The following is a 111,146-nucleotide window of genomic DNA, read 5'->3' as shown; positions in this document are numbered from 1 at the left end:
CCATCGAGGCGCCGATCACCTGGGGGATGTCGAAGACCGGTACACCCGTCGCCGGCCTGCCCCTCAGCGCCCGCGTGCACAGCGACGTGTTCATCTTCACCAAACAGCGCCCCGAGAGCTCCCCGCCCACGTCCGGCTCCAGGAACACCGACGATTCAGAGGATCATCCGCTGCTGGGCGAGCAGGCCTGGCTGGAGGGAGAGCAGGCATGACTACGACGACGACCTCGGTATGGGCGACGGGCCAGCAGCCGTCCCGCTCCCAGCGGCAGGGCCGGTACCTGCCGGAATCCATGAAGCACCCGGGCAAGATGCTGCCCGCGATCGCCGCCCAGGTGATCGACACCTACACCCGGCCGGGCGAGCTCGTCATCGACCCGATGTGCGGGATCGGCACCACCCTGGTCGAGGCCGTGCATCTGGGCCGCGACGCTGCCGGGGTGGAGTACGAGCAGGGCTGGGCGGAGCTCGCGGTCGCCAACCTCGCGCACGCCCGCCGCCAGGGCGCCACCGGCACCGGCACCGTGTTCGCCGGGGACGCGCGCGGCATCACCGGCCTGCTGCACGGCCTGACGGGACAGGCGGCGCTGGTGCTCACCTCCCCGCCGTACGGGGCGGCCACCCACGGCCATGTCCGCTCCACTCGTGACAGCGGCGAGCCCGGCATCCGCAAGCACAACCAACGCTACTCCCGCGACCGCGCCAACCTGGCTCATCAGCGGCTGCCGGTGCTGCTGGACGGGTTCGCCCAGATCCTCGCCGGCTGCACCGAACTGCTGCGGCCCGGCGGCGTGGTCGCGGTGACGGTGCGCCCGTACCGGCAGCAGGGCGAACTCATCGACCTGCCCGGCCACGTGCAGAAGGTCGCCGCGCGGGCCGGGCTGGTGCTCGCCGACCGGATCGTGTGCCTGCTCTGCGGGCTCGGTCACGGCAAGCTGCTCAACCGGGCGTCGTTCTTCCAGATGCACGAGGCCCGCAAGGGCTGGACACGTGGGCTGCCCATCCACGCCACCGCGCACGAAGATCTGCTGATTCTCGTCAAGCCGTTGACGGTCACCGACACCGAAGACATGAGCAACCAGCCGGCCCAAATAGCTGGAGAACGCGGCCCATCCATGGGAGAACGTCGATGAACGATCAGACACTCGCGGCGGTGCTTGACACCGCGGACTCGATGAGGCCGGCGGATCGGCAGGTGGTCGGCGGGGCGAACGAGCCGCTCGTGGTCAGCCTGATGGAGGCCGCTCGGCTCCTGGGAATGGGACGGACGACGGCGTACCGGCTGGCAAGAGCCGGTACGTTCCCCTGCCCGGTGCTCAGGATCGGTGGTCGGTACGCAGTCCCGCGGCACGGCCTGCGGATACTGCTGGGCTATGACGATTCCCACGACGCCTGCGAGGAAGGGCAGGAAGAGGCCCGGACGGCTCCGGCAGGGTGAGGCTGATGCCGGCCGCCAGTTCCGGTTGATGAAGGGGTGGGCTCGCTGGAACTATTTCACGGGCCCACACCCTTCCTGGGGCGCTCGTCTTACAGCCAGAGATCCATTTTCGGGTTGCCGCGCTGGCACTTCTCGGCATGCATCAGGAGTAGTTGCATCCAGACCGCACGAGCCCGCGGGTGGCAGCCTCGGGCGGTCTCTTCAAGATCGCCGAGGGAGTTTCGGCGCAGGATCACGTATTGGCCGCCTTCGCAGAGGAACTGGTAGGTGTCACAGCAGCAGATGCCCCTGATCCGAGCCGCGTTGCCGGTGTAGCGGTGGTAGGGCCTCCAGTCGGTCACGGTGCTATGCCTGCAACGTCGGTAGGCCAAGGAGCGCGGCCGGATCCGGCTTTTAGAAGACGGCGCAGCAGGCGCGGGCTCCTGTCGTTGACTGGCCGTCGATGAAGGGCTGGCCAGCTCGAACGATCGCCACGGAAAGGGGCGTCGCAGGGATGCGGCAATATCCCGTTGAGTCGTATCCGTCCGTGACGCTCAAGGAGTTGGTGGCGGGGAAAGGTCATGCCACCGCCTCCTCTCAAGCTGGCCAGCCCTGGGCGGCATCCAGCACTCTTCCCTTACCGTGTCCCGATCGAGCGCTCATGCCGCATGCTCGACACCTCCTGGTGGGGTAGGGAGCTCGCCCTGCCGCAGGTTCGGCAGGAGCGGCCGGGCGAGGTTTCCCCGTTGGTCACAGCGCGGGGCGTGGCGACCCGCGAGGTCACGCGCTGTGACGGCGTCCATGCAATCCGGCATCGATGCCTGCCGTACACGGCGTCATCTATACGTTTGCCGTGCCAGAGCGCGAATCGCGCTAGCGGGCTGGTCGTTTGCTGGTCGTTTCGGGAATCGACTGGAGCAACGGGTTTTGGCGGCGCACACTGTGTGGTCCCCTGGACGGTGAGGGAGCGTGACACGCGGTGAACCAGCCCGAACGGCAACCCGGCAACGGCCGTCCCGGCTTCGTTCGGGCGCGCGAGCGCAAGGGCCTCACGCAGGAGGAGGCCGCCGAGCTGATCGGCGTCGCGGTGACCACCTAGGCTCGCTGGGAACGGGGCGAGCAGAGGATGCGGCCCGCCTATCGGGTTCGCATCGCTCACGCGTGGCACGTACCGGTGGAAGAAGTGGAACGCTGGCTGGCCGTCCCCCAACCTGTCGTCGAGCCGGCGCCCGAGACGGAGGTGAGCGGGCTCGCGGTGGGCTGCTGTGCCGAGTCGGCGGGCCGGTTGTGGAGGCGGGAGATCGACACGTCACGACGACAACTGCTGGCCGCACTGCCCTTCACCCCCACGGTGCTGGGCGAATGGCTGGTGTCCTGGAGCTTCGACCCGCACGCCCCCAGCAGCGGCAACGCCGGCAACGTACGCGTCGGCGTTAGCGACGTACGCGCCATTCAAGAGGCACATGAGGCATTCACCCGCATGGATCACCAATTCGGAGCCGGACTGCTCCGCCCGGCGGTCATCGACTTCCTGGCCTCGAAGGTGGCTCCGCTATTGCGCGGCAGAGCAGATGACGACGTTCGGACGGAGCTGTTCACGGCCGCCTCCCCAATGGCTCGGCTGGCTGGATGGATGGCGTTCGATTTGTCCCGGCACGGCCAGGCCCAGCTGCACCTCGGCCAGGCGTTGAAACTGGCCAAGCAAGCCGAGGACGGCTTGACCGGCGCCTGGGCGCTGGCCACCCTTGCCCAGCAGGCCTGCGATCTCGGCCAGCGACGCTGGGCCATCCGCCTGGCCGGCGCAGCCGTCGAGGCTGCGGGCAAGGCCGGGGCTCCGTCTCAGGTGATGGCCGAGCTCCTGGTCCGCCAAGCTCGCGCCCCCGCCGTTTCCGCTGACAGTGACGGGAACCGGCGCGATGCCCACACGATCGGCGCGGTGGGACGACTGCTGGCGGAGGCGGAGACCGCCTTCGCTCGCGACACCACGGGCCGCGGCCTCTCCTGGAAGGACAGCTTCGACCAAGCCGAGATGGCCTCAGAGGCCGGCTACCGCTGGCAACTCGTCGGCGGTTCCTGGCTGCTCAGGCCCACACGATTGTCGCGTGTGACTTCCTGGTGGTCGAGACGGTGCTGCTCAAACGGCTGTATGTGCTGGTCTTCATCGAGCACGGCACCCGGCGACTGCACCTGGCCGGAGTGACCGCGAACCCGACCGGAGCATGAACCGTGCAGCGGGCCCGCAACCTGGCGATGGACCTGGGGGATCGCATCGCCGAGCTGCGGTTGGTGATCCACGATCGGGATCTGCTCTTCACCTCTGCTTTTCGGGAGGTGTTCACAGCTGAAGGGCTGCGGTTCATTACCACGCTGCCGCGGACCCCGAGGATGAACGCCATCTGCGAGCGGGTCATCGGCACCCTGCGCCGTGAACTCCTGGACCGTGTCGTGATCCTCAACGAACGCCACTGGCCCTCGTGCTCCAGGAGTACCTGATCCGCTACAACGGGCACCGGCCGCCCCAATCCCGGCAGCAACGGCCACCAGACGTCGCGACACAGCCCTTTCGCGACGTGGCCGAACTCAACGACCTGCAATCCATCCGTCGAAAACCGTAGTTGCCGGCATGATCAGCGAGTACCACCGCGCCGCTTAACCGCAGCTCAGGACACGTAACACAATTTTCGAGCGGGACAGGTTCCTCGCCAAAGGTCGGGCATCGTCTCCGCCACGGTGAACACCGCACGCCAAGCAGGCAGCGCGCTGGGCATAGCCATACTCGGCACGATCCTCTCCCACAGCCGTGCCGGTGCGGACCCGATGACCTTTCGCGGCTTGTACGACACCGGCATGCGCGACGTCGTGATCACCGCAGGTCTCGCCGTGCTCGCCGGGGCACTTCTCTTGGCCCTCCAGCGGATGAAGCGGTCGGCCAACCCGCATCCGCGCAGACCGGCTCGTGCGGAGCAGAGTCAGCTCAGATGAGTGCAGACCGGATGAGTCAAGATTTGAGGAGCGACAATGATTATCAGTATGGTTATCGCCGTTGTCCGTTTGGCGGCAACGATCCCCTTTGTGATGGCCGTCAGAAACCGAGGTTGTTCCCTTGCCGCAAGATGAGGAAGTCGCCCCCCGCAAGGGCCGGCGCATGTGGATCGCCGCAGCAGCCGCGCTGGTCGTGGTCCTAGGAGTGACCGTTGGTGTTGCGACCGGCTGGGGCCGGGGAGACCGGAGCACGTCATCCCCCAGCGAGGCGAAGAGTCGCGGCAGCGAACTCGTCGTCGCTGTCGGGGACGTCGCCGGGGGCGAGTTCGATCCGTTGAAAGGCTGGGGTTCCAGGCCGGCACAGATCCGGCTGATCCACAGCTCGTTGCTCACCATCGACAAGGACGTCAACTTCGTCGGCGACCTGGCCTCGAAGTACTCCGTGAGTGACGACGCCATGTCCTGGAGCTTCACGATCCGGGACGGCGCCCGCTGGTCGAACGGCGAGCCGGTTACCGCGCAGGACGTGGTCTTCACCTACGAGACGCTGAAGAAGGACGGCACGCGTTTCGACCTGACGTTCGTCGATCGGATCGTCGCCGCCGGCGAGACCCAGGTCACCTTCCATCTGAAGACGCCGCGATCGACCTTCGTCAGCCAGCTCTCGGAGATCCCGATCCTGCCCGCCAAGCACTACGACACGAATTACTCGCGCAACCCCATCGGGTCCGGTCCGTACACCGTGGCCGACTACCAGCAGGGGCAGCAGCTCATCCTCAAGGCGAATCCTCACTGGTACGGCCAGCGGCCGCAGTTCACCAAGCTCACCTTCCTCTTCCTCGGCGAGGACGCCGCGCTCGCCGCCGCGAGGGCGGGATCGGTCGACATCGCCTACGTCCCTCCGACCTTCGCCGACCAGAGAATCGCCGGCATGACACTGCAGAGCTTCGAAAGCATCGACTCCCGCGGCCTGTCCCTGCCAACGCTCCCGGCCGGCAACCGGGGGAAGATCCAGGGCAACGACGTCTCGGTCGGCAACGACGTGACCGCGGACCCGGCGATCCGCAAGGCACTGAACATCGGCTTCGATCGCGAAGAGATCACCAAGATCGTGCTGCAGGGACACGGCCGCCCGGCCTACACCCTCGTTGACAGCCTCCCGTGGTTCAACGAGGAGGCGGTGTTCGAGGACGGCCGGGCCGAGGACGCGAAGCGCATCCTCGCCGAGGCCGGCTGGCGCGACTCCGACGGTGACGGAATCGTGGAGAAAGACGGCCGCAAGGCCCAGTTCACCCTGATGTACCCCTCGGACGACAAGCTCCGCAGCGACCTGGCCCTGGTGGTGGCGGAGCAGGCGCGCACGCTCGGCATCGAGATCACCACCAAGGGCAGCACATGGGACGGCATCTACCTTGACGGCAAGGCGAACGCCGTGACCTGGGGCGGCGGGCGGCACCACGCACACCAGCTGCACTCGATGTACTCGTCGAAGGGCATCGACACCGGCTACAACAACATGCCGCAGTACTCCAACTCGACGGTCGACGCTCATCTCGACCGTGCTCTGTCCGCCGCCACCCAGGACGAGGCGAACAAGCACTGGAAGCGAGCACAGTGGGACGGGGAAACCGGCTTCGCCGGGGAGGCCGGGGACGCGCCGATCATCTGGCTGGTCCGGATCGACCACCTCTACTTCGTCCGTGACGGGCTGAGCCTCGGCGACCAGCCGATCCACGGGCACGGCCACGAGTGGGCGCTGTTCAACAGCCTGGTCCAGTGGCACTGGAAGGACTGAATGCCCACGGGATGGCCGGGGCGGTGCCTGTCATGCTGAGATTGATCCTGCTGCGTGCGCTGCGCCTGGCGACCCTGCTGGTCGGGGTGTCGGTGCTCGCCTTCACCCTGGTCTACAACTCGCCCATCGATCCGATCCAGGCGTACATCGGCACCGACGTGGACCTCACGGAGGAGCAACTGGCGAAGCTTCGCGAGCACTGGGGCCTGGATCGCTCACCGGTGGAGCAGTACCTCGCCTGGGCTCGCGAGATGATCCAGGGCGACTTCGGCGTGTCGACGCTCTACAAGGCTCCCGTGATCGATGTCATGGGAGCCCGCTTCGGTGCGTCGCTCGCGCTCATGGGGGTCGCATGGACCATGTCCGGGGTCCTCGGATACCTGCTCGGGGCGGCCGCGGCGATGCGTCGCGGGCGGCTCGCTGACCGGGTCATCTCGTGGTACAGCTACACCCTGTCCGCCACGCCCGCCTTCTGGCTCGGCATCGTCTTCCTCGTCGTCTTCTCCGTATGGCTCGGCTGGTTCCCCGTGGGGCTCGCAGGGCCGCAGGGTGTCCCGGCGGCCGAGGTCACGTTCGCTCAGCGGATCCACCATTTCGTGCTCCCGGCCCTCACCCTCTCCGCGATCGGCGTCGCGAACATCGCCATGCACACCCGGGAGAAGATGACGGATGTCCTGAACAGTGAGTATGTGGCGTTCGCCCGTGCCAGGGGCGAGACCGACGCCCAGATCTTCCGCAATCACGGATTCCGGAACTCCGTCGTCCCGGCGGTGACCCTGCAGTTCGCCTACTTCGCAGAACTCTTCGGAGGCTCGGTGCTCGCCGAAACGGTGTTCTCCTATCCGGGGCTCGGCTCCACCCTGACCGAGGCCGCGCTCGGCGGCGACGTTCCGTTGCTCCTGGGCATCGTGCTGGTCAGCGCGGTGTTCGTCTTCACCGGAAACATGATCGCGGACGTCATCAACGCCGCGATCGACCCGCGGGTCCGGAGGAGAGCATGAGTATGTCGGCCGATCACCCTCCGCAGTTGCGCGGACGCCGGGACGTCGTCGTCTCGCTCTCCGTCGTGGCGCTCCTTACCACCTGCGTGATCGCAGGCTATTTCTTCCTGAATGACGCCTCGTTGCGGCCGAACTCCGCGCCGCGGCTGTTGCCGCCAAGCTTCGAGCACCCGTTCGGCACCGATCACCTGGGCCGGGATCTCTTCACGCGAGTGGTGAAGGGGCTCGCGCTCTCCTTGGGGATCGGCGTGCTGACAGCTGCGATCAGCACGGTGATCTCCGCGGTGCTCGGCATCGGTGCCGCGCTCCTCGGCAAGCGGGTCGACGGCTTCATCTCGTGGCTCATCGACCTCTCCATCGGCATCCCGCACCTGATCTTCATGATCCTGCTCGCCTTCACCGTCGGAGGCGGGATCCCGGGCATCGTGCTCGGCATCGCGTTCACCCACTGGATGTCGCTCGCGCTGCTGGTCAGGGCCGATGTGAAGCAGATCCGCAGCTCGGAGTTCATCCTCGTCTCACGTGGACTCGGCAGGTCAGTGCTCTTCATCGCATGGAAGCACGTCCTGCCGCTCGTCCTACCTCAACTCCTGGTGGGATTCGTTCTCATGTTCCCGCACGTTATCCTGCACGAGGCCGCGCTCACGTTCCTCGGGTTCGGGTTCTCGCCGCAGACGCCGGCGGTCGGCATTCTCCTGTCGGAAGGAATGCCGCACATCTCCAGTGGGATGTGGTGGCTCGCGGTGTTCCCCGGTATCGCGCTCCTGCTGCTTGTGCTCAGCTTCGCGCGGCTCGGCGACCGGGTGCGCACGGTGCTCGACCCGGCGACAGCGAATGGATGAGGGCCAGATGGACTCGCCTATCTTGACGATTTCCGAGCTCAACGTCAGCTTCATGCAGTACGCGAGCAGACTGCGCACGCGGGTGGTCACCGGCCTCACCGGTCTGGATCTCGAGGTCCGCGAGGGGGAGGTGCTGGCCGTCATTGGCGCGAGCGGCTCCGGGAAGACCTTGCTCGCGCAGGCGATCCTCGGCATCCTGCCGCGCAACGCGCAGGTCACTGGCGAGATCCGGTTCCGCGGCGAACGGCTGACGGCCGTCAGGCGGCGGCGGTCGGTCGGCCGGGAGATCTCCTACATCCCGCAATCGGTGACGAACCTCGATCCGCTGATGCCGGTCGGTAAGCAGGTGCGGATCGGTCTCGATGCGAGGACGGCGCAGCAGGAGCAGAGTCGGCTGTTCGCTCGCTATGGCCTGGCGAGTGAGACGTCGAGGCTCTATCCGTTCGAGCTCTCCGGGGGGATGCTCAGGCGAGTGCTCTTCGCCACCAGCGTCCGGGACGGTGTCCGGCTGGTCATCGCTGACGAGCCGACCCCGGGCCTGCACGCCGAGGCCGTCGAGGAGGTGCTACGGCACCTGCGCGAACTCGCTGCGGACGGGGTCGCTGTACTGCTCATCACCCACGACATTCTCTCGGCAGTGTCCGTGGCCGAGCGGGTGGCGGTGATGAACGGCGGGCGCCTCGTCACCGTCGAGCCCGCCTCCGCATTCACCGGGGAAGGCGACAGACTCAGCCATCCCTTCGCGCGCGATCTGTGGCGCGCGCTGCCGCAGAACCGGTTCTCCGTCGGAGGTGTGGAGTGGCACTGGTAGTCAGCGGCCTCAGCTACGGACATCCAGGCGGGGAGATCTTGTATCGCGACGCCTCCTTCCGCGTGGAAGCCGGCACCGTGGTGGGCATCACCGGGCCGAGCGGCACTGGTAAGTCGACGCTCGGCGCCCTCTTGGCGGGAGACGTCCGGGCACGATCCGGTGAGATCTCGGTCGACGGCGTCCGGCTGCCCAGGCGTGGGGCCCGCCCGGTGCAACTGATCCACCAGCATCCTGAACGGGCGGTCAACCACAAGTGGCGGATGCGCTCGGTGCTGAGGGAATCGCATGAAGTGCCCCAGCAGACGCTTGACCTGCTCGGCATCAGGAGCGAGTGGCTCGACCGCTGGCCGGCCGAGCTCTCCGGAGGCGAGGTGCAACGCTTCTGCATCGCCCGCGCGCTTCATCCCGCCACCAGGTATCTCATCGCCGACGAGATGACCGCCATGTTCGACGCGATCACGCAAGCGCAGATCTGGCACGCACTCACCGGGATCGTGCGTGAACGCGGCCTCGGTATGGTCGTCATCAGCCACGAGCCGGCGCTACTCGACCGGCTCTGCGACGAGCAGCTCGCCGTCGAGCGTTTCCGATGACTCAGCGAGTGTGGCTGGGCGGAGGCTGAGAACGTCGAGGACGATGAGATCGGCCCGGCCCACGCCGGTGGCGTGCCAGTTGTGGTGGGTTCGACCCGGCAACGGTGCCGTCACGGCGTCCGGACGCAGCCGGGCATGCTCGCGGCCAAGCCTGCGAGCGTCGGCACAGGCCCACGAATCTCAGAACGAACAGTCATGGCCGGAAGGAATCCCAAGGTGCTGCCTTCGGCCCTCTTGTCCGTGAAGCCCCAGGAGGTTACCTCGGCATAGACGGTTGGTGGCCATCCTGCGGCCGGTGGCCTCGAAGGCTGGCCGGGAAGATCTCCGGTGACCAGCACGCGGTGCTTAACCAAGTGCTCTGTCCTCCGAAAGGCTTGTGCAGCGACCCGCAATCCGGTAAGACAATGATAACCATTGTCATTATGCACATTGTGGGGCAGGATGATCGACCTCGCGCGGTGGGATCGGATGCTGGAGGAGGCGGGCATCCGGACGACCAGACACCGGCTCCTGGTGCTCGATGTCCTGGCCTGTCACCGACAACCGATCTCAGCGCAGCAGATTCACGCCGAGCTGCACGAGCGGGGGGCGCGGATCGGGCTCACCACCGTCTACCGGGCGCTCACCTCCATGGCTGCGGCAGGGCTCGTGCACACGTTCACCCGGACAGAGGAGACCGTTTACCGGCTGTGCGGCCCCGCCAAGCACCACCATCTGATCTGCCGGGTATGCGGCCTGGTGATCGAACGGGTCGAGGAAGACGTCATGGCTGGATTCCGGGCCGAAGAGGTATATGGCACCTGTGCCGCCTGTGCTTCTCCTGAGATAACGCCTTGAATCCTGATCTCAGATATCGTCCACAACTCACGCAAGACGTACTTGGGGCGGTCACGTCTGAGCGCACCTTGAGGTCGGCAACATGCGCAAGCACGAAGCCGGCTGCCAGCACTCCGTCATGACCAACGGGACGTGTGCCCTCTACCCGCGTACGCGGGACTGGATGGTGTACATGCGGAGTTCGGCCGGGCCGGTCTGCTTGAGGTTGAGGCCGTGTCCATGGAGTTCCACCTCGAGCGTCTTCTCGTCGAGGAGCCACCAGTCGTAGCTGACCTCCAGTTCGGCGACCATGTCCGAGTCCTGGTAGGTGCGGTACATCATGTGCCAGAGGAGCCGGTCGGGGCCGGCGGGTTCTGCCCTACCCCAGCCCTCGTATCTGCGTCGGCCGATGTGCACATCGGCTCCCCTGAACTCCGGGACGGCGACGGGCTCGGTCGGCGGCTGAAGGTTGAGCACGGCCCGGCCGCCGGGAAGGAGTCGCATGGCCAGCATGTTCCAGATCCTGTCTCGGTCCGCGGCGGGGAAATGGCCGATGACGTTCATCGCGACCACGGCGCCGATTCGATCGGGAAGGGCGGCCTGCAGGAATCCCTCCGGGAGTACGGTGACCCGGTCGCGCAGTCCGGCGTCCTCGTATACCCGGGCGAGCAGGACGGAGCGGAGCGCGAAGGACGGCTCGACGGCCACGATGTCCGCGTCCGGCACCGCCTGTGCGATCACCCTTGTGCCGTGCCCGCCGCCGGCTCCCACGTCCACGATCGGACCGGGGGTCCCGCGCAGAGCTTCCGCGAGCGGGGAGCTGAGAGCGGACCAATGCGGTCCCAGCATGATGTCGATGAACTCGGCGGACTTCTCGTACTGATCGACCACGCTTACTCCTCGTTCGTGATGGTACTCATGTGCATCGCGGACCCTGGGGCGGCGGAGTCGGCGTCACGATGTCCGCATTAAGGTGTGGCTTCGCCGTCACGCGGGTTGCCGGCCCACACGCAGCCGCGGATCGAGCCGGTCGGCGTCCAGGTCGCCGTCCGTGAGCCACGTCTCCACGGCCTCGGCGTCGGCCTGGCTGAGGATCGGCCCGATGGGAATGGCTGCGCCGCGGGGGCTGCGATCGATGTCGCAGGGCTGGACGATCAGATGGCAGCCGTTGTCGTGGGCGGCGCCCGGCCGGCAGCGCGGCGTGCGAAGCAGGCAGCCGGTACGGAGGAGCACTCCGTGGGGACAGCGCCGGACGGCGGCCGCGAGCCGGGGCACCATGTCCAGGCCGGGCTCGGAGGAGCGGCATGGCCCCGCTTGGCAGAGCGCCACGGTGAAGGGCCGTTCGGTCATTGTTCCTCCTACGGTTCTGCCGGGGTGCCCGGCGGCACCGCCACCGTGGCGGCTTGGGCGCGCCGGGCGGCGGGTGACATCCACGCCAGGACGAGTGCGGTCGTGACGGCACCGAGCGCGGTGAGGATGGGGATGGCAGGGCCGATCTCATACAGGGCGGTGCCCAGAAGGGGGCCGACGATGAAGGTGGCGCCGAGGGTGGCGTTCACCAGTCCCGAGATCGAGCCTTGCCGCGACGGCTCGGCGACCATGGTCGCCGCGGCGGTGAAACCGGGGATTGCCAGGCCGAGCCCGAGGGCGAGCAGGGCGAATGCCGTGGCGATCAGCCACAGGCTCTGCGAGAGGGACAGCAGCGCGAAGGCGGCGATGGCGATGGGCGTGCCGACGCGCAGCAGGCGCAGGACCGGCCAGCCGAGCGCCGGGACCGCGGCACCCTGCACCGCGACGAGCACCACCCCGGCGGCGAAGAGCACGATGCCGACCGCGCCTGCGGTCTGTTGTGGTCCGAGGTGGAGGCGGTCGGCGACGAGGAAACCGATGATCACTTGGACGAGGCCGAGGGACAGGTAGAGGAAGAAGCCGATGACCAGGAGGGGCCACAGCCGCGCGTCCCATGGGCGCAGTCCTGGGCCGTTGTGCGTGGCGGGTGCGCTCGCGGCCGGCGGGCGTACGGCTGCCAGGACCCAGAGGGACAGGAGCAGGCACAGGACCGGGGCGAGGTAGAGGGGAAGCATCAGTGACACCGCGGCCAGCGCGCCGCCTCCGGCGGGGCCCAGGACCATGGAGGCGGCTTGCGCCGCGCCGACCAGGCCGGTGGCGCGGGTGCGTTCGGCCTCCGTGGTGGTGGCGGTGCCGGCCACGGCCAGGGCGGCGACCGGCAGGGCGGCGACTCCCGCGCCGAAGAGGATGCTGCGGGTGATGAGCATCAGCGCGAAGACAAGGGGTGGGGGCATGGTGTCGTCGAGCCCCAGGGCGGCCACCGCCGCGAATCCGGTCAGTCCGACGGTGGTCAGGCCGAGCCCTGACAGCAGGACGAGGCGTAGCCCGATCTTGTGCAGGGCGTGGCCCCACAGTGGGCTGGCGATGGTCAGGGCCGTGGCGGCGACGGTGATGACCAGGCCCAGCTGGGTCTCGGTCAGCGTCAGCTCTCGGGAGAGTGGCGCCAGGACCGGGGTCAGTAATTGTTGTGCCGAGAACACCACCAGGACGGCGATGAGCAGCGGGATCAACGATTTTCGCACCGGAGGAGCCCTTCTCCGAGACGGCGATGGCCGTTCGGTCGTGGAGATGTCCGTGGCGGCCCGGTCATGCGCTGGGCCGGGAGGCGTAGGGGAGCAGGGCCATCTCGCGGGCGGTCTTGATGGCCTGGGCGATGCGGCGCTGTTGCTGGACGGTGACGCCGGTGACGCGGCGGCTGCGGATCTTGCCGCGGTCGGAGATGAACTTGCGCAGCAGCGCGGTGTCCTTGTAGTCGATGCGGTCTACGTTGAGCAGTGGGTTGGGCTTCTTGCGCGGGGCGCGGCGGGGCTTCACGCGATCTCCTTGAGGTCGAGGATGGGGGCGAAGGGGTCGTCGTGGCCTGGGCGTTCGCCGTCGGCCAGCAGGCAGGAGTCGAGCAGGGCGTGCAGGCGTTCGACGTCGAGGTCGGGGCCGGTGAAGACCAGGTGCTGGACACGGTCACCGTGCTCGGGGTCCCAGTCGAGGGCGGCCGCCGCGCGGCGGGTGGGGGAAACGAGGTCCCAGGCGGCTTCGGGCAGGGCGGCCAGCCAGGGGCCGGCGTCCTCGACCGAGACGATGCCGGCGACGGCGTCCCACGCGAGCATCTGCCCGGGCCGGGTGGCCAGCCAGAAGCGGCCGCGTGAGCGTACGGATTCGGTGACCAGCTCGTCCACGGCCTCGAAGAAGCGGCCGGGATGCAGCGGGCGGCGGCTGCGCCAGACCGTCGTGACGATCTCCTCCGTCCGGGCGTCGGCGGGGAGGCGGGCGGTGCTGGGGTCCACGCGTTCGGCCAGCTCGGCCGTGCACAGGGCCGGGCCGGTGACCGCCGGCAGGGCCGCCGTGCTGTGCACCGGGGTGACCGGGGCGAGGTGGGTGAGCACCCGCAGGGACAGCTCGTGGTCGTCTTCATCCCCGCCGTCCAGCACCAGGCCGGTGGCGTACTCGAGCTGGCGGGCCAGGACCTCGGCCAGGTAGCGCTGGTCGCCCGCAGCCGCGGGTTTGCCGACTTCACCGAGGGGTTCGCCGCGGGTGATGTCGTCGGGCATGGCCTCGGCGTCCAGGGCGGTGAGCACGGCGGTGAGCCGCAGGGTCTCGCGGGCTTCGTCGCAGTCGATGGCCTCGGCGACCGATCGTGGCTCGACCGTGTCCCACAGGTCCACGATCAGCAGGGTCGCGGTGTGTGCCAGGAGGGCGAGTCGGGGGAGCAGGTCCTCGCGGACGGTGCAGGTGACGCAGCCGTGGGTGAGGTGTACGTCGGTCGTGTCCAGTACGCGGCCGGTGTCGCGGACGGTGCACCGCACGCGGCCATGGGTGACGTCGCCGAGGTCGTGGTGAATGGCTATGGAGCCCGGATGCCGGGCCAGCAGTTCGTCGGCGGTGGCGGTGCGAGCCGCGGGATGCAGGCCTGCGACGAGGACGACGGGGGTTGGCACCGAGCCTCCAGTTGGCGAAACGAAAACCATTATCGTTATCCTGGCACAGTATTGCACGCCGAAAGGAGCCGCTTTGGCCAGAAATGAGGTGCGCCCCGTGATCAAACTCAAGTCCACGGCCGGCACCGGCTACACCTATGTGACGACGAAGAACCGGCGTAACGACCCCGACCGGCTCACCCTGCGCAAGTACGACCCCAGGATCCGCCGGCACGTGCTGTTCAGGGAGGAGCGATGAAGAACGGCATCCACCCCGACTACCGCCCGGTCGTCTTCCGCGATCCCGGCGCGGACTTCGCCTTTCTCACCCGTTCGACGATCAGCAGCGACAAGACGATCGAGTGGACCGACGGCAGGACGTACCCGGTGGTGGACGTCGATGTGTCGTCGGCGAGCCACCCCTTCTACACCGGCCGCAGCCGCGTCCTGGACACCGCAGGCCGGGTCGAGCGGTTCAACCAGCGCTACGGAAGGACCTGATGTCCGCGCACTGCCAGCTCACCGGCGTCAAGCCGGTCTTCGGCAACAACGTCTCCCACTCCCACCGCCGCACCCGGCGCCGCTGGAACCCCAACATCCAGCAACGCCGCTACTGGCTGCCCAGCGAGGACCGCTTCGTCCGGCTCACGCTCAGCGCCCGCGCGATCAAGACGGTCGACAAGATCGGCGTCGAGGCCGCCGTCGCGCGGATCCGCGCCAGGGGAGAGAAGGTCTGATGGCGAAGAAGAGCAAGATCGCCGCCAACGAGCGCCGCAGGGCCGTCGTCGCCCGCTACGCCGAACGGCGCGCCGTGCTGAAAGAGATCATCCGCACCGGCGCATCCCAGGAGCGTGCGGACGCCGCGCGCGAGCTGGCCCGCCAGCCGCGCGACGCCAGCGCCACCCGCATCCGCAACCGCGACTCCGTCGACGGCCGGCCCCGCGGGCATCTGACCAAGTTCGGGCTCTCCCGGGTGCGCTTCCGCGAGATGGCGCACCGCGGCGAACTGCCCGGCATCACGAAGGCGAGCTGGTAGCCATGGCCGTCCCCAAGAGGAAGACCTCCCGCAGCAACACCCGGCACCGCCGCAGCCAGTGGAAGGCCACCGTTCCCGACCTCGTGCCGATCACCGTCAACGGGCGGGAGGCGCTCGTCCCGCGCCGCCTCGTCCGCGCCTACCAGCGCGGGCTGATCACCATCGACTGAAGCCACCAGGCCGGCCACCGGGGCGTCCCGCCGTGCCAGAGACAGCCGGCGCGGCGGCACGGCGGGCACCCGGTGGCCTGGGCAGAAGCGGCGTACCTCGGGGTTGCGAGCCGGCAGCAGGGACAGGCGCACCGGCAGCTCGGCCAGCTCTTCCGGGACCAGTCTGGCCTTGACGAGCAGCTCGGCGTACCCGGTGCGGGGATCATCCGCTCGATCACCAGCAGACCCGCGCCGGAGGGCATGGCGCTCGCACAGTTGCCGAGGATCGTCCGGCACTGCTCGTTGTCCCAGTTCGTCGCCTCCGCGTCACCTGAGAAGGCGGTCACCGGGCGGTTCGCCTCGAATGATGCGACCGCCGTCGAGTACGACGATCTGGTCGGAGGCGTGCAGAGTCGCCGGTCGATGAGTGATCCATACGGTGGTGGATCCGGCCAGTTCCCGGCGTAGCCGTTCAAGGAGCTGGGCTTCGGTGGCGGCGTCGAGCTGGCTGGTGACCTCGTCGCAGATCAGTAGCGCGGGGCGCCGGAGCAGCGCCTGGGCGAGTGACAGGCGCTGCAGCTCGCCGCCGGACAGGTTGGCGCCGCGCTCGGTGAGCCGCGTGTGAAGCTGCTCGGGAAGTGCTCGTACGGTGTCGGCCAGCGCGACGACCTCGAGGACGTGCCACAGCTCGCCCTCGTCGGCGCCGGGCCGGGCGAGCCGGAGGTTGCTCGCGACGGTGCCCGAGAAGACGAACGGGCGCTGGTCGGCGAGGGCCACCTTGCGGCGGAGTTCATCGTCGGGGATGCGGCGCAGGTCGGTGCCGTCGAGGGTGATGATGCCCTCCGTGGGGGTGAGGGCGGCGGCCAGCAGGTATCCGAGAGAGGATTTGCCGCTGCCGGTCACCCCGAGGACGGCCGTGGTCGATCCCGGCGGTAGGTCGAGGTCGATGCCGTCGAGGACCGGTGCCGCGTTGTCGGCCGAGCCGGGAAAGGCGAAGCGCACCCCGCGCATGGAAACCGCCACACCCGCCCGACGGTATAGGCCCCCTGCGCTCGCCCCGGCCGACGGGGCGAGCTCCGCGCGGACGGCCGCGGGCGGCGTGTCGATGATCACGAACAGTCTCCGGGCAGCGGCCAGGGTGGTGCCGAACTCGGCGGCGAACGCCTCGACCGCGGTCAGGGCGGGCGCCATGGCGAGCGCGATCGCGATCGCGGTCCACCACGCCTGCAAGCCGATCCCGCCGCCGCGCCACAAGTACGCGCCGGTGAGCGCGACCGCGCACACGGTCGCCGCGAGGACGGCGGTGTTCGCGGCGCGGCGGCCTGCGATGCGGGCGGCCAGCGCATGGGTGTCGGCGGCGGCGCGGGCATCCAGCGCGTCGAGCCGCCCCTGCCACTGCCCGATCGCCCGGAGCAAGGTGAGGTCACGCAGCCCTGCGATGGTGTCGGTGACGTGCGCGGCGATCTGCCCGCGGGTGTGCTGGCGCCGCCGGGCCGCCTGCCCGGCCCGGTGGCGGCCGAGCAGCGGTACGGCTAGACCGGAGATTGCCGCGCCCACCAGCAGGATCGCCGCCAGTGCCGGGTGGACGGCGACAGCGAGGTAGGCGGCCGAGCCGAGCAAGACGAGGGCGGCGGCGAGCGCGGGTGCGATCGTGTGGGCGTAGAACACCTCGACGCGGTTGACGTCGGCGGTGGCGCGAGCGGTGAGATCGCCGGAGCGGTGCTGGTGGAGCACGCTGGGAGACAGCCTGGCGAGGGCGTCGAAGAAGGCGATGCGCAGCCGGGCCAGCACTGTGAAGGCGACCCAGTGGCCGAGATACTGTTCCCCGTAGTGCGCGGCGCCTTTGGCGACGGCAAGTACGGCGATCAGGCCGGCCGTTGCGGCGATGCTGGCCTCGCCGATGCGGGCGATCGCGCTCACCGCGACCGCCAGGATCGCGATCCCGCACGCCAGCTGCAGCACGCGTAGCGCCGCGGACAGCGCCAGCGCGGCCGCGAAGGGCCGGGCGAACGCGGCCAGGCGGGCGATCACCGGGCCACCGCCCGTGCGCCGGTGACCTCGACGATCCGGTCCGCGACCCCGCTCAACGCCGGTGAGTGAGTGGCGACGATGATCGCCCGGGTGCCGTGCAGGCGGCGCAGGGACTCGATGATGAGCTGCTCGGAGCGTGCGTCCACATGGCTCGTCGGCTCGTCGAGCAGCAGGACGGCGGCGTCGAGGAGCAGAGCGCGGGCCAGCGCCAGCCGCTGCGCCTGCCCACCCGACAGAGTGAGTCCCTCCTCACCGACGCGCGCGTCCAGCCTGCCCGGCATCGCCTCCACCTCGGCCGCGAGCCGCGCCTGCCGCAGGGCCTGCCACAACCGCTGCTCGCTCGCCGCCGGGTCGGCCAGCCGCAGGTTCTCGGCGATGGTGCCGGTGAATAGCCAGCTGTGCTGGGGGACGAGCGCCAGATCCGGCGCGCCGCCCTCGGCCACCGGCACCCGGACCGTGCCGCCGCGGGGTGCCAGCTCGCCGGCGATCACCGACAGCAGCGTGGACTTGCCCGCACCTGAGGGGCCTATGAGTGCCACCATCTCGCCGTGGCGGACGCCGAACGTGCTGCCCTCCACGACGGCGGGCCCGGCGCCATGACCGGCGGTGACCGCCGCCAGCTCGACCACGGCTCCCTCACCGTGGTGAGGGGTGACCTCGGCCGGCTCCGCCGCGACTCTGCCGCCCTCATCCGAGGTCGCGCCCGGGACGGCACGCGGGCCAGGACGACCGCCGGCGAGGGCGCCGACGATCTGGCGGTCGGCGGCCCGTCCCGTCATGGCGATGTAGAAGAACTGGCCCACGACGCTGATCGGCTCCGTCAGCAGCAGCGAGATCAGCACCAGCGCCACGGCCGTTCCCGCGGAGATCGCGCCCGACGCGTACCGTGACAGTGCCAGCGCGGTGCCGGTGCCGATCAGCCCGCCGTAGAACACCACGTCGGTGACGAGCAGAACGAGCTGGTTGCCGGCCAGCAGCCGCATGGTGGCGCGGCGCTGCCGCTCGCTCTCGCCGGCCAGCAGCCGCGACTGCCGTCCGGCAGCGCCCAGCAGGGTGAGCAGCCGCAAGCCCTGGACGGACTCCAGGAAGTGCGCGGCCAGCCGCCTGGACTGGGCCTGGTAACCGGCTGAGGAGGCACGGAACAACCGCTGGAAGCCGGCGACCACCGGCGGCACCGTCATCACGACCGCCAGCAGCACGAGCGCGGCCGTCACATCGACGACCAGCGCCACGACCGCCACCACGACCAGCGGGGTGGTGACCGAGGAGACGAGCCGGCCGAGGAATCCGCCCCGCCAGGCGGCGACCTTGGCGGCCCCCTCGGTGGCCAGGGAGGAGAGCGCACCCGTCACCGGACTCCCGGCTCCGGAAGCTTCCCGGCGCGTTCCGCCGGCGAGGACGAACCGATGGATCCGAGCCCGCACGCTGACCTCGGCCACGGCCTCACCACGCCCGCTCGCGACACCCTGGCCGACGGCTCCGGCCGCGGCGAGGACGATCCCGGTCCCCATCATCACCAGCGCCTGCCATGGCCGGTCCCCTGCGCCCGTGACGTCATCGATGAGCCGGCCGACGCCCAGGTAACACACGCACAGACCCACCGCGACGAGCCAGCCGCACCCCACCGCCGCCAGGACGTGAGACCTCACCGGCAGGTCGAGCCGCCGTGCGGGCGCCGCCGTCCGGTTCATCGCATCGCCTCGGGGTGCAGCCAGCGGGCGATCTCCTCCAGCCCGTCGGCGATGTGCACGCTGCCGGTTCCGTACGAGATCCGCGCCGGCATCAGCTTGACCCGGCCGTCGCGGACGGCGGCCAGTTCGGCCACGGCCGGGTTGCTCATGACGCTCGCGAAAGAGGCCTGGCCCTTGCCGGTGACGTCGATCAGCAGGATGGCGTCCGGCTTGGCGGCGATGAGCTGCTCGGCGGTGACCGGCGCGGTGGCGCGCAGGCCGATCCGCTCGGCCACCAGGTCCCCGCCGGCACGTTTGACCAGGTCGGAGGTGAGCACGTCGGCGGCGTTGATGAAGGGGCGGCCGGCCTGGTTGGACAGGATCGCCACGCTGGGCCTGCTGGTCGGGTCGCCGAGCTTCTCTGCCACGCCGGCGGCGCGTCGGTCGAGCTCGGCGATCAGCTCGCCGGCCTTGGCCTCGGCGCCGAGAGCCGTGCCGAGCATGGTCAGGTTCTGCTTGACCTCCTCCAGGGTGCCCCAGTTGTTGCCGATGGCGATCATGGGGATGCCGGCCTGGGCGAGCGTGGCCTGGGCGTCCCGCTCGCCGCCGTGCCTGGTGGTGATGAGGATGAGGTCGGGGTTGAGGGAGATGATCTGTTCGGGGTCGGGATCGGTGCCCGGGGGCAGCTTGGTCGCGACGGTGGCCATCTCCTTGGCGTGGCTGGACAGCGACGCGTTGGCGGCCGAGGCGGGGACGGCGATGAGCCGTCCGGCGCCGGCCAGCTCCAGGGCGGCCTCGGCTGCGTCCGCCGACAGGGCGGCGATCCGCTTGGGCTGGGCCGGGATCGTCACTTGCTGTGCGGGCTCGCCGGGCACCTGGACCGTGCGTGGATAGGACGCGGTTCCCGCCCGTTGTGGGGCCGGGGCGGCGGCGGGTTCCTGGGCGCAGGCGGTGAGAAGGCTGAGTCCGAGCACGGCGGCGCCGAGCCGGATGAGGATGCGGTTCACTGATTCTCCAGAGTGGTTACGGTGAGGGATCCGGTGAGGTCGTCGGGGCGTACCACCGCGCGCACCCCGTAGGCGTCGGCCAGGTGTCCGGGGGTGAGAACGCGCGCCGGCTCGCCGTCGGCGACGACGCGGCCGCCGGCCAGCAGGGCCAGCTCGGTGCAGTAGCGGGCGGCGAGGTTGAGGTCGTGCAGCACGACCAGCACCGTCCGGCCGGCGTCGGCACAGGCGCGCAGCAGCCGCAGGACGTCGAGCTGGTGGCGCAGGTCCAGGGCGGAGACCGGCTCGTCGGCCAGCAGCACGGGGGAGTCCTGGGCGATCGCCTTGGCCAGGAGCACGAGCTGGCGCTCCCCGCCCGAGAGCGTGGCCACGCTTCGCCCGGCCAGATGAGTGGTGCCGGTGGCGGCCATGGCCCGCTCGGCCTCGCGGTGGTCGGCCGCGCTTTCCATGGCGAAGCGGCCCACGTGCGGGTGCCGGCCCATGAGCGTCACCTGGTAGGCGGTGAAGGGGAACGACAGCGCCGTGTCCTGGGGCAGGTAGGCGATCATGCGGGCGAGCTCCCGGGGCCGCCGGGCGTGCACCGGGCGGCCGTCTACCAGCACCCGGCCGCGGCTGGGGCGGTGCAGCCCGGCGATCGTGCGCAGCAGGGTGGACTTGCCGGCGCCGTTGGGGCCGACGAGGCCCACCATGCGGCCGGCGGGCACGGTCAGCGCGACGCCGTCGAGGATCACCGCCCGGTCCAGTTCGACCCGCAGGCCGTCGATCGTGATCACAGTGCCCTCCGGCGGGACCAGAGCACGAGCAGCAGGAACACCGGCGCGCCGACGAACGCGGTGACCACGCCGGTCTGCAGCGTCACCGGCGCCAGCAGCATCCGCGCCGCTGTGTCGGCCAGCACCAGGAACACCGCCCCGAGCAGCGCGCTCGCCGGCAGCAGCAGCCGATGGTCCGGACCGGCGGTCAGCCGGATCACGTGCGGGGCCACCAGGCCGACGAAGCCGATCACTCCGCTCACCGACACCGCCACCCCGGTCAGCAGGGACGCCAGAACCAGCAGGACGTGCCGGGTGCGTGCCGCGTCCACGCCGCTGGTGCGGGCGGCGTCGTCGCCGAGCAGCAGGACGTTCAGGTCGCGGGAGAACACCAGCGTCGCCGCTACGCCGATGACGACCGGTCCCAGTGCGAGGCCGACATGTTCCCAGGTGCGGGCGTCCAGGTCGCCCTGCAGCCAGAAGACGATCCCGCGCAGCGACTGCTCGTCGGGCGCGTTGGCCACCAGCGCGGATACCACGGCGCCGAGCAGCGCGTTGAGCGCGATCCCGACCAGCAGCACGGTGGCCAGGCCGCGGCTGCGGCTGAACGCCCCGATCGCGTAGATCGCGGCCACGGTGAGCAGCGCGCCGGCGAACGCGGCGGCCGGGAGTACGAGGGTTCCGGCCGCGCCGGAGGTGATGGCCAGCACCGCGCCCACGGCCGCGCCCGCCGACACGCCGGTCACGCCGGGTTCGGCCAGCGGGTTGCCGAACAGCGCCTGCATGACCGCGCCTGCCACTCCCAGAGCGGCTCCGACCAGCGCCGCCACCAGGATTCTCGGCAGCCGGATCTGGTCGACCACGAGGGCGTTCTGCGCCGGCACCTCGCCCAGGGGCAGGCCGAGGTGCGCTGCCAGGACCGCCGCGACGTTGCCCGGCGGGACCGGGACGGGTCCGAGCGAGATGGCCGCCACGCTCACCACGATGAGCAGCGCGACCAGCCCGCCCAGCATGGCGGTCGTTCTCCGCCCGGGCCGACCCGTCTGCGTGGCTCCAGCGGGCTGTGATCTGGTGGTGCCGTCGATCACGGGCGCGTTCCGGCTCCGATGAGGGACGTGGCATCCAGCTCGGTCATCCCCCGCTCGCGCAGGAGGCGTCCGAAGGCAGCGCGTACCTGCTCGACGGCGGGTTCCTCCAGGCCGGTGAGCATGCCGCGGAAGCCGCTGCCGAGCACCACCTGCCAGGCGAGTGCGGTGTCCAAGGGGATGCGCAGGGGAAAGCGGGTCACGGTGACCTTCGTCAGCCCGCGGGCGGTGAGCCAGGTGTGCAGATCCTCCTCGGTGTCGATTGTGGACGCCGCCTGCCTGCTGGTGGGGGGAGCCACCGGGGCTTGCCGTACGTGTGCGACGGCTTCGGCGAACAGCTGGCCGAAGTTCTCCATGGCGCCCTGGGCCCAGGTGGTGATGACCAGTCGTCCGCCGGGCCGCAGCAGGCCGGTCAGCCGGGTGACGGAGGTGTCCATGTCCGGCAGGAAGAAGACGCCGTGGACGCACTGCACCACGTCGTAGGGCTGGTCCTGCCACGTGGTCGCGTCGGCTTGGACGAAGCGCACGTTCCCCAGCCCCGCAGATGAGGCGCGGCGGCGGCCGTGAGCGAGGAGTCCTGCGGCGAGGTCGATGGCGTCCACGTGGCCGTGCGGCCCGGCGGCCCGCGCGGCCGGGATGGCCGAGGCGCCCGTACCGCAGCACACGTCTAGCACCCGTTCACCTGCTCCGATCGCGGCGGTCGCGACGGTGGCCTCGCCGATCGGGTTCCACAGCAGGGGTGAGATCTCGGCGTAGTGGGTGGCGGCGCTGTCGAAGACGGCGCCGATGCCGACGGATGTCATGGGGAATCTCCGTATGGAAGGGGCCGGGATGTGGGCTTCAGGGGAGTTCAGCTGGGCGCAGGCACAACTCCTGGTCGGCGGCGTGAGCGAGGAGCTCGTCGTCGTGGCTGATCAGGATGACGACGGCGCCGCCCGCTGCGAGGTCGCGCATGACCTGCGTGATGGAGCGCAGGTGCCGGCGGTCCACGCCGGAGCTGGGCTCGTCGAATACGACGATCCGGCGGCCGCTGAGCCGGGCCGCGGCCACGACCAGACGCTGCTGCTGCCCACCGGACAGCGAGAGCGGGTGCCGATCGGTGAAGGCTTCCAGGTCGAGGTCTCGCAGGAGTGCGCGGGAGCGGGCGTCGTGCTCGTTGTCCCGGGAGGCGCCGAGCCGGAGTTCGGCCTCGACGCTGTCGGTGAAGAGCTGCCGCTGGACGTCCTGCATGACGTAGGCGCACGCCCGCTGCCGTTGCGTGCGGCTGAGCCGCCGCCCGTTCAGGAGCACCTCGCCTTCGTGGCGTTGCAGGCCGGTGATGATGCGGGCGAGGGTGCTCTTGCCGGCGCCGTTCGGGCCGGTGATGGCCGTGATCGTGCCGGCGCGCAGGTGCGCGTGCTCGATGTCGAGCACGCGGTGCCCGCGGAAGGCGCAGCGTAGGCTGCGCAGCGTCAGGCCGGTGGTGGGAGGTGTGGCCGGTTCGGTTGCGCGATCGATGCTCGGGCCGCGCGCGTCCGCCGGAGCGGGAGCCGGGCGGGCGGGTGGGGTGAGGCTGCGCAGCCCTTCCGCCCGCAGGGTGGCGTCGTCGAGGGTGGCGAACTCCGCGCCGGTCCATTCGGTCTCGATGCGGCCGTCGCGCATGGCGATGACCCGGTCGGCGAGGCCGTGCAGGAAGTGGAGCCGATGCTCGGCGATCACGATGGTGGCCCCACCGGCGCGCAGGCGAGCCAGCGTGGCGGTGAAGCGTTCGATCGCGGCGGCCGAGAGATTGCTGGTGGGTTCGTCGAACAGCAGTAGGGCGGGGTGGTGGGTGGCCGCGGCGGCGCAGGCGACCTGTTGCTGCTGGCCGCCGGAGAGATCCTGGAGCCGGCGGCCGGTGAAGTCGTTCAGGCCGTGTTCGCCGATGACGGTGGTGACGCGTTCCCTGATCGCGTGCGTCGGTTCGCCGAAGTTCTCCAGGGCGAAGGCCAGCTCGGTCTCGGTCTGGTCGGTGAAGAACTGGCGGCGGGGGTGCTGGAGCACGGTGCCGGTGCGGCGGCCGAGCTGGTCGAGTGGCAGGTCGGCGATGGCTTGGCCGTCAAGGTCCGCGGTGCCTTCGAGCCGGCCCTCGTGGAAGTGGGGAATGAGGCCGTTCATGAGCCGGAGCGCGGTGCTCTTGCCGGAGCCGCTGGGACCGCAGAGCACAACGGTCTCCCCCCGCCGCACGTGCAGCGTGAGACCGTCGAGGGTGGGAGCGCCGGAGCCGGCGTAGGCCCAGCGCACGTTCTCGATCCTGATCACCACAGCACCGTGACCGTGATCAGCGCCGCCGCGACCAGCACGGCGACCAGATCGGTGACGCCCAGGCGCGGCGGGTGCAGCGCCGTGGGCCGGGTGGCCGAGCCGAGCCCGCGCAGCAGCGCCGAGGCCGACAGGTCCTCGGCGACCCGCAGGCTGGAGGCGATCAGCGGGACGGTGAAGCGCTCGATGCTCAGCACCGGGTGACGGAGCAGGCCGCCCCAGCCGCCGATCCCGCGCAGCCGCATGGCGTCGTGCACCGCGCGGGCCTCCGTGACGATCACCGGCAGGAAGCGCAGCATCACGGCCGCCGAGACGGTGATCGCCCGGGGCACGCGGGCGGCCCGCAGGGCGGCGGTGAGCTGGGTCGGCGTGGTCGTACGCATCAGGTGCAGCGCGATGCCCGCAACGGCGACGAAACGCAGCGCATACGCCGCGACCGTGGCGATGACGCCCACGGCGGGATGCGGTGCGGCCATCGGCAGCAGGTAGGCGACGGCCGCGACCACGGCGGCGGTGAGCGGCAGGGCGGCCACGCGCATCCAGGCACCTTCGCCGAGCGCGAGCAGCAGCCCGAGGACGAGGGCGGCGGGGATGAACCTCTCCCCGCCGGGCGCCATGACGGCGGCGCTCGCCGACAGCACGAGCAGCACCTTCGTCCGTGGGTCCAGCCGCAGCACCCGGACAGCCGCGGTGACCTGCCCGGGAAGGGTGAGCGGGGATGCGGTCACGCCAGGCCCGCCTTCGCGAAGTGCTTGCGCGTCAGCCGCAGCCCGAGGAGTCCGCCGAGCAGGCCGAAGACGACGGTGGAGACGTCGAAGGCGAGCAGCATGCCAGGGGACAGCAGCGCCTGCATCTGGTTGACGTAGTCGGTGCCCATCATCTGCATCGACGGGCTGGAGAAGTAGTCGTCGCGGGCATAGAACAGCGGCATCATGGGACCGACGTACCAGGCGGAGTAGACGGCGTAGGCCGGCACGCTCAGCCGCCGCGACCGGTAGCCGCCCGCCCAAATGACGACCTCGGCCAGCAATGCGCACGCGACGGTGATCGCGAAGCTGATCGGCGGATGGCCGGTGAGCAGGAACAGCCCGCCGGTGATGATGCCGAAGACGGTGACCATGCCCGCGTGGCGTACCCGGGTGAGGAAGAGGGTGAAGGGGATGCCGCCCGCCACGATGCTCGCGGCGAGGGCTACGAGCATGACGGGCGGGTTGATGAAGCCGAGCATGCTGATCGCGTACACGACGACGAGGTAGAGGGCGCCGAAGACGCCGATGTTGATGAGGTCTTTGGGGCTCATGCGCACGTCGATGCGGCGCCCGGCGGGGGTGGCGGTGGTCATGAGGTTCCTTCCGAGGTGAGCTGCCAGCCGCGAGCGCGCAAGCGCTCGTGCCAGAAGCGCGCGTACGTGCCGCCGGCGGCCAGCAGGCTCTCGTGGTTGCCGTGCTCGGTGATCCGGCCCTGGTCGAGGACGAGGATGCGGTCGGCGGCGACCACGGTGGACAGGCGGTGGGCGACGACGATGACGGTGCGGTCGCGGGCCAGCTCGGCGATGGCGTCGGCGATGGCGGCCTCGTTGGCCGGGTCGAGGGCGGCGGTGGCCTCGTCCAGCAGCACGATGGGGGCGTCCTTGAGCAGGGCGCGGGCGATGGAGACGCGCTGCTTCTCGCCGCCGGACAGGGTGGAGCCGGCCTCGCCGACGCGGGTGTGCCAGCCCTGCGGGAGGCGTTCGACGACCTCGTCGAGGCGGGCGATGCGGGCCACCCGGTCGAGGTCGGCGTCGGTGGCGTCAGGGGCGGCCATGCGCAGGTTGTCGGCGATGGTGCCCTCGAACAGGTAGACGTCCTGGAAGACCTGCGCGGTCAGCCGGGAGACGCCGGTGCTGCCGAGCTCGCGGACGTCCCGGTCGCCGATGCGGATCGTGCCTTCTGTGACGTCGAAGAAGCGGCCGAGCAATTTCAGCAGGGTGCTCTTGCCCGCGCCGGACGGGCCCACGACGGCGGTGAAGCTGCCGGCGGGGATCGTCGCATCGATGCCGTCGAGGACGGCCGGGCCGCCGTCGTAGCCGAAGCGCACGCCGCGCAGCTCGATGCCGGTGCCGGCCGGTTCGGCGGGGGTGATCGGTTCGGGCAGCGGCGGCACCGCCAGCAGGTCCCGTACGCGGCCGATGGCGTCGGCGTTGACCTGCACGGTGCCGGCGAGCTCGCCGAGCTGGGAGATGGGGTCGAGCATGCGCAGGGTGACGATGAGCACGCCGATCATCACCGGGAGGGAGACGGAGCCGTTCAAGGTCAGGCCGACGGTGAGGGCGATGACGGCCGTGACGACCAGTTGCAGGGTGCCGAAGAACGCGATCATCCCCCAGGCTCCCCGGATGGTGAGCCGTGACTGGGAGCCCTGCTGTCGGGCCAGGGACTCCTCCAGGGTGCCGAGCTCGGGCCGGTCGAGCACACCGTAGGCGCGCAGGGTCGGCTGCTGGCGGGCGTACTCGACGATGCGGGAGGCGCTGACGCCGATGTCGTGCTCGTAGTCGTCGTCGTTGCGCCGCACGATGACCATGAGCAGGCGCAGGGCCAGTGCGCACAGCAGCGCGCCGGCGGCGAAGGCCAGGCCGATCCGCCAGTCGAGCAGGAAGCTGCCCAGGATCATGGTGGCGGGCGCGGTGATGCCGACGACGACGTGGCGCAGCAGGTGGGCGGGGATGTTGGCGACGTCCATCGTGCCCTTGCCGAGCATGCGCCCGATCGGCCCGGTGCGGTCGCCGCGGAACCAGCCGATCGGCAGCGTGGCCAGGTGGTTGCCGAGGCGGGTATGGAAGCTGGTCAGCACGTCCGTGCCGACGACGTACCCCAAGGAGGTGCTCCAGGCCAGCAGCACGTGGTGGGTGGCGACCGTGGCGGCGATCGCGCCCGCCCAGATCCAGAAGCGGCCCCAGTCGGCCGGCGCGCTGGTAAGCGCGGCCACCAGCGGCGCCACGAATAGAAAACCCAGCCCCTGGAGCACGCCCTGCCCGGCCTGGGCGGCGAGCATGACGCGCAGGTGGCGGCGCCCGCGCTCGTCGAGCAGCTCGGACAGGTATCGGATCATGGCGATCATCAGCGGGCCTCCAGCCTCTGCGCGCTGCCTTCGCGGGCGCGCTGGTCGTGCTCCCACAGCCGGGCGTACAGGCCCTGGCGGGCCAGCAGCTCCTCATGCTGGCCCCGCTCCGCCACCCGGCCCTCATCGAGGACCACGATCTGGTCGGCGCCGCGGATCGTGCTCAGCCGATGCGCGATGACCAGCACGGTACGGCCGCGCGCGACCTCGCTCAGCGCGTCCTGGATGCGGGCCTCGTTCTCCGGGTCCGCGCTCGCGGTCGCCTCGTCCAGGACGAGGATGGGCCGGTCGGCGAGGATCGCGCGGGCGATGCACACCCGCTGCCGCTCGCCTCCCGAGAGCTCGGCGTCCTCGCCTGCGACCGAGTCGAGGCCGCGCGGGAGCGCGTCGAGGCGGTCGAGGATCTGCGCCTTGGCCGCCGCCGCGCGTACGTCGGCGTCGGAGGCGTCCGGGCGGGCCAGGCGGATGTTGTCGCGGACGCTCATGCGCAGCAGCGCCGAGTCCTGGAAGACGAAGGCCACGTGCCGGTACAGCTCGGCGGGGTCGAGATCGCGCAGGTCGGTTCCGTGCAGCTCGACCGAGCCCTGCTGGGGGTCGTCGAACCGGGGCAGCAGCTTGGCCAGGGTGGACTTGCCGGACCCGGACGGGCCGACCAGCGCGGTCACCGTGCCCCGCTCCAGGTCGAGATCGACGTCGTCGAGCGCGACCGTGTCGCCGTAGGAGAAGCGGACGCCGCGCATGCGCACCACCGGGCCGGGAGCGGCGGGGTCGGGCACGACCGGGCTCGCCGGGACGGGCAGCTCGGGGGCGGCGAGCACCTCGCGGATGCCGCGCGCCACGCTCAGCGCCGTGACCAGCGGGTGGATCGACATCATGACGGTCATCAACCCGGCGGTGGTGACGGTCCCGAACACCAGGAACGCGATGAGGCTCGTCAGCGGCAGCCATCCGGCGGCGGTGAGCGCGCCGCCCGCGCCTGCCATGATGACGAGCACGCTGGGCGGCGACAGCAGGATCTCCGAGATGACCGAGGCCGTGGTCGTGGCCTTGGCCCAGTCCAGGAAGAAACGGGCAAAATTCCGGGACACCTCCTGGAACCGGCGGCTGGCCACCCCCGGCGTGCCGAAGGCCTTGACGACGCCGATGCCGTTGACGAACTCGACCGCGGCCCCGCTCAGCCGGGTCAGCCATGCCATGAACTCCGGGTACTTCGTCCCGGCCCCGGCCATCGCCCGCTGGTACACGACCAGCCCGGTGACCAGCGGAACCAGGCTGATCAGCGCCATCCGCCAGTCCACAATGAGCAGGTAGCCGATTGCGACCACCACGGGGACGGCGGCGGCCGTCACCTCCACCACGGAGTGGGCGATGAGCTGGTGCAGCGCGGCGACGTCGTCCTCGACCGTCTTCTTCACGATCCCCGAGTTGCGGTCGGTGAACCAGCCCAGCGGCAGCCTGCGCAGCTTGGCCAGCAGCTCCCGCCGGATCCTGAACGACACCCGGATGTCGGCCAGATGCGTCAGCACCCCCGCGCCGAACGTGCCGAGCTGCTTGACGGCTAGCGCGGCGAGGGCGACCACGATGATCGGCCACACGTCCGTATCCCCGTGGAGCAGGCGCCGGCTGATCTCGACCACCGCGATCAGCGGCGCCATCCCGGCCAGCGCGCTGATCCCGGTCAGGACAGCACACCCGATCAGGGTGGCGCGGGCGGGGGCCAGCACCGATGGAGCTCGAGAAGCGGACATGCCTCACCCTTCGCGGTCGATGTCCCGACAAGTCGAGCAAATGATAATCATTATCGATCAATTTCGTAACCCGTCACCCCATGGTTCGTATGGATGAGGAGGCGGCGGTCAGCCTGTACGGGGAGGGCTCCTCTGGAACCTGTGTGGGCAGTCCGTCGCGACTACAAGGGGCAGTCCGGTGAGGGGAGGGCGGGTACGGCTGCGAGGCGGGGCGCGGCGACCACCAGGGAAAGTGCTATCGCCATCGTCGTAGCTCGTCCTTATGCCCCTCCCGATCGAAGTCGGGACTCAGTGGGAAGCGATAACCGCTTTCATCCCAGCGTGGGAGATCAGCGGTGCCTCTTCGGGCAAGCGCGATCGCTCAGCAAGGCTCATTCATACGGTTCGTCGGGCGCAGCTATCCGCTCAACACGGGAAGCGGTCACCTCGGGCGGAGAGTAGGCGTCCGTCCCTCGGACTTTTCGCGGACTCCAGGTGCCGGTCACACGCACCCACGCATCAGTCGCGGGCGCGGGGACACCTTTCACCATGACCTGCATCGTGAGGGCGTCGGCGGCGCAGCAGCCGATCCGCATGCGCGTCAGGTACCACCCGCCGTCCCGGCCGGACGGTACGACGAAACCGGTCAGCCGGACGGTCTTGCCTCGTAGGGCTCTGCTGGAGTCGTCCCAGGCCAGATTGGCGAACTCGATCATGCTCAGCGTGTTCACCTGGCCGTCTTTCAGTACGGTGGGGCGGGCTTCGACGAGAGTGGGCGGAGGCACGTGCGAGGTCTGCTCGGCCTGCTGGACGGCGAACGAGCCGAGAGCCGGGGGAGCGACCAGGAAGATCACCGTGAGCGGGGCCACCAGCAGCCACGCCACCCGATGCCCTCCCACATGCTCGTGTTCCTCCTGGTGCGCGGGGGTGACCGGATCGCGGCCGACCAGCGCGGCCAGATAGGCCTCCTCGGCCACGCGAGCGCGGAGGAGTTCCCCCTGGCGCGCCGCGCTCCTGCTCCTGCGGAGGTCCAGAGCCAGAGCGGCCACGGCCAGGACGACCAGCACCACGCCCGCCGCGATCACCAGCGGCCGGAAACCCGGCTTGACGTAGTTGGCGAAGTCCGCCGAGAAGGCGGAGATCTTCAACAGTGCCCCGCCGAGCAAGAGGAGCAGCAGGTTCTGCGTGACCCGATTCACCGGCGTGACCTCTATTCGTACGGCTCCGCCGGCCGCGCGACGGCGGTCACAGCGGTCGCGGTCAGGGCCGGAACCACGTAGTCATCGGGCACCCCGTCCGGCCACGGTACCCAGGTGCCCGTGACCGCCACCCAGGAGTCCTCCGCCGGGGCGGTCGCCCCCTGGACGGCGACCTCCAGAGCGAGCGCGTCAGCGGCGCAGCAGCGGATCTGCATTCGGGTCAGATACCAGCCCCTGCCGTCCTCGGCCGGGACGGCGAAGCCGATCAGCCTGACCTTCCTGCCGGCGAGTGGCGGCCCCGGCCGCGCGTAGGCGCGGCCGATGAACTCGCCCAGCGTCAACTCCGTCACCTCGCCTCCCGCCAGCGCGCTGTAACCCCCGGTCCGGGCGAGCGCCGGCGGGCCGCCACTCTGCCGGGCCGCGAAGGCGCCGAGCGCGGGCGGAGCGATCAGCACGATGGCGAACACCGGCACGGCCAGCAGCCACGCCACCCGCGGCCCGTGCCGGTGGGCGCCGGGCCGGTCCAGCAGCCCGGCGACGACGGACAGCAGGCCGAGAGCCGACAGCACCGCGCCGGCCCCCACGAGCAGCGGCCGGAACCCCGGTTTGACGTAGTTGACGTACGTTGTGGAGAACGCGGAGATGCTCAGCACCGTCGCGCCGAGGATCAGCAGAACGGCGCCCTGCGCCTGGCGGCTCACAGCAGCACCCAGCCCGCGACGAAGCCGGCCGCGATCGCGAGGACCAGCGTGAGCGGCGCGAACCGCCAGGCGAAGGCGCGGCCGAACGTGCCCGCCTGCAGGGCGATGAGCTTCAGGTCCACCATCGGCCCGACCACCAGGAACACCAGCTTGGCCGTGGGGGAGAACGCCGTGAACGAGGCCGCCACGAACGCGTCCGCCTCCGAGCAGATCGACAGCAGCACCGCCAGGAACGCCAGCACCAGCACGGACACTTCCGGCATCCCGGCCACCGCGGTGAGCCAGCCGCGGGGGATCACCACGTTCAGAGTCGCCGCCGCCAGCGCGCCGACCACCAGGAACCCGCCGGCGTGCAGCAGGTCGTGACGCATCGTGTCCACGAACGCGCCCGCCTTGCTCTGGCCGGTCCCGGCGGTTCGGCGGGGCGCCGGCAGCCACGCGGCGCGCCCGAACCGGGCCCAGATCCAGCCGGCCAGCACGGCCACGGCCAGCGAGGCGGCGAACCGCGCGACCACCATCGCCGGGTCGTCGGGGAAGGCCACCGCGGTGGCCACCAGCACGATCGGGTTGATCGCCGGGGAGGCCAGCAGGAACGCCAGCGCCGCCGGTGGCGCCACCCCGCGAGCCATCAGCCCGGAGGCCACCGGCACCGACGCGCACTCACAGCCGGGCAGCACCGCCCCCGCCATCCCCGCCACCGGCACCGCCGCGTAGGTGCGCCGGGGCAGCGCCCGCGTCCAGAACGAGGCGGGCACGAACGCGGTGATGGCCGCCGACAGCGCCACCCCCAGCACCAGGAACGGCAGTGCCTGCACGCACACCGCCACGAACACGGTCGCCCAAGTCTGCAGCGCCGGATGCGTCAGGTGGGGCGCGAGCAGGAAACGCCCCGCCACCAGCAGGGCCACGAGAACGATGAACGCCCAGGGCATCCGGAACCCGGCCAAGGCCCGTTGTAACCGGGACTCCGGCGACCGGCCACCGTCCGGGACCGGCCGGTCCGCCGTACTTGGCTGCGACATCACCCTCCCCACTCGCACGCAGGTACGCGGCAGCAGACTAACGCGGCTGTCTCACCGCCTACGCCCCAATAGTGCATGAGTCATGCGTGGTGATACGGTCTGCCGGAAATGATTCTCATTTTCTGGAGTGTCCTTGAGAACGTTGCGTGAGCCGGGCCCATCGGGCTCCGGCGCGGCATCCTCACCGGCGGCCCCGGGAGCCGAGGACCCATCCACCGGTAGCGCGGCGGGGCCGGCCATGGCGCTGATCGTCGTTCTGCTGGCCGGTGTCCTCGCGGTGTCGGTGCTGCTGGCGATAGGGCTCGGCGCCGCCGCGGTGCCGCCGGGGGAGACGCTGCGCTTCCTGTGGGCGGCGGTGACCGGCGGCTCGATCACGGCCGAGGAGGTCACCGCCTACCAGATCATCTGGCAGGTGCGGACGCCGCGCGTGCTGCTGGCGGTCCTGGTGGGGGCCGGGCTCAGCGTCGTCGGCGTGGCGATCCAGGCGATGGTGCGCAACGCGCTGGCCGACCCGTACGTCCTGGGCGTGTCGTCGGGGGCGTCGGCCGGGGCGGTGCTGGTCAGCGTCACGGGCGCGCTGACCGCCCTGGGGATCTACGCGGTCTCGGCCGGCGCGTTCCTCGGCGCGCTGCTCGTCTCCGCCCTGGTCTACCTGGCCTCGCGCGGCGCCGGCGGCCTGACGCCGCTGCGGCTGGTGCTCACCGGCGTGGCGATGGCCTTCGGCTTCCAGGCCGTGATGAGCCTGATCGTGTACTTCGTCCCGGACGGCGAGTCGACGAGCACGGTGCTGTTCTGGTCGATGGGCGGCTTCGGCGCGGCGACATGGGGAGCGCTGCCGGTCGTGGCAGTCGTCACTTTGGTCACCGTCGTGGCGCTGCGCCGCTTCGCCCGCAGCCTCGACGTGCTCGCCCTGGGCGACGAGACGTCGGTGAGCCTGGGCGTGGACACCGTGAGGTTCCGCCGGGGCCTGTTCGTGCTGACGTCGCTGGCCACCGGCGCGATGGTCGCGGTCAGCGGCGCGATCGGCTTCGTCGGTCTGGTCATGCCGCACCTCGTGCGGCTGTGGACGGGGGCGGCACACGTACGCGTGCTCACCATCGCGCCCCTGGCCGGGGCGATCTTCATGGTGTGGGCCGACCTGGTGGCCAGGACCCTGGTGGCGCCGCGCGAGCTGCCGCTGGGCGTGATCACCGCGCTGGTGGGCGTGCCGGTCTTCGTCGTCCTGCTGCGCCGCCGCGGCTACCTGTTCGGAGGACGCTGATGACCCGCCTGCTGCTGGACGATCTCTCCGTGTCCATCGACGGCGCCGCCATCGTCAAGGATCTGGCGCTCGCCGTCGGCGACGGGGAAGTGGTGGGGTTGGTCGGACCCAACGGCTCCGGCAAGACGACGGCCCTGCGGTGCGTGTACCGGGCGCTGCGGCCCACGGGCGGCGCGGTCTGGATCGACGGCCAGGAGCTGACGCGGATGCCGCTGCGCGACAGCGCCCGCACGATCGCCGCCCTCACCCAGGAGGGGAGGGCGGATCTCGACTTCACCGTCGAGGAGGTCGTCGCCCTCGGCCGCGCCCCGCACCTGCGCGGTAACCAGGCACTCGACGCCCGCGAGCGCGAGCTGTGCCGTCAGGCCATGGCGCAGATGGAGGTGCTGCACCTGGCCGGGCGCGGCGTGCTGTCGTTGTCCGGCGGGGAACGCCAACGGGTCCTGGTGGCCAGGGCGCTCGTCCAGGAGCCGCAGGTACTGGTGCTCGACGAGCCGACCAACCACCTCGACCTGCACCACCAGATCCGCCTGCTGTCGATGCTCAAAGGCTCCGGGCTGAGCGTGCTGGTCACCCTGCACGACCTCAACCTCGCCGCCTCCGCCTGCGACCGGCTGGCGGTGCTGTCGCACGGCACCCTCGTCGCCTGCGGCCCGCCCGCGCAGGTCCTCACCGAGGAACTGCTGCGCGAGGCGTTCGGCGTCGAGGCGAGCGTCGTCCCCCATCCGCTGACCGGGGTCCCCCAGGTGCTCTACGACCTGGGCACGGCCACAACCACGAAAGGAAACTCGAAGTGAAAAGACGCACCCCCGCTGCGCTCCTGACGGGGGCACTCCTGCTCGCAGGATGCGGGGCGCAGGTGGAGGGCGGCGCCGCCGCCGCGCGCACGGTGACGGTCAAGAGGTGCGGCGAGGACGTCCAGTACACCACCCCCCGCCGGGCCGTCGTCTACGAGGGCGGCAGCGCCGACAAGCTGTTCGCCCTCGGCCTGACCCAGCACGTGCACGGCTACGTGATGCCGCCCGCCAACCCGCCCGTCACCGAGTCGCCCTGGGCGGCCGAGTACGCCAAGGTGAAGTTCCTCAGCGACGACCTGCTCAACCGGGAGCTGGTCGTGGACGCCAAGGCCGACTTCGTCGTCGCGGGCTGGCGCTCCGGCTTCAGCGACCAGCGCGGCATCACCCCCGAGATCCTCGACGGGCTGAAGATCCAGAGCTTCATGCACGCCGAGTCGTGCTTCAACTACCCCGGCTACCCCGAGCGGGTCGCGCCGTTCGAAGCGCTCTACACCGACCTCGAACGCCTCGGGAAGATCTTCGGCGTCGAGGCCAAGGCCCAGGAATTGATCGCCGGCTACCGCAAGCGCGTAGAGGCGGTCCAGGCACAGGCGCCCAAGGGCGACCCGACGCCCGTCTTCCTCTACGACTCGGGCACGGACAAGCCGTTCACCGCCGGCAGCCAGGTGCCGCCCACCGACATCATCCGCTTCGCCGGCGGCCGCAACGTCTTCGGTGACCTGGACGCGCGCTGGGGCGAGGTCACCTGGGAGGCCGTGGTCGAGGCCAAGCCGGAGGTCATCGTGATCCTGGACTACGGTGACAAGCCCGCAGCGGAGAAGATCAAGTTTCTGAAGGAGTTCCCCACCACCAGCAAGCTGCCCGCCGTCGTCAACGACCGCTTCTACGTCCTGGACTACAACGAGGGCATCAGCGGGCCGCGCAACATCGACGGCCTGGAAGGGTTCGCGAAATACCTGCGCGAGCTCCAGACCTGACCGGATGAGCGGCACCCCGGGAGCAGCTCACGGGTGGCGTGTGTCAGGCCCGGTGAGGCAGGGAATTCCCCGCCTCACCGGCGCGGGTGTAGGCGACCGTCAGGTTGCCCAGCGGGTCTGTGGCGATGTGGGCCTCGACTCCGAAGACGTTCCGCAGCCGTTCCGGGGTGAGGACCTCGTCCGGCGGCCCGTCGGCGATCAGCGTGCCGCCGCTCATCAGGACGAGGCGGTCGCAGTGGCGGGCGGCCAGGGACAGGTCGTGCAGGGCCACCAGGATCGTCTGGTCGGTGGACGCCAGCAGATCCATCAGGTCGAGCTGGTGTCTGATGTCCAGGTGATTCGTGGGTTCGTCGAGCAGGATGCACCAGGATTGCTGGGCGAGGGCGCGCGCGATGTGGGCGCGTTGGCGTTCGCCGCCGGAGAGCGTCTTCCAGTCCCTGGACCTCAGCTCGGTCAGGTCGAGGCGTTCCAGTGCGGCGTCGATGACGAGCTGGTCGGTCCGGTCGAGAGCCTTCCATGGGCTGCGGAACGGGGTGCGGCCGAGGGCGACGACGTCGGCGACCCGCAGGTCGCTGTCGGAGTCGGCGGACTGCTCGACGAAGGCGGCCTGCTGCGCGATGCGGCGGGCGCTCCAGCCCCGGATGTCCTGACTGTCGTAGCGGACGACCCCCGAGGTGGGAGTGCGCAGGCCGGCGACACAACGGAGCAGGGAGGACTTGCCGGAGCCGTTCGGGCCGATCAGGCCCACGGTCTCACCCGAGCCGACGTGGAAGGTGACGTCCCGGACGATGCTTTTGCCCGGGACGTCCCATGACAGGCCCTCGACGTCGATGTTCACAGCTCACCTCGTTTGCGCAGCACCAGCAGGAACAGCGGGACGCCGAGCAGCGCCGTGAACACGCCGACCGGGACTTCCTGCGGGGCGAAGGCGACACGGGCCAGCGCGTCCGTCCACACCAGAAAGATCGCGCCGGCCAGCGCGCTGAGCGGCAGCAGTACGCGGTGCAGCGGACCCACCAGGAAGCGCACGCCATGCGGCACGATCAGGCCGACGAAACCGATGGCGCCCACGCCGGCCACGGCCACCGCGGTGAGCAGCGCCGTGACGCCCAGCAGCACCAGGCGCGTCCTGCGCACGTCGATGCCGAGCGAGGAGGCGGTGTCGGTCCCGAAGCAGAACCCGTCCAGCGCGGTGGCGTACGGCCAGAAGACGGCCAGTCCCATGACGGTGACGGCGCCGCTCGCGATCACCGCGTCCCACCGGGCGGAGGCCATCGAGCCGAGCAACCAGTGAATGATCGCCCGGGTGGTATCGGCGTCGCCGGAGGCCACCAGCACGAGGGCGGCGACGGCCGCGAAGAGCTCGGCGACGATGACACCGGTCAGCACGATCCGCATGGAGTCCATGCCGCTGCGCCGCAACAGCAGCATGAGCAGCCCGAACGAGGCCAGCGCGCCGGCGAACGCACCGCCGGCCACGGAGAACGCCGCACCACCCAGACCGAGGACGACGACGGCCACCGCTCCGGTGGACGCACCGGAGGAGATGCCCAGCAGGTAGGGATCGGCCAGCGCGTTGCGGGTCACGGCCTGCAGCACCGCGCCGCACAGTGCGAGCCCGGCACCGACCAGGGCCGCCAGGAGCACGCGGGGCACGCGCAGGTCCCAGATCAGCGAGTCGAGCAGGCCGGGCAACGGCTCCACCGGCAGGCCCAGGCGGGTGCCGAGGACGCGGCCGAGGTCGATGAGGCCGACCTCGGATGTGCCGATCAGCACCGAGGCCGCCACGGAGCCGATCAACAGCCCGATCCCGGTCAGGAGCAGCACCGATACAGGCGGTCCCGCGTGGCCCGGCGGAGCGGGGCGCGAGCCGTCAGGGACGGGGCGATCTCTCGCGGTGGGATGCAGGATCGACAGATCAGCGCCGCTAGCGGACATGGCCGAGCTTCCGCAGCCCTTCGACGAACAGGCCGAGGGTGTTCACCGTCCGCACCGACGGGTCCATCTCGATGCCCGGGACCTCGATGACGCGGTTCGCTTTCACAGCGGTGAGCTGCGACATCGTCGGCTCCTTGCGCAGCATGTCCAGCTTCTCGGCGGCGCTGTCGCCGGGTGCTCCGCGCTCGGACAGGTCGCCGATCACGATGACGTCGGGGTCGCGCCTGGCGATCTCCTCCCAGGAAACCTCCGGCCAGTCCTCGTCCACGTCGTCGAAGGCGTTGCGGACGCCCACCAGCTCGCTCATCGCGCTGGGCATACCGCCGTGGCCCGCGACGTACGGCAGGCCCGCGTACACCGAGTACAGCCAGACGACCGTGACTTCGCCGGTGACCGCGGAACGGCCCTTGGACGCCCGGTCGATGACCCGTCGTTGTTCGGCGATGAGCTTCGCGGCCCGGTCCTCGACGCGGAAGATCCGGCCCAGGTTCTCGTAGTCCCGCAGCAGCAGATCGAACGGGGTCGGCCCGGCTCCGCCGGCCTGGGGGCAGTCCACCACGCTGACGTAGGACGGCAACCCGAGCCCGCGCAGCTCCTCGCGAGTGCCGACCCGGTCCTTGGTGTACAGGGCGGCGAAGGAGGAGACGACCAGGTCAGGGGTGGCGGCACGAAGCTGCTCACCGGTGAGGATCTTCGGGTTCAGCACGGGGACGCTGTCGTAGGCGGCCCTGTACTGCGGCGCCACCGCGGTCTTCAGATTCGAGGTCCCGGCCATACGATCCTGCAAGCCGAGTGCGAGCAGCGTCTCCGTCGAGGACTGGTCCAGCGTGACGACGCGCTCCGGCGGGCTGGAGAACGACAGCTCCTGGCCGCAGCTGCTCACCCGCACCGCACCGGTGGCAGGAGCGGCCGAAGGGGAGACGGATCGGGTGCCGCCGCAGGCGGCCGAGAACAAGAGTAGGACGAGCCCGGCGAAGACGCTGATCTTACGAGACGGGGGAAAGGCCCTCATGGAAGTGGAATGATAGTGGTTTTCACTAACATGTTGTAGATCGCGAATCTCGTTCGTCCTGGTCCCCTGGAGGAGTCCACCTGTGATCGCACCGATGCCCACCGACTCGGACACGTCGTCGTCCGCGGCACGGTCCATCCTGCGCGAGAGGCGGTTCATCCGGCTGTGGTGCGGCACCACCGCCTCAGGGCTGGCGACCTGGGCGCTGCCGTTCGTGCTGGGGCTGGCCGTGCTGGACCGTGAGCTCACCGCCGCCGGTCTCGGGATCGTGCTGGCCACCCGGACCGTCGGCTTCCTCGCCGCGGTGCCGATCAGCGGAGTTCTGGCCGATCGGTACTCGCGCCGCGCCGTGGTGTGGTGGGCGGGACTGGCCGCCGCGCTCGCCACCCCGTTCATCGCGCTCGGGCTCGGCCGCTCCGTCCCGCTCATGGCCGTGGCGGCGGCGGTCGTCGGCGCGGGCCAGGGGGCGTGCCGACCCGCGTTCCAGGCGCTCACGGCCGAGGTCGTGGACGCCGGCCACCGCCGGCAGGCCAACGCCGCCATGACCCTGGCCGTGCGCGTCACCACCCTCGTCGCGCCGGCGGGCACGGCGTTGCTGGCCGCCGTCCTGAACACCTGGTGGCTGCTGATCGGCACCGGGCTGCTGTGGCTGGCCGCCGCCGTGCTGCCGCCCCGGGGCCTGCCCGCCCGGGCCCTCGCGGCGGGCGGCGCGCGGTTCTTCGCGGAGTTCGGCGAGGGTGTACGCGAGGCGCGCCGGCATCCATGGTTCCTGGCCGGTCTGGGGGCGCTGGCCGCGGTCATCTTCACCGGCTACTCGGCCACGGGCGTGGCACTGCCGCTGGTCAGCCGCGACCGGTACGGCACCGAGGCGGTGCTCGCGGCGGCGCTGACCGCCTACACCCTCGGCGCGCTGGCCGGCGCGCTGCTGGTGGCCCGGTGGCAGCCGCGCGCGCAGGGCTGGGCGGCGCTGGCCGGCCTGGCGCTGTACGGCTTCGCGCCGCTCAGCCTGCTGGTGCCGGTGCACCCGATGGTGGTTTTCGCCGCCTACGCGCTGGCCGGGCTGGGCATCGAGTTGTTCAACGTGCCCTGGTTCACCGCCACGCAGCGTGAGGTGGAGCCGCGCCTGCTCGCCCGCGTCTCCTCGCTCGATTTCCTGGTCTCCTACGGGCTGGCCCCTGTCGGCCTGGCCTTCCTTGCCCCGGCCATCGACGCCTTCGGCTGGCAGCCGGTCCTGGCCGGCTGCGCGCTGGTGTGCTTCCTCGCACCCGCCGCCGCGGCCCTGGTCCCCAGCAGCCGCGGCTTCTCCCGACCTGAGAGGTCCTGAAGATGTCCTTCGGCATCCTCCCTGACCGTGTCGACGGCCGGGACACCGATCGCATCCGTCACCTGCTCACCGAGTCAGGTGCGGCCATCCTCACCGGTTTCGCCGCCACTCCCGACGCGCTCGTCGTCGCCGCGGCGCTCACCCTCGGCCACCGGTTGCGGCAGGTGTTCCCGTACCGCAGCAGGCCGTCCCGCGACGCCGGCCCGGTGCACCTGCACGCCGACAGCTTCGACGTGGTCGTCGACATTGGAGGCGTCCCTGTCCGCAGACGTGACCCCGACGAGGACTACGTCTTCATCCAGGCCGTCCAGACGCCCGGTTCGGGCGGCGAGTCGTTCGTCGCCGACGCCTACCGCTTCGCCGACGACTGCGAGCGGCGCGACCCGGGCCTGTGGGACTTCCTCACCAGCGCGGACGTGGACCTCTACGGCAGGTGGGCGGACCTGCGCGGGCTGCCCGCCATGCCGCGCGTCGGCCGGCACGTCGAATACACCCGCACCGGGCGCCGCGTCGTCCGCCGCACCGAGGGCGCCGTGCCGCTGCACCGTGACCCGGACGCTGAACGCATCCGGGAGCTGATCGGCGGGCTCGACGAGGCCGTGCGGGAGGCGGAGCCGACGCTGCCCAGGTTCGCCCTGGACGAGGGCGAGATCCTGGTGCTGGACAACTACCGCTGCTGGCACGGCCGTGACGGGCACAGCGGGGAGCGTCTCGTCCGAATCCTGACCGTGCGTAGCGCCGATGCCCGCTGACGTGGCCTTGGCCGACGTGCCCGCAGCTACTTGATCGCGATGAATCCCTCGAAGGCGAGGTATTTCAGGATCGTTCCGTAGCTCGCGAAGCCGGCCTCTTTGAGGAGAGCGACGTTGTCGTCGGTGGAGACCGGCTGCAGCACGCCGAGCAGGCTCTCCTTCTTGTTGAGGATTTCCTCCGGGCTCAAGCCGGCGTTGCGCTTGAACCGGTAGTGCAGCGTCGTGATCAGGTCTTCGAGCTGAGCGCCCGGCGCCAGGACCTTGTCGAACATGAAGAAGGCTCCGCCGGGACGGAGCGCCTGGCAGATCTGGCGGAACACCTCCCGCCGGAGCCCGGGCGGCAGGAAGTGCATGGTCAGGTACGCGACGACGAAATCGCAGTGCTGATAGGCGATCGTGGTGAGGTCGCCCTCGACGACCTCGACGTTGTCGAGACCGGCGCAGTGCTCGCGGGCGGCCTTGACCATCGCGGCCTCGCGGTCGACCCCGATCCAGTGGGTGGCGTGGTTGGCCGGGCCGTGGGTGGCCAGGCGGTGCAGGAGCTGGCCGGTGGCCGAGCCGAGCTCGTAGCCGATGTGTGGCCCGTCGCCGCCGAGGAAGCACGTGGAAAGGTCGCAGACGAGGTCGTGGCCGGCGTCGTAGAGCGGCACCGAGTGGCGGGCGTGATCGACGAACACCGTCGGGACGTCGCCGGAGAAGACCCACGATCCGGGTGAGGTGATGGGAAGGGAGGTCACGGCGGATCACGCTTTCCGGTAGGCCGAGATGTTGCGGGTCGAGGTGGCGGTGAAGGGGGCCTTGTCCCAGCTCGACCAGCGCTCGTGCAGCCGCATGCCGGCGATGCGGGCCATCAGGTCGAGCTCGGACGGCCAGATGTAGCGGACCGCGCCGGGGCGCAGCTGGACGCCCTCCGTCTCGCTGAGTCTGATGTGGCAGGTGCGCATCTCCTGCGTCACGTGGTTGGCGGTCGAGACGAACAGCGAGACCGCGTCGGGCTTGACGTTGGAGGCCCAGGCCCTGCCGTTCTCCAGGACACCGCTGGCCGGCGCCATCAGCTCGACGACGAAGAAGCCGCCGGGTGCCAGGTGCGCGGCGACGTTCTCGAAGCACTGCACCTGCGCCTCCTGCGTGGTCAGGGCCGACAGCGCGAAACGGGAGATGAAGGCCAGGCCGAACTCGCCGTCGACCTTCACGTCGGCGAAGTCGCCCTCCACGACGTCGATCTCGTCGCCGCGCGGTTTGGCGCGCAACTGTTCGAGCATCCAGGGGGAGTTGTCCACGCCGGTCACGGCCAGCCCGCGGTCGAGCAGCGGGAGGGCGAGCCGGCCGGTGCCGATGCCGAGCTCCAGCACGGCCCGCCCGGCGGCCAGCCCGGCCAGGTAGTCGGCCGCGTCCTGGGTGTCGGGCTGGTCGCCGAACTCCGCCTCCCAGCGGGCCGACCATTCCGGTCCGTAGGCGACGGCATTGAGGGCGTCGGCGTCTTTCATCGTCGGCATTCCTTTCACGCGTGGGGGAGAGGGAAGACGTTCAGCTCTGTCCGGGCGGGCCAGCCGAGCTTGACGGCGGCGTTGCGCAGCCGGTCGGCGCCGAGGTAGGGGAAGGCGGCGGCGAAGTTGCCGGCCAGCCCGGGAACGAGCGTTCTGGTGACGTGGAGCCCGGCCGCGGCGACGTCCGGGGTGGTGAGGTCGACGGCGATCACCTCGTAGCCGGCCTGCTCGACCCGCTGCCGGTAAGTGCTCAGGGAGCGGTCGGGCATCGTGGACACGGACGAAGCCGGGATGGTGGTTCCGGAGTCCAGCCAGCTTCGCACCCGCTCGACGGCGCGGGGGTCGAGGTTGACCTGCATCTGGCATTCCAGGTCGCCGACGTCGCGGAAGTCGGGGCGGAAGCTGTCGAGGTAGGCGCGGTCGGCCCGCCACTCGTGCATGAAGTGCCGGGCCTTGCGGCCAGCGTGCACGGCCTCCCAATACAGGCCGTCGGGATCCTGTAGATCACGGGCGATCTCCTGGAGTGTCAGCGCTTCGGCCCAGGCCTTCTCCGCCGCGAGCTCGAGGGTGTCGCGGCAGCCGAAGCCGATCGTCAGGATCTGATCCCTGGCGTGCTCGACGACGCCGGCGATGACGGGGACGTCGAACTCGTTGGGCAGCGGGATCAGCCACGCGCGCTGGCCGGGTGTGCCGTCGAAGAGCGCGGCCAGGCGCGGCGTCGGTTCCAGGGACGGAAGGGCGGGCAGATTGGCCCACCAGACCATGGTGGCGTCGCGCTCGATCACCTCTTCGAGCCCGGACCGTACGGCGTCGTCGAAGGATTCCCCGGCCGCCACACCTGCGTAGTACAGGGGGTTCGTGATGGGCTCGTGGTAGTAGGGCCCGACGTAGTAGTTGCAGTAGGCCAGGCTGGCGGGCACCCAGATCGGCCGGTCATGGGTGAGGGAGCGGCCCGCGATCCAGTGCACCGGCAGGTCGCCGTCGAAGCGGACGAAGGGAAAGCCTTCCGCCGCGTACTGGGCTTCGGAGAACAGGACGATCGATTCGGGTGCGAGGGCGTTCTCGCCGGCCTGGCGCAGCTCGGCGTAGGACGCCTTGCGTAGGAGTTCGGGCTGGATCCAGTTGGCGCAGTAGCGTTCCACGCTCTCGCCGATGGCCGCCGCCCGGGCCCCGGCCGCGTCGCCGAAGGAGCTGGCGCCGCACAGGACGTTGGTGGCCCACGGGAAGCGCCGTCCCATGTCGGCGACATCGGCCTGCACCGTCGTCAGGGCCCGCGGGATCGACGGGTCGTGCTCGATGACCCTGGTGGCTGCCACGATGCCGATGCGGTCGTCGAGCAGCAGGTCCGCACCCGTGATGCGATGGTTGATGACCTTCGGGTACGGGCTGGCCGGCAGGGGGAGGAACGGATGGAGCCGGATCTGCGGGCCCGCCGGATCCACCTCGACCTCGTTGCCGGCCAGGGCGCAGGGCTCGCCGGCCAGCCAGCGGCGCAGCTCGACCAGGAACATCGACACGAGCCAGGTCAGCACGTCCGGGGAAGGCGGGCGCAGGCCGCCGGTCAGCGAGGGCTGGAGGAGCGCGTCGGCGAGGTCGGGCCGCTGCGTCACGCAGGCCCGGCGGGTCAGCAGGTCCCGGTACGGCGCGGTGCGGCCGGGCTCGATGGCCGGGCCGAAGTAGCACTTGCCCTGATCCAGGAAGAAGCAGGTCCACGGTCCGGTGCGCTGGCCGTCCACGCGTAACAGCAGCTCGGGATCGAACCGCGTGCTCAGCAGCGCCAAGGGCCGGTCGAGCGGCACATCGCCGCCCATGGGGTGCGTCTGCTCGCCAGGCGCGGCGAGCCTCGTGACGATGGGATGCAAGTCGGCATCGGCGAGGAGCACCGGGGGTTGCGGGGGTTCGATGAGGGAGCCGGTCGAGGCGAGCAGGCCGGCCAGCTCCGGCCACGGCGGAGACGCGCCGGGCGGCGTCGCGGCGAGGTCTTCCAGGGCGCGGACGACGTCCGCCGCTGGCCGGTCGATCTCGAACATCCGGCCGTTCGGCGTGATGAGCACGGCCGCGTCCTCGCCCAGGGGACGCACGTCCACGTTGACTCTCGGAATGTGCTTCAAGATCGTATCCTTGTCGTAGGGGCCCGTGGGGCCGGATGCGTGCCGGCCCCACGGGTGTCACCTCGTCAGCTCCAGCGGAAGGCGCGGAAGCCCGTGCTGTGGTTGTGCGGCGCGACGGTGTCGCGGCGCCGTTCGGTGCTGATTTCGCGGATCATGCGCTGACCTCCTCTCTGTGGGGTGGTTTACTGCAGCTGGTGGCGGATCAGCCGGGCGTAGGTGCCGCCGGCTGCCACCAGCTCCGCGTGCGTGCCGATCTCGGCGACCTTGCCGTGATCGAGCACGATCAAGCGGTCGGCGGTGCGGATCGTGGAGAGCCGGTGGGCCACCAGCAGGGTGGTCCGGCCGGCGCGGACCCGGGCCATGGCCAGGCCCAGCAGCCGCTCGCTCTCCGCGTCCACATTGGAGACGGGCTCGTCCAGGATGAGGATGGGCGCATCGCGCAGCAGCGCGCGGGCGATGGCGATGCGCTGGCGCTGGCCGCCCGAGACCCGTGCGCCCCACTCGCCGACGACGGTGTCGTAACCGTCGGGCAGCTCCTCGACGATGAAGTCGTGGGCCAGCGCGGCCGTGGCGGCGGCCTCGATCTCCTCCTGGCTCGCGCCGGGCCTGCCCAGCGCGATGTTCTCGGCGACAGTCCGGTTGAGCAGGTAGATCTCCTGCGGCACCACGCAGATCAGCTCGCGCAGCTCGTGATCGGCCAGGTCACGCAGGTCGTGCCCGGCGATCCGCACCGAGCCCGACTCCGGATCCCAGAAGCGGAGCAGCAGGTTGGTGATCGTCGACTTTCCGGCGCCGGAGTGCCCCACCAGCGCGACCGTCTCTCCGGCGGCGAGGTCGAACGTGATGCCGGACACGGCTGGAGGCAGGTCGGGGCCGTACCGGAAGGAGACATTGCGGAAGGAGACGTCCAGTGCCATCGGCAGGGCGGGCAGCGGCCGAGGTGAGGCCGGTTCCGGCGCCATGGCGGGCGCGTCGACGACCGCGAAGATCCGTTCGCCCGCGGCGGCGACCACGCCGAGCTCACGGGCGGCGTCGCCGAGCTTGGTGACGGGCGCCAGCGCGGCGGCGGCCAGGACCACCGCGGTCGGGTAGAGCACCACCGGCATGGTGCCGGTGGCGACCAGAACGGCCGATCCGGCGAGCACGCCGACCACCCCCAGCCCGATCAGCAGGTCGGTCACGGCACGCTCGACCCCGACCCGGCTGCCGTGGGCCAGCTGGGCCTCGTGCAGGTCGCGGCCGTGCTCGCCGAGCCGCGTCAGGTAGCGCTCCTCCTGGCCGAAGGTGGCGATCTCGCGCAGCCCCTGCACGCCGTCCACGGCGGTGGCGTTGAGCCGGCCGAGGTGCAGCCGCCACGCCCGGCCCTGGACGGTCGCCCGCTTGCGCAGCCAGGCGGGAACGAAGGCGACCAGGGCGGCGATCGGCAGGATGACGAGGGCGAGCACCGGGTGGATGAACCACAGGGCCGCCAGCGACCCGGTCGGCACCACGACCGCGACGCACAGCGGGCTCAGGGTGTGGGCGAAGAACACCTCCAGCCGCTCGACGTCGTCCATGACGGTCGAGGCCAGGTCGCCGGAGCGGTGCCCCTTGGGGTGCGCGGGCGCGATCCGTTCGAAGCCCGCGTAGAGCCGCTCACGGATGTCGACCAGGATCCGGAAGGCCATGTCATGGGCGATGTGCGACTCCACGAAGGCCAGCACCGCACGGGGGATCACCAGGCAGGCCAGCACGATCAGCCCGGGACGCAGCTCGGCCACGCCCGCGCCGGTGATCGCGGCGCCGGCCACCCAGGCGCCGACCGCGGCGATCGCCACGGTGAGGGCCTGGTCGAGCACGCCGCTGCCGATCGCGCCGGCCAGGTGGAGCCGGTAGGGCCGCACGACGGCCAGCAGGGGGCGCAGGCCGGAGATCATCGGCTCACCGCCTGTGCCGCCACGAGCCGCTGGTAACCGGCCGACCGTTCGAGCAGCTCGGCGTGGGTGCCGGCGGCGGCGACCCGGCCGTGGTCGAGCAGCAGGATGCGGTCGGCGTCCCGTACGGTCGACAGCCGGTGGGCGATGACCAGCGTCGTCCGGCCGGCGGCCAGCCGGTCGAGGGCCTGCTGGATCTCCGCCTCATGGGCCGAGTCGATGCTGGAGGTCGCCTCGTCGAGGACGAGGATCGGCGCGTCCTTGAGCAGTGCGCGGGCGATGGCGATGCGCTGCCGCTCGCCGCCCGACAAGGTGGCGCCGCGCTCGCCGACCACGGTGTCGTACCCGTCGGGCAGCCTGCAGATGAAGTTGTGGGCGCCGGCGGCGACCGCGGCCACCTCCACCTGCTCGGCGGCGGCGTCCGGCCGGCCGAGCAGGAGGTTGTCGCGGACCGTGCCGTGGAAGAGGTAGGTGTCCTGGGCCACCACGGAGATCAGGCCGCGTAACTGCGCCAGGGACAGCTCCCGGATGTCCCGCCCGCCGAGCAGGACGCGGCCCGACCTGGGATCGAAGAAGCGCAGCAGCAGTGCGACGATCGTGCTCTTGCCCGCGCCGGACCGGCCGACGATCGCGACCGTGCGGCCTTCCTCCACCGCGAACGACAGCTCCGAGACGACGTCCTGCCCGTCGCGGTAGCCGAAGGACACGCGGTCGAACGAGATCGACGAGGACGCCGGCTGCGGCTGCGGCTGCCGCGCCTCGGTGACGGCCGGCGAGGCGTCCAGCAGCTCGAAGACCCCGCCGGCGGCGGAGATCGCCGGGTAGGCGGAGTGGTAGGCCTTCTGCAGCTCCTCCAGGGGCCGGAACGCCTCGCGGGCCAGGAGCAGGACCAGCAGCAGGCCCAGGACGTCGAGCTGCCCGGTGGCCAGCCGCACGGCACCGAGCCCGATCGCGAGGGAGACGCCCGCGACCGACAGCAACCCCATCGCGCCGGTCCGCAGGTTGGCCACCGCCACGAAGCCGATCGAGGCCCGGTAGAACTCATGGGATTCGCGCGACAGCTCACGGCCGCGCTCGCGGCTGACGCCGAAGGCCTTCAGCGTCGTCATGCCTTGCAGCACGTCGAGGTATTCGGCGCCGAGCCGGCGCCACAGCCCCCAGAACCAGCCGGCCCGCTCGGCCTGCAGGCGCCGGGCGAGCAGGGGAGTCGCGGTGATCGCGAGCGCTCCGGCGAACAGGACGCCGCCGATGAGCGGATCGACGAGGACGAGCCCGGTCAGGATCGCCAGCGCGCCGATCGCGGCGCCCAGCAGCTGGGACAGGAAGCGGCTGACGTACACGTCGATCTTCTCCACGCCGTCGACCACCGTCGCCTGGGTGGCGCCCGTGCGGTTGGCCGCGGTGTAGCCGGGCCCCAGCTCGAAGAGCTTGGCGTACAGCCGCCTGCGCAGGGAATCCTTCATCGCCCGTCCGGTGGCGACGATGACCAGTTCGCGCGCCCAGATCAAGGCCGCCCTGGTCACCAGCATGCCGGAGACGACAACCAGGGGAACGAGCACGCCCTGCCACGGCGCGCCGGCGAACACGACGGCCAGGGCCTGCGCGATCGCGATGCCTTGGCCGACGTAGGTCGCGGTGATGGCGAGCGTCACCGCCGTGCCGAGAGCCAGCCAGCCGCGTACGCAGGCGGCCAGACGTAACAGCCGTGGTGTCAAGGGGGCAACCCGTTGCCGAGTCGACGCGGGTTTGATAACCGTTGTCATATCCAGGGACGCTAACCCGGCACCGGAAGGTGCGCAACAGCAGAGGAGAAAATGGATGAAACGCTTATTCTGCGCGCTCCTGGCCGCCTGGCTCACCGCATGCGGAGCCGCCGGCCCGCCACCGCGGGCGGCCCCGGAGCGGCCCGGCTGCGTGACCGAGTACTCGCCCCAGACGAACTACTTCCCTCACCAGGTCGAGGCGGAGTACGCCAAGGGCTGGCAGGTTCGCTACGAGCGCTCGTACAAGGTGCTGAAGACGACGGTGCAGGCGGCCGGCGGGCACGCCAAGGCCGGCAGCCGCGAGATCGACAGCACCTACGTGCTGCTGCAGTGCGGTGCTCCGCGTCCGGAACTGACCGGCGAGCTGGCCGGCGCCACCGTCATCGAGGTTCCCGTCAGGACGATGGTCGACGGCGGCAGCGTCCTGTACGCGTCCCTGGAGAAGTTGGGCAAGGCCGACGCGCTGGCCGGCTACGCCGAACCGTTCATCGGCGACATCGAGGCACCCTACCTGCCCAGGATCGCTGAGCGGATCAAGGCGGGCAAGGTCGCCGAGATCGGGTACGAGATCAACTACGAAGCGCTGGCCGACGCCGACCCCGACTTCTACACCAACTACGCCGGTGACGACCAGACCTTCAGCAAGATCGAAGAACTCGGCATTCCGATCGTCTTCTACTTCCCGTACACCGAAACGCCACTCGGAGCGGCTGAGCAGATCAAGTTCCTGTCGCTCTTCTTCAACGCCGAGCAGCAGGCCCAGCAGGTGTTCGACCCGATCAAAGAGCGTTACCTGAAGCTGCGTGCCCAGATCGACGCGCACGTCGCCGACCGGAAGAAGCCCAAGGTGCTGATCGGCACCGTCGGCGAGTCGGGATCGGTGACCACCAGGCAGCGGGAGCGGTTCGAGCCCCAGCTCATCCGCGAGGCCGGCGCGGAGCCGGTGCCCGACCTGCCCGGTGGCGGCATCGCGACCCTGTCGCTGGAGAAGTTCCTCGACGCGGGAGCCGACGCCGACTACTGGATGGACCTGGTGTTCTTCCCCAAGCACAAGACGGGAGCCGACTACCTCGCCGCCGACGACCGGCTCGCCCGCCTGCCCGCCCTGGAGAACGGCAGGACGTTCCATCGCGTCGGGTCCCGCGGGGCCGACTACTTCCTCAACGGCGCGTTGGAGGCCGACCTGATCCTGCGCGACATGGTGAACCTCCTGCACCCGGAACTCCTGAAGAGCGGCGATGAGCTCCAGTTCGTCAAGCGTGTCCCGGCCGAGTAGCGCGCGCCGCGCCGTCGTCCTCGCCGTGCTCGCCGCCGGGGTGCTGGCCGCGTTCCTGGCCACGCTGGCCTGGGGGTCGGTCAGCGTGCCGCTGGAGGAGGTCATCGCCATCCTGCGCGGACAGGCCCCGGCCCGCAGGACCTGGCGGGCAATCGTCCTCGACCTGCGCCTGCCGCGTGCGACGACGGCGATCCTCGCCGGGACGGCGATGGCCCTGGCCGGGCTCGCCATGCAGACGCTGTTCCGCAACGCTCTGGCCGAGCCGTACGTCCTCGGCGTCACCTCGGGAGCGGGCCTCGGGGTGGGCCTGCTCCTGCTGCCGCAGGGCGCGGCCACCGGCGTGGGCGCCTCGCTGCTGGCGGGACTCGCCCCGCTGCACGGGCTCGGCGTCGTTGGCGCCGCCGCTGCCGGTGCGGCCGCCGTCCTGCTGGTCATGCTGGCCGTCGCCGGGCAGGTGCGGAACATGGTGATCGTCCTGGTGGCGGGCATCATGGTCGCCGCCTTCCTCGGCGCGATCACCAACGTGCTGGTGTTCTTCGCCCGGCCCGAGGCCGTGGTGGCCTTCACCCAGTGGCAGTTCGGCAGCTTCGAGGGCGTCCGCTCAGCCCAGCTCCCCGTGCTCGCCTCGGTGGTGGCCGCGGGCACGCTGCTGCTGACCCTCTTCGTCAAGCAGCTGAACGTGTCGCTGCTGGGGGAGCGGTATGCCCAGAGCATGGGCCTGTCCCCGCGGCGGGTGCGGATCGTCGCCATCGCCGCCACCGCCCTGCTGTCCGGCGCAGTCACCGCCTACACCGGGCCGATCGCCTTCCTCGGCATCGCCGCCCCGCACCTGGCGCGAGGCCTGCTCGGCACGGCCGACCACCGGCTGCTGATCCCCGGCTCGGCGCTGCTCGGCGCGATGATCGCCCTGGCCGCCGGGATCTTCGCGCAGCTGCCCGGAACCGGGCTCACGCTGCCGCTCAACGCCGCCTTGGCGCTGCTCGGCGCGCCCGTCGTGCTTCACGTATTGCTGCGGATCAACCGGGCTGGCGGAGGTTTTAGTGTCTGACGTACGGCTGGGCGCCACGGACCTCACGGTGGGTTACCGCCGCCGCGCCGTGCTCTCGAACATCAATGTCAACTTGCACGCCGGGGAACTGGCCTGCCTGATCGGTGCGAACGGTATCGGCAAGTCCACCCTCATGCGCACCCTGGCCCGCGCCCAGCCACGGCTCACCGGACGCATCGAGCTGCGCGGGCGGCCCATCACCGACCTCTCCCCACGCGAGCTCGCCGGGGAGCTGGCCATCGTCCTCACCGACAGGGTCGCCGTCGGCCAACTGCACGGCTACGACCTCGTCGCCCTCGGACGCGCCCCGCACACCGGATGGTTCGGCCGACTCGACGACACCGACCGCCGCGTTATCGAGCAGGCCCTGGACACCACCAACGCCGGGCACCTGGCCCACCGGCCGGTGTCGGAGCTCAGCGATGGCGAGCGGCAGCGCCTCATGATCGCGCGGGCGCTCGCCCAGCAGCCGTCCGTGCTGCTGCTGGACGAGCCCACCGCGTTCCTCGACGTGGCTGCCCGGCTGGAGCTCATCAAGCTGCTGCTCTCCCTGACGGACGAGCACGGCCTCGCCGTCCTGATGTCTACCCACGACGTCGAGCACATGCTGCGGCACGCCGACTCGGTCTGGCTGGTCACTCCCGAGCGCGAGCTGATCAGCGGCGCGCCGGAAGAGATCGGGCTGGCCGGACACCTGCGGCGCATGCTCAACGACGCCGCCGCCTTCGACCCGCGAACCGGCACCTTTACCTGGGACACCCGCCACTCGGCCACCGCGTGCATCACGGCACCGCAGGACTGCTCGGCCGACCTGCTGTCATGGACCGCCCGTGCGGTGGAGCGCGCCGGATACCGCATCAGCGAGCATCATGCCGACATCACAGTCGAGGTGCGTTCGCCCGGCCGATGGCTGGTCGGCTCCCACGAGCTCGATTCGGTGGCGACACTGGTCGCCTACTTGCGAAACGGCCGCTGATCGCAGGCCTGCCGTCGGATACGTCCAGCGGCGACGTCTGGCGAATCCTCGCGCATCTGCGCGAGGCTTCCGAGGTCGATGGCCATCTGGGTGAGGACGCGCTCGGCAACCTGGCGGTCACCTGTCGCGCGGTCAAGAACGGCCAGAGAGGCGCTGAACCTTTCGCAGGTCCGCTGCATACCTGAGACCGTACGGGTCGGGAGAGGGAAGCTTCGCTGGAGGGCGGACTTCTCACCGGGGCGTCGGGCTGGAAGGATGAGTGCCGTGTCCGCCCTGGAACGGATCTCGCGCCTGGCACGCGCCGCCGTCTTCGCCGCGGTGTGCGTTGTCATCTCTGCGGGCGGGCATGTCCTGGCTGGCGGTGCTCCGGTCGCGGTTCCGACGTTACTGATCGGCGTGCTGGGGACCTTCGTCCTCGCCTTCGTGCTCAGCGGACGAGAGCGTGGCCCCGAGATCGTCGTCGCAGCGACGGCGGTGGCTCAGCTCCTGCTGCATGAACTGTTCACCAGGAGCGCCGCCGGCACCGTGGCGTATGCCGAGCATGTGCACGCGGGCACACCGGGCGCCGGCATGACCGTGGCTCATCTCGTGGTCGCGGTGCTGAGTGGATGGTGGCTCTATCGCGGGGAGAGCGCGTTCTGGCTGATGGTCCGGCTGCGGGGGATGGCTCCGCTGCCGAAGCTGCGGCGGCTGCTCGTCGGCGCGGTCGAGCCGTTCGCGACGCCGGTCCGGGTCGTGCTCGTGGCCGAGACGAGGATGCATCGCGGGCCTGAGCTCGTGCGGGCGGTACGGCGGCGCGGGCCGCCCGTGGCGTCGCCCGCTCACTAACGGCCCGTCCCGCCTGTCCGCCGGGGCGGACCTCCGCGGGCATCAACGTAGCCAAGAAGGACATGCCGCTGTTGCGGCATTCGGTCCGACACGATGCACGGCCGGCATGACGGTGCCGGTCCGCCGCCCCTTGAGATGACAGCCGGAGTCATGCCCGCTGCAGTGATGTTCCGCCTGCTGCGCGCCACGGCCTTCGCCGTGGTGTGCTGCGGGCTGGGCGCGTTCGCCCACCTGCTCGGGGGCGGCAGGGTGACCGCCCTTCTGGCGGTGACGGCTCTGGTGGTCTCCTTCGTCGCCGCCGTGCCGTCGACCGGCCGGGAGCGCGGCGGGACTGCCGTCTTCCTGCTGCTGGCGGGCGTGCAGGTGGCGTTGCACCTGCTGTTCTCATTCGCGCCGTCATTGCCGGTGTTGTCGGGTTTGCCCGGTGGGCACGTGCACTCCGGTCTCGTTCCGGGGCTGGGGATGCTGGTCGCCCACGGCCTGGCGACCGTGATGACGGCCGTGTGGCTGTCACGAGGTGAGGCGGTGCTCTGGGCGTTGCTGCGTCACCTCGGTGTGCGCGTTCTTGTGCTGCTGCGTGTGCCGCACCGCACGCCGTACTGGACGGTGATCGTAGACACCGTCGAGCCGGCGCCTCTTCGCTCCGTGCTGCTCGAGCACTCGCTGAACGGGCGCGCTCCACCGGCTCTCTGAACCCCCTGCTTCTTCCCTTCGCCGGACGGATGCGCTCCGCCCGGTAGCCGTCGTACGCCCGAAACGGGAGCCCTTCATGCCGGAACCTGTCCCCGCAGCTCGGCCGCATCCCCACGTTCTTCCTTCTCCGCAAACGCTTCCTTCTGCGCAAACGCACCGGACACAGGGAGCGATGGAGTCGAGTCCTGGTGTCACCGATGAACGCTCAGATGACGACCAGCGCCTGACCGCGCTCGCCCTGGCCGCCCGCGATGGCGTGCCGGCGGACGTCGCGGCCTTCACCGAGGCGGTGTACGGCGACGTACGCCGTTTCCTGGCCTACCTGACCGACGTCCAGTCGGCCGATGACCTGACCCAGGAGACGTTCGTCCGTGTCCTGGGCAGCCTGCCGCGCTTCGCCGGAAGATCGTCGGCCAGAGCCTGGGTGTTGTCCATCGCCCGCCGGGTGGTCGTCGATCGATTCCGGGCCGCGAGGGCGCGGCCCGTGGTCGCGGATCTGACCGACTGGCAGGCCGCCGTGGAGCGGTGCCAGCCCCGTGACCTGCCCGGCTCGCAGGATGCGGTGGAACTGGCCGAGTTGCTGGCCGAGGTGCCGCAGGAACGCCGCCGCGCCTTCGTGCTGACCCAGGTCGTGGGCCTGCAGTACACCGAGGCAGCCGAGCTGCTCGGCTGCCCGGTGGGAACGGTGCGCTCCAGGGTGGCCCGGGCTCGGCATCAGCTGTCGGCGTCCTGGCTGGCCGCCTGACGTTGAGGTGGTGGCTTCGTTATCTGACTGTGATGCATGCCGGTGGAACTTCCACGTCGGCCCACACGACGTTTCGATCATGAGTTTGTGCTGGACGAGCGCCGTTCCGCCCGTGACCGTCGCGACTGTTGAGCCGTGCATGCATCAAGCACCCGCGCTTGTGGCGGTGACGCGTCATGCGCGCTGACGAGGCTGCAGGCCCGCGACGCCGGAGGCTGGTAGCCGCATGCGCCATGGTGGTGCTCCTCCTGCTGACCGCGTGCGCCACCACGGCCGAGAGCCCTCCCAGCGCCCGTGCGGATGGAAAGCTGACCATCGCGACGCCTTATGCGATCGACGACCTCGACCCCATCACCAGCGGCTACTGGGGCGTCGAGTTCGGCTATGTCGAGCTGCTGATGCGGGCGTCGGAGAACGGGGTGCCGACGCCCTGGGTGTTGTCCGAGCTCGCGGCGGTGGACGGCCGTACGTGGCGGCTGAAGGTGAACGAGGGCGTGACCTTCGTCAACGGCAAGCCCTTCGACGCCAAGGCGCTGGCCGCGACGCTGACCTGGAGCGCCGAGAACCAGCCCGGTTTCTCCCGCTCGGCCAACTTCGCCTCGGCGGAGGTCACCGGCCCGCTCGAGGTGACGCTGAAGACGAGCGAGCCGACCCCGACGATGCCCAACCTGCTGGCGGACGAGTCGAACGTGCTCGTCATGGACGTCGAGGCGTACAAGCAGCACGTGGCCTCCAAGAAGGGCGCCGAGGCGCTGCTGAACGCCGGGCTGTACACGGGGCCGTACAAGGTGACGAGCCTGGACGTCAAGGGCGCCGAGCTGGCGCCCGTCGCAAGTTACTGGCAGGGGCGGCCCGCGCTCGACGGGCTCAGCATCCGCTTCGTCGCCGAGGCGACCTCGCGCATGCAGGCGGTGCAGGCGGGCGAGGCCGACCTGGCCCTGTACATGCCGGTGAGCGCCGCCCGCACCCTGCGAGGCCGTACGGACGCGTACTTCCTCAAGGGCGAGCCGACCGGTCTGGTGTTCGGGCTGATCTCGCGCGTGGCGTCGCCGCTGATGCGGGATGAGGCCGTGCGCCGCGCGATCTACCTGGCCACGGACTACCGCGCGATCGCCGAAGAGGTGCTGCAGGGGCATGTCGGCCATGCCAAGGCGGTCTTCCCGCCCGGCTACCCGTACACGATCGAGACCCAGACCACCGACCTGAACCGGGCGGCGAGCGAGCTGGAGGCCGCCGGCTGGACCGCCGGCGAGGACGGCATCCGCCAGAGGGACGGCCGCCGCCTGGTGATCCGCATCATCTGCACGCCGTCCATGCCCGACGGCGTCACCATCGCCACGGCGATGCAGAGCCAGCTCAAGAAGGCCGGCATCGAGGTCAAGGTCGTCCAGGTCGACGACCACAGCGCGGCCAGGGACGGCGAGGACTGGGAGGTCTCCCTCTCTTCGTCCCTGCTGTCGTTCGGCGGAAGCCCCGACCAGGCCCTGTCGGAGCTGCTCGCCTCCGGCGGCACGAACAACTACGCCAAGATCGCCGACGACGAGCTGGACGCGCACATCACCGAGTTGGGCAGGACGTCGGACGAGAAGCGGCGTACGGCGATCCTCGGGCAGATCCAGCGGCTGGTCTGGGACCGCGGCTACTACGCGGTCGCGGCGCAACGGCTCCTGACGGTCGTCGTCGGTCCCGCACTGCAGGGGTACCGGGTGCCGGTGCCCAACCTGTGGATCGACCACAAGACCGCGCCGGCGACCTGACGCCGTGCTGCTGATCGCGCTACGGCGTGCCGGTCAGGCGGTGATGAGCGCGCTGGGCGGAGGCGTCATCGTCTTCGCCCTGCTCATCGCCGCCCCTGGTGATCCGGCACGGCGCATTCTCAACGTCAGGGGCATCGAGGAGCCCGACCCCGCGCAGGTCGCGGCGGTCCGCGCCGAGCTCGGGCTGGAGCAGCCGATTCCCATCCGGTTCCTGGACTGGTTCGCCGGATTGTTCCGCGGCGACCTCGGCGTCTCCTGGCGCACGGGCAACCCGGTGGCGAGCGAGTTCGCCTCACGGCTGCCCGCGACGATCATCCTGACGGTCGCGGCCCTGCTGATCGCCGTCGCGCTCGCGCTGATGCTCGGCATTCTCGCCGGGTGGCGGCGCGGCGGTTGGGCCGACCACCTCTCGCGGGGGCTCAGCACCGTCGCGCTGGCGTTGCCCGCCTATCTCATCGGGGTGCTGCTGCTCGACCTGGTGGCGGTCAGGCTCGGGTGGGGGCGGGTGATCGCCGACGGCACCTGGGCGACCGTGTTCCTGCCCGCGTTCACGCTCGCCCTCGCCTCCGCGGCGGTGTGGTCCAGGGTGCTGCGCGCCGCCCTGCTCGACCTCGACGCCGCGGGTTTCCTGCGCATCTCCACCGCCAGGGGAGCGAGCACGTGGCGGAACATGTTCGTGCACCGGCTGCCCAACGCCCTGCCGCCGTTCCTCACGGTCGTCGGGCTCGGCGCGGCCACGCTCGTCGGCGGCGCGCCCATCGCGGAGACCGTCTTCAGCTGGCCCGGCGTCGGCAAGTACACCATCGAGGCGATCACCGCGCGCGACATGCCGGTGCTGACGGCGTTCACGATGATCGCCGTCCTGGCCTACGTCGGCATGAGTTTGGTGGTGGACCTCCTCATCGTGATCATCGACCCGCGGCAGGCAGTACGCACATGACCGTCCTTTCAGCGTTCCTCCGCCCGGGGCAGGAGACGGCGGAGATCGACACCGCTGGCGCCCTCCCGCGACTGCTACGGCGCCGGGATGCCCGGATCGCGATCCTGCTGCTCGCCCTCGTCGGCGCAGCGGCGATCCTCGCGCCCCTGATCTCCATGGACCCGGACGTCCCCGACTACACCAACTCCCTCGCGCCGCCCGGCTCCGGGCATCTCCTCGGCACCGACGAAGCCGGTCGCGACCTGCTCGCCCGCACGTTGCAGGGAGCCCGGCTCTCGCTGGGCAGCGCGCTGCTGGTGACCGCCATCACCGCTGTCGCGGGTCTGCTCCTGGGCGTGATCAGCGGGTGCGTCGGCGGCGTCCTGGACGCCGTCGTGTCCCGCCTGATAGACGTCCTGCTCGGCCTTCCCGGGCTGGTCGTCACCCTCGCGATCGTCGGACTGCTCGGCCCCGGCTTCCTCAACCTGGTCATCGCGATGTCCGCCACCGGCTGGGCGGCCCTGGCCCGGCTGGCGCGGGCCACGAGCCGGCAGGCCATGCACCAGGGTCACGTCAGGGCCGCGCGGATGGCCGGCGCCTCGCTGGCACGGGTCGCGCTCGGACACGTGCTCCCGGCCGCCGCGGGCGGCGTCACGGTGGTCGCCACCCTGGGCATCGGCGAGGTGGTCGTCGCCCTGGCAGGGCTGTCGTTCCTCGGACTCGGCGCGCAGCCTCCCACGGCCGAATGGGGCACGATGCTCGCCGACGCCCGGCAGACCCTCGCCTATGCCCCCTGGCAGATCCTCGGCCCCGGGACGGGACTGGTCGCCACCGTGCTGGCCGCGACCATCTTGAGCGAGGCGCTCCGCGACGTGACGAGCCCGGGAGCGGAACGTTGAACGATCACGCGCTGCGCGTCACGAGCCTGAGCGTGCGATACCCGAACGGATTCGAGGCGCTCCGCGACCTCTCCTTCACCGTGCCGGCCGACACCGCGGCCGGCATCGTCGGAGCCTCGGGAAGCGGCAAGTCGACGCTCATCCGCGCGATCCTCGGGCTGCTCCCGGCGGGAAGCGAGGTCAGCGGGAAGATCACGGTCGGCGGCCACGACGTCCTGCACGCTGATGAGGCGACCATGCGCGGCTGGCGGGGCCGTCTCATCGGTTACGTGGGGCAGGACCCGTTCGCCGCCTGCGACCCGCTGCGCAGCGTGCGCCACCACATCGAGCAGGCCTGGCACGTGCACCGGCTGCGCCCACCGGCGGACGCCGTCGTGGACGGGCTGTCCTCGCTGGCCGTCGCCGACCCGGCCGCACGCGCCGGCCAGCGCCCGCACCAGTGGTCGGGCGGGATGTTGCAGCGGGCTACGACCGTCGCGGCGACGGCCCACCGCCCGCTCATCACGCTCGCGGACGAGCCGACCAGCGCCCTCGACGCCGAGCTCGCCGACGGCTCGCTCACCCTGCTCAGGAAGAGCTGCGGCGCCCTCCTGCTGATCAGCCACGACCTCGCCTCCGTCGCGCGGCACACCGATCACGTCGTGGTGCTCGACCGCGGACGAGTCGTCGAAGACGGGGAGGCGCACGTGCTGCTGTCCTCGCCGCGCAGCCCGGTGACGCGTTCGCTGCTCGAAGCCTCCGACCCGCAGCCGCTTCACCGCCCGCCGGTCGGCACCCCCGTGGTCGTCGAGCTTCGCTCGGTCTCGAAAGCGTACGAGGTCGCCGGTCATCGCACGCCGGTCATCGTCGACGCGGACCTCACCATCCGCCGGGGCGAGATCGTCGGCGTCGTCGGCCCTTCGGGCTCGGGCAAGTCGACCCTGCTCAGGCTGCTGTCGGGGCAGGAACGGCCAGACAGCGGCGACGTCCTCGCCGAGGGCGAGCCCCTGTGCCGGAGCGGCTTGCCCCGGCCCGGCTGGATCATGCCGGTGTTCCAGGACCCCGTCACCAGCCTGGACCCGCGATGGCCCCTGTGGCGGACGATCACCGAGCCGCTGGTACTGAGAGGCGAACGACTCAGCCGCGGTCAGCGGCGGCAGCGTGCTCGTGCCGCCCTGGACGGGGTCGGGCTCGCGCACCTCGACATCCTGCGCAGACCCGGCTCACTCTCCGTCGGGGAGTGCCAGCGAGTGGCGATCGTGCGGGCCGTGATCGCCGGCCCCGGCGTCATCGTCGCCGACGAACCGACGGCGAGCCTCGACGCCGAGTCCGCGGCCACCATCGCGGCCCTGCTCCGCCGGCTCGCGGACGAAGGCGCCGCCGTGCTCGTGGTGAGCCATGACGAGCGGCGGCTCCGGTCCTATGCCGACCGCGTGCTTCGCATGCACCAGGGGCAGGCGACGCCTTGACCATGACCGTTCCGTCATACACAGCACTCGGAGATCTGAATGACACGCATATCACCAGCTGAAGCAACTCTCGGAACTGACGGGGAGCCTGTCCAGCTGCTCATCGGCGGCATGACGTGCGCCTCGTGCGCCGCCCGGGTGGAGCGCAAGCTCAACCGGATGGACGGCGTGAGCGCCAGCGTCAACTACGCGACCGAGAAGGCGACCGTCCACGCCGACGGGGTGGCGGTGGAGGAGCTGATCCGGACGGTCGAGCGGACCGGTTACAGCGCCGAGGTGGTCACGCCGCAGGTGTCGGCCGCGCCGCAGGACACCGACGACCGGCGGGTGCGGATGCTGGGACGGCGGATGATCGTCGCCGTCGTGCTGGCGTTCGTGCTGATGGACCTGTCGATGGGGATGGCGTTCGTCCCGGAGTGGCATTTCGCGGGCTGGCAGTGGGTGCTGATCGGGTTGACGCTGCCGATGGTGACCTGGTGTGCGTGGCCGTTCCACCGCAATGCCTTTCGCGCCGCCCGGCACGGCACGACCTCGATGGACACGCTGATCTCGACCGGGGTGATCACCTCCACGCTCTGGTCGGTGTACGTCATCCTGTTCCCGATCGATGCCGGGCCGGTCGGGCCGGGTCTGTGGGCGGTGCTGTCCGCGCCGAACAGCGCGTTCTACCTGGACGTCGCCGCGGGGGTGACCATGTTCGCGCTGACCGGCCGGTTCCTGGAAGCACGGGCGCGGCGCTCCTCCGGCGCGGTGCTGCGCCGCCTCGCCGAGCTCGGCGCCAAGGACGTCAGCGTGCTGCGCGCGGACGGCAACGAGTACCGCATCGACGTGGCCGACCTGCGCGTGAGTGACCTGTTCGTGGTGCGGCCGGGGGAGAGCATCGCCGCCGACGGCCGGATCGAGTCCGGGCACAGCACCATCGACACCAGCGCGATGACCGGCGAGCCGGTGCCCGTCGAGGTCGCCGAGGGCGACGTGGTGACCGGCGCGACGGTCAACCTCAGCGGACGGCTGGTCGTGCGCGCCACCCAGGTCGGCTCCGACACCCAGCTCGCCGCCCTGATCCGCCTCGTCGAGCACGCTCAGGCCGGCAAGGCCGCCGTGCAGCGGCTGGCGGACCGGATCTGCGGCTGGTTCGTCCCGGCGGTGTTCGTGCTGTCGGCGCTGACCCTGGCCGTCTGGCTGCTGGCCGGCGGGCCGACCCACGAAGCGGTCACCGCCGCGCTTGCGGTGCTCATCATCGCCTGCCCGTGCGCGCTCGGTCTGGCCATCCCCACCGCGCTGCAGGTCGCCTCCGGTACCGGAGCCAAGCTCGGCGTGTTCATCAAGGGCCATCAGGCGATGGAGTCCGCGCGGGTGATCGACACCGTCGTGCTGGACAAGACCGGCACGCTGACGCAGGGCCGGATGAGCGTGGTGGAGGTGATCACCGCCGGCGACCGGCCGGTGCGGGAGGTGCTGCGTTACGCCGGAGCCGTCGAGGACGCCTCCGAGCACGCCATCGCCACCGCCATCGCCGCGCACGCCCGCGCCGAGCTCGGCGACCTGCCCGCGGTGAACGGCTTCGCCGCGCTGGCCGGCCTGGGCGCGCAGGGCACCGTCGAGGACAGGCGGATCCTCATTGGCTCGGCCCGGCTGCTGGCCCAGCAGGACGTCGCCATCCCCGCGGCTTTGGCCGAGGCGCGGACCGGCTGGGAAGGCCAGGGCCGCACCGTCGTCCTGGTCGCGACCGACGGGGCGGCCATCGGGGCGCTCGCGCTCGCCGACGCGATCAAGCCCTCGGCCGCCGACGCGATCGCCCGGCTGCACTCCATGGGTCTGCGCACGCTGCTGCTCACCGGCGACAACGCCACCACCGCCCAAGCCGTCGCCGCCCAGGCCGGCATCACCGAAGTCATCGCCGAGGTGCTGCCCGCCGACAAGGAGGCCACCATCGCGCGGCTGCAGGGCGAGGGCCACCGGGTGGCCATGGTGGGCGACGGCATCAACGACGCCCCCGCCCTGGCCCGCGCCGACCTCGGGCTGGCCGTGGTGGACGGCACCGACGTCGCGCTGGCCGCCGCCGACCTCATCCTGATCCGCGACGACCTCGACGTCGTGCCGACGGCGCTCACCCTGGCCCGCGCCACCCTGCGCACCATCCGCGGCAATCTGGTCTGGGCGTTCGGCTACAACGTGGCTGCCCTGCCGCTGGCCGCCACCGGGCTGCTGAACCCGCTCATCGCCGGCGGCGCCATGGCGCTGTCGTCGGTGTTCGTGGTCACCAACAGCCTGCGGCTACGCCGCTTCGCCCCGCCTCCCGCGACCGACGACTTCCTCACCGAGCACCTGAACGAGGAGGAGGCGGTGGGCGAGAAGGTCTGACCCGTCAGCGGGCGGCGTCCTCGATCAGTCGCAGCGCGAGCCGCTGCAGGTCGGGCCCGGCCTTGTCCGGGCTGCCGGTGTCGAAGGGCGGCTGCGGGTCGTACTCCACGGCGAGCTGGAGAGCCTGCGCCGTCCTGTCGCCGGCGAGCTTCGCCGCCAGGTGCAGCGCCATGTCGATCCCGGCGGACACACCCGCCGCAGTGATGATCTTCCCGGATTCGACGAAGCGGCCCGGCGCGTGCACGGCGCCGAACGTGGTCTCCAGATAGGTTCGCGACGCCCAGTACGTCGTGGCGGGCACGCCGCGCAACAACCCGGCGGCTCCCAGGAGCAGCGCGCCCGTGCACACCGACGTGGTCCAGGTCGTGTGCTCGTGCAGGCGGCGCACCCAGTCCACGGTCTCCGCGTCCTCCATGGCCGTGGTGATGCCCCGGTTGCCTGCGCCCGGCACGAGCAGCACGTCGGCCTGCCGCACCTGGTGCAGCGCCCGGTCGGCGACCAGGCCGAGCATCCCGGTGTCCGTACGCACCGGCCCCGCCTTCCTGGCCACCGTGACCACCGACACGCCCGGCACCCGGCACAACACCTCGTACGGGCCCACCGCGTCCAGCGCGGTGAAGCCGTCGTACAGCAGGATCGCCACCCGCACCCCCCGCGGCCGGGGCGCGGCGGCGACCGGCGACGCCGCACCTATCGCGCCCAGCCCCACTCCCACGGCTGCCGCCTTGAACACCATTCGGCGAGTGCTGTTCATCCCGATCCTCCTTCGCGACGGTCGCACTTCAGTGGTCGCACGAACCCTCGCCGAAGTTCCCGGGAACCGAAGCGAGCTTCGGGACGACTGGTCCGACGGGCCGCTTTGTGCCCATGGCCGTGGCCAGAAGCCGGCGGACGTTGGCCTGCTGGCCACTTCCACGCGATGGGGCGTCTCGTCACCATGGGGACCCGCGATTCGACACCGAGAACCTGGAGGTTGCATGCGAGCCGACATCGTCGTCTTCGACGGCGCGGACGACCTCGACGTGGTGGGGCCGTACGAGGTGCTGGGCCTGGCCGGCCGGGCCGGCCAGGGCGTCACGGTGCGGCTGGTGTGCCTGGACGGGCCGCGGACGGTGACCACGGCAGGCGGCCTGCCCCTGCCCGCGGCGGACTGGGCGCCGCAGGAGGCCGACGTGGTCATCGTGCCCGGGGGCGGCTACGCCAGGAGCGAGACCTCGGGCATCCGGGCGGAGCTGGACTCGGGACGGCTGCCGGCCGCGCTCGCGGCGGCGGCCCGGCCCGGCCTGGTGCTCGCGTCGGTGTGCACGGGCGCGATGCTGCTGGCCGCGGCCGGGTTGCTGACCGGCCGGGCCTGCACCACCCACCATCGGGCGGTCGAGGACCTGGTGGCGGCCGGTGGCCGGCACGTGGACGCCCGGGTGGTGGACGACGGCGACCTGGTGACCGCCGGAGGGATCACCTCGGGCTTGGACCTGGCGATCTGGCTCATCGAGCGGTATCGCGGCGCGCAGGCCGCCGCGCTGGTGCAGCAGGTACTGGAGTACGAGCGCCGCGAACCGCTGTGGCGTTCCGGCGATCCGGTCGCGTCAGGAGCGGCACGATGATGCGGCGGCTGACGCTCTGCCTGGTCGCGGTGCTGCCTCTGGCCGCGGCCGGTTGCGGCGGCGATGCCGGGTCGGTGGCCACCGGTTCGTCGATCGTGGTCAAGGACTGCGCAGGTAAGGACGTCACCTTCAGCGGGCCGCCCGCGAAGGTGGTGACGCTCGACGGGTACGCCGCCCAGACGATGGCCAGGCTCGGCCTGAGTGGCAAGATCGTGGGCACGGGCTACCCCGCCCCGTTCACCGTGGACACCTCTCCCTACAAGGAGGATCTGGCCAAGGTTCCGGTCCTGGCCGAGCGGGTGCCGGTCACCGAGGTCGTCGCCGCGCAGCGCCCCGACCTCGTCCTGACCGCCTTCTCGGCGTTCGGCGGCCCGCCCGGCAGCCCCAAGGACGCCGACCTGGCCACCATGAACGCCAAGGGATTGGCCGCCTGCATGCCGGGCGGCAACACCGCATCCGGTCTCGCGCCCACCTACGACTACATCCGCAAGCTCGGCACCGTGTTCGGCGTCCAGGACCGTGCCGACCAGCTCATCGCCGAGCTGCGCGCCCGCCAGGACGCCGTCAGTACCGGAGGCGCCAAGCCACGCGTCATGATCGTCCAGGACAACCCGGTCGCCGGACAGCCGATCAAGACCTCAGGCAACGGCACCATCGCCCACGCCATGCTCACGCTGGCCGGTGGTGAGAACCTCTTCCCCGACGTCAGTGCCATGCACGCCGACGTCTCACCTGAGCAAGTGGTCAAGCGGGACCCGCAGGTCATCTGGGTGATCACCGACTACACCTTTGCCAAGGCCAAGGGGCAGGAGCTCGTCGACCAGGTGAAGCGGAACCCGCTGCTGGCTGAGACCACCGCCGTCAAGCAGGGCAGGGTCATCTCGACGTCGCAGTACCTGGTCTCCTTCCCCAGCCCGCTGAACCTCGACGGCCTCGAACAACTCGCCGCCGGTCTGCGTGAGGGCGGCGCGTGACCGCTCTCGTCCAGAAACTCCCCCTGCGTGCCGTGGCCGTGCCGTACCCGGTGCTGGTCGCTGTGCTGGCCACCGCGCTGACCGTTTCCGTGGTGGTCGCCACCGGCATCGGGCCGGTCGGCGTACCCGCGGGAGAGGTCGCCGGCATCCTCACCCATCATCTGACCGGCGGCGGCGACAGCCCGGCGACCGCCGACCTCATCGTCTGGCGGATCCGCCTGCCCCGGGTGCTGCTCAGCGCGGTGGCCGGTGCCGGGCTGGCGCTGGCCGGGGCCGTCGTGCAGGGCGTGGTGCGCAACCCGGTCGCCGACCCCTACCTGCTGGGCCTGTCCCACGGCGCCTCCGTCGGCGCCGTCCTGGTGCTGACCACGGGCACGGCCGTGCTCGGCGCGCTGACGCTGCCGGGGGCGGCGTTCACCGGCGCGAGCGTCGCGATGGGCATCGTGCTCGCCATGGCCAGCCGGCAGGGCCGCTTGCTGCCGGTGCGGCTGATCCTCGTCGGGGTCGCGTTCGGGCACCTGTTCGCCGGGGTGACCTCGTTCCTGCTGGCCCGTACCGACAGCTCGGCCGCCCAGCAGCAGATCATCTTCTGGCTGCTCGGCGGCCTGTCCGGCACGAGCTGGGCGACGCTGCCCGTCCCCGCGATCGTCGTCGGCGTCGCGGCCGGGATGCTGCTGATGCGGGCGCGCCGGCTCAACGCCCTGGTCCTGGGCGAGGAGGCCAGCGCAGCGCTCGGGCTCAACGCCGGCAGGCAGCGCTGGTACCTGCTCCTGCTGGTCACGCTGCTGACCGGTACGGTCGTCGCGGTGTCCGGCGGGATCGGGTTCGTCGGACTGATCGTGCCGCACCTGGCCCGGATGCTGGTGGGCGCCGACCACCGCCGGATGTTGCCGGTGACGGTGCTGCTCGGCGCGCTGTTCCTGCTCTGGGCGGACGTCGCCGCGCGCGTGCTGATCTCGCCGGCCGAGCTGCCCATCGGCGTGCTGACCGCGTTCCTCGGAGTGCCGTGCTTCCTGCTCGTCATGCGGGCGCGCGGCCTGGCCGCTCAGGAGACGGCATGAGACTCGACCTCGACGCCGTGTCTGTCACCCTCGGCGGCAGGACGGTGGTCGGCGACGTGTCGCTGACCGTCCCGTCAGGCCGGTTCGCCGCGCTCGTCGGGCCGAACGGCAGCGGCAAGTCCACCCTGCTGCGTACCGTCTACCGGGCCCGCCGACCCAACAGCGGCACGATCCGCCTCGACGGCCGCGACGTCTGGTCCATGCCGCCCGCCCACGCCGCACGCAACGTGGGCGTGCTCATGCAGGAGCAGCACACCGGCTTCGAGTTCACCGTCGCCGAGACCGTCGCCCTGGGCCGCACGCCGCACCTGGGCTTCTTCGACCGGTTCACCCGCGAGGACCGCGCCGCGGTCACCGAGGCTCTCGACCGCACCGGCCTGGCCGCCTACGCCGGGCGCCGCGTCGGGCAGCTTTCCGGGGGTGAGCGCCAGCGGGTCCTGCTCGCCCGCGCGCTCGCCGGCCGTCCCCGCCTGCTCGTCCTCGACGAGCCGACCAACCACCTGGACGTCCGCCACCAGCTCGACCTCCTCGAACTGGTCCGGGACCTGGACGTCACCGTGCTCGCCGCCCTGCACAGCCTCGACCTGGCGGCCACGTACGCCGACACCATCGCCGTCCTGCGCGACGGGCGGCTCGTCGCGCACGGGCCCGCCGCCGAGGTGCTGACCCCGGCCACCATCGGCGAGGTGTTCGAGGTGAAGGCCACCGTGCACAACGCCGGCGGCCGGCCCGGCTTCGCGCTGCGGCCCCGCTGCGTGTGCCCCGACCGGCGCTGCCACTGGAGCTGTCGCGAGAGGAGGCTGCTCAGCGATGCCCGCTGACCCGCACGTCGTCGCCGTACTCGCCCTGGACGGCGTGGTCGGCTTCGACCTGTCGATGCCCTGCCACGTCTTCGGCCTGGCCCGCCTGCCCGACGGCAGCTATCCCTACCTGGTACGGGTGTGCGGGGTGGCCCCGTCGGTGCGCGCCACCGCCGGAGGAGTCGGCTACTACAACATCGAGGCCCCCAACGGCCTGGACGGTGCCGAAGAAGCCGACACCATCGTGGTGCCGGGCGTGACCGTCAGCAGGCAGGCCCCTGAGGCGGTGCTCGCCTTGCTGCGGAAGGCCGCCGCGAGGGGAGCGCGGATCGTGTCGATCTGCACTGGCGCGTTCGTGCTCGCCGACGCCGGGCTGCTGTCCGGCAGGACGGCCACTACGCACTGGGCGGCCGCGGCGGAGCTGGCCCGCCGCCACCCCGACGTGCGGGTCGATCCCAAGCCGCTGTACCTCGGCGACGGGCGCCTGTTCACCTCGGCGGGCGTGGCCGCCGGGCTCGACCTGTGCCTGCACCTGGTTCACCGGGACTTCGGCGCCGCTGTGGCCGCCGGGGCCGCCCGCGCCACCGTCATGGCGCCCAGCCGTGACGGCGACCAGGCGCAGTTCATCCCGCAGCCGCCTGTCACCGTCCCGGACGGCGGGCTGGCCGCCACCCTCGCGTGGATGCGCGAGCACGCCGCCGAGCCGTTGGCGCTCGCCGACATCGCGCAGCACGCCAACCTCAGCGTCCGCACGTTGTCGCGCCGCTTCCAGGAGCAGATGGGCACCACGCCGCTGGCCTGGCTCGCCCACCAGCGCCTCCTGCTGGCCCGGCACCTGCTGGAGACCACCGACCTGCCCATCCCCGCCGTCGCCGACCGCAGCGGCCACGGCTCGGCCAGTGCCCTTCGCGCCCACTTCGACCGGGAGCTGCGCGTCAGCCCGCACCGCTACCGGCAGTCCTTCCGGCCGCGCGACTGAAAAGCCCGGCGAGGGCCACCCCGCCGGGCTCGTTCACACACGTCAGGCGACCTTGAAGCCCGCCTCCTGCACGGCCTGCCGGACCAGGTCGGCCTGAGGCCCACCGGTCACGTCCATCCTGCCTGTCGGCAGGTCGACGACGACGCCCGTGACGCCGGGCACCTCGCCCACCGCCTCGGTGATCGAGTTCACGCAGTGCTGGCAGTTCATGCCCGTGACGACGTAGGTGCTGGTCATCGGTCCTCCTTGGCTCAGTGGGCGAGTTCGAGCTGGAGCACGCGGTCGAACTCGCCCGCCCGCGCCTTCTCGACGAGGTCGCCGAACTGGTCGGCGCTCATCTGGATCTGCTGGCCGAAGTCGTCGGTGATGACGATCCGCTTGTCGGCGACGGCGTCGGGCGCGAGGTATACCTGCGGGCAGCCGCAGCTGCAGTTGCCGCACAGCGCGGCGAGGTGGGTGAGCTGGTCGTTCATGGTTGTCTCCTTCAGGGAAGTCACACGACTGCTGGGGTCCTGCCTGCGGTGCAGGAGGTCCCCGTAGTACGCGGACGTGTCTGAGGAGTAGCCGTACGGGTGCGTCGTCGTCCTCACGGGTGTGGACGACCGAGCCCGGCCGGGCCAGGACCCGTCCGGCCGTCATGAGCATCGGGCGCAACGCCCATCCGGCGAGTTGCCGGACCATGGCGCACAGGCCCGCCTCCAGCCATCGGAGCCACACGGAGGTGAGCAGCACGGCGGCGGTGTGCATGAGCAGCATGTCGGAGCCGGTGGGCCCGTGCGTCGTCGTTCCCGGCATGCCGGGCATCTGCTGCGCGCCATGCGCCATGTCCTGCTGTGCCGTGCTCCGGGTGAGCAGGACGTGCAGGATTATCTGCGACGTGGCCGTCGCGGGAAGGACGGAGGCCAGCGTACGTTCGCGTCCGGTCAGGGCCAGCGCGGGCAGCAGGAGGAGCAGGAACCCGCACGTGACCGGGGCGGGCTCGAACGTACCGCCGCCGGCCAGGTGTCCGAGCGTGGCCAGCGCAGCGCAGGTGGCGGCGAAGCTCGCCGCCCGCATCCACCTCACTGGCGAGAACGGACCCATCGAGGCCGACCCTCCCACACGGTCATCTCCGCCGTCGTCGCACCGCGCTGGTGTCGCGCAAAGAGACGTTGTGGAGGGAGGTACGTGGCAGGCCGCCACCCGGTTCAGCCCCGGTGGAACGGGATCTGTGGCGGTCGGCGTGGTCTCGAACGACATCATCGCTGTCACGGCACTCCGGCAGCCGGTTGAACCGGGCCCATGCCGCCTGCGTATCACCCTTGTGCGCCGAAGGGACGGCCATGGCCAGAACCTGTCGGCGGTGGGAGCATGGGGATGCCGCGCATTCGGCGGTCGCCGAGGTGTGGCCTGGGGCGATGTGGCGGGTTCGCGATGAGGGTTTCCGTACGGGCGTACACCGCGTTCGCGGTCGGCGCAGGCGTTCTGGTGCTCGTCGCGGTGCTGGGCTTCGGAGGGGGAGCCGGGCAGCCGGAGATCGCCGGGCTGCCCACCGCCGGGCCGCTGACCGACTGGGGGCTGCCGCTGGCCCGCTTCGCCCACGACCTGTGCGCGGTGGCCTGCGTGGGAACGCTGCTGGCCGCCGCCGTTCTCGCCCCCGCGACCTCGCCCGAGTCGGCGCGTTGCCTGCGCGCGGCCCGTGGCTGGGCGCTGGGCTGGGCGTTCGCGACGTTGCTGAGCTACGTGCTGACCCTGTCCAGCTTCATCCCCATGCCGGTGGCGGGTCTGCTCGCCGCGCCCGACATGCTCGCGTTCGGCACGGAGCTGCCGCAGACGCGGGCGCTGCTGCTGGTGCTGGCCGTGACCTTCGTGTCGGCGGCGGCCACGGTCCTGCCGAAGGTGCCCAGGTGGGTGCCGCTGGCGGTCGCGGCGTTCGGCCTGCTGCCGCCCGCCTATGTGGGCCACGCCGCCTCGGCGGGGGACCACGATCTCGCCATCTCCGCGCTGATGACGCACCTGCTGGCGGTGTCGCTGTGGGCTGGCGGCCTCGGCGCTGTGCTGATCTACTTCCGGCGCTCGGCCGACCTGCCGGTCGTGCTGCCCAGGTTCAGCACGATCGCGCTCGGCTGCTTCGCCGGAGTGGCCTGGTCCGGGCTGGTCAGCGGGTGGGTGCGGCTGAACGTGCCCGCCGATCTGTGGCAGAGCCGGTACGGGCTGCTCCTGCTGGCTAAGGCGGCCGCGCTGGTGGTGTTGGCGTGGTTCGGCTGGAACCATCGTCGCCGCACGGTCGAGGGCGTGGCCGAGCGCGGGGTGCGCCGTACGTTCGTGCGGCTGGCGGCGGCCGAGGTGGGTGTCATGGTGGCGGCGATGGGGCTGGCCGTCGGCCTGTCCCGCACGCCACCGCCGCCGGGTGACGGGGGCGGGCATGACCACCTCGTGCTGGAGTACGTCCTGGCGCCGTACTCGCCCGGCAGGCTGATCACCGAGGTGCGGCTGGATCCGCTCGTCGTCCTGCTGCTGGCCCTGCTCGCCGCCGGATACCTGATCGGCGTGCGCAGGGTGCCCGCCTGGCCCCGGGGAAGGGTCCTCGCCTGGCTCGCCGGCCTCGGGCTGGCCGCGCTCGCGCTCCTCGGCGGAATCGGTGGCTACGGGCGGGCGATGCCGTTGGCCCAGGCCCTGCAGCACGTCCTGCTCACCGTCGCTGCCCCGCTCCTGCTCTGCGCCGCCGCGCCGGTCACCTTGGCGGCCCAGGCCACGACGAGTGCCTCGCAGAATGGCGGCCTTAGCTCGCGAGCGTTCGGACGGCGGGTCACGCATCCCGCTGTGCTGATGGTGGCCTACCCGACGCTGTTCCTGCTCCTGTACGGCACGAGATGGCTGCCGTGGAGGCTGGCCGGGTATGCGCCCCATCTGGCCACCGCATTCCTCTTCTTCGGCCTGGGCCTGCTGGTGTCGTGGGTGGTGCTGGACGTCGATCCGCTGTACCGGCCGTTCCCGTGGGCTGCACGGGTCCGGCTGCTGGCGGTGGTCGTCGGGACGCACCTGGCGGTCGGCACGTACCTGTTGGCCGGGCCGTTGATCGCAGGGGAGTGGTACGCGCTGGCGGCACCGCCGGGCGTGCCCGACCTGCTCGCCGACCAGCGTGCGGCCGGGGCCGCGTACCTGATCGTGTCCCTGCTCGTCCTCGCACCGGTGGGCCTGCGCCTGGCCCTGCAACGACAGACCGCCCGAGCGCGCCAAGCGCAATCCAGGCATGTGGCACGATAGCGGGGTGTCTGTCGGCCGGCCTCTCCTGCGCGCCTTGCGTGCCTCCGTGTTCGCGGTGGCCTGCGTGCTGGTGTCGGCCGCGCTGCACGTCATGGCCGGGGGCACGATCTCGCACCCCGGGATGATCGTCACCGCCCTGGCCCCCGCGTGGACGGGTGCGTATGTGCTCGGCGGGCGCCAGCGCGGCGTGCCCGCGCTGCTCGCCGCCTGCTTCGCCGCCCAGTACGGCATGCACCACCTGTTCGGCGCGACGCTGCCCGACCTGCCGTTCATGACGGGCCAGGCCGCGCACGAGCATGGCGGCGGGCTCGGGATGTTGCTGGTCCATACGGTCGCGGCGTTCGGGTCGGCGTGGTGGCTGGCCAAGGGGGACGCCGCCCTGGCGACCTTGCTGCGCCTGGCCGTCGCGTCCGTCGGCATGCTCTGGACCGCGCTGCTCATCCTGGTCTGCGGACCGGTCGACGCCGTCCGTCCCGGCGGCGCCGCCTGTTGGGACGACCCGGCGCCGCGCCGGCCGTCACCGTTCGCGGCGACCGTGCTCAGACGCGGTCCGCCGATCGTCTTCTCCGTTCTCTGACCGGGCCTTCGGGTCCGGAATCGGGCCGCGGCCGGTGCCGCGGCCATGTCCGCGTGGCCTTCGCGCTCACCTCGCAGGCCCGCGTCCGAACTGTCTCGCGAGAAGCCGCGTACCTGTCGAAGGCGCGTGCTCGCAGAACGGAGAAGCACCTCGTGACCTCGTCCATCGACGTCTCCACCGCACCAGCCGAGCAACCGGCTTCCCGCCGCGGGGTGGCCTTGCGACCCCTTGTACGGCGGCTGCACTTCTACGCCGGGCTCCTCGTCGCGCCCTTCCTCCTGGTGGCCGCGACCACCGGCCTGCTGTACGCCGCCTCGTTCCAGATCGAGAAGATCGTCTACCAGCACGAGCTGACCGCCCCGGTCGGCCAGACTCGCCTGCCTCTCGACCAGCAGGTGGCGGCGGCCAGCGCGGCGCTGCCCGACGGGAAGGTCAGCGCGGTGCGGCCGGGCACGGAGGCCGGCCAGACCACCCGGGTGCTGCTCGACGTGCCCGGCCTGGCGCCCAGCACCAGGATGGCGGTCTTCGTCGACCCCTACACCGCCCAGGTCCGCGGCACCTTGGAGAGCTACGGCAGCTCCGGCGCGCTGCCCGTACGAGCCTGGATCTCCAACCTCCACCGCCACCTTCACCTGGGAGAACCGGGACGCATCTACAGCGAGCTGGCAGCGAGCTGGTTGTGGGTCGTCGCTCTCGGCGGCCTGCTGCTCTGGCTCACCAGGCGCCGCCGCCAGCGCCGCCGACTGATCCTGCCCGAGCGCGGCGCTCCCGCCGCGCGGCGCACGCTGTCCTGGCACGGCTCCGTCGGCGTATGGGCGGTGCTGGGCCTGCTGTTCCTGTCCGCTACCGGCCTGACCTGGTCGAAGTACGCCGGCGCCAACATCGGCGACCTGCGCTCCGCCTGGGGATGGGGCACCCCGGCGATCGACACCTCCGGCGGCGAGCACGCCGCACACTCCTCGGGCGGGCACCAGCACGGCGCTACCTCCACGTTCAGCCTGGACCGGGTCGCGCAGGCGGGCGCGAGCAAGGGCCTGTCCGGTCCGCTGGAGATCACCTGGCCGGCCGAGGCCGGTGGCCCCTACCTGGTCAAGGAGATCGACAACCAGTGGCCGGTGCGCCTGGACCAGGTGGCCGTCAGCACCACCACCGGACAGGTGAGCGCCGAACTGCGCTTCGACGACTACCCGCTGGCCGCCAAGCTGACCAGCTGGGGCATCTCCGCTCACATGGGGACGCTGTTCGGGCTGGCCAACCAGATCGCGCTCATGGCGGTCGCGGCCGGGCTCATCACGCTCATCGTGCTCGGTTACCGCATGTGGTGGCAGCACCGCCCCGCCTCCACGCCCGCCCGTGGCGCCTGGAGGCAGGCCGGCTGGGCCGCGACAGGGCTGCTGGCACTGGTCGCCGTCGGCATCGGGGTCTTCCTGCCGCTCATGGGCATCCCCCTGGTGGCGTTCCTGCTGCTCGACGCCGTACTGGGCTGGCGGTCCCGCAGTGTGAAGGCCCGATAGAGGCGCGAGGGCCGCGCCTGCCCGCGCGAACCTCACCTTTGCACGCCGGTACTCATTTCTCCATATCGGCGGACCTCGGCGACTTGATCTCACCGGACGAACGGGCGCTGCCCTCCGCGAGCATGGACCAGATCGCCGCCGCACTGGGGTGCCCTCGCCTCGCGGTGCAGGTCGACGCCGCGGAGCTGCGCCAGGCCGCCGGCGACACCGCCGGCGGCCGTGCCACCCTGCTCCCCTTCGCTACCGAGGAGGGCGAGCGTGCCTGGCTCGACGAAGCCCAGACGTACGGCGGCACCTCTCTGGTCGGCGATCGGTGGGTGGTCGTCTCTGCCGGAACGCTCCTTGAGAGCCTGCAGCGGCGGCTCGGCGGTCGCATCGAGCGATCCCAGCCGCACTCACACTGAACAGGTCACGGCTTGCGCGAACGGCGGCCGGTGAGAAGGCCGAGGGCGATCATGGTGGCGCCGAGGAGGAGATGCAGCCGGTTGTCGGCGGTGTTGAGCGGAACGAAGTCGGCCGGGCTGTCCTGCTCGATGAGCCGGCCGTAGAGCCAGAGCGACAGGTAGATGGCGCCGCCGCCGAGCAGGAAGCCGCGGGCGCCGTTGAAGGTACGGGCGAGCATCAGTCCGGCGACGCCGAAGGCCAGATGGACGAGGTTGTGCACCATGGAGACCTGGAACAGGCCGAGCAGCAGGGCGCCGGAATCATGCCCGGCGAAGGTGAGCCGGTCGTAGCCGATGGTGACGCCAGGCACGAAGCCAAGGACACCGGCCAGGAGGAACGCGGCGCCGACCATGGTGGCGGACCCGCGCAACGCGGAACGGCGCGGTAGGAGGATGGGGGTGGTCATGCCGGTTCTCCTTGGCGAGAGCGGGCTCGACGCCCGGGTCAGCTCGTGGGCACCAGGACGGTGTCGATGAGGTAGACGGTGGCGTTGCGGGTGCGCACGTTGCCGCAGACCACGGTGGCGTCACCGACCAGGTAGCCATCGTCGGTGTACACGGTGGCGACCTTGCCGCCCTGCAGCGTGGTGAAGGAGCCGCGCTTCAGGTCTTCGCGGGTCTTACGACCCCGGACGACGTGATAGGTGAGGAGGTCGGTCAGCGTCTTCTTGTCGGCCAGCACCCTCTTGAGGACGGCTTTGTCTATCTTCGCGAAGGCGTCGTTAGTCGGGGCGAAGACGGTGATGTTCTCGGCCGTGTTGAGTGTGTCCACGAGTCCGGCCCTTTTCACGGCGCTGACCAGGGTGGACAGGAGCGGATTTTTGGAGGCGGCAGTGGCGACAGGCTCGTCGGCCATGCCGGTGAAGCTGCCCTCGCCGTCGTCGGGCATCGCGGAGCAGGCCATCCCGAACTGCTCATCTGTCTTGGCCGGCTCGGGGCTGGCGTCGTCGCCGGATTCCGCGGCCATCGGCGGGCTGGCGCTCGGCGCGGGGGCGGTGCCGCTGCTGTTCGGAGCCGTGGCCGCGCCGGATCCTGTGCCGCAGGCGGTCAGTGTGATCAGGGATACGGCTAGGGCCAGGCCGACGCCGAGGCGCTTGGTCGCGATGGCAGTCACACCAGGGATTCGGAACCGATCATGAAACGGATGCGTGACGTTCCTCTAGCTGCATGGAGGAAGGGGCGCATATGAGACGATTCTGGACGAAAGCGACGGCGGAACGAGGAAGCCGGTGTGAGTCCGGTGCGGTCCTGCCACTGTGCTCGGTGAGCGATCCCGACATGGGCCACCGCCCCGGCGAGGGGTGGGAAGGCCTGGGGTGAGTGTCGGCCCGAGCGTCAGGAGACTCCCGCGGTCGCCTCCTCGAAGAAGTTGGGGCGGATTTCCCCCAGGAGAGCGAGGCGCCGCTGGCGGTGGAGCCGGACTTCGTCTACGGCGGCTGGGACAGCGTCTTCGAGGACAAGGCCGGGCGCAGCCGTGAGACCCTGGCCAGGGCCGGGACTACTCCTTCCTCAATCTAAAGGACTACGCGACCGGCCCGGTGGTCACGGACCTGCTGGAGGAGAAGTTGCGCACAATCGGCCGCATCTTCGGCGTGAGCGACCGGGTCGAGCCGGTGGAGGCATGGTCGCGGCTTATGGAGAATTTGGGTCGCAGCCGCGAGGGCAGCGAGTACGGCCTGGTATGTAACATCGAGGGCCGCCTCCAAGATCGGGGACGGGCACGGGATTCACTTCGATGCGAGTACCGCACTTAGGACAGTCCGGCCAGTCCTGGTTTCGGAATTCCGTCCATGTCAGCCCACTCCCCGTACTGGGCCCAACCAGGCGGTGGCTGTTGTCCGGATCAAGGCGCCAGTGTGTCTCGATCATGCTGCCTCCTCATTGGTCTGATGCGACAGCATCAGCCCGTGAAGCGGGGTCAGGTACGAAGCGCGCCGCCTTGGCGTTGTGGTGTGGTCCCGTGAGTCCGAGGGCTCTTCGGCCCTCGGACTCATTTACTCTTTCGGAACTCAGCCCTTCGGCGGGTACGGATCGTTCCCGGGGGCGATGGTCCGCTGGTCGCGGATCTGGCCGTCAGTGTTGTGGATGCGAAGCTCGCCGCCGCCGTCGTTGGTGAGGATCTGCGATCCGCGGGTGATGGCCTGGGCCTGGGTGGGCGCCACGGCGCTGGCCCGGCTCGCGCCGGGTCTGGTGACCTCCCAGTTGCCGTCCTCGCGACGAACCACGTCACGAGAGTTGGCCCTTCTCGACATGTTCCCTCGATTCCGAGGTAACCACCCTTTGGCGATCGTCCCGCCCTTGGGGCGGGCGTAGATCCGGGGTAGGGTCCAAAGGCGCGACCAACGCATTCAGGCCCACTGTTGGGGTGGCTGGCCTCTTAGGTCATGGCCCCAGCAGGGGCCTGATCCATTTCTGTCGAGCTTAGTAGAGCAGGTTCCTGCCACCAGATCAAGCTCATGCCACAACATGTCGTCACCTAATCGAAGTGAGGCACTAGATGTTGTGTCTGAGGGGGGCAGCCTGGCGACAAGGCCCCTGAGGAGGCTCTCACACGAGACCGACAATTTCTCGCGCTCAGAATCTGATCGCTGGTCGTTCGTGCCCCTCCGCCGATGAGCCCGCTGTCGCGACCGGCCGACCCGGTGCCGACCCAGCTCGTTGGTCGACGACACTTCAACGATCGGGCGTCCGCCATGTGAAGCAACCTTCCGTGTCGGAGGGGCCACCGGCCCCTCCGTCTGGCGCCGCGACTCCTCACCGATCGCCGAGCTGGGTGGCCAGGAGCCGGGTGTAGGCGCCGTCGCGGTCGATGAGCTCGGCGTGGGTGCCGGTCTCGGCGACGCCTCCGCCGTCGAGGACGATGATGCGGTCGGCGGTGCGGATGGTGGACAGGCGGTGGGCGATGATCAGGGTGGTGCGGTCGTGGCGGGCGGCGGTCATGGCGGCGGCGACCTCCTGCTCGCTTTCGGCGTCGAGGTTGGAGACGGCCTCGTCCATGATGAGGATGGGGGCGTCCTTGAGCAGGGCGCGGGCGATGGCGATGCGCTGGCGCTGGCCGCCGGACAGGCGGGCGCCGAGTTCGCCGGGCAGGGTGTCGTAGCCGTCGGGCAGCGCGGTGATGAAGTCGTGGGCGTGGGCGGCGCGGGCGGCCGTCTCGACCTCGTCATCGGTCGCGTTGGGGCGGCCGAGGCGGATGTTGTCGCGCAGCGGGATGTTGAACAGGTAGACGTCCTGCGGGACGAGGGTGATCAGGCGGCGCAGGTCCTCCTGCGGGAAGTCGCGTACGTCGTGGCCGCCGATGGTGATGGCGCCGGCGGTGACGTCCCACATGCGCATGAGGAGGCTGGCGCAGGTGGACTTGCCCGCGCCGGAGTGGCCGACGAGAGCCAGCGTTTCGCCGGGCGCGAGGTCGAGGGTGACGCCGGTGATGGCTTCTGGGAGGTCGGGAGCGTAGCGGAAGCGGACGTCGTCGAAGCGGACGCGAGGCTCGATCGGGCCGGGCGGGGGGACCGTGACGCGGTCGGTGACGGGGGCCGGGGTGCCGAGGATGGTCATGATGCGGTCGCCGGCGGCGATGACGAGGTTGAGGTCGCGGGCCACGTCGGTGACGGCGATGACCGGGGCGAAGGTGGTGGCGGCCAGCACGACGGCGACGGGGAACAGGGCGGGTTGCAGGCTGCCCGCCGACGTCAGCAGGGCCGCGGTGACGAGGACGGCGAGCAGGCCGAGGGTGGTGGCGGCGTTGGTGACGGCGTGTTCGAGGCCGGAGCGGCGGCCGTGGGCGAGTTTGGCGTCCAGTAGCCGCTGGTCGTGTCCGGCCAGGCGGTCGAGCTGGCGGGCGCCGGCACCTGAGGTGAGCAGCTCGCGCAGCCCTTGGAGGGTGTCGACGGCTTCGGCGTTGAGCTCGCCGAGTTCGGCGCGGAGCTTGGCGCCCTGGGCGGCGGCGCGCTTGCGCAGCCAGGCGGGCAGGAGGGCGAGCAGGATCAGGGCAGGGGCGAGGGCCGCGGCGAGGGCGGGGTGGAAGGCGGCCAGGGCGGTCAGCGCGGCGACGGGGACGGTGACGGCGCTGATCAGCGGGCTGAGGGTGTGGGCGAACCACAGCTCCAGTTGCTCGACGTCGGAGATGGCGGCGGTGCCGAGGTCGCCGGAGCGGCGCTGGAGCAGGTAGCCGGGCGCGAGGCGTTCGAAGGCGGCGTAGACGCGGCCGCGGACGTCGGCCAGCACGCGGAAGGCGGCCACGTGGGCGAGGTAGGACTCCAGCCACGGGGTGAGGGCCAGGAAGGGCAGCAGGAGGCCGAGAGCGATCAGGCCGCCGCGCAGGTCGTCGGGGGTGGCGCCGGTGATGGCGCGGCTGACCACCCAGGCGCCGACGCCGGCGGAGGCGAGGACGACTAGGTGGTGGGCGATGCCGCTGGCGATCGCGACCAGGAGCAGCGGGCGGTGAGGGCCGAGCAGGGCCAGGATCGGACGGAATCGGGAGCCGCCGGGACGGGTGATCGTGACGGTGGTGGCGGTCATCGGGCGGCTCCGTTCTGGGCGGCGACCAGGCGGGCGTAGGCGCCCTGGCCGGCCAGGAGTTCGCTGGGCGGGCCGGCTTCTGAGATGCGGCCGTCGGCCATGACGATCACTCGGTCGGCGGCCTGGACGGTGGACAGGCGGTGGGCGATCATCAGGGTGGTCCGGCCGCCGGACAGCGTGTCGAGGGCGTGCTGGATGGCGGATTCGTTGGCGGCGTCCACGGCGGAGGTGGCCTCGTCGAGGACGAGGATGGGGGCGTCCTTGAGCAGGGCGCGGGCGATGGCGATGCGCTGGCGTTCGCCGCCGGAGAGCTTCAGGCCGCGTTCGCCGACGACGGTGTCGTAGCCGTCGGGCAGGGCGGTGATGAAGTCGTGGGCCTGGGCGGCGCGGGCGGCGGCTTCGAGCTGCTCGTCGCCGGCGTCGGGGCGGGCGAGGGCGAGGTTGCGGCGTACAGTGCCGTGGAAGAGGTAGGTGTCCTGCGACACCACGGCGATCAGACTGCGCAGCCGGTCGAAGGACAGGTCACGGACGTCGACGCCGTTGACGGTCACCCGGCCCGCGGAGGGGTCGAAGAAGCGCAGCAGCAGGGAGGCGACGGTCGTCTTGCCGGCGCCCGAGCGGCCGACGAGGGCGACACGCTCGCCGGGTGCGATGTCGAGGCTGAAGCCGTCCAGGGCGGGGCGGTCGCGGCCCGGGTAGCTGAACGTCACCTGGTCGAAGGACACCGAGGGCGGGCCGGTCAGACCGAGCGGGGTGGTGCCCTGCTCGGGTTCGGGGGTGTCGATGATCTCGAAGACGGCCTTGAGCGAGGGGACGGCGTTGTAGCTGGAGTGGTAGGCGGCCTCCAGCTCCTTCAGCGGCCGGAAGCTCTCGGCGGTCAGCAGCAGGATGATCAGCAGCTCGGTGACGGTCAGCTCGCCGGCGGCCAGGCGGAGTGCACCCGTGCCCAGCGCCACGGCGGTGCCCAGGCCGATGATGAACGCGACGCCGCCGACGTAGCCGATGACGATGGCCATCAGCCGGATCGAGTCGCGGCAGAACTGCTCGGCCAGGCGGCCCAGCTCGGCGCCGCGCCGGCCGCTGGCGTTGAACGCCTTGAGCGTGGCCATGCCCTGCAGCGCGTCGAGGTTCTCGGCGTACAGGCCCTTGTAGCCGCGGAACCAGGCGGCGTTGCGGTCGCGCAGCACGCGGTCGGAGACCAGCGGCAGCACCGGCATGAGCAGTGCGCAGGCCAGGACGACCGCGCCGACCAGGGGGTCGAGGGTGAACAGGTACGCGGTGACCGCGATGGCGCCGAGGACGGCGGCGATCACCTGCGGGAGGAACTTGCCGATGTAGGCGTCGGCGGTCTCGATGCTGTCGACCAGGGTGGTCTGGGCCGAGCCCGTGCGCCCGCGCTGGGCGTGGGCGGGGCCGAGTCGCAGCAGCTTGACGGTCAGGCGGCGGCGCAGCTCGGCCTTGACGGCGCCTGAGGTACGCAGGGCGACGCCATCGCGGGCGGCCAGGGCGACGCTGCGGACGAGCTGCAGGGCGACGACCGCGGCGACCGGCCAGACGATCGAGGACGCGTCCTGCCCGGCGAAGATACGGGCCAGGGACTGGGCGATGAGCAGGCCCTGTCCGACGTAGGTGGCCGTGATGGACAGCAGGAGTATGACCAGTCCGGCCAGCCGCCATCGGATTTGAGGGGTTAAGGCCAGCAGTCGGGGGATCACTGCTCCTCCTTGAGCCGTTCGAAGACGAGCTGGGGGCGCTGGACGGCGCGCACGCCGTACACCTGCGAGATCAGTTCGGGGGTGAGGACCTGGCCGGGCGGGCCGCCGGCGACGATGCGGCCGGCGTTTATCACGTAGAGGCGGTCGCAGAAGGCGGCGGCCTGGTTGAGGTCGTGCAGCACGGCGAGAGTGGCGATGCCGAGTTCGCGGATCAGATGGAGGAGTTCGAGCTGGTGGCGGATGTCGAGGTGGGAGGTGGGCTCGTCGAGCAGGAGCAGTTGGGTCTGCTGGGCGAGGGCGCGGGCGAGCAGGACGCGTTGTTTCTCGCCGCCGGACAGGGTGGCGAAGACGCGTTCGGCCGCGTCGGCCAGGCCGACGCGGTCCAGCGCGCGGGCGCACAGCTTCTCGTCGGTGGCGGCGTCCGGTTTGTGCGGGGTGCGGCCCATGGAGACGATCTCGGTCACGGTGAAGTCGAGGTCCGCCGGGATCTCCTGGGCGACGACGGCGGTGCGCTGGGCGGCCTGGCGGGCGGGCAGCCGGTGCACGTCGTCGCCGTCCACGGAGATGAGCCCGGCGCAGGGGCGCAGCGCCCGGTAGATCGTGCGCAGCAGCGTCGACTTGCCGCAGCCGTTCGGCCCGACGAGGGCCACGAACTCGCCGTCGTCGACCAGCAGGTCGGCTTCGTACACGATGGGGTGGCCGTCGAGGGCGACGGACACGCCGCGCAGGTCGAGCTTCATGAGACGGTCACCGCCCGGTCCACGGAGCGCCGGCGCAGCAGCCACAGGAAGAACGGCACGCCGAACAGCGCGGTGACGATGCTCAGCGCGAGCTCCTGTGGGGCGTTGACGGTGCGGGCGGCGATGTCCACCAGTTGCAGGAAGACGGCGCCGAGCAGGGCGGTGACGGGCAGTACCCGGCGGTGGTCGGCGCCGACGAGCAGCCGGGCGGCGTGCGGCACGATCAGGCCGACGAACGCGATCGCCCCGCTGGTGGCCACCAGCACGCCGACCAGCAGCGAGGTCAGCACGAACAGGATCAGCCGGAAGCGGTTGACGTTCACCCCGAGCGATACGGCCGTCTCCTCCCCGGCGGCGATCGCGTTCAGCGGGCGGTGCTGCAGCAGCAGGTACGTCACCCCGGCGGCCAGGACGACGGCGGGCAGCGGCAGCATGTGCCACCGGGCCCCGCCGAGGCTGCCCATCAGCCAGAACAGCACCTGCTGGGCGGCCCGCCCGCTCTGCGCGGCCTGCAGCACGTAGCTGTAGGCGGCCTGGAACAGGTAGGCCAGCGCCACCCCGGCCAGCACCAGCCGGGACGGGGTGAGCCGGCCGCTGCGCTGCGCCAGCAGGTAGACCAGGCCGAGGGCGAGCAGGGAGCCGGCGAAGGCGGCGGCCGACAGCGACAGCCCGCCCAGCGCCGAGGCGCCCAGGATGAACACGCACACCGCGCCGAACGAGGCGCCGGAGGAGATCCCGAGCAGGAACGGGTCGGCCAGCGGGTTGCGCACCAGCGCCTGCAGCACCGCGCCGACCACCGCCAGCCCGGCCCCGACGAGCAGCGCCAGCAGCGCGCGCGGCAGCCGGAACTCCCACACGATCTGCTCCTGCACCGGCGTCCACGTGCGCGGCACCAGGCCGGGAACGAGCCGGTCGGCCACGATGCCCCACGCCTCCGGCAGGGCGACGTGGACCGCGCCGATGCTCACCGCCAGCCAGGTCGAGGCGAGGGCGGCCACGGCGAGGGCGGCGAGGAGCAGCACGAATCGGCCGGCGCGCCGGTGGGCCGGTCCGGCGCTCACCGCCTGGGCAGGCGCCACGTCCTGGGCGGTCATTGCGCGAAGGCGTCCGGGTGCAGGAACCGGGCGATGTCGGTGACCGCCAGGATGTTGCGGTAGCCCGGGTGCTGGGCGGCCACGGGCAGGGCGAGGTAACGCTTGTCCCTGGCGGCGGGGCTGTTCCTGGCGATGGCGAACGCCTCCTCGGCCTTGGCGGGCGAGCTCGGCATGTCCTCGCCGCGCAGCGTGGCGTAGTCGCTGACGAGCACCGCCTCGGGCTGGGAGGCGCTCACCTTCTCGACGCTGACCTCGGTGTAGTCGCCCTTGACGTCCTTGAGGACGTTCTCGCCACCGGCCGCGGTGATCATCTGGTTGGTGATGCCGGAGCCGCCGTAGGCGTTCACCGGGCCCTTGCCGCCGTCGGTGGCCAGCACCTTGACCGGGGTCCGGCCCGCGACGCGCTTCTTCACGTCGGCCAGCCGGCCCTGCAGCTCGCCGACGAGCTTCTCCGCCTGGTCGGGAACGCCGAAGATCTTGCCGAGGTTGCGCAGGTCGGTGAAGGTGTCGTCGATGGTGAACTGGAGCACCTCCTCGGGGCTGCACCACCCGCCGAGGATGTAGACCGGGCTGCCGGCCGTGTCCAGCTCCTCCACGGTGGCGTAGCCGCCGGCGGCGTCGAAGCTGGCCATCGCGTTGTCCAGGACGAAGTCCGCGCCCTGGGCCAGCATGACCTCCTTCTGCGGCAGCATGATCGTTTCGGAGATCTGCGGGATCCGGTCGTACTGCTCCTTCTGGCCGGGCAGGAACGCGCTCTCGCCGAAGTAGGTGCGGCCGGCGATCCGGTCGCCCAGGCCGAGGGCGAGCAGGGTCTCCAGGGAGGGGTGGTAGCCGGTCACCACCTTGGACGGCGGCTGGTCGAAGGTGAGCTTGCGCCCGCAGTTCTCGACCGTGACGGGGAAGCCGGCTTGCGAGGCCGCCGCGGTGGCAGCGGGTTCCTGGGTTGCGGGCGCTTGCCCACAGGCGGTCAGCGTCAGGGCCGCCACCAGGACGAACAGCTTTCTCATGATCCGGCTACCGCCTTCAGCGACGCGCTGTCGCGACTGATCGGAATGGTTGGAGCAGAACAAGACAGGCGGCCCATGCGGTGAGTCTCCGAAGATGGAAGGTCAGATGATCGGGAGGTGCAAAACACCCCATTCTGCTCATATGTCGCAAATGCGAGCAAGTTGCAGAAGATGGCGGCCGGCCGATCATTGAGTGAATGCGTCCGGATGCAGGAAGCGGGCGATGTCGACGATGGCCAGGATGTTGCGGTAGCCGGGATGCTGTGCCGCCGCAGGCACGGCCAGGAAGCGTTCGGCTTGGGCCGCTGGGCTGTTCTTGGCGATGGCGAAGGTGGCGGCGGCCTTGGCCTGGGCGGCGGGCATTTCCTGGCCGAGCAGCTCGGCGTAGTCGCTGACCAGGACCGCGTCCGGCTGGGTGCTGCTGATCTTCTCGGCGCTGACCTCGGTGTAGTCGGCTTTGATGTCGGCCAGCACGTTCACGCCGCCCGCCGCACTGATCATCTGGTTGGTCAGGCCGGCGCCGCCGTAGGCGTTGACCGGGCCGTCGCCACCGTCGGTGGCCAGCACCTTGACCGGGGTGCGGCTGCCGACGCGCTTGCGCACGTCGGCGAGCTTGGCCTGCAGCTCTCTGATCAGCTTGTCGGCGCGTTCGGGGACGCGGAAGATCGCGCCGAGATTGCGCAGGTCGGTGAAGGTGTCGTCAAGGGTGAACTGCAGGGTCTCCTCGGGGCTGCACCAGCCGCCCATGATGTAGACCGGGGCGCCGGCGGCGTTGAGCTCCTCCACGGTGGCCAGGCCGCCGGCGGCGTCGAAGCTGCTCATCGTGTTGTCCAGGACGAAGTCCGCGTTCTGGGAGAGCATGACCTCCTTCTGCGGCAGCATGATCGTCGGCGAGATCTCCGCGATCCTGTCGTACAGCGCCTTCTGCCCCGGCAGGAACGCACTTTCGGAGAAGTTGGTGCGTCCGGCGATCCGATCGTGCAGGCCAAGGGCAAGCAGGGTTTCCAGAGCCGGTTGGTAGCCGGTCACGACCCGGGCGGGCGCGCTGTCGAAGGTGAGCGTGCGCCCGCAGTTGGTGATCGTTACCGGGGCTGCTGCCAGAGGTGCGGGCGCCGCCTGCCGGACGGCCGGTGCCTGCGAGCAGGCGGTCAGTGTCAGGGTCGCCAGCAGGACGAACGCACGTCTCATGTCGCCACCGCCTCCAGCAACGTCTGGTCGCGGGTGATGAGCGCGAGCGTGCCGACCCGTGACTCCCTCCACCCCGCGAGCCGGTCGAGAATCCGCGGCAGCGGCCCGAGCAGGGCGACCTCGTCCAGGAGCGCGTCCGGCACGGCGGCGATCGCCTCGGCGCGGCGTCCTTCGCCGTGGTGGGCGCGGATCGTCTCGGCTTCGGCCTCGAATCCGATCTCGCGGGCCAGGTCGAAGTAGGTGTTGCGGACGCCGGGCAGGTTCGGGCCCAGGTAGGCGGCGTAGAGCGGGCGCAGCTCGTCGCGGGCCTTGTCGAGGTCGCGGGTGCGGACGGCGTGGGTGATGACGGTGATGTCCACGTCGCCGGGGTCCCGGCCGGCGTGCTTCAGCCCTTCGTCCAGCGGGGCCGTGATGATCTGCTCGCGTTCGGGGGAGTAGAAGCCGGGCAGCCAGCCATCGGCGATCTCGCCGGCGAGCCGGACCATGCCGGGCCCGATACCGGCCAGGTAGGTCGGGATCGTGGTGCGGACCGGATCGAGCAGGGCCTTGACCGGGCGGGCGCGGCCGGTGGAGCCGGGGCCGCGGTAGGGGAGCTGGTAGTACTCGCCCTCGTGGGTGACCCGCTCGTCCGCCCTGATCGCCTTGCGCAGGATCCCCACGTACTCGCGGGTGCGGGCCAGCGGTTTGCCGTACGGGACGCCGTGCCAGCCCTCCACGATCCACGGCACCGACACGCCCAGCCCGAGCAGCAACCGGCCCTCCGACAGGATGTCCAGGGTCAGCGCGGTCATCGCCGTGTTGGCCGGGGTGCGGCCGGCCAGCTGCAGGATGCCGGTGCCGAGCTTGATCCGCTCGGTCCTGGCCGCCAGGTAGGCCAGCACGCTGACGCCGTCGGCGCCGTACTCCTCCACGCTCCACACCGAGTCCACGCCGACCCGCTCGGCGTGCTCGACCAGCGGCAGGATCTCCGTCATCGGCTCCCCGTGGTAACCGAGGGCCAGTCCGATCCGCATATCGACGTGCTCCTTAGGCGAAGGGAAGGGGATCGAGGACCGGCTCGGTCGTGCCGAGCCGGGAGCCGCCGAGGAAGGGGAAGGCCGCCGGCGCGTTGCCGTACAGGCCGGGCGCCACCACCCGCACCACGCTCAAGCCGGTGGCGCGCACGTCGGGCGTGGTCAGGTCCACGCTGACCGCCCGCAGGCCGGCGTCCGACAGCCGGGCGAGGTAGCTGTCCGGGTCCACGGCCGTGGGCAGCGGACCGGGGACCGGATGGCGCAGCCGGTCCAGCAGCGGGCCCTGCATGCGGGGATCGAGGAAGAGCTGGAGGTTCAGCTCCAGGTCGGTCAGGTCGTGCCAGTCCGGGCGGAAGGCGTCGCGATAGGTCCGGTCGGCGCGGAACGGCCGGTAGGGGTGGTCGGAGGTACGCCATACAGGGGCGTTGGAGTCCAGCAGGCCCAGGCTCATCGTGTACGACACCACCGCCTCGGTGAACGCCTTGGCCGCTGCCGCCTCGGGATCGGAGCGGCAGGCGGTGCCGAAGGCGACGACCTGGCGGGCGCGATCCTCCAGGAAGGCGCCGGTGACCGGGACACCGAACGCCGAGGGAATCGCCAGGAAGGTCACCGCCAGGCCGCGGCGCACCGCCTCCCCGACCGGTCTGGTCAGATCGTGCGGGGTGAAGCGGGTGGCCTGTTCGCCGCGCAGCCACCACAGCGTGACCGCGTCGCGTTCGAACAGCTCCTCCATCGCCGATCGCTCGGCCCGTCGCTGGTTGGAGCCCGCCGCGATGCCCGCGTTGGCGTGCATGCTGGTGTGCGGCGGGCGGGTGTAGTTGAGGTAGACCAGCGGGGCAGGCACGAGCACGTCCTTGCCGCTCACCAGGTCACGGCCCGTCGCCCACTCGATCTCCAGGTCACGGGTCAGGGGGATGAACGGGAAGCCGGGCGCCGCGTACTGGTGCGGCGCGTACAGGGCGAGGTCCTGCGGATCGATCGCCTCGGCGTCCAGGTCGGCGTAGCGGGCACGGGGCAGGCCCGCGGGGACGGCGTTGCCGCAGTAGCGCTCCACCGCCTCGCCGATGGCCGCCTTCCTGGCCTGGTTCTTGTCGAAGGACGCGCCGCCGGCCACCCGGTCGGCCTTCCACGGCGCGAAGCGGTCCGTGGCCGAGACGTAGGCCCGGTAGACCACGCAGGAGTCGAGCGCGCTGCTCGCCCGTACCACCCGAGTGATCGGGCCGTACTCCGGGTCGACGAGCTGTTCGGGCGTGGTGGTCCACTCCCAGCCCGGCCGGGGGAGGGGCAGGACGGGGCGGCGGGTCAGCGAGGCGCCGACGACGACCTGGTGGCCCTCGCTCGGCAGCGGCCGTCCGGACAGGACCGCGAGCACGTCGTCGGCCAGCAACCCGGCCACCAGCCCGATCGACTCGTCGCCCGGCTCGCCCGTCAGAGCGGCGCCGCGATCGAGCTGCTCCCACAAGGTCAGCAGTTCGTCCGGCAGGCGGGCGGCGGCGAGCCGGCGGGAGCGGGTGTCGGCGTAGGCGGCGGTGCGGCCGGGGATGGTGCACGGCCCGACCCGGATCGCCAGCCCTTCGGTGTGGCAGCGATGCCACGGAAGGTCCGCGCAGAGCCGGTCGATGCGCTGCCATTCGGTGTCGGGCAGCTGATCGGCGCAGGCGACGACCATGTCCACGCCCTCGACGGAGTCCAGGGGGCCGCGTACCACCTTGACGTGCGGCTGCAGGAGGGCGGCGGCCAGGTCGGCGATGGGAGAGCTCCCGGTCACGTGGACGACGTGGCCGGTCAGCGGCGACGGCGGCTTTTCAGCGGTGAGGACGCCGCGTTGTTCCAGGGCCTGCAGCAGGTCGGCCAGGTCGTCGTCGATCGGTACGGTTCCCGCCAGGGCTTGGGGGAGGCGCCGCATCAGCGCGTCGGGGGTGAGGATGCGGGTCACCCGGCCGTCGGGCTCGTGGCAGCGCCAGACGCCGTCGGCGCCCGGATAGAGCTGGTGTCCGGGGGCGATGCGGAGCGGTCGGATCATCCGGCTGGCCTCCGGAGTCATGCGGGAAGAGGGCGGTAGGGGTGCGGGAGACCGGGATCCGGCCTCCCGCGGTCGATCACTTGTCGTCGTCCTCGTTCCAGGCGAACTCGGTGTCGACTGCCGGTGTGTGGGCCCTCACGCAGACGCTGAGGTCCTCGATCTCCTCGAATGCGACGTGTGCCATGGCCATCCTCCTCTGGATAGCTTGCAGAGTCCTTGCAATTGCGAGTCTTTCGCAATAAGCAACGGTAGGTCGCGACATGAGAGCGGTCAATGGCCAATCCACATGCGGGACGGCAGTCCAATCGCTTGCCGACCGCACGGATGTCGTGACCAAAAGTCGCATCGGTCAGCTCATCGTCCGTTCCGATCTCCTGCTGCTAGCTGCTCTCACCAAGCCTGGACGGCGGCTGCTTGAGCATGATCAACCTGACGTCGTCCTCCGCGTTCAGCAGCGCGGCCACCCGCCATCCTCTGCGGCGGTACAGTCCGAGCGCCGCGCCGGCCCGCGGGTGCGTGGAGAGCCACCACGACGTGCCCGGGGAGGCGGACAACAACGCGTCGTGCAGGCGCACTCCGAGACCGTGCCCCTGCATGGACGGTGAAACCGCCAGCTCCCGCAGCGTGATGTCCCCACGTGGCAGCCGGGAGGCCAGCAGTGCGAGCCGGGAACACCGCACACCGTAGGCGAAGCCATGGACCTGGTCATCGTGAAAGGCGACGGCCAGGGCGAATCCCGGTCTGAGCGTGTCGGCGGCGAGCCGTTCGGCGACCGCGTAGGCGGACTGCCGCGGCTCGGCCCATGGAGGGCGGGTGAAGACCTGAGCGGCCACCTCTGCCACGGCGACCAATAAGCCGTCCACCTCGTTCACCGGGACGATGCGAATCTCGAAGGTGGCGGCGCCCGCCTGGCCCCGCGGACCAAGCTCGGACCAGGCGGGCGTCGCCGGCATCAGGCTAGGCGCCGCGGGCGGCGTCGTAGCGGGCGATCACGTCGTTCCAGTTGATCAGGCCCCACAGCTTCTCCACGTAGTCCGGGCGGACGTTGCGGTACTGCAGGTAGTACGCGTGCTCCCAGGCGTCGAACACCAGCAGCGGGGTGGTGTTCATGCCGACGTTGCCGTGGTGGTCGTAGACCTGCTCGACCACGAGCCGCCGGCCCAGCGGCTCCCACGCCAGCACGCCCCAGCCGGACCCCTGCACGGTGGCGGTGGCGGTGGTGAGCTGCTTCTGGAAGGCGTCGAACGAGCCGAAGTGCTCGGTGATCGCCTCGCCCAGCTCGCCGTCGGGGCGGTCGCCGCCGTCGGGGGAGAGGTTCTGCCAGAAGATCGTGTGCAGGACGTGGCCGGACAGGTTGAACGCGTACGTCTTCTCCAGCCCGACCAATCCGCCGAACTCACCCTTGTCGCGGGCCTCGGCCAGCCGCTCCAGGGTGTCGTTGGCGCCCTTGACGTAGGCGGCGTGGTGCTTGGCGTGGTGCAGCTCCAGGATCTCGCCGGTGATCGCGGGCTCCAGCGCCGCGTAGTCGTAGGGCATGTCGGGAAGGGTGTACTGACCCATGACGTCTATCCTCCAAAGCTCCTACTTGCATACTTCTCGCAATAACCATAGTCCCGCAACTAACTCCGTCGCGGGAGACCTGCCGACAACGTCGGCAGCGGCCCCGCAGGAGCTGGCCGGTTGGCTCCATCTCGAAGCCGCAACGCGCCATGACCAGGTCCGCCGCGGGATCCAGCCCGTCAGCGGGCACTTCGACCAGCAGCCCGCAAACCTCGCAGATCAGGTGATGGTGGGGGCTGATGGCCAGCCCGAACAGCGTCTCCCCGCCGTGCTCGATGCTGTGCAGCACGCCGCGTGCGCTCATCGTCGTCACGTTCCGGTAGACGGTGGAGACGTTCACCATCGGGTACGCATCGGTCACCAGCCGATGCAGGTGCAGGACGCTGAGATGGGTGTTCATCTTGTCCAGGATGCTCAGGATGGTCAGCCTCGGGATCGTCCGGCGCAGGCCGGCACCAAGCAGGGTGTCGTCGAAGTCGTCTTTCACGGGCGGCCCGCCCGTATGGTCCGGGTCCTTACGGCGAAGACCACGGCGAGGACGGCCAGACCGGCCCCGGCGATCCACAGCGGCGCCCGCAGCCCGGCGACGGTCGCGAGCGCCCCACCCGCCAGCGCGCCCAGCGGAGCGGCCGCCATGGACAAGGTCCGGCTGGCGCTGTTGACCCGGCCGAGCAGCTCGGGCGGCACCTCACGCTGGCGCAAGGTCACCGACAACACATTCCACACCGCGAACCCGGCCCCCGTTCCTCCCCATGCCAGCGCGCCCGTCACCGGATGCGGCCAGGCCGCCAGCGCGAGATCGACGGCCGCGCACCCGGCCAGCGCCGCCACCTGCAGCCACCGGCGATCGAAACGCCGCACCAGCGCCGGCGTCACCATCGCGCCGGCCACGCCACCCACGGCTCCGGCCGCCAGCATGACGCCGTACCCGCCCTCCGACATCCGCATCGGCCCCACGGCCAGCAGCACCAGCGTCGACTCCCAGGCCAGCGTCACGAAGTTCATCACGCAACCGGCCAGCACCACCGTCCGCACGAGATGGGGCCGCAGCAACCAGCGCAACCCCTCCGCCGCCTCGCGCGCGACCGCCCGCCGGGCAGGTGTCACCGGCCTGACCGTCCGGATGCCGGCGAGCAGCGCGGCGGCCAGCCCGAGCGCCACCGCGTTCAGCCCGAACGGCAAGGTCATCGCGGCGGCGAACAACACCCCGCCCGCCGCCGGCCCCACCAGGTCCTGCCCCACCCGCTCGGCCGTCACCAGCCCGCTGTTGGCGGACTCCAGCCGGGCGTCCGGCACGATCTTCGGGATGAGGGACTGGGCCGCGTTGTCGTAGACCGCCTCGCCGATCCCCAGCAGGAACGCGACCGCGTACAGCAACACGATCGACCGGACATCGGCCAGCAGCGCCAGCACCAGCCCGCCGAGCAGGACCGCCCGCACCAGGTTCGCCACCGTCATGAACACCTCGGGCCGGCCCCGATCGACCAGCGCGCCGACCGGCAGCCCGAACAGCACCCACGGCAGGTACGCGCACGCCGTCAACCCGCCCACCAATGCAGGATCGCGCGTCAGCACGGCCGCCAGCAGCGGCAGAGCCACAAGCCGGACCCCGTCCCCGACGTTGGACAGGGCGGCAGCGGCCACGACCCGCTGATACGGTGCTCGGCCCGCGGGCGCGACGACGGGCGTCGCGATGAGAACCACCTCCCCGAGATGGCTCGCCGCATGTGAGCCCGAGCCTGCCGCCGTCGTCTCCGTCAAGCCCGAGAATGCTGCACATTTATCGCTATTGCAACATAGCCGCAATAATCTGATCCGCTGGCCAGGTGGTCCTCTGCCGCCATGGCGCCGCTCAACGCCTCCAACCAGCGTCCCAGCCTGTCGCGACTGGTGAATCCGCGGCGGCTTCCCCGGGGCAAGCGGAGGCGTTCTGGCGTTGGGCGTGTTCGTCGAGCACCACGCGGCGGGCCGCGGCCGACAGGCGGTCGATGTAGAGGAGCCCGTCGAGGTGGTCGGTCTCGTGTTGCAGGCAGCGGGCCAGGAGCCCGGTCCCGTGCACGGTGACCGGCGCGCCCGTCATGTCGAAGCCCTCGCAGACGGCACGGCAGGGGCGAGCGAGCGGGGCGGAGCAGCCGGGAATCGACAGGCAGCCTTCCTTGCCGTCGTCGAGCCGGCGCTCCTCCCCCGTGGGAAGACGCAGGACCGGGTTGATCATGACGCCTTTCTGGACCGCGTCGTTCTCGTCGGGGCAGTCGTAGACGAAGACGCGCCGGCCGACGCCGCTCTGGTTGGCGGCCAAGCCGACGCCGCGGGCGGCGTACATGCTGGCGAACATGGTCTCCACCAGCCGGGCCAGGTCGTCGTCGAAGCGTTCGACGGGACGGCAGGGCTGGTGCAGCACCGGCGTTCCACCAGGGTGATGGGAAGGATGTCGGTCACGGGTGGCTCCGTCGTTCGGGGTTGAGCGAGGCCGCGGTCAGCGGCGCCGATGGATCGGCCGCCAGGGCGAGCGAGGACGGTGGCGTGTCTGCGGCGATGAGGAGATCTCCGACGGCCGCGATCATCGCTCCGTTGTCGGTGCACAACCGTGGCGTCGGGATGCGTAGGGTGATGCCCGCGGCGGCGCACCGCTCGGCCGCGACCTGTCGCACCCGGGCCTGGCCGTCAGGAACATGCGGCGCCCTCGAAGTGCGCGTTGGCTTCTGAGGCCAGGTCAGGCGCGGCGGCGGGCGTGGTAGGCGGCGACGTGCGTGCGGTTGCCGCGGGTTCGGCCATCGCAGTAGACGCGGGAGCGGTTGCGGGACTCGTCCACGAAGCCCCTGTTGCAGTCGGAGGCCGAGCAGGTGCTCAGGCGTTTCGCCTCCCCCTGCGCCAGCAGGTGCAGGGGGTGACCGTCGTGCTCGGTCAGCCGGGCGGTGACGCGGGTCTGCGACAGCATGGCGTTCACGGTGCGGACCGCGGTGGCTTGGTCGGGAGCGGTGAAGACCCGGTGGAAGGCGTCGTGAACCCTTCTGATCTGGCCCAGATCGCGGGGTACGAGCGCGTGCACCATGTCATGGCCGAGCCGCATGTGCAGTCCCGTCCGCGCCCGCTGCCAGTCTGGCCGCAGCGTATCTGCACAACGGCTTGGCCGCGGTTGCCGCGGGACAAGGGATGGCTGCCCGGTTGGTGTCACACCTTGGTGGCGTTCCGGCTGCGGGCGGCGAAGGCCACGGCGCCGGCGATGAGCAACACCAGACCGACGCCGATGATCCCGGCCACGCCGACGGGGATCCCGCCCACCTCACCGTAGTCGGCCAGCGCCCACTCCCCGAACAGGTGGTCGGCCGCCTGGTCGATGAAGCCCTTGTTCTCGGCCACCGCCTCCAGCCCGTCGGGCGAGGAGGAGGCGAAGAAGGAGACGAGCCCGGCCAGCACCAGCGTCACGCCGACGCCGCCGAGCAGGAACGGCTTGAGCGCGCCGCCGGTGGCCACCGGCCGCTCCTCGCCGGCGACCGTGGTCGTGCCCTCGGCGCCGCGCAGTTCCAGCGGCTTGGCCAGGCCGCGGGCGCCGTACACGAGGTCGGGCCGGACGGCCAGGACGGCGCCGACGGTCACCGCGGTGATCAGACCCTCGCCGATGCCGATCAGCAGGTGCACGCCGCCCATCGCGGCCGCCACCGTGCCGACCTCGATCGGCGCGGTGCCGCCGATCCAGAACAGCAGCGTGAACACCAGCGCGGAGGCCGGCACCGAGATCAGCGCGGCCAGGAACGCCGCCACCACGACCTTCCCCCTGGCCATGGTCGTGACCAGCCGGAAGACGCCCCAGCCGGCGAGCACCGTGACGATGCCCATGATCGTGATGTTGATGCCGAGCGCCGTCAGCCCGCCGTCGGCGAAGAACACGCCCTGCACCAGCAGGACCACGGCCATGCACAGTACCCCTGTGTAGGGCCCGACGAGTATCGCGGCCAGCGCGCCGCCCAGCAGGTGGCCGCTGGTTCCGGCGGCGACGGGGAAGTTGAGCATCTGCACGGCGAAGATGAACGCGGCGACGAGCCCGGCCATGGGCGCGGTGCGGTCGTCGAGCTCGCGCCGGGCCCCGCGCAGGCAGACCGCGACGCCGGCGGCCGCGACGACGCCGGCCGAGATGGATGTCACTGCGTTGAAGAAGCCATCGGGTACGTGCATGGCAGGCCTCCGTGCGGAGAGAACGCTGAAGCGCTCTCACTGTAGGCCAACGTCTCTCACTTGCACATATGTGGCACCTAACGAATGCGCTGCTCAGCCAGGTCCTCGATCGTCAGGGAACCCATAGATGCACAGTCACCGCAGTTGCGATATGAGTGCAGTAAGCTTCAGGATCTCGAACATCTGCCGTGGCGGCGGCTGGCGAAGCTCTGGCAGGAGGGCTCGCGTCGTGCGTGCTGCCCCGTATCGGGGGCAGACCTACGCCATCATGTTGCCCCTGCGTTCGAGTTGCAGTTGCTCATATCGACAAGGACGGGCTTGCCGGTGACTGATCAGATCGACGCTGGACTTGCGCCGGTCTCGGTGGAGACTCTTATGCTTCGAGCCGCAGCCGACGGGCGCTGGTCTTACCGGCGGCTCACCGCAGCGCTCGGCCGGGGCGAGAGCCCCGATGAAGTCGCGCGCCGGCTGGCCGGACTGTCCGTGAACGAGCCGTCCACCGTCGTCCACTCGACGAGTTGGCGTCACCGGCCGGAGGGGCAGATCGTGCTGACCTACGCCGTATGCCCCGACCCGGAGCCTCACCTGCCGGCCGAGGAACTGCCCGTCCTGCACATAGCCCAAGGCAGTGCCCCGGCAGCGCCCGCGCCGGAGCGCATCGACACCACGAACGTGGCCAGTCACGCCGTTCGCCACCTGGCGTTCCTGATGGCCACGGACGCTGTGGTGCGTCGCGCCTTGCTGAACCATCCGCTCATTGCCAGGACTCTGGAAGGGCTCGCCCCGCTGACCATGGCGCGGCTGGAAGACATCCCAGCGTAAAGCTCCGGGTCCCGAAGTCGGAGACGGCGGCCATGAGCGCGAGCACGGCCCGACCGCGCGCGCCCTCTCCTGCAAGGCAAACGTCCCATTCCTCAACCGGCTGCTTACCGATGTCCGGGAAACCGAGACCGTTTATACGGCGGGGTGTAAGGAGCCATCCGCAGGGGTGGTCATAACCGAAGTCTGGGTGACACCACGTCGAGGAAAGAAGGTAGATGTCCGAAACTCTCACTCCGGTCACCACCGAGCTCGACCGTGATCCACGGCTGCTGCCGGCCAGGCTGTTCGCGCTCTCACCAGCCCAGCAGGCCGGGCTGTCTCGGATGAGGCTGGAGCGCACCAAGGGCTGATCGTCATGAGTGCCGGCCCGCGCTTGGCGCAAGCGCCAGGTGCGGGCCGGCACATGCCGGACGCTATCCGTGACGTCTGCGGGGACACGCGTGACGCGTCAGCGGGCCTTCCGCGAAAGACCGTGGTGCCCGATGGCGATCGGGGGGCGCCCTTCGCGATCGCCATCGGCCGTCCGAAAGTGATCAGGGGATGGTGATTTCGCAGTCGGTACGGGTCTCCAGGTCGCTCGCGCACTTGGCCTGGCCGGGAAGGTCGGCCCGCCGTCGCCGCTGTCGGCGAGGCCGGAACCGCCGCGGAGCGTGTCGTTGCCGTTGCCGCCGTAGATGAGGTCGGCGCCCTCCTCGCCGTACAGAGTGTCGTTGGCTATCCAGCCGTCGAGGAGGTCGCCGCCGCTTCCCCCGTACACGGTGTCGTTGTTGTCGAGGAGGAAGCCGACCGCGCCGGTCGAACCGTAGAAGACCGCCTGTCTGTCGTCGAAGCAGACGATCCCGTCGCCGCCGGTATCGGTGAGCTGGTCGTTGCGCTCATGCAGGGCGATCACGTCGTTGCCGGGGGTGTCGGACAGGATGCCCGGGCCGGCGGTGCCGACGATGGTGGCGGTGTAGCCCTGACAGGCGACGGCCATGCTCTGCGATGTCGCCGCCCCGCCGGGAGCGCGGCCACCATGGGGCGGGCGAGCAGGGCTGTCCCCGCCAGGAGGTGTCGGAGTTGCCTCACACGTTCCTTTCTTGTAGATCTTGGATCGTGTGAGGCGGTGGGTCATTCGGCGACGATCTGCTCAGGGATGACCATGACATTCCGGGGCCCGAGGCCCGGCATGCGGTCGTTTGCACCACCGCATGCCCACTATGGGTGGCGGAGGCGCCGGCGGGTCAGGTGAGCGGTCAGGGCTGCCAGGGCGGTGAAGGCGCCCAGAGCCACGGCCACCTGAACGTCGCCGGCGCCGTCCGCGCCCACGGCCGGGGGCGGGGCCGGGCTGAGGCCCGGGTCCAGGACGGCGGCGGTGGCGATCAGCCGGGGTGCGGGCTCCTTGGACGCGTCTTCGGCGCCGATCCATTCATACCCCTTGCCGCCGGTGCACCGCTGTGTGGCCGGGAAGAGCAGCGGCTCGCCGGCCTTGCCCGACAGGCGGGCCTTCACGGTGAAGGCCGCCTTGGTGCCGTCGGCGATCCCCGGGCCGGTCCACTCGACCGTGTTCCCCTTCACCGTGCTGCGCCAGCCGTCCGGCTGACCGGCCGACAGCAGCGAGGAGCCGGCCGGTATCCGGACGACGAGTGCCTCGGTCGGCGCGCCGTCACATCCGTGGTCGAAGGAGAAGGTGAGCGTGACCGACCCGTCGCCGTTGGGCTGCGCGGACTCCAGCAGCACGTGGGCCAGCGCAGGGGCGGCCGGGAGCAGCACCAGCACGGCCGCCGCCAGCGCCACCCCGGCGGCCCGGACGACACCGGATCTCACGGGATCACCACCTCCTGGGAGACGACCGGGCTCTCGAACTCCGACAGCCGCACGACCAGCGTCACCGTCCACGTCCCGTCCAGCGGGAAGTCGACCGCCGCCTCGTAGGTGCCCTTGCCCGTCGTGGACAGCGGCTTCTTGAACGGCCCCAGCTCGTAGGCGGGCAGCCGTACCGACAACTGCGGCGTCTCGTGCGGCACCAGCGGCACGCCCTTGCTGTCCACCAGGGACAGCTGGAGCGCGTTGACCCCTCGCCTGCCTGGACTGATCACCATGGTGGCCTTGCCGTCACCGACGGCCGCGGTGAGCGTCTTGGGCCCGGCAGCGGAGGCGGACGCCGCGGCGCCGGAGGAGGGCGCCGCGGGCGCGGCGGCGGGCTCCTCGCGCGGCGTCTGCGAGACCAGCACGCCGGTGACGGCCACCACCACGGCCAGCCCGGCCGCCTCGAACCCGACGGTGCGGCGCAGCGCGGCCAGGGTGACCTCGCGGCGCGTGCCGGAAAGGACGGAGGGGACGAACCGGTACCGGTTCCAGGCGGCGACGCCGACGACGGCGAGCACCAGCACGAGCTTGACCAGGACGAGCCGGCCGTAGCCGGTCGTCCACAGACCGTCCACGCTGTCGGCGATCCGCCACCACAGCAGGACCGCGCTCGCGCCGAGCCCGGCCACCAGCCACAGCGCCGCGGCCGAGAAGCGGCCGACCGCCGAGGCGACCTCGGCCACCCGGTGGTGGCGGTCGGGGACGAACAGCAGGCACAGCCCGAGCAGCCCGCCGAACCACAGCGACGCGGTGGCCAGGTGCAGCAGGTCGGCGGCGAGCACCAGCCCGCCCGGCCCGTACACCCTGGTGTGGCCCACCACGGCGAGAGAGCCCAGCGCCAGCGCCGTCCCGGCCGCGGCGGCGACCGGCAGTTCGCGGCGCACCGCGACCAGGGCGATCACGACGCCTGCGGCCAGCAGCGCCGCGGCGGCCGCGGGCGCCGCCGACAGCGCCGCGGGCCACAGCGCGGCGGAGAACAGGTCGCCGACGCCCGCGCCGTCCTGCCAGAGCTTGACCAGCGGGACCAGGGCCGCGGCGCCGAGCACCGCCGCCGCGGCCAGCGCGTCGCGGGTGCGCCCGACCCTCCGGGCGAACGCCGCGGACCTGCGCACGCTCGGCTCGGCGATGAACAGGCCGAAGGCGGTCAGGCCCGCGAACCCGAGCACGCCCCCGTACCGCAGCACCTCGGCGCCGATCCGGAGCACGTTCACCTCGCGGACGGCGACCTGGTCGGGAACGGCGACGGAGCTTGCGCTCGGCTTGCCGATGGAGAAGCTGATCCCACCGCTGACCGGGTGGGTGTCGGCGGAGATGACCCGCCAGCTGACGATGTAGGTGCCCTCGGCGAGGGTTGAGGCCGGGGTGTAGACGACGGTGTCGTTCACCGAGCGGATGTCGGCGGGGACGGGGCGGCCGGCCGAGTCGAACAGTTGGTTTCCCTTCGGAGCGAGGGTGATCGCCTCGTTGAAGGTGGCTGTGACGGTGCGCGGCGCCTGCGCGAGGACCTGGCCGTCCTTGGGGTCGGTGTACTTCAGCACGGCGTGGGCGTCGGCCGTACCCGGAAGGAGTAGGACCAGGAGGGCGGCCAGGAGCAGGACGGTCCCGGTGGGGACGGCGGCCGGCCGCCCCCACCGAGACGTCCAACGGTGGACCGGACGGGTCAAGAGGTCTTCCTGCCGCGCACCAGTGCGGTCACGCCCGCGGCCGCGCCGATCGCGCCCAGCACCAGGCCGGCCCAGCCGACGACGCCCGGCTCGCCCGAGCCGGCGGGCGCGGCCGAGCCGGCGGCCGCAGGCGCCGCCGCTGGGGCGGCCGACATCGCGGTCTCAGCCGGCGTGGCCGAGGCCTTCGCGCCCTCCGCCTCGGCGGCGGTCAGCACGATGAACGGGGCAGGGTGCTCCGGCTCCTCCGCACCGTCGGCGGCGACCTCGGTCCAGGGCGTCTCGCCCTTCTCACACTTCTGGACCGCCGGGAAGACGAGCTTGGCACCTTCCTTCTCCGGGAGCTTCAGCGACAGCTCGAACGTGTCGCGCAGGGCATCGGGCAGCGGGGTCTTGGCGGTGTAGACGATCTGGTCGACCCGCTCGGTGTACTGGCCGCCATGGCCGTCGTCGACCGGGGTGGCGAGCTTCTCCATCTTCTTCTCGACCTCCCAGCCCGGGTTGACCGTCGGCGTGACCGCGACGATCTCCTCGGGCATCGCGATGGCGACCGAGGTGGTGGCCGACCCGTCACAGCCGTGCGGGACGGAGAAGGTCAGCACGGTGTAACTGCCGGCCGCGGTGGTCGAGGGCGTGACGGTGACGTGCGCTGACGCCGCGCTCGCGCCGAGCAGGACCAGCCCGAGGGCGGCCGTGCCAACGGCGAGGGTGCGAGCGGCAGTGCGCAGGGTCGTACGAAGGGCAGAGCTCATGGGGGGTTTCTCCTCTGTACGGATCACGACCGTACTGTTCGGTCCGGGGGAAACGGGGCCTGATGTCCCCGTGGTGCCTTCAGATCCGGGCGAGGAGGGGTGGGGCGCGTGTTCCGACCGGCCCGCCGCACAGCCGAGTCAGCGTGAGAACAGCGCGGAAGGCGACCGGGACCACGCGCAGGACCCGCGGCGGGAGATCGCGGACACGGACAGCGCAGTACCGGGCGCCGAGCAGGGAGAGCAGGCCCCACCACATCCGCTCGCCGTGCTCCAGCAGCAGCGCGGTGAGCACGGTGGCCGCAGCATGCGTCAGGACCATCGGCGACGAGACGTCGCCGGCGCCGTAATGGACGGGGCCCGTCAGGTAGACGCTGAGACCGTGGATGCCGAACTGGGCGGCACCGAGCAAGAACAGCAGCTCCCACCGGGTGACCCTGCGGCCCGCCAGCGCGTAGGCGACGCCCCAGGCCACCAGGACCACGGGAAGCAGGGCCAGCAGGGGCGGAATCGTCCCGTGGTTGGCGCGGTGGGCGGCGACCGCGATCACGGTAGTGCCGAATGCCACCAGGGCCGAGCGCAGGCCGCGCCTCGTCCGTCCCGGGGGCTTCATGGCCGGAGCCTAGCAACGGCTCCGCCCGGCCGCCTCAAAACTGCAGCCATTCGCCTGTTCCGTTGCGAGGCGCTGATTTGCCCAAGTCTTGGTTCGTCGCGATGTCCTAACTTCTGCCTTCGAGCCGGTATTTACAGGGTGACAGGAACAAAGGTGGCGTCATGCCGACGGGCGGTAGTCGTGACCAGCGGATATCGCTTGACGGGTGCCATGAAGGTGGGCGTCGATGGCCGCCCGTCCTGCCGATGGCCCGTCTGGGGCGTCGTGCGGGCGGCGGACAGAAACGACAGCGCTCGACGAGAAAGGCCAGCCATGACGATGAACGGCACCATCTACAAGACCTGTTCCTGCCGGGATGAGGCGAGCGGGAAGAAGCTCGGCAAGAGCTGCCCGAAGCTCCGCAGCTCCGGGGGCAAGGGGGAGCGGTGGAGCCTCACGCACGGTAGGTGGGCCTACCAGCTCGAGCTGCCCGCGCACGCGGACGGGCGGCGACGCAACCCGCTGCGCCGCCAGGGCTTCACCGCTGTCGAGGAGGTGGAGGCCGAGCTGGAGCACGCCTGCGCGCTGCTGGCGCTGGATGAGGACTTGCACGTGCGCCGCAAGATCACCGAGCTGATGCTGGCCGTCCTGAAGGACACCAAGACCCTCCCGCCGGTGGAGGAGGTGCGGCGTAAGGTCCGCACCCATCAGGATCTGAACCCGACGGTGACGGTCGCAGAATGGATGGCCGAGTTCCTGCGCCGCAAGCGGAAGATCGACCAGACCACCCGCCGCTCGTACGAGGCGCACATCCGGCTGTACTTCACCCCCTACCTGGGTGACATCCGGCTGGACCGGTTGCGGGTGTCCGACATCGCGGGCATGTTTGACGCGATCGAGGAGTTCAACGATGTCATCGTCACTGCTCGCGCCAGTGACAATCCGGACGAGCGGGCGAAGGTGCGGTACCGGCGGCCAGTCGGACCGAGCACCATGCACCGCATCCGCGCGACCCTGCGGCACGCGCTGAACATCGCGATCAAGCAGGACCGGCTGATCGACTTCAACCCCGCCGCGGTGGTCGAACTGCCCGATGCGGACAAGCCGAAGGCGCTGGTGTGGACCGACGAGCGCGTCACTGCCTGGACCCAGGATCTGCATCGACGACTTGCCGCCGAACAGCAGCGACGCGGCCGGGTCAACCCGATCAACGTCTACATCTCCACCCCGCGGCCCTCACCCGTGATGGTGTGGACCCCGGCGCACACCTCGACCTTCCTCGCCCAGGCGGCCGGCCATCGGCTGGCGGTGTTGTACCGGCTGATCGCGCTGCGCGGGCTGCGCCGGGGTGAGGCGGTCGGGCTGCGGTGGAAGGACGTCGACCTGAACGCGGGGACGGCCGGGGTGCACTGGCAGATCACCCAGCTGGGCTGGGAAACCATCCAGGGCAAGCCCAAGACCGAGGCCAGCGACCGCACCATCGCCCTGGACGCCGACACCGTCACCGCTCTGCGCGGCCACCGCAAGGCGCAGGCCGCCGAGCGGCTGGCCGCAGGGGAGACCTGGGTGGACAGCGGGTTCATCTTCACCGACGAAATCGGCCGCCCGCTGCATCCGCAGCACGTCAGCGACCAGTCCTACCTGCTGTCCTACGAGGCGGGCCTGCCACCGGTCCGGCTTCACGACCTCCGGCACGGGGCAGCCTCCCTGATGCTGGCCGCCGGAGTGGACCTGAAGATCGTGCAAGAGACGCTCGGGCACGTCTCATCCACCTTCACCCGCGACACCTACACCAGCGTCTACCCGGAGGTGGCCCGCGCGGCCGCCGAGTCCACCGCCGCCCTCGTCAGCGCCGTGCCGGACACCGGTCACGCTCGCTTGATCACTTTGCCTGCTCGCGTCTGAGTACCGGTAGTCCACATGGGGCCCGCAGTGGGAGCTGCGGGCCTCGCCTTTGGGCCGAAAGACCAGCGGACCAAAAGTCTGCTCGGCCCCGAGGCGAAGGCGGGGGGAACATGCTGAGGAACCAATAGATGACCCCGCTCTGCCGTGGCTTGACCGAGTGGGCGGTACGGGTGTTCAGCTTTGATCTTCTCTTGATGGTCGCTGGGGTCTGTCGTGACGATGGCGGTCTTAACGATCTACCGCGTCACGCAACCCGCACCGGCGAGCAACCACCGAGCAACCAACCATGATCAAAAACGAGATCCGAGGCTGGCGAAATCCGAGAAACCCCAGGTCGAACGCGGTATTGGTGAGTAGGGCGGGTGGGACTTGAACCCACGACCCACGGATTATGAGTCCGATGCTCTGACCGGCTGAGCTACCGCCCCTGGATGAAGTTGTGCGACGCACGGCAGGCAACGAGAGGATCATGCCGAGCCCCGCGCAAGCTAAGGCTAGAGCATCGGACCCGGTCGTGGTGCCCGGCCGTACGGGGAGAGTTCTCCGCCGACATCATTCCATGCCTGCCGGTGTTGTTGGAGCCCAAGCCGATCATATTCGTGCCGCGTTCCGGACGCGCGCGTCCGAGAGAAGAAGGCGGCGGCGAGTGCGGGCGCTCTGGGGAGAGCGCCCGCACTCGCCGCCGGCCAGGGCCAGGATCGTCCGGCCGTCCTACGGACAGTTCCAGGCCGAGCATGTTCTACGGATGGACGGACGGTAGGTCACGGCCGAGCACGTCCTGCAGACTGTCCCGGTTCGGGATCGGGCGGCGCGCCCTCATGGCCGGTTCAGGCCGAGCGTGTACGCGCCCGCCCCGCTGTAAGCATGCACCCGATACCGGTAATAGCCGGCGCTACCGCTGTAGCTGATGCTCTCATCAGGATTCGGGCTGTCCCCCCGCGCCACCACGGTCCACGACGTCCCGTTCCACCTCTGCAGGTAGATGTCGAAGTCCACCCCGCTGGGCCCGTCGAGGCAGGCCGCGTGGGTCCCGGATACCGTCGCCTGGTAGTAGGAGCCGTTCGGCTGGTACGCGCTCTGGTTCGAGGTCAGCGACCCGCTGTACGTCTCCTCGTACCCCTGGCAGCCCGTCGGCGGCGGGTCGGTGCCGCCGGACGTGACGAGGGTGAGGCCGCCGGCGGAGAGGATCTCGCCGAGGGGCTGGAAGTAGGTGGTGCCGCCGACCGAGCAGTTGCCGGAGCCGCCGGAGGTCATGCCCTGGGCCTGGTCGCCGGAGATGAACGATCCACCGGAGTCGCCGCCTTCTGCGCACACGTTGGTGCGGGTCAGGCCCGACACCGTGCCTTCGGGGTAGTTGACGGTGGAGTTCAGGGCCTGGACGGTGCCGCAGTGCCACTGGGTGGTGGAGCCGGAGCGGCAGACGGAGCCCTGGGGCTGGGTGACGGCCGCGCCGCGGACGGGGAGGATGCCGGCGCTGTAGCCGTTGACCACGCCGGGCGCGGTCCAGTTGCTGTTCGTGGCGACCCACGCGTAGTCGTTGCCGGGGAACGACGAGATCTGGAACGTGCCCTGCGCCACCCGGTTGTAGCCGGTGGTGGTGACGCCGGTGCCGCCGCAGTGGCCGGCGGTGGTGAAGCCGAGCTGGGTGCCGCGCCTGGCGGCGAAGCCGATGGAGCAGCGGTAGCCCTCGGAGGTGTAGTACGCGTCGCCGCCGCGGATGTCGTAGAACAGGCGCGGGCGTTCGGCCGAGGCCTCGAACGTCACGGCGGCGGCGTCGGCGATGCCGCTGGTGGCGACCCAGGAGCGGGCGGCCTGCTCGTCGCTGGTGAGGACGACGACGGAGTTGCTCTGCGGGGAGACGGCCCAGCTGTGCACGGAGGCCGGTGGCGCCGTGCGGTCGAGGCCCTCCTTGACCGAGGAGAGCTGGGCGAGCGAGCGCGGGACGACCCGGGCTCTGGCTCCGGCGCGGGTGATCGCGGCCGTGTCGGCGGCGGAGGTGCTGGCCACGACGAGCGCGCTTTCGGCGCCCTCGTACCAGATTCCGGCATAGCGGTCGCCGAGCGTCTTGCTCAGGCCGGAGCCGTCAAGAAATAAGGCGTTGCTTTTCGATCTTGAACTCGTTGGCCTGGTATGGGCATACCGGACGAAGTCCGCGATCAGCTTTCCTTGCGGTTCAGGGTGCTGTTTCCGCATTTGAACGAGCGGCAGCGGCGTCTGGTGATGGGCCAGGAGGCTCGGCTGCTCGGACATGGTGGGGTGCGGGCGGTGGCGGCAGTGGCCAGAGTGTCCGAAACGACGGTCCGTGCCGGCGTGTTCGAGCTGGAGGCCGGTGAGGATCCGCTGCCGGATGGCCGTGTCCGTCGTCGTGGTGGCGGTCGCAAGACGGCTGAAGCTCAGGACCCGGATCTGGTGCTGGCACTGCTGGCGCTGGTGGAGCCGGATGAGCGCGGGGATCCGGCCTCGCCGCTGCGCTGGACTACCAGGTCGCTGCGTGATCTGGCCCAGGAACTGACCCGGCAGGGCCGTCCGGTCTCGGCTCCGACGGTGGGCCGGCTGTTGAAGGACCAAGGCTTCAGTTTGCAGGCCAATGCCAAGACGCTGGAAGGCAAGCAGCATCCGGACCGGGACGCGCAATTTCGTTACATCAACGAGCAGGTCAAGGCTCATCAGGCGGACGGTGAGCCGGTGATCAGCGTGGACACGAAGAAGAAGGAGTATCTGGGCGATCTGCCGAACCCCGGCCGACAATGGAGGCCCAAGGGCGACCCGGTCCGGGTTGAGGACCACAGCTTCTTCTTCACCGGTCCGCACGTGCCGCACGCGATCCCGTACGGAATCTACGACATGGCCCGCAACACGGGCTGGGTGAACGTCGGGATCGACCACGACACCTCGGCGTTCGCGGTGGAATCGATCCGGCGCTGGTGGCGCGGCCGCGGCAGCCTGGACTACCCGAACGCGAACCGGCTGCTCATCACGGCGGACTGCGGAGGCTCCAACAGCTATCGCTTCCGGTTATGGAAGGCCGAGCTGGCTGGCTTCGCCGCCGAGACCGGGCTGACGGTGACCGTCTGCCACTTCCCGCCGAGCACCAGCAAGTGGAACAAGATAGAGCACCGGCTGTTCTCGCACATCACCATGAACTGGCGCGGCAGGCCGCTGACCAGCCACGAGGTCGTGGTCAACAGCATCGCCGCGACCCGCACCCACACCGGGCTGACCGTCACGGCCGAACTGGACACCAACGCCTACCCGCTGGGCGTGTCGGTGTCGGCCGAGCGGATGAGCATGCTGCCCATCGTCCCGCATACCGAGCGCGGCGCCTGGAACTACACAATCAGCCCGGCAGACGGCCACCCGCCCCTGTCCCCATGCGATGACCAGGCGCGCATCCGGTCCGAAAGCCTGCATGCTCTGGCCGATCCCCGGCTGACTGGGATGAGCCGCCAGGAGCTGAACGAGCTGGCCGCATGCCTGGCTCCGGGTCAGGCGGCCCTGGCCGAGCAGCGCAACTTCGAAATCCGTGGTGGCCCACGCCGGCAGGCCAAGGCTAACCACGGACGCCCCCTGCTCACCGACGCCGACAAGACCCTGATCGCCATTGTCTATCTCCGCCAGATCTGCTCCCAGCGCGTCCTGTCGGAGATGCTCGAGATCAGCCAGCCGCCGATCGGTCAGGCGATCACCGAGACCGGCAAGCTCCTGGCCGCCCGCAAACTCACGATCAAGCCCACCGTGCTGCGCTTCACCAGCGCCGGTGCGCTGCGCGACTTCCTGGACAGCAACACCGTCCCGGCACGGCCGAACCGGCTGGCGCTGCTCGCCGATCCGGCACTGACCGGGATGAGCCGCCCGGAACTGGCCGCGCTGACCGAGCGCCTGTCGCTGCGGCAGGCCGCCGAGGCCGAGCAGCGCAAGCATCGCCAGCGCGGCGGTGACCGGCAGGCCAGCGCTCGTGGAGGCATCTTCCAGGAGAAGATCACCGACGCCGAGCGCGTCCTGGCGGTCATCCTTGGCATGCGCAAGGTCTGCACCTGGCAAGTCGTGGCCGAGCTGTTTCAGGTGAGCCGGCGAACCATCGGAAACGCGCAGATCTGGGTCCGCCCGCTGCTGGAGGAGACCGACTACACCGTCACCCGAGCCGCAACCCGCTACTCCAGCGCCGACGCGCTCCTGAACGCCCTCACACCACACGACGACAACCCAGCAGTCACAGAATCGACACCTTGATTTTTTACGGCTCCGCCAGGTGCGGCAGCGTTGCCGCGGGCCTCGTTGGCCAGGCGGTTGATCGCCTGGTCCTTCGTGATGCCGAGGTCGCGCTGCAGGGCGTCGACCACGCCGGAAGGCGGTTTCGCGGTGGCGACGGCCGGGGTCGTCGTCACGAGTAACGCGCCGATCGCGATCGCGATCAGCGCCGGGGTCCGGAGCATGGATGTCTCCTCGCTGCTGGGGGTGCCGTCACGGTAACGGCGGTGCCAGGCATCGAGGAGTACTACTTTGCCCCTATCACCGTGTTATGGAGCGGTGCCGTAACCCGGGTTTCGTACCAGCCAGTCGTAGTAGACCTGGCTCCGGCGTACGGCGTCCATGTGGGCCTGTTTCGCCTGCCCGACGACCCAGGCGGCCTCGGGCGCGGTGGGGTGGCGGCCGAGGAGCTGCCGCCAGCGCAGGGGCGCGCGGGCCAGCGGCACCATGATCAGTCCCTGGGCGGCCTGGTGGGTGGCCTGGCAGAGCACGACGGCGCGGCCGACCTGCGCGAGGTGGGTGCAGGTGGGCACGTCGGTCTCGTAGATCGTGCCCGGCGTGAACCCGGCGCGCGCGCACGCCATCGCGAAGCAGTCCGCGAAGCAGCCGTCGCCGGGCGTCACCGCCCACTGCTCGCCGGCCAGGTCGGCCAGCTCGACCTCCTTCTCCTTGGCGACGGGATGGTCCTCTCCGACCAGGCAGAAGACGGGATCGAGGCTGATCGTCTCCCAGACGAGCGTGCCGGTGGGGGTGCCGGAGTCGCCGCAGGCTCCGGTCAGTACGTAGTCGAGGCGGCCGAGCTCGACCATGCTGATCAGCTCGTGCGTCGACCAGGACGTGTACGTGCTGACCTTCCGCTCCGCGGCGAGCCGGTCGACCAGGCCGCCGAGTATCGGCCCGTTCGTGGCGCCGATGCGGAAGCCGGGGGAGGGGGCGTGAGCGAAACGTACGGCCTCGTCCTGCAGTTCTTTGGCTGCGGGGAGGAGGACGCGTGCTCTGTCGAGCACGAGTTCGCCGAGGCGGGTGGGCCTGGCGCCGTGGCGGTCACGCTCGAAGAGGGCGCCGCCGAGCACCCTCTCGATGCGCTTGAGCTGTGCGGTCAGGGCCGGTTGTGCCAGCCCGAGCAGGGACGCGGCCTTGCTCACACTTCCCGCGTCCGCGACCGCGCGGACGATCCTGAGGTGCCTGAGCTCGAGGTCCATAACGGGAAGGTAAGGCGGCGATCTCTTACAAACAATGCCTCTATGTCAGGAATTGTGACAGATATTGTTCGGGGGTTCCTGGGGTAGGGGGAGCGCATGACGACGATGGGAATCGATCCGGCCCAGCTCAGCGACGATGACCTGGTACGAGAGCTGCGCCAGCTGCACCTGACCCGGAGCGATACTTTTTTCCACGGGTCCGACGACGCGCTTGAGCACCACACCTCCCGCACGAACGAGCTGGAGGCCGAATACCTTCGCCGCAACCCCGACCGCGAGGTCGACCCGCTGCGGCTGAGGGAGGGAGCGAGGCAGCGGTCATGACGGAAGGTCACGATGTCCAGGCCCTGTCGGACCGGGACATCCACGTGTACGAGACCGTCGCCTCCCAGGCCGTCGAGTGGGCCGGTGGCGGTGCCGGGCTCGGCGGCATCGTGCGGGCGTCGGGGCTGACGGAGGAGGAGGTGCGCGAGAGCCTGGCGAAGCTGGTCGAGCACGGGTACGTGGTGCCGTCCGGCGACGGGTACGGGCTCGGGCCGCACACGTTCGAGGTCGAGTACTGAACGACTCGGGTCGAGGGCGCGTGACAGGTACGGGTACGGGCCCGGGTCGCACGCGTTCGAGGTCGAGTACCGAACGTCTCAGGTCGAGTACTGAACGTCTCAGGTCGAGAGGGCGCGCAGGACGGCCGCCTGCTCCGCCGTGACGCCCGACGCGCGCTGGCCGGCCGCCTCCTCGGGCGTGAGCCCGGCCGCGCACCAGGCCGCCACCTCCTCCAGCGGTACGGCGCCCCACCATGAGGCCATGACCTCCACCGCGGGGAGCCCGGCCCTGGCCGCCTCGGCCGCCGTGAAGCCGAGGGCCCTGAACACCCGCGCGTCCCCCTGGTCCACCCGCCGCCTGGCCCATTCCTCGGCCTCGGCCCCGTCCCAGCCGGCGTCGGCGTACGCGCGGGCCACGTCGGCGGGCACCTCCGCCCGCAGCAGCCGGCGCAGCGTGTCCACGACCTCGGGGGCGGGTGTGACGGGCTCGGGTGCGGCGAGGCGGGCGAGCCAGGGCACCCGGCGCGGGCGCTCGCCCGCCAGGTGCCTGCGGGCGGCGTCGTGCGGGGCGACGCCCAGCTCGTGCCAGCGCACCGCGTCCTGGGGCGTCATGCCGGCCCGCTGCCAGGTGACGACCGTGGCCGGGGTGGTGGCGGCGGTGCTCCAGAGGCGGGCGTCGGCGGGGACGGTCACGCCCGCCTCCCGCCACGCCGCCGCCTCCTCGGGGCCGAAACCGGCCCCTCTCCATCGGCGTACCTCACCCTGCGTGAAGCCCTCCCACCCCGTCATCGTGGCACCCGGACCGTGCTCGCCCAGGCCGGGGCCGGGTGGCGGGTGCCGAACAGGCAGGTCACGACGTACGGGCGGGGGCGCCGCTCCGGCCACGGGGTGTCACCGTCGGTGAGCACGACGAGCACGTCGGCCCGCGGCGAGGCCGCCTCGAAGCCCGGCCGCAGGTCCGTGCCGCCGCCGCCCACCAGCTCCACCCGGGCCGCCTCCCGTACCCGCTGGGCCGGGTGCGCCTCGGTGTCGCAGCAGATCACGTCGAGCCACCGGTGCCCGGTGGCGCGCAGCACCCCGTCCAGCTCGGCCAGGGCCCGTTCGAGCGCGGTACGGGAGACGCTGCCCGAGGTGTCGACCAGGACGGCGACACGAGGGAGCGGGCGTACCAGGGCGGGCAGCACGAACGGCGGCGCGGCGGTGGCGCGCCTGGACGGGCGGCGGTAGCTGTAGTCCACCCGGCCCGACGCCTGGGCCAGGCCCCTGCGGACCAGCCGGGCGAGCACGGCCCGCCAGTCCACCTCGGGACGGAGCGTCGTCTCGGCCCAGCGCCGCCAGCCGCCGGGAGCCGTGCCCCTGGCGTCGATCTCGGCGGCCACCGCCCTGGCCAGGAGCTCGCGTTCCAGCGCCGTCATCGCCTCGGGGCCGGTGAACGGGGGCTCGGCGCACGGGGCCAGGTGGGCAGGCGGGTCGATGAGGTCGAGCAGCTCGGCGTACCGCTCGGCGAGCAGGCCGTCAGGGAGGCCGAGGGTCTCGGGGGAGATCGTGCCGGCGGGGGCGTCCGGCAGGTCGTCGTTGACCTCGGCGTCGGCGGCGCGGGCCCAGCGCAGGGCCTCCTCCCGGTACGGCCGGGCGCGGGCGTGGTGGTCCCGCAGGAGGTGTCCCACGTGGTGGAGCAGCCACCAGCCGAGCTCGGGCACGGGGGTGGCGGCGGTCGTGACGGGATCGAGGTGCAGGTTCCAGTGCTCGTCGGCGGCGGGGCGCGGCGGGGCGCTCCCGTGGGGGAGCGGGGTGAGGGCGAACAGGGCCGAGGCGAGGTACGGCGCCCGCGCGGCCGCCCACAGCCGGGCGCTGGCGAAGCGGTCGAGGGCCGGCTGGTCGCTCACGGCATCAGCCCGGCGGATCGCAGGATCGGGGCCAGCTCCAGCACGGTCCGCGGCAGGACGGCGCCGTGCGGGCGGCGGGCGGCCAGGGAGCGGGCCGCGGTGGCCGCCACGTCCGGGGTGCGCCGGGCCACCCGGCCGATCACCGACCACGCCCGCTGCCACGCGTCGGCGCTCCCGTCGGCGGCCACGTGCGCCACCACCGAGCCGAGCACGGCGTGCACCCGGTCCACCCGGTCGGGCAGCGGCGCGTCGGGGTCGGCGAGCAGGGTCGCGGGATCGGGCAGGTCCAGGTCCCGCAGCCAGGACAGCAGCTCGAACCCGGCGGCCTCCCCGACGGCCCCGGTCACCAGCTCGGCCCGAACCCGCGGCGTCCCGCCGGTGCCGACACCGGTGCCGACACCGACGCCGCCACCGGTGCCGGCGTCGTCGCCGGTGCAGGCCAGGGCCGTGGCCGCCAGCTCCCACGTACGCGGGCTCGGCCACGCCCGCGCGGGCCCGTCGGGCACCGCCAGCACCAGCTCGGGCCGTACCCGCAGGAACGCCCCCACCAGCGCCCTGGCCCGCCCCACCGCCGCGGCCCCGGCCTCGACGGGAGCGGCGGCAGGCGCGGAGAAGCCGACGGTGAACCCCTCCGCCACCGACTCGGCGCTCACCGTCCAGTCCAGGTGGATGAGCCGGTTGGCGAGCGGCGCCGACAGGTCCCACCCGTCGGCGGCCTGCTCGGGCGGGTTCGCGGCGGCCACGATCCGTACGGACGGGGGCAGCGCCAGATCCCCGACCGCCCGCTCCAGCACCACCCGCAACATCGCGGCCTGCACGGCGGGCGGCGCCGTGGTGAGCTCGTCGAGGAACAGGATCCCCCTGCCCGCCGCCGCGAGCCGCGAGGCCCACCGCGGCGGCGCGAACCAGGTCTCCCCGTCGCGCAGCACCGGCAGCCCCGCGAAGTCGCTCGGCTCCCTGATCGAGCCGACCACGACCTCGACCGGCAGCCCGAGCCGCTCCCCGAGCGCCAGCACGGCCGAGGTCTTGCCGGTCCCGGGAGACCCCCACAGCAGCACCGGCAGGTTCGCCGCCACCGCGACGGACAACGCGTCCACGAAATCACATCCCCATTCACGTCAACTTTGGTTGACCTCGCACAAGTCAACGTAGGTTGACGCGGGGCAGGATGTCAAATCTCCAGCACCAGCTTGCCGACGAAGTCGCCGCTCTCCATCAGCGCGTGCGCCTTGGCGGCCTCGGCCAGCGGGAAGACCCGGTCCACGTGCACGTTCAGCGAGCCCTCCGCCGCCAGCTCGGCCACCGAGGCCAGTGCCGCGTGGTCCGGCTCCACGATGAGCAGCCCGTGCCGCACCCCCGCCTCCGTGTACGCCTCGACGTCCCCGGGCGTCAGCCCGGCGACCGCGATGAGCGCGCCGCCCGGCCGGATCAGGGGGAGCGACCTGGCCGGATAGTCCCCGCCCACGATGTCCACCACGAGATCGACATCGGACACGGCCGAGGCGAAGTCCGTGCCGGTGTAGTCGATCACCTCGTCGGCCCCCAGCCCCCGCACGAAGGCGTGCTTGGAGCCGCGCGCCGTGCCGATCACGTACGCCCCGCGCAGCTTGGCGAGCTGCACCGCCAGGTGGCCGACCCCGCCCGCGGCGGCGTGGACGAGCACCCGCTGCCCCGGCGAGACGCCGGCGACGTCCGTGAACGCCTGCCACACCGTCAGCGCCGGCATGGGCAGCGCCGCCGCCTGCACGTGCGAGATCCCGGCGGGCTTGAGCGCGAACTGCCGCGGCCTGGCCACCACGTACTCCGCGTAGGCCCCGGCGTAGAGCGGGAAGTTCAGCATGCCGAACACCTCGTCCCCGGGCTTGAACCGGCCGACGTACTCGCCGACCTCCTCGACGACGCCCGACACGTCCCAGCCGGGGGTCAGCGGCGGCTCGGTGTAGTCCGGCGGGTAGGGGACGCGCCGCAGCTTCCAGTCCGGCGGGTTGACGCCGGCGGCCCTGACCCGTACGAGCACCTCGTGCGCCTGCGGCTCGGGCTGGGCGACGTCGGCGAGTTCCAGCACCTCGGGCTCGCCGAAAGAGCGATAGACGATCGCACGCATGTTCTCTGTCACGGAGAACATGCTGGTCGCGCCGGTACCCCTTGTGAAGAAGGCACCTGATTGATATCCAGGTACCTGATGGATACCACGTTTCCCGACCTCCGCCGCTACGGCGGCGCCGAGGCGTTCCTGCGGGTCTGCAAGCCCAACACCGTGCTCGGCATCTTCACCACCAAGTGGACGGGCCTCGTCATGGGCGCCCTGCTCGACGGCCCGCGCCGGTTCAACGAGCTGCGCAGGATCCTCGACGGCCTCACCCAGAAGATGTTGTCGCAGACGCTGCGCAGCCTGGAGCGCGACGGCCTGGTCAGCCGCACCGTCTACCCGACGATCCCGCCCAGGGTCGACTACGAGCTGACCGAGCTGGGGCGCAGCGCGATCGGCGTGCTGCAGGCCATCGGCGAGTGGGCGGGCGAGCACGCCGACGAGGTGATCGCCGCCAGGAACGCCTACGACGAGCGGGCCAGGGAGCCGGTCAGACCCGTTTGATCCGCGACCACACCACGAACGCGCCGCCGAACACGGCCATGGCCAGCCCCGTCCACAGGTTGACCGCGCTGCCCACCACCCCGGCGACGATGAGGATCACGCCGTACAGCAGGAACAGCCCGCCGATCACCAGTCTGATGTCACTCACAGGATCACCCCGTACGCCAAGGCCGCCAGGACGAGCGCGCCCGTGCCGAGCAGGACGGGCGAGCGGTACCACCGCGCGTCCCCGGCCAGCGCGTCGTCCTCCAGGTTCACGTCGCTGAGCCCGTACACGAGCCCGCGCAGCTCCTCCTCCGGCTTCTCCGTGGTGACCAGCGTGACCACCACGGACACCGCGATGTCCACGACGAACGCCAGCCCCGCGCCCCAGAAGCTGGCGTTCAGCTCGGTGCCGAAGTCCACCAGCCCCGCCTTGTACGACACGTACGAAGCGAAGGCCGCCACCGTCCCCGCGAGCAGCCCCCAGAAGCCGGCCCACGGCGTCATCCGCCGCCAGAACAACCCGAGGATGAACGTCGCGAACAGCGGCGCGTTGAAGAAGGAGAAGAGCGTCTGCAGGTAGTTCATGATGTTGGAGTAACCGGCCGCGATGAACGCCGTGCCCACGCCCAGCGCCACCCCGGCCACGGTCGCCACCCGCCCGACCAGGAGATAGTGCCGGTCCTCGCGGCCCGGCCGCAGGTGCGCCTGCCAGATGTCGTTGGTGAAGACCGTGTTGAACCCGCTGATGTTGGCCGCCATCCCCGCCATGAACGAGGCCAGCAGCCCGGTGACCGCGACCCCCAGCACGCCGTTCGGCAGCAGGTCGCGCATCAGCAGCGGGATCGCGTTGTTGTAGTCCTGCCCCTGGCCCCACCCGCTGAACAGCACCAGCGCGATCAGCCCCGGCAGCACGGTCACCAGCGGGATGAAGATCTTCGGGTACGCCGCGATGATCGGCGTCAGCCGGGCCGCGTTCGTGTTCCTGGCCGACAGAGCGCGCTGGACCTCGGCGAAGTTCGTGGTCCAGTAGCCGAACGACAGCACGAAGCCGAGCCCGAACACGATCCCGATCCAGTGCGCCTGCATCGGGTTGTCACCGGCCGTGCCGGCCCAGGTGTGCAGGCCCGCGTCGCCGAGCGGGCTCTGCCGTACCTTCTCGAACAGGCCCGAGATCCCGCCCACCTTGATCAGCCCGAGCACGGTGAGGGGGATCAGCCCGGCCAGGATCACGAAGAACTGCAGCACCTCGTTGTAGATCGCCGAGGAGAGCCCGCCGAGCGTGATGTAGGCCAGCACGATCACCGCCGACACCACCACCGAGACCGTCAGCGGCCAGCCCAGCAGCGCCTCGATGACCAGGGCCAGCGCGTACAGGTTGACCCCGGCGATGAGCACCTGCGCGACCGCGAACGTGATCGCGTTCAGCAGCTGCGTGGCGGGGTTGAAGCGCCGGCGCAGGAACTCCGGCACGCTGCGCACCTTCGACCGGTAGTAGAACGGCATCATCACCAGGCCGAGGAACACCATCGCGGGGACGGCGCCGATCCAGTAGTAGTGCAGCGTCATGGCGCCGTACTGGACACCCTGGGCCGCCATGCCGAGGATCTCGATCGCGCCGAGGTTGGCCGAGACGAACGCCAGCCCCGTGATCCAGGCCGGCAGCCCGCGCCCGGCCAGGAAGAAGTCGAGGCTGGAGCTGATCCGGCGGCGGGCGGCGAACCCGATGGCGAGCACGGTGACGAAGTAGATCGCGATGAGGACGTAGTCGAGGAGGTTCACGTCGAGACGCACGGGCATCCGTGCTACCCGTAGTGGACCTGCGTATGCGGCGCTTCTACAGTCAAGGCGTGGACGTCGCCGATCTGAGCCCCGCGCAGGCGCGGGAGCGCTTCCGTGCCGGCGCGCGGATCCCCACCGCGGGCTGGTGCCGGGGCTGGACGCAGGCCAACCTCATCGCCGTGCCCAAGCGGCTGCGGTACGACCTGCTGCTGTTCGCCCACCGCAACCCCCAGGCGTGCCCGGTGCTCGACGTCGGGGAGCCCGGAGCGTGGTCCACCGAGCTGTTCGGCGGTGACCTGCGTACGGACCTGCCCGGCTACCGGCTCTACCGCGACGGCGAGGCGGTCGCCGACCTCGGCGAGGTGGTGAGCGAGTGGCGCGAGGACCTGGTGCCGTTCCTGATCGGCTGCAGCTTCACCTTCGAGCGGGCGCTGCTGGCCGCCGGGGTGCCGGTGCGGCACCTGGAGAGCGGGACGAACGTGCCGATGTACGTCACGAGCGTGCCCTGCCGGTCGACCGGCACCCTGTCGGGGCCGCTGGTGGTGTCGATGCGGCCGGTCCCCGGCGAGCTGGTACGCACGGCCGTCGAGGTGAGCGGCCGCTACCCGATGGTGCACGGCGCGCCCGTGCACGTCGGCGACCCGGCGGCGATCGGGATCGGCGACCTCGCCCGGCCCGACTACGGCGATCCGGTGGAGGTGCGGGCCGGGGAGGTGCCGCTGTTCTGGGCCTGCGGGATGACGCCGCAGGCGGCGATGCTGGCCAGCGGCGTCGACTACGCGATCGGCCACCTGCCCGGGCACATGGCGATCATGGACGTCCGTGACGA

Annotated in this window: 114 protein-coding genes, 1 tRNA gene, 2 pseudogenes and 1 riboswitch (3 of these 118 only partly in view); of the genes and pseudogenes, 51 read left to right on the top strand and 66 right to left on the bottom strand. The window is 71.0% G+C overall.

Features of this window, described 5'->3' with window-relative positions; all coding sequences use genetic code 11:
- The 3 genes in view from HD593_RS40175 to HD593_RS40165 are tightly spaced (each overlapping or abutting the next) and all read left to right on the top strand, a layout consistent with a single transcriptional unit that may run on beyond the window.
- A protein-coding gene (locus HD593_RS40175) for a hypothetical protein (protein ID WP_185107447.1) crosses the window boundary here: on the top strand, window positions 1–212 show its 3' end. The gene continues 631 nt to the left of window position 1, outside the view; only the last 212 of its 843 coding nucleotides appear in the window; its start codon lies beyond the left edge, outside the window; it ends in the stop codon at window positions 210–212.
- Entirely contained in the window at window positions 209–1,132 is a 924-nt protein-coding gene (locus tag HD593_RS40170) for a TRM11 family SAM-dependent methyltransferase (protein WP_185107445.1), read from the top strand. The genes HD593_RS40175 and HD593_RS40170 overlap by 4 nt, the downstream gene beginning before the upstream one ends.
- Window positions 1,129–1,437 (top strand): helix-turn-helix transcriptional regulator, encoded by a 309-nt coding sequence (locus tag HD593_RS40165; RefSeq protein ID WP_246546964.1) that lies wholly within the window; start codon window positions 1,129–1,131, stop codon window positions 1,435–1,437. The genes HD593_RS40170 and HD593_RS40165 overlap by 4 nt, the downstream gene beginning before the upstream one ends.
- A gap of 89 nt (window positions 1,438–1,526) precedes the next feature.
- Here the strand turns inward: HD593_RS40165 and HD593_RS40160 are convergent, their stop codons facing one another.
- On the bottom strand, window positions 1,527–1,778 hold the full coding sequence (locus HD593_RS40160) for a hypothetical protein (protein ID WP_185107443.1): 252 nt from the start codon (window positions 1,776–1,778) through the stop codon (window positions 1,527–1,529).
- A 617-nt stretch (window positions 1,779–2,395) separates the two neighbouring features.
- Here HD593_RS40160 and HD593_RS64680 point away from each other — a divergent pair.
- The 10 genes and pseudogenes from HD593_RS64680 to HD593_RS40110 all read left to right on the top strand — a co-directional run bounded on the left by HD593_RS64680 (window position 2,396) and on the right by HD593_RS40110 (window position 10,277).
- Window positions 2,396–2,515, top strand: a complete 120-nt coding sequence (locus HD593_RS64680) for a helix-turn-helix domain-containing protein (RefSeq protein ID WP_185107441.1) — start codon at window positions 2,396–2,398, stop codon at window positions 2,513–2,515.
- A 12-nt stretch (window positions 2,516–2,527) separates the two neighbouring features.
- Window positions 2,528–3,616: pseudogene (locus HD593_RS40150) on the top strand (NsdA family TPR-like regulatory protein); the annotation flags it as partial.
- Between the two features lie 26 nt (window positions 3,617–3,642).
- Entirely contained in the window at window positions 3,643–3,909 is a 267-nt protein-coding gene (locus HD593_RS40145) for a hypothetical protein (RefSeq protein WP_185107437.1), read from the top strand.
- A 237-nt stretch (window positions 3,910–4,146) separates the two neighbouring features.
- The gene (locus tag HD593_RS40140) at window positions 4,147–4,398 is read left to right on the top strand and encodes a hypothetical protein (protein ID WP_185107435.1); all 252 of its coding nucleotides are present in this window, start codon (window positions 4,147–4,149) and stop codon (window positions 4,396–4,398) included.
- 385 nt (window positions 4,399–4,783) lie between these two features.
- On the top strand, window positions 4,784–6,193 hold the full coding sequence (locus HD593_RS40135) for an ABC transporter substrate-binding protein (RefSeq protein ID WP_221525217.1): 1,410 nt from the start codon (window positions 4,784–4,786) through the stop codon (window positions 6,191–6,193).
- Between the two features lie 32 nt (window positions 6,194–6,225).
- Entirely contained in the window at window positions 6,226–7,194 is a 969-nt protein-coding gene (locus HD593_RS40130; protein ID WP_185107433.1) for an ABC transporter permease, read from the top strand.
- A gap of 2 nt (window positions 7,195–7,196) precedes the next feature.
- Complete coding sequence (locus HD593_RS40125) at window positions 7,197–8,036, top strand: ABC transporter permease (protein ID WP_185107431.1); 840 nt, start codon at window positions 7,197–7,199, stop codon at window positions 8,034–8,036.
- A gap of 22 nt (window positions 8,037–8,058) precedes the next feature.
- Window positions 8,059–8,847 carry an ATP-binding cassette domain-containing protein gene (locus HD593_RS40120; protein WP_221525216.1) on the top strand — a complete coding sequence of 263 codons (789 nt, stop codon included), beginning with the start codon at window positions 8,059–8,061 and terminating at the stop codon, window positions 8,845–8,847.
- Window positions 8,835–9,440, top strand: coding sequence for an ABC transporter ATP-binding protein (locus HD593_RS40115; protein WP_185107427.1), 606 nt, complete (start codon window positions 8,835–8,837; stop codon window positions 9,438–9,440). Before HD593_RS40120 ends, HD593_RS40115 begins: the two co-directional genes overlap by 13 nt.
- 441 nt (window positions 9,441–9,881) lie before the next feature.
- The gene (locus HD593_RS40110) at window positions 9,882–10,277 is read left to right on the top strand and encodes a Fur family transcriptional regulator (RefSeq protein ID WP_246546962.1); all 396 of its coding nucleotides are present in this window, start codon (window positions 9,882–9,884) and stop codon (window positions 10,275–10,277) included.
- A gap of 141 nt (window positions 10,278–10,418) precedes the next feature.
- Here HD593_RS40110 and HD593_RS40105 read toward each other — a convergent pair whose 3' ends face one another.
- The 5 genes from HD593_RS40105 to HD593_RS40085 form a co-directional block, all read right to left on the bottom strand.
- The gene (locus HD593_RS40105) at window positions 10,419–11,147 is read right to left on the bottom strand and encodes a class I SAM-dependent methyltransferase (protein ID WP_185107425.1); all 729 of its coding nucleotides are present in this window, start codon (window positions 11,145–11,147) and stop codon (window positions 10,419–10,421) included.
- 96 nt (window positions 11,148–11,243) lie between these two features.
- Window positions 11,244–11,606 (bottom strand): hypothetical protein, encoded by a 363-nt coding sequence (locus HD593_RS40100; protein ID WP_185107423.1) that lies wholly within the window; start codon window positions 11,604–11,606, stop codon window positions 11,244–11,246.
- An 8-nt stretch (window positions 11,607–11,614) separates the two neighbouring features.
- Entirely contained in the window at window positions 11,615–12,847 is a 1,233-nt protein-coding gene (locus tag HD593_RS40095; protein ID WP_185107421.1) for an MFS transporter, read from the bottom strand.
- A gap of 64 nt (window positions 12,848–12,911) precedes the next feature.
- Window positions 12,912–13,139 (bottom strand): 30S ribosomal protein S18, encoded by a 228-nt coding sequence (gene rpsR, locus HD593_RS62340; RefSeq protein WP_185107419.1) that lies wholly within the window; start codon window positions 13,137–13,139, stop codon window positions 12,912–12,914.
- Complete coding sequence (locus HD593_RS40085) at window positions 13,136–14,257, bottom strand: CobW family GTP-binding protein (protein ID WP_312904056.1); 1,122 nt, start codon at window positions 14,255–14,257, stop codon at window positions 13,136–13,138. Before HD593_RS40085 ends, rpsR begins: the two co-directional genes overlap by 4 nt.
- Window positions 14,258–14,330: 73 nt before the next feature.
- On the opposite strand from HD593_RS40085, the gene rpmG reads away from it, so the two are divergent.
- Genes rpmG through rpmF form a run of 5 tightly spaced genes read left to right on the top strand, consistent with a single transcriptional unit; the run spans window position 14,331 to window position 15,442 of the window.
- A complete protein-coding gene (gene rpmG / locus HD593_RS40080) occupies window positions 14,331–14,495 on the top strand; it encodes a 50S ribosomal protein L33 (protein ID WP_185107415.1) in 165 nt (54 codons plus the stop codon).
- Window positions 14,492–14,737: a type B 50S ribosomal protein L31 gene (locus HD593_RS40075; protein ID WP_185107413.1), complete on the top strand. Its 246-nt coding sequence runs from the start codon at window positions 14,492–14,494 to the stop codon at window positions 14,735–14,737. Before rpmG ends, HD593_RS40075 begins: the two co-directional genes overlap by 4 nt.
- Entirely contained in the window at window positions 14,737–14,973 is a 237-nt protein-coding gene (rpmB, locus tag HD593_RS40070; protein ID WP_185107411.1) for a 50S ribosomal protein L28, read from the top strand. The genes HD593_RS40075 and rpmB overlap by 1 nt, the downstream gene beginning before the upstream one ends.
- Complete coding sequence (gene rpsN, locus HD593_RS40065) at window positions 14,973–15,272, top strand: 30S ribosomal protein S14 (protein WP_185107409.1); 300 nt, start codon at window positions 14,973–14,975, stop codon at window positions 15,270–15,272. The genes rpmB and rpsN overlap by 1 nt, the downstream gene beginning before the upstream one ends.
- Window positions 15,273–15,274: 2 nt before the next feature.
- Window positions 15,275–15,442 (top strand): 50S ribosomal protein L32, encoded by a 168-nt coding sequence (rpmF, locus tag HD593_RS40060; protein ID WP_185107407.1) that lies wholly within the window; start codon window positions 15,275–15,277, stop codon window positions 15,440–15,442.
- A 306-nt stretch (window positions 15,443–15,748) separates the two neighbouring features.
- On the opposite strand, the gene HD593_RS40055 is transcribed toward rpmF, so the two are convergent.
- The 14 genes from HD593_RS40055 to HD593_RS39990 form a co-directional block, all read right to left on the bottom strand.
- Entirely contained in the window at window positions 15,749–17,452 is a 1,704-nt protein-coding gene (locus HD593_RS40055; protein WP_185107405.1) for an ABC transporter ATP-binding protein, read from the bottom strand.
- Window positions 17,449–19,143 (bottom strand): ATP-binding cassette domain-containing protein, encoded by a 1,695-nt coding sequence (locus HD593_RS40050; RefSeq protein WP_185107403.1) that lies wholly within the window; start codon window positions 19,141–19,143, stop codon window positions 17,449–17,451. Before HD593_RS40050 ends, HD593_RS40055 begins: the two co-directional genes overlap by 4 nt.
- The gene (locus HD593_RS40045; protein WP_185107401.1) at window positions 19,140–20,129 is read right to left on the bottom strand and encodes an ABC transporter substrate-binding protein; all 990 of its coding nucleotides are present in this window, start codon (window positions 20,127–20,129) and stop codon (window positions 19,140–19,142) included. The genes HD593_RS40050 and HD593_RS40045 overlap by 4 nt, the downstream gene beginning before the upstream one ends.
- Complete coding sequence (locus HD593_RS40040; protein ID WP_185107399.1) at window positions 20,126–20,899, bottom strand: ABC transporter ATP-binding protein; 774 nt, start codon at window positions 20,897–20,899, stop codon at window positions 20,126–20,128. Before HD593_RS40040 ends, HD593_RS40045 begins: the two co-directional genes overlap by 4 nt.
- Entirely contained in the window at window positions 20,896–21,891 is a 996-nt protein-coding gene (locus HD593_RS40035; RefSeq protein ID WP_185107397.1) for a FecCD family ABC transporter permease, read from the bottom strand. The genes HD593_RS40040 and HD593_RS40035 overlap by 4 nt, the downstream gene beginning before the upstream one ends.
- Window positions 21,892–21,962: 71 nt before the next feature.
- Entirely contained in the window at window positions 21,963–22,766 is an 804-nt protein-coding gene (locus tag HD593_RS40030; protein ID WP_185107395.1) for a class I SAM-dependent methyltransferase, read from the bottom strand.
- 37 nt (window positions 22,767–22,803) lie between these two features.
- On the bottom strand, window positions 22,804–24,243 hold the full coding sequence (locus HD593_RS64675; protein ID WP_185107393.1) for an ABC transporter ATP-binding protein: 1,440 nt from the start codon (window positions 24,241–24,243) through the stop codon (window positions 22,804–22,806).
- Window positions 24,240–24,971, bottom strand: coding sequence for an energy-coupling factor transporter transmembrane component T family protein (locus HD593_RS40020; RefSeq protein ID WP_221525215.1), 732 nt, complete (start codon window positions 24,969–24,971; stop codon window positions 24,240–24,242). Before HD593_RS40020 ends, HD593_RS64675 begins: the two co-directional genes overlap by 4 nt.
- A complete protein-coding gene (locus HD593_RS40015; protein ID WP_185107392.1) occupies window positions 24,968–25,585 on the bottom strand; it encodes an MptD family putative ECF transporter S component in 618 nt (205 codons plus the stop codon). Before HD593_RS40015 ends, HD593_RS40020 begins: the two co-directional genes overlap by 4 nt.
- On the bottom strand, window positions 25,582–27,339 hold the full coding sequence (locus tag HD593_RS40010; RefSeq protein ID WP_185107390.1) for an ABC transporter ATP-binding protein: 1,758 nt from the start codon (window positions 27,337–27,339) through the stop codon (window positions 25,582–25,584). The genes HD593_RS40015 and HD593_RS40010 overlap by 4 nt, the downstream gene beginning before the upstream one ends.
- Window positions 27,339–29,087: an ABC transporter ATP-binding protein gene (locus tag HD593_RS40005; protein WP_221525214.1), complete on the bottom strand. Its 1,749-nt coding sequence runs from the start codon at window positions 29,085–29,087 to the stop codon at window positions 27,339–27,341. The genes HD593_RS40010 and HD593_RS40005 overlap by 1 nt, the downstream gene beginning before the upstream one ends.
- 371 nt (window positions 29,088–29,458) lie before the next feature.
- A complete protein-coding gene (locus HD593_RS40000) occupies window positions 29,459–30,265 on the bottom strand; it encodes a TIGR03943 family putative permease subunit (RefSeq protein WP_185107388.1) in 807 nt (268 codons plus the stop codon).
- 11 nt (window positions 30,266–30,276) lie between these two features.
- Window positions 30,277–30,966 (bottom strand): TIGR03943 family putative permease subunit, encoded by a 690-nt coding sequence (locus HD593_RS39995; protein WP_185107386.1) that lies wholly within the window; start codon window positions 30,964–30,966, stop codon window positions 30,277–30,279.
- Entirely contained in the window at window positions 30,963–31,898 is a 936-nt protein-coding gene (locus HD593_RS39990) for a permease (RefSeq protein ID WP_246546960.1), read from the bottom strand. Before HD593_RS39990 ends, HD593_RS39995 begins: the two co-directional genes overlap by 4 nt.
- A gap of 328 nt (window positions 31,899–32,226) precedes the next feature.
- On the opposite strand from HD593_RS39990, the gene HD593_RS39985 reads away from it, so the two are divergent.
- Genes HD593_RS39985 through HD593_RS39975 form a run of 3 tightly spaced genes read left to right on the top strand, consistent with a single transcriptional unit; the run spans window position 32,227 to window position 35,023 of the window.
- Window positions 32,227–33,249 carry a FecCD family ABC transporter permease gene (locus HD593_RS39985; protein WP_185107382.1) on the top strand — a complete coding sequence of 341 codons (1,023 nt, stop codon included), beginning with the start codon at window positions 32,227–32,229 and terminating at the stop codon, window positions 33,247–33,249.
- The gene (locus tag HD593_RS39980; RefSeq protein ID WP_185107380.1) at window positions 33,249–34,046 is read left to right on the top strand and encodes an ABC transporter ATP-binding protein; all 798 of its coding nucleotides are present in this window, start codon (window positions 33,249–33,251) and stop codon (window positions 34,044–34,046) included. Before HD593_RS39985 ends, HD593_RS39980 begins: the two co-directional genes overlap by 1 nt.
- Window positions 34,043–35,023, top strand: a complete 981-nt coding sequence (locus tag HD593_RS39975; RefSeq protein WP_185107378.1) for an ABC transporter substrate-binding protein — start codon at window positions 34,043–34,045, stop codon at window positions 35,021–35,023. The genes HD593_RS39980 and HD593_RS39975 overlap by 4 nt, the downstream gene beginning before the upstream one ends.
- 43 nt (window positions 35,024–35,066) lie before the next feature.
- Here the strand turns inward: HD593_RS39975 and HD593_RS39970 are convergent, their stop codons facing one another.
- The 3 genes from HD593_RS39970 to HD593_RS39960 form a co-directional block, all read right to left on the bottom strand.
- Window positions 35,067–35,861: an ABC transporter ATP-binding protein gene (locus HD593_RS39970; RefSeq protein ID WP_185107376.1), complete on the bottom strand. Its 795-nt coding sequence runs from the start codon at window positions 35,859–35,861 to the stop codon at window positions 35,067–35,069.
- Window positions 35,858–36,850 carry a FecCD family ABC transporter permease gene (locus HD593_RS39965; protein WP_312904054.1) on the bottom strand — a complete coding sequence of 331 codons (993 nt, stop codon included), beginning with the start codon at window positions 36,848–36,850 and terminating at the stop codon, window positions 35,858–35,860. The genes HD593_RS39970 and HD593_RS39965 overlap by 4 nt, the downstream gene beginning before the upstream one ends.
- A gap of 100 nt (window positions 36,851–36,950) precedes the next feature.
- Window positions 36,951–37,973: an ABC transporter substrate-binding protein gene (locus tag HD593_RS39960; RefSeq protein ID WP_185107371.1), complete on the bottom strand. Its 1,023-nt coding sequence runs from the start codon at window positions 37,971–37,973 to the stop codon at window positions 36,951–36,953.
- A gap of 94 nt (window positions 37,974–38,067) precedes the next feature.
- Between HD593_RS39960 and HD593_RS39955 the strand changes: the two genes are divergently transcribed.
- Entirely contained in the window at window positions 38,068–39,297 is a 1,230-nt protein-coding gene (locus HD593_RS39955) for an MFS transporter (RefSeq protein ID WP_185107369.1), read from the top strand.
- Window positions 39,298–39,299: 2 nt separating this feature from the next.
- Window positions 39,300–40,049 carry a TauD/TfdA family dioxygenase gene (locus HD593_RS39950; RefSeq protein WP_185107367.1) on the top strand — a complete coding sequence of 250 codons (750 nt, stop codon included), beginning with the start codon at window positions 39,300–39,302 and terminating at the stop codon, window positions 40,047–40,049.
- Between the two features lie 26 nt (window positions 40,050–40,075).
- Here the strand turns inward: HD593_RS39950 and HD593_RS39945 are convergent, their stop codons facing one another.
- The 5 genes from HD593_RS39945 to HD593_RS39925 all read right to left on the bottom strand — a co-directional run bounded on the left by HD593_RS39945 (window position 40,076) and on the right by HD593_RS39925 (window position 47,275).
- Entirely contained in the window at window positions 40,076–40,786 is a 711-nt protein-coding gene (locus HD593_RS39945; RefSeq protein ID WP_185107365.1) for a methyltransferase domain-containing protein, read from the bottom strand.
- 6 nt (window positions 40,787–40,792) lie between these two features.
- Window positions 40,793–41,536, bottom strand: a complete 744-nt coding sequence (locus tag HD593_RS39940) for a class I SAM-dependent DNA methyltransferase (RefSeq protein ID WP_185107363.1) — start codon at window positions 41,534–41,536, stop codon at window positions 40,793–40,795.
- A 14-nt stretch (window positions 41,537–41,550) separates the two neighbouring features.
- A complete protein-coding gene (locus tag HD593_RS39935) occupies window positions 41,551–43,647 on the bottom strand; it encodes a YcaO-like family protein (protein ID WP_185107361.1) in 2,097 nt (698 codons plus the stop codon).
- Between the two features lie 182 nt (window positions 43,648–43,829).
- On the bottom strand, window positions 43,830–45,563 hold the full coding sequence (gene cydC / locus HD593_RS39930) for a thiol reductant ABC exporter subunit CydC (RefSeq protein WP_185107359.1): 1,734 nt from the start codon (window positions 45,561–45,563) through the stop codon (window positions 43,830–43,832).
- On the bottom strand, window positions 45,560–47,275 hold the full coding sequence (locus HD593_RS39925; RefSeq protein WP_185107357.1) for an ABC transporter ATP-binding protein: 1,716 nt from the start codon (window positions 47,273–47,275) through the stop codon (window positions 45,560–45,562). Before HD593_RS39925 ends, cydC (HD593_RS39930) begins: the two co-directional genes overlap by 4 nt.
- A 103-nt stretch (window positions 47,276–47,378) precedes the next feature.
- Between HD593_RS39925 and HD593_RS39920 the strand changes: the two genes are divergently transcribed.
- From HD593_RS39920 to HD593_RS39870, 11 genes are all read left to right on the top strand, one after another.
- Window positions 47,379–48,599 (top strand): ABC transporter substrate-binding protein, encoded by a 1,221-nt coding sequence (locus HD593_RS39920; RefSeq protein ID WP_185107354.1) that lies wholly within the window; start codon window positions 47,379–47,381, stop codon window positions 48,597–48,599.
- Window positions 48,583–49,647 carry a FecCD family ABC transporter permease gene (locus HD593_RS39915; protein ID WP_221525213.1) on the top strand — a complete coding sequence of 355 codons (1,065 nt, stop codon included), beginning with the start codon at window positions 48,583–48,585 and terminating at the stop codon, window positions 49,645–49,647. Before HD593_RS39920 ends, HD593_RS39915 begins: the two co-directional genes overlap by 17 nt.
- Entirely contained in the window at window positions 49,640–50,623 is a 984-nt protein-coding gene (locus HD593_RS39910) for an ABC transporter ATP-binding protein (RefSeq protein WP_185107350.1), read from the top strand. Before HD593_RS39915 ends, HD593_RS39910 begins: the two co-directional genes overlap by 8 nt.
- A gap of 264 nt (window positions 50,624–50,887) precedes the next feature.
- Entirely contained in the window at window positions 50,888–51,451 is a 564-nt protein-coding gene (locus HD593_RS39905) for an MFS transporter (RefSeq protein WP_185107347.1), read from the top strand.
- 150 nt (window positions 51,452–51,601) lie between these two features.
- A complete protein-coding gene (locus tag HD593_RS39900; protein ID WP_185107346.1) occupies window positions 51,602–52,144 on the top strand; it encodes an MFS transporter in 543 nt (180 codons plus the stop codon).
- Window positions 52,145–52,316: 172 nt separating this feature from the next.
- On the top strand, window positions 52,317–52,889 hold the full coding sequence (locus tag HD593_RS39895; RefSeq protein ID WP_185107344.1) for a sigma-70 family RNA polymerase sigma factor: 573 nt from the start codon (window positions 52,317–52,319) through the stop codon (window positions 52,887–52,889).
- Between the two features lie 233 nt (window positions 52,890–53,122).
- Window positions 53,123–54,646, top strand: coding sequence for an ABC transporter substrate-binding protein (locus HD593_RS39890; protein WP_185107341.1), 1,524 nt, complete (start codon window positions 53,123–53,125; stop codon window positions 54,644–54,646).
- A 4-nt stretch (window positions 54,647–54,650) separates the two neighbouring features.
- Window positions 54,651–55,586, top strand: coding sequence for an ABC transporter permease (locus HD593_RS39885; RefSeq protein ID WP_221525212.1), 936 nt, complete (start codon window positions 54,651–54,653; stop codon window positions 55,584–55,586).
- Entirely contained in the window at window positions 55,583–56,464 is an 882-nt protein-coding gene (locus HD593_RS39880; RefSeq protein ID WP_185107339.1) for an ABC transporter permease, read from the top strand. Before HD593_RS39885 ends, HD593_RS39880 begins: the two co-directional genes overlap by 4 nt.
- Window positions 56,461–57,912 carry an ABC transporter ATP-binding protein gene (locus HD593_RS39875; RefSeq protein WP_185107336.1) on the top strand — a complete coding sequence of 484 codons (1,452 nt, stop codon included), beginning with the start codon at window positions 56,461–56,463 and terminating at the stop codon, window positions 57,910–57,912. The genes HD593_RS39880 and HD593_RS39875 overlap by 4 nt, the downstream gene beginning before the upstream one ends.
- Before the next feature lie 111 nt (window positions 57,913–58,023).
- Window positions 58,024–60,276 (top strand): heavy metal translocating P-type ATPase, encoded by a 2,253-nt coding sequence (locus tag HD593_RS39870; protein WP_246546958.1) that lies wholly within the window; start codon window positions 58,024–58,026, stop codon window positions 60,274–60,276.
- A 4-nt stretch (window positions 60,277–60,280) separates the two neighbouring features.
- Here the strand turns inward: HD593_RS39870 and HD593_RS39865 are convergent, their stop codons facing one another.
- On the bottom strand, window positions 60,281–61,030 hold the full coding sequence (locus HD593_RS39865) for a DJ-1/PfpI family protein (protein ID WP_185107332.1): 750 nt from the start codon (window positions 61,028–61,030) through the stop codon (window positions 60,281–60,283).
- 223 nt (window positions 61,031–61,253) lie between these two features.
- Here HD593_RS39865 and HD593_RS39860 point away from each other — a divergent pair, with 223 nt between their 5' ends.
- From HD593_RS39860 to HD593_RS39840, 5 genes are read left to right on the top strand one after another with little or no spacing between them, the layout of a single operon-like run.
- Window positions 61,254–61,880 carry a DJ-1/PfpI family protein gene (locus tag HD593_RS39860; RefSeq protein WP_185107330.1) on the top strand — a complete coding sequence of 209 codons (627 nt, stop codon included), beginning with the start codon at window positions 61,254–61,256 and terminating at the stop codon, window positions 61,878–61,880.
- Complete coding sequence (locus tag HD593_RS39855; protein ID WP_185107328.1) at window positions 61,877–62,854, top strand: ABC transporter substrate-binding protein; 978 nt, start codon at window positions 61,877–61,879, stop codon at window positions 62,852–62,854. The genes HD593_RS39860 and HD593_RS39855 overlap by 4 nt, the downstream gene beginning before the upstream one ends.
- On the top strand, window positions 62,851–63,915 hold the full coding sequence (locus HD593_RS39850) for a FecCD family ABC transporter permease (RefSeq protein ID WP_312904052.1): 1,065 nt from the start codon (window positions 62,851–62,853) through the stop codon (window positions 63,913–63,915). Before HD593_RS39855 ends, HD593_RS39850 begins: the two co-directional genes overlap by 4 nt.
- Entirely contained in the window at window positions 63,912–64,736 is an 825-nt protein-coding gene (locus HD593_RS39845; RefSeq protein ID WP_185107326.1) for an ABC transporter ATP-binding protein, read from the top strand. Before HD593_RS39850 ends, HD593_RS39845 begins: the two co-directional genes overlap by 4 nt.
- Window positions 64,726–65,694, top strand: a complete 969-nt coding sequence (locus tag HD593_RS39840; protein WP_185107323.1) for a GlxA family transcriptional regulator — start codon at window positions 64,726–64,728, stop codon at window positions 65,692–65,694. Before HD593_RS39845 ends, HD593_RS39840 begins: the two co-directional genes overlap by 11 nt.
- A 42-nt stretch (window positions 65,695–65,736) precedes the next feature.
- Here HD593_RS39840 and HD593_RS39835 read toward each other — a convergent pair whose 3' ends face one another.
- A complete protein-coding gene (locus tag HD593_RS39835; RefSeq protein WP_185107321.1) occupies window positions 65,737–65,931 on the bottom strand; it encodes a heavy-metal-associated domain-containing protein in 195 nt (64 codons plus the stop codon).
- A 14-nt stretch (window positions 65,932–65,945) separates the two neighbouring features.
- Entirely contained in the window at window positions 65,946–66,167 is a 222-nt protein-coding gene (locus tag HD593_RS39830; protein ID WP_185107319.1) for a hypothetical protein, read from the bottom strand.
- Between the two features lie 940 nt (window positions 66,168–67,107).
- Between HD593_RS39830 and HD593_RS39825 the strand changes: the two genes are divergently transcribed.
- From HD593_RS39825 to HD593_RS39810, 4 genes are all read left to right on the top strand, one after another.
- Window positions 67,108–68,940 (top strand): cytochrome c oxidase assembly protein, encoded by a 1,833-nt coding sequence (locus HD593_RS39825; RefSeq protein ID WP_185107317.1) that lies wholly within the window; start codon window positions 67,108–67,110, stop codon window positions 68,938–68,940.
- A 34-nt stretch (window positions 68,941–68,974) separates the two neighbouring features.
- A complete protein-coding gene (locus HD593_RS39820) occupies window positions 68,975–69,517 on the top strand; it encodes a hypothetical protein (RefSeq protein WP_185107314.1) in 543 nt (180 codons plus the stop codon).
- Between the two features lie 152 nt (window positions 69,518–69,669).
- Window positions 69,670–71,031 (top strand): PepSY-associated TM helix domain-containing protein, encoded by a 1,362-nt coding sequence (locus tag HD593_RS39815; RefSeq protein WP_185107312.1) that lies wholly within the window; start codon window positions 69,670–69,672, stop codon window positions 71,029–71,031.
- A 122-nt stretch (window positions 71,032–71,153) separates the two neighbouring features.
- Complete coding sequence (locus HD593_RS39810; protein WP_185107310.1) at window positions 71,154–71,435, top strand: hypothetical protein; 282 nt, start codon at window positions 71,154–71,156, stop codon at window positions 71,433–71,435.
- A gap of 5 nt (window positions 71,436–71,440) precedes the next feature.
- On the opposite strand, the gene HD593_RS39805 is transcribed toward HD593_RS39810, so the two are convergent.
- From HD593_RS39805 to HD593_RS39720, 19 genes and pseudogenes are all read right to left on the bottom strand, one after another.
- Window positions 71,441–71,881, bottom strand: a complete 441-nt coding sequence (locus HD593_RS39805) for a DUF4383 domain-containing protein (protein ID WP_185107307.1) — start codon at window positions 71,879–71,881, stop codon at window positions 71,441–71,443.
- Between the two features lie 38 nt (window positions 71,882–71,919).
- On the bottom strand, window positions 71,920–72,588 hold the full coding sequence (locus tag HD593_RS39800; protein ID WP_312904050.1) for a fasciclin domain-containing protein: 669 nt from the start codon (window positions 72,586–72,588) through the stop codon (window positions 71,920–71,922).
- A gap of 66 nt (window positions 72,589–72,654) precedes the next feature.
- Window positions 72,655–72,839, top strand: a riboswitch (cobalamin riboswitch).
- 644 nt (window positions 72,840–73,483) lie between these two features.
- Window positions 73,484–73,699, bottom strand: a complete 216-nt coding sequence (locus HD593_RS39795) for a DUF2188 domain-containing protein (protein WP_312904048.1) — start codon at window positions 73,697–73,699, stop codon at window positions 73,484–73,486.
- A gap of 529 nt (window positions 73,700–74,228) precedes the next feature.
- Window positions 74,229–75,992 carry a thiol reductant ABC exporter subunit CydC gene (cydC, locus tag HD593_RS39790; protein WP_185107303.1) on the bottom strand — a complete coding sequence of 588 codons (1,764 nt, stop codon included), beginning with the start codon at window positions 75,990–75,992 and terminating at the stop codon, window positions 74,229–74,231.
- A complete protein-coding gene (locus HD593_RS39785) occupies window positions 75,989–77,707 on the bottom strand; it encodes an ABC transporter ATP-binding protein (protein ID WP_185107301.1) in 1,719 nt (572 codons plus the stop codon). Before HD593_RS39785 ends, cydC (HD593_RS39790) begins: the two co-directional genes overlap by 4 nt.
- Window positions 77,704–78,447 carry an ABC transporter ATP-binding protein gene (locus HD593_RS39780; RefSeq protein ID WP_185107299.1) on the bottom strand — a complete coding sequence of 248 codons (744 nt, stop codon included), beginning with the start codon at window positions 78,445–78,447 and terminating at the stop codon, window positions 77,704–77,706. The genes HD593_RS39785 and HD593_RS39780 overlap by 4 nt, the downstream gene beginning before the upstream one ends.
- Complete coding sequence (locus tag HD593_RS39775) at window positions 78,444–79,541, bottom strand: FecCD family ABC transporter permease (RefSeq protein WP_221525211.1); 1,098 nt, start codon at window positions 79,539–79,541, stop codon at window positions 78,444–78,446. Before HD593_RS39775 ends, HD593_RS39780 begins: the two co-directional genes overlap by 4 nt.
- Window positions 79,538–80,548 (bottom strand): ABC transporter substrate-binding protein, encoded by a 1,011-nt coding sequence (locus tag HD593_RS39770; RefSeq protein WP_185107297.1) that lies wholly within the window; start codon window positions 80,546–80,548, stop codon window positions 79,538–79,540. The genes HD593_RS39775 and HD593_RS39770 overlap by 4 nt, the downstream gene beginning before the upstream one ends.
- 186 nt (window positions 80,549–80,734) lie before the next feature.
- Window positions 80,735–81,736 (bottom strand): ABC transporter substrate-binding protein, encoded by a 1,002-nt coding sequence (locus HD593_RS39765; RefSeq protein WP_185107294.1) that lies wholly within the window; start codon window positions 81,734–81,736, stop codon window positions 80,735–80,737.
- Entirely contained in the window at window positions 81,733–82,749 is a 1,017-nt protein-coding gene (locus HD593_RS39760; protein ID WP_185107291.1) for an LLM class F420-dependent oxidoreductase, read from the bottom strand. The genes HD593_RS39765 and HD593_RS39760 overlap by 4 nt, the downstream gene beginning before the upstream one ends.
- A gap of 13 nt (window positions 82,750–82,762) precedes the next feature.
- Complete coding sequence (locus HD593_RS39755) at window positions 82,763–84,772, bottom strand: YcaO-like family protein (RefSeq protein WP_185107289.1); 2,010 nt, start codon at window positions 84,770–84,772, stop codon at window positions 82,763–82,765.
- Window positions 84,773–85,152: 380 nt separating this feature from the next.
- Window positions 85,153–85,725 (bottom strand): GNAT family N-acetyltransferase, encoded by a 573-nt coding sequence (locus tag HD593_RS39750; protein WP_185107287.1) that lies wholly within the window; start codon window positions 85,723–85,725, stop codon window positions 85,153–85,155.
- Between the two features lie 4 nt (window positions 85,726–85,729).
- Window positions 85,730–86,332, bottom strand: a complete 603-nt coding sequence (locus tag HD593_RS39745) for a superoxide dismutase (protein WP_185107285.1) — start codon at window positions 86,330–86,332, stop codon at window positions 85,730–85,732.
- A gap of 139 nt (window positions 86,333–86,471) precedes the next feature.
- Window positions 86,472–86,819: pseudogene (locus HD593_RS65315) on the bottom strand (Fur family transcriptional regulator); the annotation flags it as partial.
- On the bottom strand, window positions 86,816–88,036 hold the full coding sequence (locus HD593_RS39740) for an MFS transporter (protein WP_312904046.1): 1,221 nt from the start codon (window positions 88,034–88,036) through the stop codon (window positions 86,816–86,818). The pseudogene HD593_RS65315 and the gene HD593_RS39740, both read right to left, overlap by 4 nt.
- Window positions 88,037–88,184: 148 nt before the next feature.
- Window positions 88,185–88,733: a peptide deformylase gene (gene def / locus HD593_RS39735; RefSeq protein ID WP_185107281.1), complete on the bottom strand. Its 549-nt coding sequence runs from the start codon at window positions 88,731–88,733 to the stop codon at window positions 88,185–88,187.
- A 34-nt stretch (window positions 88,734–88,767) separates the two neighbouring features.
- Window positions 88,768–88,983, bottom strand: coding sequence for a hypothetical protein (locus HD593_RS39730; protein WP_221525210.1), 216 nt, complete (start codon window positions 88,981–88,983; stop codon window positions 88,768–88,770).
- A gap of 62 nt (window positions 88,984–89,045) precedes the next feature.
- Entirely contained in the window at window positions 89,046–89,402 is a 357-nt protein-coding gene (locus HD593_RS39725) for a CGNR zinc finger domain-containing protein (protein WP_185107279.1), read from the bottom strand.
- 101 nt (window positions 89,403–89,503) lie between these two features.
- Window positions 89,504–90,505: an energy-coupling factor ABC transporter permease gene (locus HD593_RS39720; protein ID WP_185107277.1), complete on the bottom strand. Its 1,002-nt coding sequence runs from the start codon at window positions 90,503–90,505 to the stop codon at window positions 89,504–89,506.
- 324 nt (window positions 90,506–90,829) lie between these two features.
- On the opposite strand from HD593_RS39720, the gene HD593_RS39715 reads away from it, so the two are divergent.
- On the top strand, window positions 90,830–91,327 hold the full coding sequence (locus HD593_RS39715; protein ID WP_185107275.1) for a hypothetical protein: 498 nt from the start codon (window positions 90,830–90,832) through the stop codon (window positions 91,325–91,327).
- 215 nt (window positions 91,328–91,542) lie between these two features.
- Window positions 91,543–91,677, top strand: a complete 135-nt coding sequence (locus HD593_RS63755) for a hypothetical protein (RefSeq protein ID WP_281402494.1) — start codon at window positions 91,543–91,545, stop codon at window positions 91,675–91,677.
- Between the two features lie 98 nt (window positions 91,678–91,775).
- Here the strand turns inward: HD593_RS63755 and HD593_RS39710 are convergent, their stop codons facing one another.
- The 5 genes from HD593_RS39710 to HD593_RS39690 all read right to left on the bottom strand — a co-directional run bounded on the left by HD593_RS39710 (window position 91,776) and on the right by HD593_RS39690 (window position 96,198).
- Window positions 91,776–92,303 (bottom strand): hypothetical protein, encoded by a 528-nt coding sequence (locus HD593_RS39710; RefSeq protein ID WP_221525209.1) that lies wholly within the window; start codon window positions 92,301–92,303, stop codon window positions 91,776–91,778.
- A gap of 221 nt (window positions 92,304–92,524) precedes the next feature.
- Complete coding sequence (locus HD593_RS39705; protein ID WP_185107271.1) at window positions 92,525–93,133, bottom strand: DUF1775 domain-containing protein; 609 nt, start codon at window positions 93,131–93,133, stop codon at window positions 92,525–92,527.
- Complete coding sequence (locus HD593_RS39700) at window positions 93,130–94,839, bottom strand: copper resistance CopC/CopD family protein (RefSeq protein ID WP_185107269.1); 1,710 nt, start codon at window positions 94,837–94,839, stop codon at window positions 93,130–93,132. Before HD593_RS39700 ends, HD593_RS39705 begins: the two co-directional genes overlap by 4 nt.
- Window positions 94,836–95,588 carry a YcnI family copper-binding membrane protein gene (locus tag HD593_RS39695; RefSeq protein WP_185107267.1) on the bottom strand — a complete coding sequence of 251 codons (753 nt, stop codon included), beginning with the start codon at window positions 95,586–95,588 and terminating at the stop codon, window positions 94,836–94,838. Before HD593_RS39695 ends, HD593_RS39700 begins: the two co-directional genes overlap by 4 nt.
- Before the next feature lie 79 nt (window positions 95,589–95,667).
- Window positions 95,668–96,198 carry a hypothetical protein gene (locus tag HD593_RS39690; protein ID WP_185107265.1) on the bottom strand — a complete coding sequence of 177 codons (531 nt, stop codon included), beginning with the start codon at window positions 96,196–96,198 and terminating at the stop codon, window positions 95,668–95,670.
- Window positions 96,199–96,510: 312 nt separating this feature from the next.
- Between HD593_RS39690 and HD593_RS39685 the strand changes: the two genes are divergently transcribed.
- Complete coding sequence (locus HD593_RS39685) at window positions 96,511–98,082, top strand: site-specific integrase (protein ID WP_221525208.1); 1,572 nt, start codon at window positions 96,511–96,513, stop codon at window positions 98,080–98,082.
- A 354-nt stretch (window positions 98,083–98,436) separates the two neighbouring features.
- On the opposite strand, the gene HD593_RS39680 is transcribed toward HD593_RS39685, so the two are convergent.
- Both HD593_RS39680 and HD593_RS39675 read right to left on the bottom strand, forming a co-directional pair.
- Window positions 98,437–98,510: transfer RNA gene (locus tag HD593_RS39680), tRNA-Ile, on the bottom strand.
- 388 nt (window positions 98,511–98,898) lie between these two features.
- On the bottom strand, window positions 98,899–100,089 hold the full coding sequence (locus HD593_RS39675; RefSeq protein ID WP_312904044.1) for a S1 family peptidase: 1,191 nt from the start codon (window positions 100,087–100,089) through the stop codon (window positions 98,899–98,901).
- A 123-nt stretch (window positions 100,090–100,212) separates the two neighbouring features.
- Here HD593_RS39675 and HD593_RS39670 point away from each other — a divergent pair, with 123 nt between their 5' ends.
- Window positions 100,213–102,312: an ISAzo13 family transposase gene (locus HD593_RS39670; RefSeq protein WP_185101737.1), complete on the top strand. Its 2,100-nt coding sequence runs from the start codon at window positions 100,213–100,215 to the stop codon at window positions 102,310–102,312.
- On the opposite strand, the gene HD593_RS39665 is transcribed toward HD593_RS39670, so the two are convergent.
- Both HD593_RS39665 and HD593_RS39660 read right to left on the bottom strand, forming a co-directional pair.
- Window positions 102,234–102,515 carry a hypothetical protein gene (locus HD593_RS39665; protein WP_185107261.1) on the bottom strand — a complete coding sequence of 94 codons (282 nt, stop codon included), beginning with the start codon at window positions 102,513–102,515 and terminating at the stop codon, window positions 102,234–102,236. The two genes, HD593_RS39670 and HD593_RS39665, sit on opposite strands and share 79 nt — an antisense overlap.
- A gap of 84 nt (window positions 102,516–102,599) precedes the next feature.
- A complete protein-coding gene (locus tag HD593_RS39660) occupies window positions 102,600–103,532 on the bottom strand; it encodes a LysR family transcriptional regulator (RefSeq protein WP_185107259.1) in 933 nt (310 codons plus the stop codon).
- A gap of 96 nt (window positions 103,533–103,628) precedes the next feature.
- Here HD593_RS39660 and HD593_RS39655 point away from each other — a divergent pair, with 96 nt between their 5' ends.
- Together HD593_RS39655 and HD593_RS39650 are read left to right on the top strand one after the other, a co-directional pair.
- Window positions 103,629–103,856 (top strand): DUF6158 family protein, encoded by a 228-nt coding sequence (locus tag HD593_RS39655; RefSeq protein ID WP_185107257.1) that lies wholly within the window; start codon window positions 103,629–103,631, stop codon window positions 103,854–103,856.
- Window positions 103,853–104,095 carry a hypothetical protein gene (locus HD593_RS39650; RefSeq protein WP_185107255.1) on the top strand — a complete coding sequence of 81 codons (243 nt, stop codon included), beginning with the start codon at window positions 103,853–103,855 and terminating at the stop codon, window positions 104,093–104,095. Before HD593_RS39655 ends, HD593_RS39650 begins: the two co-directional genes overlap by 4 nt.
- Window positions 104,096–104,194: 99 nt before the next feature.
- On the opposite strand, the gene HD593_RS39645 is transcribed toward HD593_RS39650, so the two are convergent.
- The 4 genes from HD593_RS39645 to HD593_RS39630 all read right to left on the bottom strand — a co-directional run bounded on the left by HD593_RS39645 (window position 104,195) and on the right by HD593_RS39630 (window position 108,085).
- Window positions 104,195–104,863 carry a hypothetical protein gene (locus tag HD593_RS39645; protein ID WP_185107253.1) on the bottom strand — a complete coding sequence of 223 codons (669 nt, stop codon included), beginning with the start codon at window positions 104,861–104,863 and terminating at the stop codon, window positions 104,195–104,197.
- Complete coding sequence (locus tag HD593_RS39640; RefSeq protein WP_221525207.1) at window positions 104,860–105,960, bottom strand: vWA domain-containing protein; 1,101 nt, start codon at window positions 105,958–105,960, stop codon at window positions 104,860–104,862. Before HD593_RS39640 ends, HD593_RS39645 begins: the two co-directional genes overlap by 4 nt.
- Window positions 105,957–107,057, bottom strand: a complete 1,101-nt coding sequence (locus HD593_RS39635; RefSeq protein WP_312904042.1) for an AAA family ATPase — start codon at window positions 107,055–107,057, stop codon at window positions 105,957–105,959. The genes HD593_RS39640 and HD593_RS39635 overlap by 4 nt, the downstream gene beginning before the upstream one ends.
- Window positions 107,058–107,131: 74 nt before the next feature.
- Window positions 107,132–108,085 (bottom strand): NADP-dependent oxidoreductase, encoded by a 954-nt coding sequence (locus HD593_RS39630; protein WP_246546949.1) that lies wholly within the window; start codon window positions 108,083–108,085, stop codon window positions 107,132–107,134.
- A gap of 57 nt (window positions 108,086–108,142) precedes the next feature.
- Here HD593_RS39630 and HD593_RS39625 point away from each other — a divergent pair, with 57 nt between their 5' ends.
- Window positions 108,143–108,553 (top strand): winged helix-turn-helix transcriptional regulator, encoded by a 411-nt coding sequence (locus tag HD593_RS39625; RefSeq protein WP_185107251.1) that lies wholly within the window; start codon window positions 108,143–108,145, stop codon window positions 108,551–108,553.
- Here the strand turns inward: HD593_RS39625 and HD593_RS39620 are convergent.
- Entirely contained in the window at window positions 108,540–108,701 is a 162-nt protein-coding gene (locus HD593_RS39620) for a hypothetical protein (RefSeq protein ID WP_185107249.1), read from the bottom strand. The genes HD593_RS39625 and HD593_RS39620 overlap by 14 nt on opposite strands.
- Window positions 108,698–110,335, bottom strand: a complete 1,638-nt coding sequence (locus tag HD593_RS39615) for a sodium:solute symporter family protein (RefSeq protein WP_185107247.1) — start codon at window positions 110,333–110,335, stop codon at window positions 108,698–108,700. Before HD593_RS39615 ends, HD593_RS39620 begins: the two co-directional genes overlap by 4 nt.
- 50 nt (window positions 110,336–110,385) lie before the next feature.
- Between HD593_RS39615 and HD593_RS39610 the strand changes: the two genes are divergently transcribed.
- Window positions 110,386–111,146, top strand: the 5' portion of a protein-coding gene (locus HD593_RS39610; RefSeq protein WP_312904040.1) for a putative hydro-lyase. It continues 19 nt past the right edge of the window; 761 of the gene's 780 nt are visible here — the first part of the coding sequence; its start codon is at window positions 110,386–110,388; its stop codon lies off the right edge, out of view.
- A protein-coding gene (locus HD593_RS39605) for an excinuclease ABC subunit UvrA (RefSeq protein ID WP_185107245.1) crosses the window boundary here: on the bottom strand, window positions 111,128–111,146 show its end. It continues 2,201 nt past the right edge of the window; 19 of the gene's 2,220 nt are visible here — the last part of the coding sequence; the start codon falls outside the window, past its right edge; the stop codon is at window positions 111,128–111,130. The genes HD593_RS39610 and HD593_RS39605 overlap by 38 nt on opposite strands.

The organism is Nonomuraea rubra, from assembly GCF_014207985.1.
Taxonomy (GTDB): domain Bacteria; phylum Actinomycetota; class Actinomycetes; order Streptosporangiales; family Streptosporangiaceae; genus Nonomuraea; species Nonomuraea rubra.
Note: the sequence above shows the minus strand (reverse complement) of the source record. Positions and strands in the feature narration are given on the sequence as shown.

What these genes read in the sequence shown, in the direction of transcription:
- HD593_RS40170 (WP_185107445.1), top strand. Translation starts at nt 209, where the DNA reads ATGACTACGACGACGACCTCGGTATGGGCGACGGGCCAGCAGCCGTCC.
- HD593_RS40165 (WP_246546964.1), top strand. Translation starts at nt 1,129, where the DNA reads ATGAACGATCAGACACTCGCGGCGGTGCTTGACACCGCGGACTCGATG.
- HD593_RS40130 (WP_185107433.1), top strand. Translation starts at nt 6,226, where the DNA reads ATGCTGAGATTGATCCTGCTGCGTGCGCTGCGCCTGGCGACCCTGCTG.
- HD593_RS40125 (WP_185107431.1), top strand. Translation starts at nt 7,197, where the DNA reads ATGTCGGCCGATCACCCTCCGCAGTTGCGCGGACGCCGGGACGTCGTC.
- HD593_RS40110 (WP_246546962.1), top strand. Translation starts at nt 9,882, where the DNA reads ATGATCGACCTCGCGCGGTGGGATCGGATGCTGGAGGAGGCGGGCATC.
- HD593_RS40100 (WP_185107423.1), bottom strand. Translation starts at nt 11,606, where the DNA reads ATGACCGAACGGCCCTTCACCGTGGCGCTCTGCCAAGCGGGGCCATGC.
- HD593_RS40075 (WP_185107413.1), top strand. Translation starts at nt 14,492, where the DNA reads ATGAAGAACGGCATCCACCCCGACTACCGCCCGGTCGTCTTCCGCGAT.
- rpmB (WP_185107411.1), top strand. Translation starts at nt 14,737, where the DNA reads ATGTCCGCGCACTGCCAGCTCACCGGCGTCAAGCCGGTCTTCGGCAAC.
- rpsN (WP_185107409.1), top strand. Translation starts at nt 14,973, where the DNA reads ATGGCGAAGAAGAGCAAGATCGCCGCCAACGAGCGCCGCAGGGCCGTC.
- rpmF (WP_185107407.1), top strand. Translation starts at nt 15,275, where the DNA reads ATGGCCGTCCCCAAGAGGAAGACCTCCCGCAGCAACACCCGGCACCGC.
- HD593_RS40050 (WP_185107403.1), bottom strand. Translation starts at nt 19,143, where the DNA reads ATGAACCGGACGGCGGCGCCCGCACGGCGGCTCGACCTGCCGGTGAGG.
- HD593_RS40035 (WP_185107397.1), bottom strand. Translation starts at nt 21,891, where the DNA reads ATGCTGGGCGGGCTGGTCGCGCTGCTCATCGTGGTGAGCGTGGCGGCC.
- HD593_RS40030 (WP_185107395.1), bottom strand. Translation starts at nt 22,766, where the DNA reads ATGACATCCGTCGGCATCGGCGCCGTCTTCGACAGCGCCGCCACCCAC.
- HD593_RS40015 (WP_185107392.1), bottom strand. Translation starts at nt 25,585, where the DNA reads ATGACCACCGCCACCCCCGCCGGGCGCCGCATCGACGTGCGCATGAGC.
- HD593_RS40010 (WP_185107390.1), bottom strand. Translation starts at nt 27,339, where the DNA reads ATGATCGCCATGATCCGATACCTGTCCGAGCTGCTCGACGAGCGCGGG.
- HD593_RS40005 (WP_221525214.1), bottom strand. Translation starts at nt 29,087, where the DNA reads ATGTCCGCTTCTCGAGCTCCATCGGTGCTGGCCCCCGCCCGCGCCACC.
- HD593_RS39990 (WP_246546960.1), bottom strand. Translation starts at nt 31,898, where the DNA reads ATGCCCTGGGCGTTCATCGTTCTCGTGGCCCTGCTGGTGGCGGGGCGT.
- HD593_RS39985 (WP_185107382.1), top strand. Translation starts at nt 32,227, where the DNA reads ATGGCGCTGATCGTCGTTCTGCTGGCCGGTGTCCTCGCGGTGTCGGTG.
- HD593_RS39980 (WP_185107380.1), top strand. Translation starts at nt 33,249, where the DNA reads ATGACCCGCCTGCTGCTGGACGATCTCTCCGTGTCCATCGACGGCGCC.
- HD593_RS39960 (WP_185107371.1), bottom strand. Translation starts at nt 37,973, where the DNA reads ATGAGGGCCTTTCCCCCGTCTCGTAAGATCAGCGTCTTCGCCGGGCTC.
- HD593_RS39955 (WP_185107369.1), top strand. Translation starts at nt 38,068, where the DNA reads ATGCCCACCGACTCGGACACGTCGTCGTCCGCGGCACGGTCCATCCTG.
- HD593_RS39950 (WP_185107367.1), top strand. Translation starts at nt 39,300, where the DNA reads ATGTCCTTCGGCATCCTCCCTGACCGTGTCGACGGCCGGGACACCGAT.
- HD593_RS39940 (WP_185107363.1), bottom strand. Translation starts at nt 41,536, where the DNA reads ATGAAAGACGCCGACGCCCTCAATGCCGTCGCCTACGGACCGGAATGG.
- cydC (WP_185107359.1), bottom strand. Translation starts at nt 45,563, where the DNA reads ATGATCTCCGGCCTGCGCCCCCTGCTGGCCGTCGTGCGGCCCTACCGG.
- HD593_RS39920 (WP_185107354.1), top strand. Translation starts at nt 47,379, where the DNA reads ATGAAACGCTTATTCTGCGCGCTCCTGGCCGCCTGGCTCACCGCATGC.
- HD593_RS39900 (WP_185107346.1), top strand. Translation starts at nt 51,602, where the DNA reads ATGCCCGCTGCAGTGATGTTCCGCCTGCTGCGCGCCACGGCCTTCGCC.
- HD593_RS39895 (WP_185107344.1), top strand. Translation starts at nt 52,317, where the DNA reads ATGGAGTCGAGTCCTGGTGTCACCGATGAACGCTCAGATGACGACCAG.
- HD593_RS39890 (WP_185107341.1), top strand. Translation starts at nt 53,123, where the DNA reads ATGGTGGTGCTCCTCCTGCTGACCGCGTGCGCCACCACGGCCGAGAGC.
- HD593_RS39880 (WP_185107339.1), top strand. Translation starts at nt 55,583, where the DNA reads ATGACCGTCCTTTCAGCGTTCCTCCGCCCGGGGCAGGAGACGGCGGAG.
- HD593_RS39870 (WP_246546958.1), top strand. Translation starts at nt 58,024, where the DNA reads ATGACGTGCGCCTCGTGCGCCGCCCGGGTGGAGCGCAAGCTCAACCGG.
- HD593_RS39865 (WP_185107332.1), bottom strand. Translation starts at nt 61,030, where the DNA reads ATGAACAGCACTCGCCGAATGGTGTTCAAGGCGGCAGCCGTGGGAGTG.
- HD593_RS39860 (WP_185107330.1), top strand. Translation starts at nt 61,254, where the DNA reads ATGCGAGCCGACATCGTCGTCTTCGACGGCGCGGACGACCTCGACGTG.
- HD593_RS39855 (WP_185107328.1), top strand. Translation starts at nt 61,877, where the DNA reads ATGATGCGGCGGCTGACGCTCTGCCTGGTCGCGGTGCTGCCTCTGGCC.
- HD593_RS39845 (WP_185107326.1), top strand. Translation starts at nt 63,912, where the DNA reads ATGAGACTCGACCTCGACGCCGTGTCTGTCACCCTCGGCGGCAGGACG.
- HD593_RS39840 (WP_185107323.1), top strand. Translation starts at nt 64,726, where the DNA reads ATGCCCGCTGACCCGCACGTCGTCGCCGTACTCGCCCTGGACGGCGTG.
- HD593_RS39835 (WP_185107321.1), bottom strand. Translation starts at nt 65,931, where the DNA reads ATGACCAGCACCTACGTCGTCACGGGCATGAACTGCCAGCACTGCGTG.
- HD593_RS39830 (WP_185107319.1), bottom strand. Translation starts at nt 66,167, where the DNA reads ATGAACGACCAGCTCACCCACCTCGCCGCGCTGTGCGGCAACTGCAGC.
- HD593_RS39825 (WP_185107317.1), top strand. Translation starts at nt 67,108, where the DNA reads ATGAGGGTTTCCGTACGGGCGTACACCGCGTTCGCGGTCGGCGCAGGC.
- HD593_RS39810 (WP_185107310.1), top strand. Translation starts at nt 71,154, where the DNA reads ATGGACCAGATCGCCGCCGCACTGGGGTGCCCTCGCCTCGCGGTGCAG.
- HD593_RS39805 (WP_185107307.1), bottom strand. Translation starts at nt 71,881, where the DNA reads ATGACCACCCCCATCCTCCTACCGCGCCGTTCCGCGTTGCGCGGGTCC.
- cydC (WP_185107303.1), bottom strand. Translation starts at nt 75,992, where the DNA reads ATGACCGCCACCACCGTCACGATCACCCGTCCCGGCGGCTCCCGATTC.
- HD593_RS39780 (WP_185107299.1), bottom strand. Translation starts at nt 78,447, where the DNA reads ATGAAGCTCGACCTGCGCGGCGTGTCCGTCGCCCTCGACGGCCACCCC.
- HD593_RS39775 (WP_221525211.1), bottom strand. Translation starts at nt 79,541, where the DNA reads ATGACCGCCCAGGACGTGGCGCCTGCCCAGGCGGTGAGCGCCGGACCG.
- HD593_RS39770 (WP_185107297.1), bottom strand. Translation starts at nt 80,548, where the DNA reads ATGAGAAAGCTGTTCGTCCTGGTGGCGGCCCTGACGCTGACCGCCTGT.
- HD593_RS39765 (WP_185107294.1), bottom strand. Translation starts at nt 81,736, where the DNA reads ATGAGACGTGCGTTCGTCCTGCTGGCGACCCTGACACTGACCGCCTGC.
- HD593_RS39760 (WP_185107291.1), bottom strand. Translation starts at nt 82,749, where the DNA reads ATGCGGATCGGACTGGCCCTCGGTTACCACGGGGAGCCGATGACGGAG.
- HD593_RS39755 (WP_185107289.1), bottom strand. Translation starts at nt 84,772, where the DNA reads ATGATCCGACCGCTCCGCATCGCCCCCGGACACCAGCTCTATCCGGGC.
- HD593_RS39750 (WP_185107287.1), bottom strand. Translation starts at nt 85,725, where the DNA reads ATGCCGGCGACGCCCGCCTGGTCCGAGCTTGGTCCGCGGGGCCAGGCG.
- HD593_RS39745 (WP_185107285.1), bottom strand. Translation starts at nt 86,332, where the DNA reads ATGGGTCAGTACACCCTTCCCGACATGCCCTACGACTACGCGGCGCTG.
- HD593_RS39725 (WP_185107279.1), bottom strand. Translation starts at nt 89,402, where the DNA reads ATGCGGCTCGGCCATGACATGGTGCACGCGCTCGTACCCCGCGATCTG.
- HD593_RS39720 (WP_185107277.1), bottom strand. Translation starts at nt 90,505, where the DNA reads ATGCACGTACCCGATGGCTTCTTCAACGCAGTGACATCCATCTCGGCC.
- HD593_RS63755 (WP_281402494.1), top strand. Translation starts at nt 91,543, where the DNA reads ATGTCCGAAACTCTCACTCCGGTCACCACCGAGCTCGACCGTGATCCA.
- HD593_RS39710 (WP_221525209.1), bottom strand. Translation starts at nt 92,303, where the DNA reads ATGGCCGTCGCCTGTCAGGGCTACACCGCCACCATCGTCGGCACCGCC.
- HD593_RS39695 (WP_185107267.1), bottom strand. Translation starts at nt 95,588, where the DNA reads ATGAGCTCTGCCCTTCGTACGACCCTGCGCACTGCCGCTCGCACCCTC.
- HD593_RS39690 (WP_185107265.1), bottom strand. Translation starts at nt 96,198, where the DNA reads ATGAAGCCCCCGGGACGGACGAGGCGCGGCCTGCGCTCGGCCCTGGTG.
- HD593_RS39685 (WP_221525208.1), top strand. Translation starts at nt 96,511, where the DNA reads ATGACGATGAACGGCACCATCTACAAGACCTGTTCCTGCCGGGATGAG.
- HD593_RS39670 (WP_185101737.1), top strand. Translation starts at nt 100,213, where the DNA reads ATGGGCATACCGGACGAAGTCCGCGATCAGCTTTCCTTGCGGTTCAGG.
- HD593_RS39665 (WP_185107261.1), bottom strand. Translation starts at nt 102,515, where the DNA reads ATGCTCCGGACCCCGGCGCTGATCGCGATCGCGATCGGCGCGTTACTC.
- HD593_RS39660 (WP_185107259.1), bottom strand. Translation starts at nt 103,532, where the DNA reads ATGGACCTCGAGCTCAGGCACCTCAGGATCGTCCGCGCGGTCGCGGAC.
- HD593_RS39655 (WP_185107257.1), top strand. Translation starts at nt 103,629, where the DNA reads ATGACGACGATGGGAATCGATCCGGCCCAGCTCAGCGACGATGACCTG.
- HD593_RS39650 (WP_185107255.1), top strand. Translation starts at nt 103,853, where the DNA reads ATGACGGAAGGTCACGATGTCCAGGCCCTGTCGGACCGGGACATCCAC.
- HD593_RS39645 (WP_185107253.1), bottom strand. Translation starts at nt 104,863, where the DNA reads ATGACGGGGTGGGAGGGCTTCACGCAGGGTGAGGTACGCCGATGGAGA.
- HD593_RS39630 (WP_246546949.1), bottom strand. Translation starts at nt 108,085, where the DNA reads ATGTTCTCCGTGACAGAGAACATGCGTGCGATCGTCTATCGCTCTTTC.
- HD593_RS39625 (WP_185107251.1), top strand. Translation starts at nt 108,143, where the DNA reads ATGGATACCACGTTTCCCGACCTCCGCCGCTACGGCGGCGCCGAGGCG.
- HD593_RS39615 (WP_185107247.1), bottom strand. Translation starts at nt 110,335, where the DNA reads ATGCCCGTGCGTCTCGACGTGAACCTCCTCGACTACGTCCTCATCGCG.